The sequence below is a fragment of the Gemmatimonadota bacterium genome (genome assembly GCA_041390125.1).
In the GTDB taxonomy this organism is placed as follows: Bacteria; Gemmatimonadota; Gemmatimonadetes; order Longimicrobiales; family Gaopeijiaceae; genus JAGQIF01.
Window position 1 is genome coordinate 1 of sequence record JAWKQN010000006.1, and the last position, 115343, is coordinate 115343.

Consider the following 115343-nt stretch of genomic DNA (forward strand, 5'->3'; position numbering starts at 1 on the left):
CAGCGCCTGCCGGCCCTGCGGGTCCAGCAGGACGGCCACCTGGTTGGGGGACGCGGGCACGCCCGTCTCCGTCAGGAACGTCCGCACGGCGTCGGCGGCACCCTCTTCCTGGTTGGCGGCCGTGTCCAACCGGTTGAAGAAGCGCTGAAGCGCGGCCTCCATGGTGTCGGCGGCGCCGGGCCGGACATCGAAGGTGGGCGGCACGGCGGCCGCCGCCTGGGCGCGTTGCCGCTCCAGCTCCTCTGCCGAGCGGGGGACCGCGAACGAGAACCGCGCAATGACGGTCTCGGGCGCCACGCGCCCGACGGTGTACCCGTCCAGGTCGGTGCGGGGGATGGGGGGGAACGCCAGCGTGATCCCCACCGCGAGCAGCACCAGCAGCAGCACCCGCGCGCCGTGGAACGCCAGGGCGCCGACCCGATCCGTGCGCGCCGGACCGGACAGGCGTCCGAGCACCCCCTGGCCGGGCGCGTTCACCGCGTCTCCTCGGTGGCCTCGGCGTAGGCGCGGATGATGTCCTTGACGAGGCGGTGCCGGATGACGTCGGCCGCGTCGAGGTAGACGAACTCGATGCCGTCGATCCCCTTGAGGATCTGCTCGACCTCGAGCAGGCCGGAATCCGAGCGGCGCGGCAGATCGATCTGGGTCGTGTCCCCCGTGATGACCACCTTGGAGTTCAGCCCCAGCCGCGTCAGGAACATCTTCATCTGCGCGGAGGTGGCGTTCTGCGCCTCGTCCAGGATCACGAACGCGTCCGACAGCGTGCGGCCCCGCATGTAGGCGAGCGGCGCGATCTCGATGGCGCGCGCCTCGAGCGCCGCCTGCACCCGGTCGCGCGGCATCAGGTCTTCCAGCGCGTCGTAGAGCGGACGCAGGTACGGATCCACCTTCTCCTGCAGGTCACCGGGGAGGAAGCCCAGGTTCTCGCCGGCCTCCACCGCGGGACGCGCCAGGATGATGCGGCGCACGCGCTTCTTGTAGAGCGCGTCGACCGCCATCACCACCGCCAGGTAGGTCTTGCCCGTCCCCGCGGGACCGATGCCGATGACCACGTCGTGCGCGGCGATCGCCTGCAGGTACTCCTGCTGGCCCTCGGACTTGGCCGTGACCGACCGCCGCGAGCCGGGCAGGCTGATGCGCACCGCTTCGCTCGGCGAGACGAGGCCGTTGCCGCTCCCCGACCCCGCTCCGTCCGCGAAGCGCGCCACGTCGGACGCATCGAATGGGGCGCGCATGCGCGCCAGCTCGATCATGTGGAGCGCGACCGTCACGGCCGCCTCCACCGCCTCCAGCGGGCCGGACAGCACCAGGTAGGTGCCGCGGAAGACGACGCGCACGCCGAAGCGACGCGCCAGCTCCTGGAGGTTCGCGTCGGAGACGCCGGCCAGCAGGAGCGGGTCGGCCCCCTCGGCGTCGAGGCGGTGCTCGACGAAGGAATCCGTGCGATCGGTCAAGGCCATGACTCTGCTACCCCTCGGAGCGGCGCAGGCTCAGATGCAGCTCCGCCAGCTCCACGTCGGTCACCGGGCTCGGTGCCCCCTCGAAGAGGGCGCGCGCCGCGGTCGTCTTGGGAAACGCCACCACGTCGCGCAGGCTGGAGGCCCCCGCGAAGCGCTGGACGATGCGGTCCATGCCGAGCGCGATCCCGCCGTGGGGCGGTGCCCCCTGGTCGAGCGCGCCCAGCAGGAACCCGAACTTCTGGTCGATCTCGGCGTCGTCGAGGCCGAGGAGGTGGAAGATCCGCCGCTGCAGGTCCGAGCGGTGGATGCGCAGGCTGCCCGACCCCAGCTCGGTGCCGTTGAAGACCAGGTCATAGGCCTGGCCGCGCACGCGGGCCGGGTCGGTGTCCAGCAGCGCCATGTCCTCCGGGTGCGGCATCACGAAGGGGTGATGCCCCGCCGCCAGCGAGCCGTCCTCGTTCTCCTCGAAGAGCGGGAAGTCCACCACCCACAGCCACGCCTCGCCCTCCAGCACGCCGCCCGTGCGCACCCAGGCCGGCACCCGCACGGCGTCCAGGGCCGCGCTGGTGATCCGGTCGCGGCCGCCCGCGGCCAACGCCAGGTCTCCGATGCCCAGGCCCAGCCGGTCGGCGCGGGCGTCGTCCAGGCCCCGCGACAGCGGGCCCGACAGGCCGTCCGCGGTCCGCTTGGCCCACAGCAGGCCGGGCGCGCCCGCCTTCTTGGCCAGGCCCTCCAGCTCCTCGATCTCCTTGCGCGACAGGCTGGCGCCGCCCGGCACGATCAGGCCGCGCACGCGGCCGCCCTCCGCCAGGATGCCGTCCACGATCTTGAGGCCGGCACCTTCCAGCGCAGCCGACCAGTCGGACAGCTCCAGCGGGCAGCGCAGGTCCGGACGGTCCGACCCGTAGCGCTCCATCACCTCCCGGTGCGTGGTGCGCGGGAACGGGAGCGGCGCGTCGATGCCGGCCACGCCGGCCAGTCGGTGCATCAGCCCTTCGATCCAGACCAGGATGTCCTCGGGCTCGATGAAGGCGGCCTCGACGTCGATCTGGGTGAACTCGGGCTGGCGATCGGCGCGCAGGTCCTCGTCCCGGAAGCAGCGCGCGATCTGCATGTAGCGATCGAACCCCGCGATCATCAGGATCTGCTTGTAGATCTGCGGGCTCTGCGGCAACGCGAAGAACTGCCCCGGATGCACGCGGCTCGGCACCAGGAAGTCGCGCGCGCCTTCGGGCGTGCGCTTGGTGAGCATCGGCGTCTCGATCTCGAGGAAGCCGTGCTCGTGGAAGTAGTTGCGGGCCTCGAGCACCAGCCGGTGCCGCAGCATCAGGTTGCGCTGCAGCTCGGGCCGGCGCAGGTCCAGCACCCGGTGCTGGAGACGCAGGTCCTCGGCCGGCAGCTCCTCCTCCGGCGTGCGGTAGACCGGGATGGCCGGCACGGCCGCGTCCGAGAGCACCTCGAGCGAGCGGGCCTGCACCTCGATCTGGCCGGACGCCATGTCCGGATTGCGGGCGTCGGCGGGCCGGAGCCGCACGGTGCCCTGCACACGCACCACGTCCTCGGCCCCCAGGGCCGAGGCCCGCTCCACGCTCTCCGCCTCCGTCCAGTCCGGACCGCAGGAGATCTGGACGATCCCGGAGCGGTCCCTCAGGTCCAGGAAGAACAGACCGCCCAGGTCGCGGCGCCGGTGCACCCAGCCCACGAGCGTGACGTCGGTGCCCTCGTGCTCCGGCGTCAGATGGCCGAGGAACGAGGTGCGGAGCGTGGTCTGTCCGGTTTCGGTCGGGTTCATGGACGGGTGGCGCGCGCCCGCACGCCGTGGAGGGCTCGAAGGAGAAGGAGGACCACCGTGTACCCCACGCTGACCCCGAAGACGTCCGCCGTCCAGTCGCCCCAGGAGGGCATCCGGTACGGCACGAAGCGCTGATGCAGCTCGTCCACCGCGCCATAGAAGTAGCCGGCGGCGAGCGGCGCGGCGTGACCGCGGCCGATGGGCTGGCCGTGTTGACCCCAGGCCAGCAGCCCCCCCAGGACGGCGTACATGCCGAAGTGGATGAGCTTGTCGTTGTTGGCGAAGGTGACGACCCGCGGAACGGTGCGGAGCTCACTCAGCAGGAACAGGATGGTCGCCCAGGCCAGAGCGGGTCCCCATGAGACGATCCAGCGACGCAGGCGGGGGGTTGGGCTCTGGGGCGGCAGACGCGCTCCTTGGGTTGGGTCGCCGAGAGGCGCTTCGGCGCTCGTTCCCGTGCAGGCGGCGTGCGGCTAACTTAGCCGGGCCCCAAACCCCCATCAAGGAATGTCCGAGCCTCTTTCCGGCCCCCAGGACGACCGTCCCAACCTCCTCGGGCTCGAGCCCGACGCGCTCCATCACGCCCTGGGACGCCACTTCGCGGACCGCGGCCAGCCCCGCTTCCGGGCGGGCCAGGCGGCCCGGTGGATCCTGGAGGAGCGGGCCACGTCCTTCGAGGCCATGACCGACCTGCCGGCCGGCGAGCGTGAGGCGCTGGCGGCGGCGTTCAGCCTGGACGAGCCCACCCTGGCCGAGGTGCAACGGTCCCAGGACGGGACCACCAAGCACCTGTGGCGGATGGCGGACGGGGAGCTGGTGGAGTCGGTGCTGATCCCCGCCCGGGACCGGCTGACGCTGTGCATCTCCTCCCAGGCCGGGTGCGCCATGGGCTGCACGTTCTGCGCGACCGGGTGGAGCGGATTCCGCCGGCAATTGGATACGGCGGAGATCATCGGGCAGTACCGCGCCTCCCAGCGGTGGGCGGACGAGAACGAGTACGGCCGGATCTCCAACGTGGTCTTCATGGGCATGGGCGAGCCGCTGGCCAACCGGAAGGGCGTCTTCCCCGCCCTGACGCTGCTGAACGCCGGCTACGGGCTCGGCGCCCGCAAGATCACCGTCTCCACGGTGGGCCTGGTGCCCGGCCTGGAGGAGCTGGCGCGCCGGCCGGAGCAGTTCACGCTGGCCCTGTCCCTCCACGCCCCCAACAGCGATCTCCGCCGGGAGCTCATCCCGCTGGAGAAGCGCTATCCCCTGCCCCAGGTCATGGCCGCGCTCGAGGCCATCCAGGCCGCCGGCGGCCGCCGCGTCACCTTCGAATACACGATGATCCGGGACGTCAACGACGCCCCGGAGCTGGCCCCCGAGCTGGCCCGCCTGGCGCGGTCCATCGGCGCGTTCGTGAACCTGATCCCGTTCAACCCCATCCCGTGGCAGGACTGGAAGCCCAGCGAGCCCAAGCGCATCCAGCACTTCCAGGACGTGCTGGACCGGGCCGGCGTGATGGTGGCGGTGCGGGAGCCCCGCGGCCGGGACATCGATGCGGCGTGTGGGCAGCTCCGGGCGAACGTGGTGCCGATGGGGTGAGGGGGGTGCATCCGGCAGGGGGCTTCGCGGCCTCCGGTGTCGGGGGCACTGTGGTGGGGCGACCCATCGTGTCGGGATAAGGCCGGAGGCGGTGTGGCGGTCGGACCTCTCGTGTCGCAGTATATCCGGGACATCACTTCGGCCGTTGGGCGCTTAGCCGGACCGGAGGGCTGGCCAAAGGTGGTTAGGCATCACGAGGAGTCGACTTGGGATTCACAGAGTTCGAGGACGAGTTCGATTCCATCCAGGCCTGGACGGCCCACGAGGAAGCCCTGCGCCGCCAGAACCGGTATCTACCGTTGGCGCCGGACTACTTCGCCGCCTTAGTGGAGGCATGCCTTGAATACGTCGTCACACTGCCGGGCGACGACCCCTTCTATCGGGCTCGCATCCACGAGCAACAACAACGATTTGCGTACCCGCTTGACCAAATGGGCGCGCCACCAGCCGCACGTGCTCGGGGCAACCGTCTTAATCCGTCCGGCATTCCGTATCTCTACCTTGCCTCTGATCAGGACACGGCAATTGCCGAAGTGCGCCCATGGCGCGGCGCCCTTGTGTCAATCGCTTGCTTCACCCCGACGGGGGGATTGCGAGTTGCAGACCTCCGCCCGGACGTAGTGGAGTCGGACGCAGCCGTACAGTGGGTTGGCTGGATGCTTAGTCGTCCGGCGCACCGTGAGGACCCACTCGCGTATGTGGCGTCTCAGCACCTATCAGAGGTGCTGAAGAGCCGTGAGCTGGACGGCGTCGTCTACGGATCTGCGTTGGGGATGGGACACAACCTCGCCCTGTTCTCGCCGGGTGCCGCAACACCCTCCGAGGTCGACGTCTTCGAAGTCAGCGATGTCCACTATGACTATGGCTAGGGTACCTTGGGAGCTTGAACGCCCCGCCGCACCTCCGCGGAGTTATGCCTAACCATGAATTGCTGCTGACCGGGTAAGCTGCGCGGGCCCGGAGTACTCGCCTGGCGGCTCGCTCTCCGGGTCGGCATCATGGTCCGGCAGCAGAATTCCAATCCGATAGACCGCGAACCGTACCTTACGTGAACTCGAACAGTTCTTCAATAGCGCTTTGTTGCGGCGCTGGATCGCCTCACGACCAGGTTCCCCGCGTCGTGGGGCACGTGTGACGTTCGGCGATCTGCTGTCTCCGCTTTGTGCGTCTCCCCGCTTCCGGAGTCGGCTCAGGCTCAGTTCACGTGGCGGCAGGGCATGGCAACGCGTACCTATTCGTCTTCTTCCTGTCGTCGTCGCCCGCGCTGTCTGGGATCAACGGAATGCTCTTGCCTGATGAACTCGAAGAGACCAAGAACTTCCTGGAAGATGTTGAAAATCTCATTAACTACCTGCTGCTAACAGCCTACGTCGTCGCGTGCTACTGGTTCCTGAAGCAAACGTACTCGGTCCGCGGAGAGTTGCCCTGACCGGGATCGACGTCCCCGATACTGCCCCTGACCCAAGCATAGCCCGTCGAGGCTACTTGGGTGCCCTGCTGGTGTTCCTGCTGTCCATGATCGGTATGGCGGGCTACGCACAAGAGGTGCGGAACTACGATTCGCACTATTGGTTCATGGCTGCTGGACCGCCCAACGCACAGTACGGTGGCCTCGGCTCTACTACTTGTCAGCGAATCTCTTCTTCTAGCTCTCGTGCTTTGGGTAGCCGCACTTCGAGCTCGTGAGAGTGGGCAACGACATCAGTCGCCAGGTGAAAGGAGCTCTGAATAGCCGAGATGATGTCCAGCTCGCATCCTGGATGGACGACCGCGAGACGCGCATCAGGCTCGCACCCTTCAGCAGGTACGTAATGACTTCTGAAGGTCATAGTGTTCTTGCTGTTCTTGAACATGCTCACCTGGAAACTGAACGAACGAAACGTCAGCGTCATGTACGCCGTTGGTGTCTTCTTCGTCGCAGTTCTTGGGATCTGCTCACTCTACCCCGCTATGGAATTCAGTATCGGCTGTTCCAGATACGCCAAGCGGCTGGAGAACAGTCCTACCTCGATATCCGTCTACCGTGGCAGAGGGGGTCGCTGCCTTCATCGACGGCCTGCTGTTCACCCACTTTGTGTCCTACATGCTTGGAGACGCGACCGGGTCTCTCTTCGAGAAGCTCCTAAGTTAGCGTTGAGTCGCTGAGAGGGTTGGAGACGGCTCTCATTGACAGGGAGCGCGGCCTAACCCAGAATTGCTGCTGACGCATGCCTCAAGAGCGGACGGGTAAGCGACGGCTTGCGACCTCCGACCGATGGATGGCATCCCCAGGGCGCAGCAGAATTCCAATCCGTTAGCCAACCCGGAGCAAGCCGGTGAAGGAGGTCCTGCTTTCATTTCTTCGAGACCTCGGGGCACATGAAGCAGTTGGCCTCCTCAAAGCGGCGGAGTTTTCCAGCAGCGTTGAGTCTGGCATCTTCGACGAGCCGATTCTTTACCTTACGATCCGCTGCGCCAAGCTCGACGCCGATGCGTTGGACGCCCTTCCGACGCGAGATCGCCAACGAATCGTCGACGGCTGGCTTCATGCTGATCCGACTATCGCCGAACGTGCGACTCCTACGGTTGATCGCCTGAGGTTTGAGAGCCTCCCTGGCTTGGATTCACCGGATCCCGTTCTTGCGGAACTGTTGATACAACGCGGACTGATGATCGACGTCGCGACGGGTGGTGCCCGTTTCAACGACGTGGACGACTACTTCAAGGCTCGGCAACGCCGTATCGACCGTCTCTTGACAGCTCGAGGGATGACGAACCCCGTCGAGTTCGAGAGTCTTTGGGACTGGTATAGGCATTGGACTGAGCAAGAACTGATGTCCTATTCCGAGCGCAGGCGCTTCGTCTATGACCTGTTCCGCCCCGTCCTCCAGTCCGTACTGGGTTCCGTAGCTCCGGCACCGGCGGTTCCTCGGCCGCCAACGGGCTGGGAGCGGGTGGACCGTGGAACCGAGAAGGCTCGAGAGCGTCTTTCGGAAGCAAAGGATGAGGAGGACTATCAGGCAGTTGGCCTCCTGTGCCGCGAGGTCCTGATCTCCCTGGGGCAAGCCGTGTTTGACCCGGAGAAGCACACATCCCTGGACGGCGTCGACCCGAGCTCCACGGATGCCAAGCGACAGTTAGAAGCCTTCCTAGCGACGGCAGTGCCTGGGAGTTCGAACGAGACACTGCGTCGACATGCGAAGGCAGCGGTCGCTCTAGCACTCGACCTTCAGCATCGACGCACGGCAGACCTGAAGCTCGCCCGCCTGTGTCTAGAAGCTACGGCGTCAGCCGTCGCGGTAGTATCCATCCTCGCGGACCGGTTTTGACGGCTTCGTGGGGCCGGCTGGCTAACCATCAGCTCCTCGGCGTCGAAGATCTCGCCGGTCTTCCAGAGTCGCAGGGTGAGTGCGGCCAGCTTGCGCGCCAGGGTGACGCGAGCGCGCTCCTCGCGCATCCCCTTGGCCAACAGGCCATCATAGTACTCGCGCAGAGGACCGGGCTTGCCAGTCGCGGCATTGGCTGCACCCTTGAAGACGCCCTTCACGCGCCGGTTGTGGTTGCGATTGAGGCCACGGGTCAGGGGGCGGCGCTGCCGCCGAGGCACTGTGCCGTGGACCAGCTCGTGATCTGCGCTCGAGTGCGTCACGACGGCCAGGCCCGCGTAGGCCCAGAGGTTCCGCTTGGTGCGGAAGCGCCAGGGCGTCCCCAACGTGGCCAGCAGGACCGCGATCCGGACCGGCCCGAGGTACGGGATCGCTCTCCAGCACCGGCCAGGCCGGATCCTTCTTCGCTTCGGCGACCATCGCGACCTTGGCCTTCTTGCGTAGCGCCGAGATCACGTCCAACTCGGCGTACAGGCCGCGGGTCGCAGCCGGCGCCTCGTTCCGGCAACTTCGCGATCCAGCGCGCTCGACCGTGCCGCTCGTAGACGGCTTTGCCGGGCGTCCGAATCGCGCGCGCTCGGAACAGCGCCTTATGTAGAGGCACCCCCAAGCTAGGAGTCTAGGGACACGAAGTTTTACGCACCGACCATGCGGGCACAGCTTGGACGGAGGGACGCCCTTCGTGGAGGAGCTGTGCCTGGCCAGGCTCACAGCGGAGCAGATCATGGTGGGTGCGCAGATGGTGGAGCGAGGGCTGTCGATGCGGGAGTTGGCGCGACAGCTCGGGGTGAGCGAAGGGGCGGTGCGGTATCGACTTCGGCAGTTTCGGGAGGGTCCCGGGGAGGACGGCCGGCGGGGCAAACCGACGCGCCTGGACGGCCACGAGGCGGCGGTGCGGGCGGTCCTGGAGGGACTGGAGTGCTGGCGGGTGACCGGGGAGCAGCGGCCGGTCCAGGCCCGACTGGTCTACGAGGCGCTGGTGCGTGACCATCGCTACACCGGGTCGTACAAGGCAGTGGTCCGCCACCTGAAGCGCCGCTATCCGAGCCCCCCGGTCCGGGCGCTGCGGCGGGTGGAGACGCCGCCCGGGGTGCAGGCGCAGCACGACTGGTTCGAGGAGCGGGTGCGGGTGGCCGGGGTGCGCGAGGATCTCGGGTTCCTGATCGGGAGCCTGTCGCACAGCCGGGCACGCTTCGCCTGGGTGAGCCGGGAGCAGACGCAGCTGGCCTGGCATACGGGCCACCTGGGTTTGTTCGAGCGCTACGGGGGCGTGCCGCTGTGGGTGCGCATCGACAATCTGAAGACGGGTGTGGCGCACGGCGCGGGCCCGAGCGCGGTACTGAACCGCAGCTACGAGGTGTTCGCACGGGAGTGCGGCTTCGGGATCGACCCCTGCCGGCCGGCGACGGGCTCGGACAAGGGCAAGGTCGAGCGCGCCGTGCGCACGTTCCGGCAGGCCTTCGGCTCGGTCCTGCGCGCGAGTTGGCCGACGCTGGAGGCGCTGCAGGCGGCGCTCGACGAGCGTGCCTACGCGCTGATGGATCGGCTCCGGTGTCCGACGACCGGCACGTCGGTGCGCGATGCCTTTATCGAGGAGCGGCGCCTACTCAAGCCGGTGCCCTGGATGGAGGCCCCCTTCGACGTGGTCGTCCCCCGGCGCGTCAGCCGCGACTGCCTGGTCTCCTTCGAGGGCCGCCGCTACAGCGTCCCCTTCGCCTGGGTCGGCCGCCAGGTCGAGGTGTTCGGTACGCTGGGCCACGTCGTGATCCGGGCCGAGGGCGCCGAGCTGGCCCGTCACCCGCGGGGCACCGGGGCGCTGTTGGTGCTGGACCCCGTCCACTTCGAGGGCACCTCCACCCGGGACGTCCTGCGCCCGACGCCGCTGGGACATCGGGCTCGCCTCCAGATGGCAGGGATCGGCGCCTACGGCGAGCGCGTGCCGCTGCCCGACCCGGAGCGGGTACGCCGGCCGCTCGAGGCCTACGTCCAGCTCGTGGAGGGTCTGCGATGAGCCGCCGCAGCCAGGTCGACCTCGACCCCATCGCCGAGCGCTGCCGGGCCCTCCCGCTGCTGCACGCCGCCGAGGCGCTGCCGGAGTTGCTCGAGGAGGCCAGCCGCCTCGACCTGGCGCCCGTCCGCTTCCTCGATCTCGTGCTCGAGCGCGAGATCGAGCGCAAGACCGAGCGACGCGTGGCCACTTCGCTCAAGCTGTCCGGGCTGCCCACGGGGCGGACGCTCGAAGGCTTCGACTGGACCTTCCAGCCCCGGGTCGACCGTGGCAAGCTCGAAGCGCTGGCCACCTGCGCCTATCTGCGCGCCAAGGACAACGTCCTCTTTCTGGGACCTCCGGGGGTCGGCAAGAGCCACCTGGCGGTCGCACTGGGCGTCAAGGCCGTGAAGAACGGCTTCAGCACCACCCACTTCGTGCTCGACGATCTGATGCATCAACTCAAGGCCGACGCCGCCGTCCCTCCGGCCCGGCTCAAGGCCAAGCGCTACCTCAACAGCTCGCTCCTGATCATCGACGAGGTCGGCTTCCGACCGCTCGATCGCCACGAGGCCAACCTCTTCTTCCGCCTCGTCAGCGCCCGCTACGAGCGTGGCTCCATCGTCCTGACCTCCAACAAGCACGTGCGCGACTGGCCCGAGATCTTCGCCGGCGACGAGATCCTCACCACCGCCATCCTCGACCGCCTGCTCCACCACGTGCATATCGTCCACATCGACGGCCGCTCCTACCGCCTCCGCGAGCTCGATGGGCTCCTCCGGTCGGACACCGTCGCCCCCTCCCCACCCCCCAGAAAAGGAGGTGACCCAGCTCGATCCACTCGGGTCGGTGCGTAAATCTTCCTGTCCCCAGACTGCTTAAATCTTGTGGGCCTGTACACCTTAGCCTCAACCGCACGCGCGGTCCCATCGTCGACCAGGTTCAGATACGCCCGCGTCAGCTCTTCAGATCCGCGCGAACTGCGCGCCCCATTAGACCGGGGAGGCCGCCCCAGCGCAGTCGGTCGGACAGCTCATCCGCGTCGACCCGGCCCCCTCGTTGCCCTGGCGCTTCTCCCCGCGGCGGTTGCAGACCAGCACCCGAGCCACCCGCGGCTCCAGCAGGTCGTGCAGCCACTGGGCTTGTGTGCCTTCCTCGTAGGTCACATGGACGCTTCCTCGCATCCCGGCGCAGAACCCACGAGCGCCCGTTCCTCCGTCGGAAGCACGGCCCGGCAATCACCCGGCCCCGCCCGTCCGCACACTCGCCACCGTCGTTGCCTGATGCACGTCCAGCCCCACATACTTCGTTGTACGTTCGATGAGAGCCGCCTCCTGGGATCCGCCACGGTTGCTTGACACCTCCATGGTACCCCCAGGGGCGCGCTTTCAAATTGCGTTAGACCGCGCTTCGCTCAGCGTGGCCGAAGCACTCTTGCTCACGGCCTCTCCCACCACAAGCGCCCATTGCACAGGTGGCCCAGATAGTCGGTCCCAGACGGCAGTTCGAACTTCAGCGACAACTCTCGTAGCCGCCGCACTCGCACAAAGGGGCCGATATCTACCAGCTTCTTGAGCTTCAAATTCATGCCCAGATCCGCCCCTAGGTCAGACGACCATCGTCGCTCTTCGACATGAATCCCTTGCGACTTCTGCCCTGCAAGCAGCAAGGTCACTGAATCCTCCGCGGGATCATCTGGTCGCTCTCTGCAGAGCCCCGGTGAGATTGTGCGGCAACCTCGCCGTGCCAGGGTTCCGGTCCTATTCCGTGGCGGGTCGACCTCTCCCCTGACGCCGCGTCCCACAAGGTCACGACCGTCGTACACTGCAATCCTTTCCAGCCGAAGTGGAATGGGAACAAAGACCTGCTGGCACTCACCGCTCAGGGCAATGAACTCCCGTTGTTTGGCGACCACGACCTCGCGGGTGTGTCCCGTGCCGATCCCAAAGACCTTCACGCTCCAACCACTCGCCTTCCTCAGATGGTATAGCTCGCTGTACGTCACCTTGGCCCCGCGCGCATTTGGTGCGGAGAACCGGTACAGAGGAACTTCGAGGCTCTGTCGCCAGCGTTCTTCAACGACCATCCGGCGTCGGCCAAGCATCTCCCGAATCCGGCCGACGACCGTCGGACGCGGTAGGTCTTGAGCTAGAAGTGCGTTGTAGTCGCTGAGGAACTGCTCAATTCCTCGCTCGTCCCAAGAGAGGTCTTCAAGGCCGCGACGTAGGAGCCAGGGTTCGCTGATGATCTCCTCCGGCCATGTGGTCGCCGTACCGTAGGCGATCGAGCCGCGTCTTGGCGGGCCTGGTCCAAAGCCGCACTCACAGCCAGCGGGATGGTTGCTCGCGTTACACATCAGCGATCTCCTTCAGGCGGGAGAACGCGGAGTTTCCGCTTCCGTCCTCTCGGTCTGCCCGACCCTCGCACCGATTCGTCAGTCACAGATCAACTCGCGGATCTTCTGAAGCTTCTCCGAGGTGTCGACGTTTGCAGCCTCCTCAGCACGCGATCCCCACGATCAGAGGGACTGAGCACGGCTTCAACGATCTTGGCTACTTGGGTCCCTTGTAGTCCTGCTTCCTCGTGCTGGTAGTTCGGTAGGGGATCGGGGAAATGGCCGAGATATGGTTGGCGAGTCGGTCCTGGATTCCCGAAACCACGTGGACCCCGAGCCGACCCCGCATTGTGGAGGTTTCGGAGGGTTTCCATGCTCGTAGTGATGAGGTCGCCCTCAAGCTCCACGGCGCGCGCGAAGGTCCTCGTATGTCCGCGATCGTCTCATTCAGTTGCTCCATTCACGTACAAGACCTGGTCATCCTGGAGCACCACATTAATATCCAGATACCGTTATGTCTACATTATCTCTAGCCTGTACTTGCCATATCCTTGTAATCGCTTGTCCCATGGTCTCCTTATCACACCCCCGACGAGGAGCTTTCTCTTCATGGGGGCGCGGTCTAACACGGAATTGCTGCAGTCCGGGTCGGTAATGCGGGTCCCGAACACGCGCGGCCCCGCCCGGGGTCGGCATCATGGTCCGGAAGCAGAATTCCAATCCGTTCTATGAAAGCGAGAGTCAAGGGCGGACTTCGTCCCAGCCGAGGGATCGGCGGGAGTGGTCGTTGCTCTCAGCCCCCTTCTTGAGGTAGCGGAGCGGCGAGGACGGGGGGGTGTGGGCGAAGCAGTCTTCTTCTTCGGCATGGATCGTTCGCTCGACGGTTCAGAGTCGGAGTGGACGGCTCATGTGCGGATAGACGATTCGCGGGTCGCGAACCACGGTTCTATCTGAGACTCGGCGCGTGGGCCGGCCTGACGCTACTTGAGGTTCTGCGGGAGGGCCTGGAGTTAGACGAGTGCCTCGGCTGGACTGTCGCTGGGCCTACGTTCATGACGAGACTGCCTCCCGCACCTATGGTCCAGGACTCTGAAGCCGTTGAAGCGAAGGATCCTCATCGATCTCGCCTCCCGGGGCAGAGTCCGCGCTAGTTCATCTGCTGTCGGGTCAGCTCCTCGGCGTCGAAGATCTCGCCGGTCTTCCAGAGTCGCAGGGTGAGTGCGGCCAGCTTTGTTAGCGGCGGCCGTAAATGTCCCAGGAGTGGCGGATGAAAATGTCCCACCGGAGGCGAGGACCGGAGGGGTCCGGAGGGCGCCGGGTGTGAGGTAGCGGCGGTCATCGGGCCGATCAGCCACGTTGGGCCTCCCCAGGCACCGGAGGGAGGCCGTGATCGGATGGGAGAGCCGCATGTTGTTCCGCCACTACCTGGCCGAGGGGCTGTCGAAAACGGCCATCGCCGAGCGGCTGGGGATCAGCCGCCGGACCGTGACCCGCTGGATCCAGAGCGGGGCGTTGGACCGAGACCTGGACGAGCCCCCTCGCTACCGACCGCGCCCGGCCGTGCCCCGTAAGCTGGACCCCTACCGGGAGGTCATCCGCACCCGACTGGAGGCCTACCCGGAGCTGTCGTCGGTGCGGCTGATGGAGGAGATCCGGGCGGCCGGCTACGACGGAGGCTACACGCAGCTGCGCGAGTTCGTACGCGGGATCCGGCCTCAGCCGCCCGAGCCGGTGATCCAGCGCTTCGAGACGGCCCCCGGCCGGCAGGCGCAGGTCGATTTCGCCGATGTGACCCTACCCTGGGGCAAGCGCTACGCCCTCCTGGTGATCCTGGGCTACTCGCGGCTGCTCTGGGTTCGGTTCTTCCCCAGCAAGGACATGCGGGCCCTCCTCGAGGGGCTGGCCGCCGCGTTCGCGTTCCTGGGCGGAGTGCCTGCGGAGATGCTCTTCGACCAGATGCGCTCCGTGATCACCCGGGACGGGCGGCTACACGGCGAGCGGTTGGTGACCAACGCCGAGTTTGTGCGCTGCGCGGCCCACTACGGGTTCAGGGTGCGCGCCTGCCGGCCCTACCGCGCCCAGACCAAGGGCAAGGTCGAGCGGCCCGTCCGCTACCTGCGCGAAAACTTCCTCTACGGCCGCGACTTCCTCAACGACGCCGACCTGGATCACCAGCTGCGCCGGTGGCTGGACGGCGTGGCCAATGCACGCGTCCACCGCACGACCCGGGAGCAGCCCGCCCTCCGTTTCGAGCGCGACGAGCGGGCCCTGCTCCAGCCACTCCCGGCCCGGCCCTACGCCTCGCTGGTGCTCGGGGCCGCCCGCAGGCCACGCTCTGGGGACACCAGGATCTACGCAGCCTCCGTTCCTCAGATCACCGTCGAGCGCCGGCCGCTGACCCACTACGCCGAGCTCGTCGGAGGCGCCCGATGAAGACCTCGGCTCCCTCGCGGCGCGACCGGATCCGCTCCCAGCTCGCCGACCTGCGCATGCCCGGCGCACTCGAGGCGCTGGACCCGGTCCTGTCCCAGGTCGATGGCGGTCGGCTCGGCGGCGCCGAGGCCATCGAGGCGCTCCTCGGCGCGCAGATCACCCTCCGCAACAACCGCCGCCTCCAAGCCGCCATGCGCTCCAGTCGGCTGCCCGCCGTCAAGCTGCTCGGTGACTTCGACTTCACCTTCCAGCCGTCGATCAAGCGCGAGCAGCTCGATAACCTGCATGAGCTCGGCTTCCTCGAGCGCAAGGAGAACGTGATCTTCCTGGGGCCGCCGGGCGTGGGCAAGACGCACCTGGCCATCTCCTTGGCCATCGCCGCGGCACAGCGCGGGCGCCGTGTCTACTACGGCACGCTCGCCGACCTGATCACCTCCCTCGAGGAGGCGCAGGCGGCCGGTAAGCTCAGTCACCGCCTCAAGACCCTGACCCATCCCGCACTCCTCGTCGTCGACGAGATCGGCTACCTGCCCATCACCCGCACCGGCGCCATGCTCTTCTTCCAGCTCATGGCCCGCCGCTACGAGACCGCGTCCTCCGTGCTCACCTCCAACAAGGGCTTCGAGGAGTGGGGTGAGATCTTCGGCGATGACGTCATGGCCGGCGCCCTCATCGACCGGCTGCTCCACCACTGCCACGTCGTCAACATCCGCGGCAACAGCTATCGCATGCGCAACCACCAGGACCTCTTTCCCCAGCCCCACCCCACCCACCCCCCGGCGGACGACCCTCCCCGGCGAGTCCGCAAGCGGGCCGGGCCCCCTAAGGCTCCGGGCTAGCCTCTCCCACCCCGAAGGAGTGGGACATTTTCATCCGTTGAAAGTGGGACTCTTTCGGCCGTGGTTGACAAGCTTGCGCGCCAGGGTGACGCGCGCGCGCTCCGCGCATCCCCTTGGCCAACAGCCCATCGTAGTACTCGCGCAGCGGACCGGGCTTCCCGGTAGCGGCATTGGCTGCACCCTTGAAGACGGCCTTCACGCGCCGGTTGTGGTTGCGATTGAGGCCACGGGTCAGGGGGCGGCGCTGGCGCCGACGCACCGTGCCGTGGACCAGCTCGTGATCCGCGCTCGAGTGCGTCACGACGGCCAGCCCCGCGTAGGCCCAGAGGTTCCGCTTGGTGCGGAAGCGCGAAGGCGTCCCCAACGTGGCCAGCAGGACCGCGATGCGGACCGGCCCGAGGTACGGGATCGCCTCCAGCACCGGCCAGGCAGGATCCTTCTTCGCTTCGCCGACCATCGCGGCCTTGGCCTTCTTGCGTAGCGCCGAGATCACGTCCAACTCGGCGTACAGCCCCTGGGCTCGCAGCCGGGCGCCTCGCTCCGGCAACTTCGCGATCCAGCGCGCTCGACCGTGCCGCTCGTAGACCGCTTTGCCGGGCGTCCGGATCGCCCGCGCTCGGAACAACGCCTTGAGCCTCAACCGCACCCGTGTCCCATCGTCGACCAGGTTCAGATACGCCCGCGTCAGCTCCTTCAGATCCGCGCGGGACTGCGCCCCATGGTAGACCGCGGGTAACCCGCCCCAGCGCAGCCGGTCCGACAGCTCATCCGCGTCGACCCGGTCCCCCTTGTTGCCCTGGCGCTTCTCCCCGCGGCGGTTGCAGACCAGCACCCGAGCCACCCGCGGCTCCAGCAGGTCGTGCAGCCACTGGGCTTGTGTGCCTTCCTCGTAGGTCACATGGACGCTTCCTCGCATCCCGGCGCAGAACCCCACGAGCGCCCGTTCCTCCGTCGGAAGCACGGCCCGGGCAATCACCCGGCCCCGCTCCGTCCGCACACTCGCCACCGTCGTTGCCTGATGCACGTCCAGCCCCACATACTTCGTTGTACGTTGCATGAGAGCCGCCTCCTGGGATCCGCCACGGTTGCTTGACACTTCCATGGTACCCCCAGGGGGCGCGCTTTCAAATTGCGTTGGGTGGCTCGAGGCTGGCGTGCGGGGAACGCACGTTCGGTGTCCCCCACCCGGTGTAGATTCAGAGCATAGCTCCCGCCGTCGAATCGATCGCTGCCGAGGCCCTGCCCATCCTTCGGCGTCATGGCGTTGTGCGGGCCGGGGTCTTCCGGATCGCGCCCCGTGGGACCGCGCGGGCGGACAGCGACCTGGACCTGGTGGTGAGTTTGAACCAGGCGAAGCCTCCTGGACCTCGTCGGGTTGGAGCAGGACCTGGAGGGGCGCTGGGAATACCGGTCGACGTAGCTGCGGTCGTTGCACCCGCTCCTGCGGACCGCATCCTCGCGGAGGAGGAGCGGATCTGTGGCCAGGATCCATGGTGCGCCTCGCAGACATCCTGGCCAGCATCGACTACATCGTGGGTACACGGCCGGGCTGAGCTACGAGGCCTTCGCATCTGATCCTTGGTGCAAGACGCGGTACTACGGCGGCTCCGAGATCATCGGCGAGGCCGTGAAGGGCCTCGGAGGACGCTCGGGACATGGGACCAGCAATCCCTGGCGCCGGATCGCCGGTGTGGGGCGAAGCTGGTACGACTCCTACCTCGTGGACCTGGAGTTGCTCTGGGAGATGGTGACGCACCACCTGCGCCCCCTCCATGCGGCCGCCCAGTGATAGGGCTCCTCGTTCGTCCGCGGACGCGCTCTCGGCCTGGCCTGGACCTCAGGCCCTGCGGCAGCGTTTGAGGCGCGAGCCCTCGTCGCCCAGACGCCCCCAGGGACAAGCTGCCTCTTCTCAGCAGCATCAACGCGGGTGGCTCTCCCGTTGACTCTTCGTGAACCGAGCCGCGACTCGGAACCGCCATCGGCCGTGATGCTCGCCCCTACAGCCGAAGGGGCGGCCCGACGTTTTCGATTCCGAACTCGCGCAGCCGCGCACGGTCTCATCGTACCGGTCCCGAAGAACATTACTCGCTCGTGCAACTCGAAGAAGAACTCCTGCATCCGGCCTGCTGGGGTGAAGGCAGCCAGGAGCCGGCCCGGGTCGCCCCACCGAAGCGAATGCGTGCGGCGGCACGCGCCTGGGCGCCAACACGCAGTCGCCAGGGCCAAGCTCGAAGCGCCGGTCTCCCACCTCCACGACATACCTCCCGGCAAGCGCGTAGAACCATTCGTCTTGCTCGTAGTGGAAGTGTCGTGGCGGTCCTCCCTTGCCCGGACGGTGTTGGTCTGTTCCTGCACAAAGAACGCGCCCTGCGTGTCTCCTGGTCCCACCTTGATCCAGAGGTTCCCCGCCGGGAGACGTCGCGTCTCACCAGGAGCCGATCCTGGTCGTGTCGCACCGGCTCGATGGGATCCTGCCCCTGTGCCTCCGTAGGGTTTGACGTGAGGATCAGGGACGCGCTCCGGAAGGAGCCGCAACGTGACGTCGAAGTGCCCTTCGTAGGCCACCAGCTCGGCTTCCGCGAGGACGAGGTCGCGGACCGGCGCCTCCTGGGCGGCGAGCCCGGCCGGCACCACGGTGAGGATGAACAGCGCTCGATGGGCCCGCCCCCGGAGGCGGGAGCGGACCGACGGTGTCGGGCGCGGGACTTCGTTCACAACGGATCTCCTGGGTCGCGGTGACTCGTATCCCGCAGTACGCAGGGGGCCCCGTGCAGGATTCTCTCGTGTCGGAGGCGGCACCACGCTCCGCTCCAACCCTTGCCGGCCACCGCACCCCGGGTCCATCCTGGAGGGCGCAGCTGAACCGCCACACCAGTCAGGAGGGAGAGATGACGCCCTTCCGCGCGCTCCTGGCCATGGCCGCGGCGGGAGTCTGTGGTGGAGCGTGCACCGATCGCGCCGACGCTCCGCATGCCAGCTACGCCGTCGACACACTCCCGAGCGGCCTCCTCCACGTTCGCAACACCGGCACCGGGCAGTGGACGTCCGGGACCGCCTGGACGCTGGAGGAGGACCTGCGCCTGGGGACGGCCGATGTCGAGGGCCCGGAGCTCTTCGGTCAGGTGGCCTACATCCTCTCGGACGCGGAGGGCAGGATCTTCGTCCTCGACTACCAGGCGCAGGAGATCCGGGTCTTCCTGGCCTCCGGGGAGTTCTCCCACCGCATCGGCTCGAAGGGGGAAGGCCCGGGAGAGCTGACGGGTGCAGCGGGCCTCGATTGGGGCCCGGACGGCTCTCTGTGGGTCTGGGGCTCCCAGAGGTACACCGCCTTCGCACCCGACGGCTCCCTCAGGGCAACGCACCCCCGGCTCGTGCGCGGGGTGATCTACCCGTGGATCGGGGGCTTCGTCCCGGACGGGCGGTATATCGATTGGGGGCTCGACCGCGAGGTGGCGGGGCGCCGCTCGCTCGGCCAGTTCGAGGTTCAGACGTACACCGGACGGACGATGTTCTACCCGATCGCGGTCGGCTTCTCCGGTACCCTCGACACCCTGGCGCTTCTGGACTTCCAGACCGCCGTGACGCCGGACGGGGACATCATGACTCCGCCCAAGAGCCTGATGGTCGCCCAGGCGGAGGACGGGCACCTGTGGTTCGCGGAGTCCGACAGCTACCGCATCGCCCAGACCACGCTCGCCGGCGACACGCTCCTCCTCTTCTCGCTGCCGGACTCTCCCGCCCCGGTGCCGGAGGCCGAGATCGACTCGCTCATCCGCCTGACGCGCGACACGCCCCGCCCGATGGACCGGAGCATGTTCCTGCCCCACCGCCGCCTGGTGACCCGGGTGCTGACGGACGACGCGGGCCACATCTTCGTCTGGCCGGAGGAGGCAGGGGTCGCAGAGGGCTCGGTCGTCGATGTCTTCGATGACTCGGGCGTGCACCTGGGTCGCATCGACGTCCCCGAGCCGGTCCTGACCCGGGCGCCCCCACCGTACGTCACCTCCACGCACCTCTACGCGGTGGTCGTGGACGAGCTCGCGGTTCCGCATGTGGTGCGCTACCGGATCCGGAAGCCGTGAGGGCCGCCGATCCGGGCGCTCGTCGGCCGCCCGACTCCCCCTGGACCGGCAGACCGCGAGTGGGGTCGCCGAGTGCGGTGTTCGTCCTGGCGGCGGTGGCCGGCCTGTGAGGATCCGCTCGGCGACCGAGGCGGACGCGGCGGCGGCCGCCGCCGTCAACGTCACTGCCTGGCGCGCCGCGTTCCATGGCATCTTCTCGGAGCAGTTCCTGGACAGCCTGTCGGTGGAGAGGCGTGCCTCTGCGATCGCGGCACGGTTCGGTCGGGCCGACTACTCGATGCGCGTGGCTCTGGATGACGGTGGAGCGGTTGTCGGGTTCGCGGACTGGGGCCCGCCCCGAGAGGCCGTGATGCACGACTACGAGCTCTACGCCCTATACGTCCTCCCTTCACATCAGCAGCGGGGCCTGGGCCGCGGCCTGCTCCAGGTCGTGGCGTCCGCGATCCTGGCGGAGGGACGTACGTCTCTCATGTGCAGCGTCCTGGAGCAGAACCCCCATCGCGCATTCTACGACCGACTGGGGGGACGCCAGATCGGCCGCCGCTCGTTGTTGCTCGACGACGCGGAGCGCGCGGTCATCTGGTATGGATGGCAACGGGCGGACCTGGCTGGGATCGGTGTCATTTGAGCAGCCCTCGCCGACCGTTCGAGGCGACTCGGAGGGGAGCCGGCACCCCCCTGGGGTGGTGCTGCTTGCGTGAAGCACGGTCGTGGACTCTCTCTCTCACCGCCGTCGCCCTGATCGGATGCGGTCCACCCACCGACCGGCCGCTCACCGAGCGCACGGACTCGGCCGGCATCGAGCTCGTCACATCGAACGTGGACGATAGACCGCTCCCCTGGCGTCTCGAGCGTAGGATCGCGCTCGGGGGCGCCGAGGAGGGCCCGGAGAGCTTCTTTCGCCTGCCTCCCGGTACGGTGGCGAGCGACGCCCGGGGGCAGATCTACGTCCTCGATCCGCTGCGGCATCGCGTCGTCGTCTTCACGCCGGACGGGACGTTCGTTCGTTCGGTGGGCGGCGAAGGTGCGGGGCCCGGTGAACTGGAGTCGCCCGGCGCGCTGTCGGTCGGGCCCGACGGCGTCCTCTCGGTCTTCGACTTCGGGAAGGGTGCGCTCGTCCGCTTTGGACCGGACGGGACCGTTCTGCCCCAGCATCCCCTGCCCTTCTTCCCGTGGACCGGACCGAGCCGCCACTTCGAGGTGACATCGGAGGGCGTGCTGGTCTCGACCATGCTTCCGCCGGCTCCCGAGGGAATGTTCCACCAGGCGCTCCGGCTGCTGGGCCCTGCGGACACGGTGCTCGTCGCCGAGCGGATCTTTCCCCGGCCCGGGATGGTGCGATACCCGACCTGTGGAGGAGGCCTGAACTATCCGCCGATCTTCGAAGCGCAGGTCCTCTGGGCTGCCCACGACCGGCGGATCGTGGCGGTCGATGGTCCCGAGTACGCCTTTACGCTCTTCGAGGGCGCGCGCCCGATCCGGAAGGTCCGCGCCGGGTTCCCCCTTCGCGCGTCGTCAGAGGCTCTGGCCCTGGCCGAGCTGGGCGAGGGAATGACGATCAACTTCGGGCGCGGGCCCTGTCGCATCCCGCCCCGGGAGATGGTGGAGGGACGCGGCTTTGCCGAGGCCGTACCCTGGATCGAGGCGGTCATGATCAGCCCCACCGACGACATCTGGATCCACCGGAAGGGGGTGGGCCAGGAGATCCCCGCTGCCGTCGATGTGTTCGACCGCACTGGCCTCTACCTGGGCCGGTTGCCGGAGGGGTCGCCCTTCCCGCTCGTCTTCGTGGACGACACCACCTTCGGGGCGGCCGAGACGGATGAGATGGACGTCACGAGGCTCGTGCTCTACCGGATCGCACGATAGACTCGGTCGTCGTACGGGCGCATCCGAGGGGGCCTTCCTGACCCCGTTGTGTCTGGCACGCTGGTACCGTCCCCGGGACGACTCCATCCCCTCACACCTCAACCACTCCTGAACCCGATGGGCGAACATCCAGGGCCGCCGCGTGTCGTGTCCTATGCGCAGACCTGCTTCGCAGTACCGTCGCAGTGGGAGGGGACGCTCGAAGACGGAAGGATGTTCTACATCCGATTCCGGAACGGGCAGTTTCGCGTCCGCGTCTCGCGCGAGCCGACCACGCACGTGACGGAGGCGGTGCGCGGCGTCGACCTGGTGGACGAGGAGATCCACGGGTCCGAGGATGATGGGTTCATGGACGAAGCCGAGATGCTGGAGAGGACGGCCTGGCTTCTCGACTTCTCCGGTTCGGCTCGCCTGGAGCTCGACGAGTAGGGCCCGGCCCAGTCGTCGCCCCCGTGTGGTTGTCCCCCAAGCGGAGTCTTCATCGGATGCACAAGCCCCCCCGGATCTCGCCAGTCCTCGCGCTGATCGGACCGCTCCTCGCGGCCGCGTGCTCCCCCGCACCGGAGCGCGTGCCCGCGGATCTCGTCCTTCGCAACGTCACGCTCATCGACGGGACCGGCGCGGAGGCCCGCGCCAACGTCGACGTGTTCGTCCGCGACGGGCTCATCGCGGCGGTGCTCCCGAACGGATCTGTCGAGATCCCCGCGGACGCCGACGTCGTGGAGGGGGAGGGCTCCTTCGTCATGCCCGGCCTGGCGGACATGCATGTGCACTTCAGCCTCGGGCTTCCCGCACCACGACGGCCCGGGGAGACGGACGAGGTCCTCGGTCGCCTCCTGTACTATGGCGTCACCAGCGTGCTGAACCTGGGCGCCAGTGAGGGCAGCACGGAGGCCATCCGGGCCCTGTGGGCTCGGCAGGCGGCCGGAGAGGTCCTGGGCCCGACCGTCTACGGGACCGGCGGGCACCTGACGCTCCCGGGCACGCATCCGGTGTGGACCATCTTCCCCCCGCCGATGCGCCGGGCGGCGGACTCCATCGTCGCCGCGACCCCGGAGGACCTGCCGGCCGATCTCTACCCCCTGGGCCTGGGCATTTCGCTGGTCCGGACTCCGACCGCTGCGCGCGCCGCCGTGCGGGAGAGGGCGGCGGGTGGGATGCACGCGATCAAGATCACGGTCGAGTCGGGTCCCTCCGAGTTCGGGGACGATCACCCGCTCATGTCGGCGGACCTGATCCGAGCCATCGTGGACGAAGCGGCCGCGCACGACCTGAGGGTCTTCGCGCATGTCTCCTCCCCGAACGAGCTCGACTCGGTCATGGCGGGGGGAGCGGCCGGGATCGTCCACACCGTCTCCGAACGGCCCTTGCCCGGCGCCACCCTGGCGAGCGCGCTCGCCGAGCGGCAGCTCTGGACGGTGGCCACCCTGTCCCTCTTCGACGCGTTCATCCGCTACGCGGAGGATCCGGGCCGGATGGACGACCCCTTCCTGCGGGAGACGGTGACCGAGGAGGAGATCGAATTGTTCGCGCGCACCGGGAGGCTCGACATGGGGGAGGACGCCGACTCGATGCCCGCGTGGCGGGCCGAGACCGACGCGACGATGCGGGACGTTGCGGCTTTGCACCGGGCGGGTGTGCCGATCGTGCTCGGGACCGATGTCGGGAATCCGATGGTCTTTCCGGGGTACTCCGCGCACGAGGAGCTCGCCAATCTCGTGAAGGGCGGCCTGACGCCCATGGAAGCGATCCAGGCGGGCACGCTCCAGGCCGCGCGGATGATCGGCAAGGAGGCGGAGTTCGGGTCCATCGAGGTGGGCAAGCGCGCGGACCTGGTCGTGCTCGGCGCGAACCCGCTGGAGGACATCCGCAATTCCCGCGCGATCCGGACCGTGATCGCGCGGGGGCGGATCGTGGACCGGGCAGCGCTGCTGCCGGCGCGGTAGGTCCGGGTCCGGGGGAGCCGGTGAAGCCCCGCTCGTGTCAGCGTCGACGCACCGTCTCGTATCATGCTCCGAACGGTGGGTCCGGGAGCGGTGGAGGTCTGGACCCGCACCCCGACGGAGGCGACGGAGATGGAGCGCGCGTGAAGCGAAGGCTGAGGGTCCCCGCTCTGCTCCTGCTCGCAACGAGCGGTGGAGGTCTGTCCGCGCAGGAGCCCCCGGTCTGCCGATCGGCCGCACATCGCACCGCGGCCCCCCTGGTCGGCGTCTGCGGCGAGTACACCGTCACCGATTCGGCCGAGGTCTACGAAGGTGAGCTCACCTCCACGCTGGACGCGGGGGGCTGCGCCTTCGTACAGACCTTCGTCAGTGCCGATGGGACGTTCACCTTCCGTTCGCTGGGATTCGTGGACCCCACGACCGGCGGATGGAGGGAACGCTTCGTCCTGAGCAACGGCGCCACGGCGGAGTACCACTGGAAGCGAGACGGGTCCGACCTGCTCCTGGAGCGCGCGGCGCCGGGCGGCACCGTCTACCGACTCCGCGTGACCGACCTGACGCTCGAGTCCTACGTGGTGATCGAGGAGCGCCTGGACGGGGAGACCGGGAGATGGCGTCAGGGCCAGCGCACGGTGACGCGGCGAACGGGCGGCGGATGAGCGACGGACCACCCGAGAAGCGGACGGGTGGGGGGCCGACCGGCGCCTGTGTCGAAATTCCCGCCCCCCATTCGTAGGTGGGGTGGAGGAGAGGCGCTCGGCCTCTCCCACCACGACCCGGAGGGGACATGCAGTACATGCTTCTGATCTACGACAACGAGGCCGCGGCGGGGGAGACGAGCGAGGCCGAGATGGCCAAGTGGTTCGAGGTCACGCAGGCCATGCAGGACGCGGGGGTGCTGCGGGGCGGCGAGGCGCTGCACCCGACCACGACCGCAACCACGGTGCGGGTCCAGAACGGAGAGACGATGACCACGGACGGTCCCTTCGCCGAGACGCGGGAGCAGTTGGGCGGCTACTACGTCATCGACGTGCCCGACCTCGATGCGGCCATCGAGTGGGCGGCCCGCCTCCCCAGCGCCGGCCGCGGCCCGGTCGAGGTGCGGCCGGTCCTGGTCTTCGACCAGGGCTGAGCCGGTGCGGGAGGAGTCGTCGCGGAGCCGGCCCACGGCCGCCCGCACACCGTCGGTCCCCGCCCGGGTGCTGGAGCGGGTGTACCGGGAGGAGCGGGCGGCGATCGTGGCCGGACTGATCCGGCTCTGCGGCGACTTCTCCCTCGCCGAGGACGTGGTCCAGGACGCCTTCTCCAAGGCGCTGGAGCGGTGGCCGGAAGAGGGCGTGCCACCCAACCCGGCGGGGTGGGTGGCCACCTCTGCACGCCGCCGGGCCATCGACCTGGTGCGGCGCGCGGACCGCTTCCGCGAGAAGGCCGCGGTGCTGCGGCGACTGGAGGAGGCGGAGCTCGCGGTCGGGCCGGTCGCACTTCCGGAGGAGGACGGCCCGCACGACGACCGTCTACGACTGCTCTTCACCTGTTGCCACCCGGCGCTCTCCACCGAGGCGCAGGTCGCGCTCACCCTGCGCGTCGTGGGCGGCCTCTCCACCCGGGAGATTGCGCGGGCATTCCTGGTGGCCGACACGACCATGGGTCAGCGGCTCGTACGCGCGAAGGCCAAGATCCGCGACGCCGGAATCCCCTTCCGCGTGCCGGTGGGTCCGGCCCTCGAGCCGCGGCTGCATGCCGTGCTCTCCGTGCTCTATCTCGTCTTCAACGAAGGATACGCGCCCACGGAGTCGGAGGAGCCGGTGCGCGGAGATCTCTGCGACGAAGCCATCCGCCTGGCGCGCCTGGTGGTGGAGCTGATGCCGCGCGAGCCGGAAGCCCGCGGGCTCCTGGCCCTCATGCTGCTCCACCACGCGCGACGGGACGCGCGGGTCGCCGGCGACGAGCTGGTGCTCCTGGAGGACCAGGACCGCGGCCGGTGGGATCGCGACGCCATCGACGAAGGGGCTGCCCTGGTCGAAGGAGCGCTCCGCCAAGGTCGGGTCGGTCCGTACCAGATCCAGGCGGCCATCGCCGCACTCCACGCGCAGGCCGCCACCCCCGCGGCCACCGACTGGCCGCAGATCGTCGCGTTGTACACGGTGCTGGAGCGCATCCATCCGACACCGGTCGTGCGGCTCAATCGCGCGGTGGCCATCGCCATGGCCGGCGACATCCCCGGCGGGCTGGCGATGATCGATGCCCTCGGGAAGGACGGCGCCCTCGACCGCTACCACCTCTTCCACTCTGCCCGGGCCGGGCTGCTGCGCCTGTTGGGCCGGGCCGAGGCCTCGCGCACCGCCTACGAGCAGGCGCTGTCCGTCTGCACCCATCCCCTCGAGCGGCGCTTCCTGGAGCGGCGGTTGGGGGAGGTGGCAGGGGCGCACGGGTAGGACGTTGCCGGCGATGGCCAACCGAGGGAATCTCACCCCCACACCCGGTGCACCCGGATGACGTCCTCGAGGGTTACCTCGCGAGCTCGTTCAGCGCAGCCCGGTACCGACGACTCGCAGTGACTGCATGCTCCAAGGCCTCGAGGACGTCGGGATCGCAGGGACTGATCAGGATGCCACGATCCACCACGATGGCGAATACCTCGTCGCCGGCGGAAAGCTTGAGGCGGTCGACCATCTCCTTGGGTAGCGTCGCCCCGAGGGAGGCTCCGATCTTCCGCAGCTTCATGCGCTTGATCATTCCCGCGCCGCCCTCAGGTTCGGAGCCGACTGAGCAGCGACCGTGAGGATCTCGTCCGTCTCGGGGTCGACACCCACCAGCACGTCCGGCACGGTCACCCCGCTCTTCTCGAACTTCAGGAGACGATACCTGTAGATCACTTCGACGCGCCCTCGCTCCGGACTAAGAGCGTAGCCCCGTTCTCCTTCCTTCAGGATCTTCATCGATCAACGCTCCGATCGGTGAACACCGATGAACGTCGCCGCCCATCAGGTTCGTCGATGAAGTAGGCCTTGATGTGCCAACGCTCTCCATTCAAGGTCGACCGCTGCAGGCCCACGAGCAACTGTGGGTTCGTCAGGCAGCTCCCCCGTGAACCGCTGACGGGTCTCGGGGCTGGGGCCAGCCCTCACGCCTCCCCGCACACCCAGCCCGCCCGAACCCCGTCGACCACCAGCGCGACCCCCAGCAGCGTGCCCGCAATCACCCAGTAGCTGCTCACCGGGAGCACCAGGCTCGCGAGAAGGTGGAGCGCGTACCCGGGCGCGGCGAGCACCCGTCGGCTCCATTCCGGTCCCACGGGGGCCACGAGCAGCCCCACCTCCGCAGCGAGCACCGCCGCGCTGGCGGCCCACGTCCTGAGTCGATTCATCGGTCTGTCCGTGAAAGCCCGGCTGGCGTCACCGGGTATATCCTACCCCATCCTCTCCAACCGATCCCGAGACGTGCATGCCTCAACACCGTGCCCAACGGTCGGCTGAAGGCCGGCCTTTGGACCTCGAACTACGAGAAGCGGGCGCCGAAGACCTGGTCGGACACGCCGCCCTCTCGATCGCGTTCGAAGTGGACCGCGTGCTCGCCCTCGCGCCGGGCGGTGGACCTCGCGACCTGGTGGAGCGCGATCTGCCAGACCCCTGGATCAAGGACTACGACGCCGAAGAGGGCGCCAGCCCGTCTTCCTGGCCCGTACGCTTCGACACGTCGAGCTGGCGCATCCTCTCCGCCTGGCACGGACAGGAGCGCGCGGGCGGAGTGGTGCTGATCGCCGGGGACCCGGGCATCGACATGCTCGAGGACCGCTCGGACCTCGCGTTGATCTGGGACCTGCGGGTCGCGCCCGCGTTCCGGGGGCGAGGCGTAGGTGGGGCGCTGCTACGCGCGGCCCTCGATTGGGCCCGCTCGCGGGGCTGCCGGGAGCTCAAGGTCGAGACCCAGACCATCAACGTAGCGGCGTTCCGCTTCTACGAACGGCAGGGGTTCGAGCTGCGCGCCGTGAACCCGGGAGCCTACGCCACGCTCCCCGACGAGATCCAGCTGCTCCTCTACCGCCCGATCGCATGACCGGTCGGCACGGGGTCGAGATGCCCCCTACCGCACCTGCGCGCCGATCCGCCCCGCCCGGACCTCCCGGAAGAACCGGAACGGCTTGAGCGACTGCTTGTCGTAGGAGTAGTAGATCCGCGACGCGCGTCCCTCCAGGCGCCAGCCCTCGAGCAGGCCCCAGTAGCGGGAGTCCAGGCTGCGGTCGCGGTTGTCTCCCAGCATGAAGTAGCGGTCCTCGGGCACCACGATGGGACCCCAGGTGTCGCGCGTGGGGCGGTAGGCGTTGCGATCCACACCGGGCGCCAGGTAGTCGAGCTGCCAGCGCATCCAGGGGTGGGAGTCGTCGCCGGCGGGATCGTCGTGGCGGACGTAGGGCTCGTCCTGCAGCACGCCGTTCCGGTACAGCGCCTTGTCACGCATCTCGAGCGTGTCGCCCGGCATGCCGATCAGGCGCTTGACCAGCTTCAGCTCCTGCTCGTGCGGGGGATCGAAGACGATCACGTCCCCGCGCTCCGCGTGCGAATAGCCGGGGATGCGCAGGCCCGGCTCCCCCGTGAACGGCAGGCGGCTTCCGATGGCGGCCCGGTTCACGATCAGGTAGTCCCCCACCAGGAGCGTGTTCTCCATGGAGCCGGACGTGATCACGAACGTCTGCAGCAGGAACGTCCGCATCACCAGGAACAGCGCGAACGCGAACAACCCGGACTTGGCCCACTCCCAGGCGACGCTCTGCGATGGCGTCTCGGGCTCCTGGCGCCCGCCCGCGGCCCGGCGCGTGGGCGCGCCCTCCGGCATCGACTCCTTCCCTGCCGGCCGTTCCTTCGCCATGCCTTCCTCGCCTCCTGGACCTGACTCGCTCGGTCAGCGCCGCAACCAGGGAATATAACCCCGCGGATCCCACCAGGGTCGCGCGGGCGCGGGGGGCGGCGCCTCCACCGGAGGGGCCCAATCCGTGCCCAGGATCACGGTGACCTCGAGCAGCCGGGTCGAGTCCGGCTCGCTCTCCACCGTCTCCAGCCCCAGCGCCCCCGCCACCCGGCGGGCCAGCGCCGGACGCCCCACCCGGTCGATCACTACGGAGGGACGGTCCGCGAAGTTCTGGGCGTTCTGGAAGGCCACGACATCGAAGCCCGCATCGCGGAGCACGTCCGTGGCCGCCCGGGCGACGCCGGGGGTCCCGCCCCCGTTCAGGACCTCCACCCGCACGCGCTCGGCCACCTGGAGGGCCTCCGCCGTATCCGGCTCCTCGGCCGGGCCGGGAACTTCCGCGCGGGTGACCAGCAGGCCGGCGATCAGCCCCCCGCCGAACAGCACGGTGAGCACGAGGAGCCGGAGCGGTCCCTTAGTCATGGTGACCGACGACGCGGTTCCAGCACCGCATGGTATACGCGGAGATCGGATGCCCGCGGTGGATGAGGTTGCGGATGCGGGCCGCCATGATGTCCTTGAGGACGGGCTCCAGCTCCTGGGGCATGCGGGCGCGCAGCGGGTCGCGCAGGTCGGGGAGCGAGGTGCGCCCCGGCTCCAGGAAGTCCGCGGCGGACAGCGCCTTGCCCAACCGGTCGAAGTCGGGGTGGCCGAGCGTGTGGAACGCCACCGCCAGCAGGAGCGAGCGATCCTCCACGCCCTCGCGCCCGAGCAGGATCGCCGCCGCGGGCCCGTGCAGCACCGCGCCCGGCAGATCGTGCAGGTCGGGCCCCAGCATCGGCCTCAGCGTCTCCGGATCGGCTTCGCGCAGCGCATCGTGCAGCCACCCGGCGGCGGCCCAGCGATCCGCTTCTGCCGGCGATTCGCCCAGCTCCTGCGCCCACGTGCGCATCAGGCGCGCCACGCGCTCCATGTGGGCCCGACGGGACGGCCCGGCCTCCGTCCAGGAGGGCAGCTCCCCGCGCGCCGCGGCGGCGACGATCGGGTGGGGCGCGGTGTGGCTCATCCTTCGGATCCCAGCACGGTGTTGTCGATGAGGCGGGTCTCGCCGCAATAGGCGGCCACGGCCAGCACTGCGCCCGGGCGCGCCACGTCCAGCGGCTCCAGCGTGTCGGGGTCCACGATCTCCTGGTACTGCGGCCGCAGCCGGCGCCGCGTCGCCACCTCCGCAAGATAGCGACCGAGCAGGGCGCTCGTGCTGCGGACGCCTCCGGCGAAGCCGTCGCGTGCGGTGGCCAGCCCCGCGGAGAGCCCGAGCGCGTCGCTGCGCTCGTCTTCCGACAGATATCGATTGCGCGAGCTCAGGGCCAACCCGTCCGGCTCGCGCACGATGGGCGCCACGTCCACCTCCACACCGAAGCCCAGGTCGGCGTTCATGCGCCGGATGAGCACCGACTGCTGGAAGTCCTTGCGACCGAAGACGGCCACGTCCGGCTCCACGAGCGCGAACAGCTTGGCCACCACGGTGAGCACACCACGGAAGTGCCCGGGCCGGTACGCGCCACACAGGCGATCCCCGGCGGGCCCCGGATCGACCGAGACCCGGGGCGGACCGGACGGCCACATGGCGTCGGGCGCGGGCGCGAAGACCACGTCGGCGCCGTGCGGCGCGAGCAGGGCGACGTCGCCGTCGAGATCACGCGGGTAGCGCTCCAGGTCCTCGCCCGGCGCGAACTGCAGCGGATTGACGAAGATGGACACCATCACCTCGTCCGCGCGGGCCCGGGCCCGGTCCACGAGCGAGAGGTGGCCTTGGTGCAACGCGCCCATGGTGGGCACCAGGCCCAGACGGCGCCCCCGGGCGTGCAGGTCACGGGAGTAGGCGCGTACGGCGTCCAGATCGTGGAGGATGCGGGCCGCGGACACGGGAAGAGGCGTCAGCGCTGGAAGGTGTGCTCGGGCCCGGGGAAGGTGCCGTCGCGCACCTCGTCCGCGAAGCGCGCCATGCCCTCGCGCACAGCGGTGTCCAGGTCCGCGTAGCGCTTGAGGAAGCGCGGACGGAAGTCCGCGTTCAGGCCCAGCGCGTCGTAGCAGACCAGCACCTGCCCGTCACAGCGCCGTCCGGCGCCGATCCCGATGGTGGGGATGGACAGCGATGCGGAGATCTCGCCCGCGATGTCCTCGGGGATCAGCTCCAGCACGAGCGAGAAGCACCCCGCCGCCTCCAGCGCCTGGGCTTCGTGCTTGATGCGGGCGCGGCTCTCCTCGTCCCGGGCCTGCACGCGGTGCCCACCGAGCTGGTGCACCGCCTGCGGCGTCAGACCCAGGTGCCCCATGACCGGGATGCCGATCTCCACGAGCGTGCGCACCGTCTCCAGGATCCGGGCGCCGCCGCCTTCGATCTTCACGGCGTGCACGCCCGTCTCCTTGAGGGCGCGCCCGGCGTTGGCGACCGCCTGCTCCACCGAGACCTGGTAGGTCAGGAACGGCAGGTCCAGCACCGTGAAGACGTTGGGCGCGCCCCGCCGCACGGCCTTGGCGTGGTGGATCATCTCGTCCAGCGTGACGGGCACGGTGGACTCGTAGCCCAACACCACCTGCCCGAGCGAGTCGCCCACCAGCAGCATGTCCACCCCGGCCGCCGCCAGCAGGCGCGCGAACGTGTAGTCGTAGGCCGTGAGCACGACGATGCGCTGTCCGTTCCGCTTCATCTCCGCGAAGCGGCGGACGCTGGGACGGGTGCCACCGGGGAGCGGAGGGCTCGACACGGCGTGGCCTCGATATGGGGAAATCGTTGAGGGGCAGACGCTTACGAGCGTGCGACGGCCAAGCTACCGGGCCGCCCCCCGCCTGTCAATCGACACCGACCGCCGCTGTGGCGCCGGTTGCCGGGACGGCCCCGCGGGCGAGAGCTTCCGCCATGCCCACGCACTGGGATTCCGCCCTGGTCCGCGCCACCGCCGCCGAGCTGGGCGAGCGGCTGGCCGACGCGCGCCTGCAGGCCCTGTTCCTGGACCCGGGCGGCAAGCGTCTCTACGCCTTCTTCCGGTCGGGCACGCTGGAGGTCCGCCTGGACCCGCACGACACGGACGTGCGCTGGCGGGCGCCCGTGACGCCGTTCCCCGGGAGCGCGGCGCTCCCCGCCCGCGTGCGCGGCGTGCATGCCCCCCCGGACGAGCGGCGCTTCACGGTGGAGCTGAGCCGCGTACGCGGCAGCCCCCGCCGCCAGACGCTGGAGGTGGAGCTGATCCCGCGGCGGCTGAACGCGGTCCACACCGCCGACGGGCGGGTGGAGGCAGCGCTGCGGAGTGAGCCCCGGCTGGAGCGTGGCGCAGCCTACGCGCCGCCGGAGGGCGGGGCCCGGCCGGGAGCCGACGGGGCGCTGACGCGAGAGACGTTCGAAGCGCTCCAGGAGGAGCTCCCCGCGGACGGCGCCGAGCGGGCGCTCCTGTCGCGGCTGGCCTGGAGCAGCCCCCTGAACGCGGCCGCGCTCGTGTCGGACCGGGAGGGGCCCGAGTGGGGGTGGGCCCTGTGGCGCCGGTTGGCGGACGGCGTACGCGAGCCCGTCACGCTCGAGGGTCCGGGGGGACCGCAGCGCTATCCGGTGGCGGTGGGCGGCCTGGCGTGCACGCGTGCAGACGGGTTGCTGGATGCGGAGGCCGCCGCGCTCGCCCGCCCCACGCCGCCGTCCGCCGCGATGACGCGCCTCACCGAGCGCGTGACCGAGCTGGAGCGCCGGATCGCCGCGCTCGAGCGCGAGGCGGACGCGCCGGACGAGCCCGCCGAGCTGCGCGCGCGCGCGGACCTGCTGTTGGCCCGCCTGCACACGGTGCCGAAGGGCGAGGCGGTGGTCACGCTCGAAGGCTTCGACGGCAGCCCGGTGCAGCTCGAGCTGGACCCGGCGCGCTCACCCCGCGAGAACGCGGACGACCTGTACGAGAAGGCCGGCCGGGCCGAGCGCGCCCGCGAGGCGCTGCCGGAGCGGATCGCGCGCACGCGCGAGTCGCTGGAGCGCGTGCAGGCGGGCCTGGAGCGCGCGCGCTCCGGCACCTGGACCGACGCCGACCTGAAGACGTGGCTCGGAGCGAAGCGCCCGGGGGCGCGCTCCGCGCGCAAGGCGAAGCCCCTGCCCTACCGTCCGTATCGCAGCTCGGGCGGGCTGGACATCTGGGTCGGCCGCGGCGCGCGCCACAACGACGAGCTCACCTTCCACGTCTCACGGCCCGGCGATGTGTGGATGCACGCCCGCGACGTGCCGGGCGCGCACGTGGTGCTGCGCTGGGACAAGGAGGATGCGCCCCCCGCCCGCGACCTGGCCGAGGCGGCCGCGCTGGCTGCCCTGCACTCCGGCGCGCGCCACAGCGCGCTCGTGCCCGTGGACTGGACGCGGCGGCGCTACGTGCGCAAGCCGCGGGGCGCCAAGCCCGGAAGCGTACGCATGGAGCGCGCGAGCACCGTGATGGCCCGGCCCGATCCGGATCTGGCGGAGCGGCTGGCGGTGGAGGAGGGGTAGCCCCTCAGGTCACGAAGTCCGAGACCCGGATGCCGTACTTCTGGGGATCGGTGGTCTTGATGATGGAGCGCTTGACCTCGCCCGTCACGGGATCGCGCTCGGACAGGTCGAGCGAATACGGCTCGGGGCGCGGGACGCCCATGGCGTCGGAGATGACCACGACGCGCGGCTGGTGCAGCTTCTCGGGGTCGGAGTTCGCCTGGGCCACCACGGCCATCTCCAGCGTGTCCAGGATGACCAGCGTCCCCACCGGGAAGACGCCCGTGGCGTTGATCAGCGCGCGCACCAACAGCGGATCGAAGCCGCGCCGCGGATTCTCGCGCATCTCGCGCAGGACCTCGTCCGCGGGCCAGGGCTCGTACTGGTAGCTGCGGATGGACGTGCCGGCGTCGAAGGCGTCCGCCACGGCCACGATGCGCGAGAACAGGCTGGGCATGCGCGGACGCTTGTTCTGCGGATAGCCCGTGAGGTCGATCTTCATGTGATGCTCGTAGGCGATGAGCATCTGGCGGTACGGGACGTCCGCGAAGCCCTTCATCTCGAACAGCGTGAGCATGCCCTCGGTGGGATGCTGCTGCAGGATGCCCCACTCCTCGTCCGTCAGGCCTCTCGGCTTGTTGATGATGGCCGAGTCGATCTTCATCTTGCCCACATCGTGGAACAGCGCGCCCAGGCCCAGCTCGTAGAGCTGACGCTTGTCCAGCCCCAATCGCTGACCGATCACCAGGCTGAAGATGCAGACGTTCACCGAGTGCGTGAACGTGTACTCGTCGAAGTCGCGCAGCGTGGTCATGGCGATCAGGGACGGCTCGTCCGAGAGCACCTGGTCCACGATGGTCTGCACCGCGCGCTTGATCTTGCGCACGTTGACGGCGCGCCCGAGACGCACGTCCGTCAGGACCTCCTTGGCCACCTTCACGGAGCGCACGTAGGTGCGCTTCGCGGCCTGGAGGTTCTCCTCCTCGACCGACTCCGGTGACTGCACTTCGCTCTCGGGCCGGAAGCGCAGGTGCTCGAGCCGGGCACCCTCCACGCCCGCCAGGAACGCGTCGTAGGGGTCCTCGCCCTGCGGGCGCCGCAACAGCAGCGACAGGAACGGCGCCCACTCCTCACGGCGCACGCCCTGGAAGACGGTGAGCTCACCCAGCCCGTGGTCGGTGAACACCTTGCCGATGCTCCCGAACGTGGAGTAGTTGCTGAGCTCCAGCCGCAGGCGCGTCTCGTTCACGAAGAAGAACTCGCCCACGACACGCAGCTCGAGCGAGCCGTCCTCGCCCAACAATCCCGTGGTGAAGCTGTGCAGCTCGTCCAGCGCGTGCTGCACCGTCTCGTTCTCGATCGGATAGAACTTGAGCGCGCGCAGCAGGGCGTAGAGGGACGACAGGAAATGCCGTCCCTGCTCCTGCGCGCGTGCCGCTTCGGCGCGGTCCCGGGGCTCTTCCACGCTACTCGCGCTCCATCCGCAGCGCCCGGCCCACCGCGCTCCGCACCACGGGCTCGGTGGCCGACTGCGCGGCCCGCAGGTGCTCCATGGCCTTGGGCGTGGCCGCACGGCCCAATCCCAGGGCGGCGCCGGCCCGGATCTCCTCCGGCTCGCGGCGACCCAGCAGGCCTCGCTTGTTCAACAGGTCCCCCAGCAGCTCCACCGCCTCGTCCCCGCCCACGGCCCCATAGCTCTCGAAGAAGGCGATCTTCTCGGAGATGTCCGCGCTGCGGATGGCACGGCTGGTCACCACGGCCTTGAGCGCCTTGGCGGCCGGGCGGTAGCGCAGGTCGCCCAGACCGCGTGCGGCCGCGATGCGGACCGCCCGGTCGGGATCCTTCAGCGCGGCCTCGAGCCCGGCCGCGACGGTCGAGACGCGCAGCTTGGCGGACGACTCGACCGCGGCCAGGCGCACGTCCGCCGATTCGTGGCGCGCCAGCTCGGCGAGGCGCGGACCGGCATCGCCCAGACCCATCTCCCCCACCATGCGGCACGCACCCGCGAGCACGGTGGGATCGTCCACCTGCAGCAGGTGCAGCACGCCGTGCGGATTGCGCTTGCCGATGGCCGCCACGGCCTCCAGCAGCAGCAGCCGGATGCGCTTGTCCTCCGAGCCCATCGCGGCGCGCAGCAGCGGCTCGAGCGCCCCGCCCCGCAGGAACTGCAGGAAGTGCGACAGCTCGTCCGGACCGACGTCGATGCCGCCGTCGGCCAGCGCCAGCACCAGCTCCTGGATGGCATCGGAGCCGCTGACCTCGTCCAGCAGGCCGTTGGCGCGGCGCTGAGCGGAGGCGGACAGCACCCCCTTGGCGGCGAGCAGCCGGTGCACGCCTTCCAGGAGCAGGGTGGCGGCGCGGATCTCGCCCTTGGAGAGGAAGCTCGGGAGCAGCGTCCCGAAGATGTCCAGGATCTGGAGCTGCCGCTCCTCGCGCTCCGGGTCCTCGATGCGATCGAAGAGCGCCGAGAGGATGTCGGCGCGGATGTCGCGCTGCATCTCGCGGTCGACCTCGCGGCGCAGGATCTCCACCTCGCGCGGGTCGAACGAGTACAGGGTCGGATTGAAGTCCTCGGTCGCGACCTTGGGCCGGGGCGGCTCCTCCTGCTGGGCGCTGGAGGCCGGCTGGCCGTCTTCCGTCTCCTCGGTGTCGACCTCGCCCTGCCAGGCGGCGCTCAGGTCCAGCGCGCCCGGATCCTTCTCCGGGACCTCCACGCCCTCCGCCAGGAGGTCCACGTAGTGGTACTGCAGGTACGACAGGTCCGCGTCCCACAGGATGGTGAGGAGGTCCTCCCCCTCGGCCCGGATGGAGCGCGCCCGCTGGAGCACCCGCAGCACCGCTTCCAGCTCCTCCTGCTCGATGCCCTTCAGGAACTGGACGTCGCGGATGCCGTCCTTGTAGAACAGGAAGGCCAAGGACTCGGCGCGGGTGTCGTTGCGGTAGACCTCCTCCCCGAACCACAGGAAGCGGTCCTCCTCGATCTGGATGCGGAGCTCGTCCACGTCCGTCCAGAGCTTCTCGAAGGCGGCCCGGAGGTTCTGGACGAAGCGCTGGTAGACGGGGTTGTTCTCGTCGTACAGCTGGAAGGCGCGCAGGGCCTTGCCGAGGACCGTGAAGAGGTCCCGGGCGTCGTCGAGCGGCAGCTCGGGGATCTCGTAGCCGTCCGGCCCACCGGGCCCGGGAACGTTCGACGGTGACGGCCTCACTCGACTCCTGCTCGGTCCCGCTCTGGTTGGTGCACCCCGCCGGTGCCGCTGGGGCCCTCGTCGGCCCGACCCGACCGGAGGGCCCTGACCCCGCCCAAGCGGATGAAAAGGGCTCCGGCCGGTCGAAAAGGCAACCCCCGCCGGGTGGCGTGGGGGCAGGGTGCAGACCCGCGTTCCGGGACCCGACCGCAAGGCACGGGCCGCCTTGCGCTTCGGGGTCCCTTCGGGTTATCCTCTATTCGGTTCTTGTTCGGGACCCCCTGGGCGGAGTGGACCCATGCCCCTGACCAAGCGGCAGAAAGAGATCCTCGACTACATCGAGTCCTTCATCGAGGACGCGGGCTATGCCCCGAGCTTCGAGGAGATCGCCGAGGCGTTCGGCTACGCGTCGCTGGCGACGGTGCACGAGCACCTGAGCAACCTCGAGCGCAAGGGCTACATCCGGAAGTCCTACAACGAGAGCCGTTCCCTGGAGGTGGTCCGGGAGGACGGCTACGGCGCCGCGGTGGAGCTTCCCCTGCTCGGCGCGGTCGCGGCCGGCCTGCCCATCGAGGCCATCAGCGACCACGAGCGCCTCTCCGTGCCGTCGGACATGGTCCGGCGCGGCAAGGAGAACTATGTGCTGCGTGTGGAAGGAAACTCCATGATCGACGAGCAGATCCGCGATGGCGACTACATCGTGGTGAGCTCGCAGCAGACGGCGGCGGACGGGGAGATGGTCGTGGCCCTCGTGGGCGGCGACTCCGTGACCGTGAAGAAGCTCTACCGTGAGGCCGGCAACCGGGTGCGCCTGCAGCCGGCCAACGAGACCATGCAGCCCATCGTCGTGCCCGCGGAGGACGTCGCCGTCCAGGGCGTGGTGGTCGGCGTCATCCGGAAGTACTGACCTGGAGCGGGCCCTGGGGCCCCGAGGAGGAAACATGCGCGTGCCTTTCGCCATCGGTCGCCTGACCCCCCGCGCCACCGAGATCGTCCTGGTCAACCGTCGCCGCCGTGAGGCCCCCGTGCCCGGCCCCTGGCGCCTGCGCGCCCTGGTCAAGCCGGTCCCGGTCCTGCGCGTCGCCGAGGCCTGAGCACACCCCGGGGGGCGGTCCCGACGGGGCCGCCCCCCGGTTCGGGTTGACCTGGCGAAGGCCGGGTCTACCTTTGCCGAGTGATCGCCCAGGAGGACGTCCGCCTCCGCGTTACACTGCACTATGACGGGACCCGCTACTACGGGTGGCAGCTCCAACCCCGTGCGCCGACGGTCCAGGGTGAGGTGGAGCGCATCGTCGCCCGGCTGACCGGGGGTCCACGCACGGTCCTGGCCTCCGGGCGCACCGACCGCGGGGTCCACGCCACCGGTCAGGTGATCTCCCTGCTCGTGCCGCCCACCTGGACGGCCGAGCGCTTCCTGCGCGCCCTGAACGCCCTCCTGCCGGACGACATCTGGGCTGCCGACGCGGCGGAAGTCCCGCCCGACTTCCATCCGCGCTACGACGCGCGCGAACGCACCTACGTCTACCGGGTGGGGTTGGCGCCGCAGGCCGCCTCTCCCTTCGCCCGGCCCTGGTGCTGGCCGCTCTCCGACGCGCTGGACCTGGGCCTCCTCGCGGACGCCACCGCGCGCATCCCGGGCGAGCGCTCCTTCAAGGCCTTCGCCCGCGCGGGCCAGCCCGAGCGCGGCGATCGCTGCCACGTGACCCGCGCGGTGTGGCGACCCTGGGCGCTGGGCCAGGAGCTGGTCGTCGCCGCCGACCGCTTCCTGCATCACATGGTGCGCTACCTGGTCGGCACGCTGGTGGACGTCTCCCGGGGACGGCGTCCGCTCGCGGACCTGGACGCGCTGCTGGCCGGCGGGCCCGGGGTCTCCACGTCTCCCCCGGCCCCCCCCTCCGGACTGGTCCTCGCACACGTACGTTATGAAGGCGAGCCGGCGCCCGACCCGGCGGCGCTCGCCCTGCCCTTCACCTCGAGCACGGGAGTCGTTTGAAGCGATGAAGATCTTCCTGGACACGGCCGACATCGGGGAGATCCGCCGCGCGGCGGACGCCGGACTGATCGACGGGATCACGACCAACCCCTCCCTCATGGCCAAGGTGGCCAAGGGCCGCGAGCCGCGGGATGTCTTCAAGGAGATCTGCGAGGCCGTCGATGGCCCGGTCAGCGCCGAGGTGGTGGCGGTCGAGGCGGTGGACATGGTGACGGAAGGCCGCCGCCTCGCGGAGATCCACGACAACATCGTGGTGAAGGTGCCGCTCACCGAGCACGGCCTGCGCGCCTGCCGGCAACTGCGCGAGGACGACATCCGCGTCAACGTCACGCTGTGCTTCTCCAGCCCCCAGGCGCTGCTCGCCGCCAAGGCGGGCGCCACGTACATCTCGCCCTTCGTGGGGCGGCTGGACGACATCGCCACCGACGGCATGGGCCTGATCGCCGAGATCCGCGAGACGTACGACAACTACGGCATCGACACCGAGATCCTCACGGCGTCCGTGCGCCACCCGCGGCACTTCGTGGAAGCCATGCGCCTGGGCTCGGACTGCGCCACCATCCCGCCGTCCGTGCTGTACCAGCTCCTCAAGCATCCGCTCACCGACATCGGCCTGGAGCGCTTCCTGGACGACTGGAAGGCGCTGGGTCAGGAGCTCTGAGTCCCGTGTCCCGCCTCTCGCGCCGTTCCCCCGGGGGCGCCGCCCTGGTGCTGGCCCTGCTCGCCTGTGACGGCGGCGGCCCGGCCACCGGCACGGTGGACACGCTGCAGGCCCAGGTGCCGGCCGCGGCCAGCGCGCAGGTGGACGCGTCGCGGGTCACGGCCATCGTACGCGCGGCCGAGCGCGTGTCGCCGGCGGTGGTGAGCGTGCACGTGCTCCGCCGGCAAGCAGTGCGCGCGAGCTTCTTCGACCCGTTCTTCTCGGGCACGCGCGTGGTCTCCGGCCTGGGCTCGGGCTTCGTGTACGACCAGGAAGGGCACATCCTGACCAATGCGCACGTGGTGGAGGGCGCCGAGCGTCTACGGGTCACCCTGCCGGACGGGCGGGACGTGGACGCGGATCTGATCGGCGTCGATCCCACCACCGACATCGCCGTGCTGCGCACCGACGACCTGGACCTGCCGGTCGCGCCCATGGGCACGTCCGAAGGCCTGCTGATCGGCGAATGGGCGCTGGCGATCGGCAACCCCTTCGGTAACCTGCTCTCCAACCCGGAGCCCACCGTCACGTCCGGCGTGGTCTCCGCCCTGCACCGCCACATCGTGCCCGACGCCAACGACAGCGGCTTCTACCTGGGCATGATCCAGACGGACGCCTCCATCAACCCCGGCAACTCCGGCGGGCCGCTCGTCAACGCGCTGGGCGAGGTCATCGGCGTCAACACCTCCATCTTCTCGCGCAGCGGCGGAAGCGAGGGGCTGGGCTTCGCGATCCCCATCGACCGCGCGCTGCGCGTCGCGGAGGACCTGGTGGATCGCGGCCGCGTGGACCGCGCCTGGCTGGGCCTGCGTGTCCAACCGGTGGAAGCGGACGAGTGGGGCCGCACCTCCGGTGTGGGCGTGGCGATGGTGGCGCCGGGCTCTCCGGCCGCTCGCGCGGGCGTGCGCACCGGGCGGCGCATCGTGCGCGCCAACGGCACGCCCATGACCGGCCCGCTCGACTTCGAGGCGCTGCTGCTCGATCTGCGGGCGGGCGACCCGGTCACGTTGGAGCTGGAGGGCGCAGCCGATCCGCTGCGCCTGGAGGCCGAGCCGCTACCGTCGTCGCGCGCGACCGCGGTGACCGTGCTGAACGACATCGACGTCATCACGGTCGATGGTGCCATCCAGGCCGAGCTGGGCCTCGCGAGCGAGGAGGGCGCCCTGATCGTGGCCGCGCGCGGCACCACCGCCCGGCAGCTGGGCCTGACCGAAGGGGACGTGATCCGCCGTGTGAACCAGGTGGACGTGCGGACCGCCGCGGACGCCGAGCGGGCGCTCACGGCGGTGGCGCGCACCGCGGGTGGTATCCAGATCGTCTACGAGCGGGGCGGCCGCTTCGCCACGCTCAACCTGCGCATCCGTTGAGAGGCCGATGACCGACTCGCTGGACCGCTACCACCACCCGCTCGCCGACCGCTACGCGTCGCGCGAGATGCAGGAGATCTTCTCGCCGCGCCGGCGCTATGGCACCTGGCGTCGGCTGTGGCTCGCGCTGGCGGAGGCGCAGCGCGAGCTGGGTCTGGACATCCCCGCCGACGCCCTCGAGCAGATGGCGGCCCACCTGGACGACATCGATCTCGCGCGGGCGGCCGAGTACGAGCGGCGCTTCCGGCACGACGTGATGGCGCACGTGCACCTCTTCGGGGACGCCGCGCCCGCGGCGCGCGGCATCATCCACCTGGGGGCGACCAGCGCCTTCGTGGGCGACAACACGGATCTGGTGCTGCACCGGCAGGCCCTGGAGCTGATCGCCGCGCGTACGGTGCGCACCGTGCGGGCGCTCGCCGACTTCGCGGGTCGGCACAAGGACCTGCCCACGCTGGCCTTCACGCACTTCCAGCCCGCGCAGCCGACCACCGTGGGCAAGCGGGCCACGCTGTGGATCCAGGACCTGCTGCTGGACCTGGAGGAGCTGCGCTTCCGCCTGGACACGCTGCGGTTCCGGGGCGCCAAGGGCACCACGGGCAGCCAGGCCTCGTTCCTCCAGCTCTTCGACGGCAGGGGCGACCTGGTGGAGGCGCTCGACCGGCGCGTGGCCGAGAAGATGGGCTTCCCGCTGCGCTTCGCGGTCACCGGGCAGACCTACACGCGCAAGGCGGACGCCGCGCTGTTGGCCACGCTCTCCGGGCTCGCGCAGTCGCTCTCCAAGCTGGGCAACGACCTGCGCCTGCTCGCGCACCTGCGCGAGGTGGAGGAGCCGTTCGAGAAGGAGCAGATCGGCTCGTCCGCCATGCCCTACAAGCGCAATCCCATGCGCTCCGAACGGATCTGCGCGCTCGCGCGCCACGTGATCGCGCTGGCCGCCGATCCGGCCTACACGGCGGCCACGCAGTGGTTGGAGCGCACCCTGGACGATTCGGCCAACCGCCGCCTCTCCATCCCCGACGCCTACCTGACCACCGACGGCATGCTGGTCCTGGCGGAGAACGTCACGGACGGGCTGGTGGTCCATACCGCCATGATCGAGCGCCGCCTGGCGGAGGAGCTGCCGTTCATGGCCACCGAGTCCGTGCTGATGGCCGCCACCCGCGGCGGCGGCGACCGCCAGGAGCTGCACGAGCGCATCCGCCAGCACGCGCACGCGGCCGCGGCCCGCCTCAAGGCCGGCCACACCGACAACGACCTGACGGCGCGCATCGCCGCCGACACCGCCTTCGGATTGGACGCGGACGCGGTGGGCGCGCTCATGGATCCGCGGGCGTTCGTGGGCCGGGCGCCCGAGCAGGTGGACGCGTTCGTGGCCGACGAGGTCGAGCCCGAGCTGGAGCGCTGGTCGGATCTGCTGGCCGCGCGACCGGCACCCACGGCGGACGTGAGGGTCTGAAGGGGCATGACGCACTCCCACCACGCACAGGCGCGGGGCCACACCCGGCGCGACGCCACGAGGACGGACCGGCGATGAATGCACCGCGCGCCCTGACCGCGCCCTCCCTGCCGCTGCGCCGCGTGCACGGCGGCAAGGTCCGCGAGGTCTACGAGGTGGACGACGAGCGCCTTCTCATGGTGGCCAGCGACCGCGTCAGCGCATTCGACGTCGTCATGGCGGAGGGCGTGCCGTCCAAGGGCCGCGTGCTCACCCAGATCACGGCCTGGTGGCTGGACCGCCTGGCGTCGCGCGTGGAGCACCATCTGATCAGCGCGCATCCCGACACACTGGTCGCGGAAGTCCCCGCGTTGGCCTCCGTGGATCCCGACGCCTGGGCCGGCCGCTCCATGCTGGTCCGGCGCACCCGTCCGGTGCCCATCGAGTGCGTGGTGCGGGGCTACCTGGCCGGGTCCGCCTGGAAGGAGTACCGCACCGCGGGCACCCTGGCCGGCGAAGCCCTCCCGGACGGGCTGCAGGAGAGCGCGCGGCTCGATCCTCCGCTCTTCTCGCCCGCCACGAAGGCGGTCAGCGGCCACGACGAGAACATCACGTTCGCGGAGACGCGCGAGCGGGTCGGCGCCGACCTGGCGGACCGGCTGCGCGCCCTTTCGCTGGAGATCTACGCGACCGGCGTACGCACGGCGGAGGAGCGCGGCATCCTGCTCGCCGACACCAAGTTCGAGTTCGGCACCGACTCCAGCGGGCGCCTCCGTCTGATCGACGAGGTGCTCACGCCGGACTCCTCCCGCTTCTGGCCCGCGGAGAGCTGGCGGCCCGGCACCGTGCCCCCCTCCCTGGACAAGCAGCCCGTGCGCGACTTCCTGGACGGGCTCGACTGGGACAAGCAGCCGCCCCCGCCTCCGCTGCCGGACGCGGTGGTCGAGCGCACCACGGCCCGCTACCTGGAGATCTTCGAGCGCCTGACCGGCATGCCGCTGGATGCCTACGAGCCCCCCCGCCGCCAGGCGGACGCGTGAAGCTGGCGCCCGAAGGCATCCCGTTCATCGTCGCGGCCCTGGTGGCCGCCCTCGTGCTGGCCGTGGGCGCCCGCGCGCTGCAGTCCTGGGCGGCTCCGCTCGGGCCCGTGCTGACCGGGCTGGCGGTGGTCGCGGGCCTGTTCGGCGTGTTCTGCCTCTGGTTCTTCCGGGATCCGGCCCCCACGCTGCCCGCCGACCCGCGCGCCATCGTCTCCCCCGCCGAAGGGCGGGTCATCGAGGTGGTGCAGCAGGACGAGCCCACCTACCTGGGCGGACCGTCCACGCGCATCACCATCTTCCTGTCCGTGTTCAACGTGCACGTCCAGCGCGCCCCGGCCGACGGGGTGGTGGAGCACCGCAGCTACAAGCCCGGGCTCTACCTGGTGGCGTGGGAGCCCAAGGCCAGCGAGGCCAACGAACAGGCCAGCCTGGGCATCCGCACGCCCGCCGGCCCTCTGCTCGTCCGCCAGATCGCCGGATTGATCGCGCGCCGCATCCTGACCGATCCCTCGGAGGGTGACCGGGTAGAACGGGGCGCGCGGATCGGGCTGATCCGGTTCGGCTCGCGCGTGGACCTGTTCTTGCCGCCCGACTGGCCGGTCGCGGTCGAGGTGGGCCAGAAGGTCCGGGTCGGCGAGACCGTGGTGGCCCGCATACCGGACGGCGCCGAGGGCGCGCCGTGAGCCGGGCCCCGTCCCCCACCGATGTCGGCGCCCCGTCCGGGCGCGGGTGCTCCGGTCATGGAGCGCCACACGTGGACCGAGCGTCCCCGGGAGGGGCACGATGATCCTGAAGCGCGAATCCGGGCTGCAGCGGGGGGTGCTGATCCTCCCGTCGGCCTTCACGCTGGCCAACCTGTTCTTCGGCCTGTACGCCATCGTCCTGGCCGACCGGGGCGCCCCCGTGGTGGCGGCCTGGCTGATCGTCACCGCCGCGGTGCTCGACACGCTGGACGGGCGCATCGCCCGCTTCACCCGCACGGGCTCCCGCTTCGGGGCCGAGCTGGACTCGTTGGTGGACGCCATCTCCTTCGGCGTGGCGCCCGCCTACCTGTTCTACAAGCTCTACTTCTTCGAGGCCTGGGGCTGGCTGGTGCCCTTCACCCACGTGGCCGCCGTGGTCATCCGCCTGGCCCGCTTCAACATCGAGCAGGGCGGCAAGGCGCACCGCCACTTCATCGGTCTGCCCTCCCCCACGGGGGGCATGCTGCTGGCCACGTTCTATCCCTTCAGCCAGACGGCCTTCTTCCAGGAACATCTGACGGGATTCGCCACGCCCGAGATCCTGGCCGCCATGGTGGTGGGCATCTCCGTGCTGATGCTCAGCCACATCCCCTACCCGGTCGTGCCCCGCGTCAACGTGCGGACCTGGCGCGGCGCCGTGGTCGGGGCGCTCATGGTGCTGGCCGTGGTCATCGCCTTCGCGGTGCCCCGCTACTGGTTCTTCCCGGCCCTGGCCGCCTACACCTCGGCGGGGCTTCTCCGGTCCTTTATCTTGGGCCTCCTGGACCGGCTGCCCGAGCGGGACCCGCTGCTGGATCAGGAAGGTCCGGTGGAGATCGAGCGCACGGTGGACTACCGCACGTTCGCCCGCCGCCGGTCGGATGCCGACACCGCCGACGCCCAGGAGGACCTGTAAGTGAGCGAGTACCTCGTCGAGATCCGGGTGAGTCCGCGTCCCGGGCTGCTGAACCCCGAGGGCAAGGCCATCCATCACGCGCTCAACGCGCTGGGGTTCGACGCCGTCAGCGACGTGCGTGTCGGCAAGTCCATCGAGGTGCGGCTCAGCGCCGCCAGCGAAGACGATGCGCGTAGCGCCGCCGAGGCCATGGCGCGCCGGCTGCTCGCCAACCCGGTGACCGAGGACTACGAGGTCGAGCGGATCGCGGCCCTGGAGCCGGCATGAGCTTCAACGCCGCGGTCGTCACGTTCCCCGGCTCCAACTGCGACCACGACGCCTACCACGCCTTCAAGCTGGTGGGAGCCACCCCGCGCTTCGTGTGGCACCGCGAGCACGACCTCGGCGACGCCGACCTCGTGCTGCTGCCCGGCGGCTTCTCCTACGGGGACTACCTGCGCGCCGGCGCCATCGCGCGCTTCAGCCCCATCATGGAGGAGGTGGTCCGCTTCGCCGAGAAGGGCGGTCCGGTGCTGGGCATCTGCAACGGCTTCCAGATCCTGTGCGAGGCCGGTCTGCTGCCGGGGGCGTTGCTGAGGAACGACCACCGTCACTTCTCCAGCAAGGACGTGTGGATCCGCGTGGAGAACACCGGCACGCTGTTCACCTCCGACTACACGTCCGGCCAGGTCCTGCGGATCCCGATCGCGCATGCCGACGGGAACTACCACACGGACGGCGAGACCCTCGACCGGCTCGAGGGCGAAGGCCGCGTGGTCTTCCGCTACACCGATCCGGCAGGCGGTCCCGCCGGGACGCGCTACAACCCCAACGGGTCCGCGCGCGACATCGCCGGGATCACCAATGCCCGGGGCAACGTGCTCGGCATGATGCCCCACCCGGAGCGCGCCATGGAGCCGCTCCTGGGCTCGACGGACGGGCGCGGCCTGTTCACGTCGCTCCTGTCCTCCCTCGTCCGCACCTGAACCGCCGAGCCTCCACGACCGTGACCGACCCGGCCCTGCTCTCCCCGCCGTCGCCTCGACCGGGGGATCCCCCCATCACGCCCGAGCTGGTCGACGACCACGGGCTCAGCCCCGACGAGTTCGAGCGCATCCGCGGCATCCTGGGCCGCGACCCGACCTTCACCGAGCTCGGGATCTTCAGCGCCATGTGGTCGGAGCACTGCGGCTACAAGAACTCGAAGCGCATGCTGCGCCTGCTGCCCACGAAGGCGCCCTGGGTGATCCAGGGTCCGGGCGAGAACGCCGGCGTGATCGACATCGGCGAGGGCTGGGCGCTCGCCTTCAAGATCGAGTCGCACAACCACCCCTCCGCGGTCGAGCCCTACCAGGGCGCGGCCACCGGTGTGGGCGGCATCCTGCGCGACATCTTCACCATGGGCGCCCGTCCGATCGCGGTGCTGGACTCGTTGCGCTTCGGCGACCTCACGTCGCCGCGTGTGCGCTACCTGTTCGGGGGCGTGGTCAAGGGCGTCGGCGACTACGGCAACTGCGTGGGCATCCCCAACATCGGGGGTGAGGTCCAGTTCGACCGGCACTACGATGGCAACCCGATCGTCAACGCCATGTGTCTCGGGCTGATGCATCACCACGACCTGATCAAGGGCGAGGCGGCCGGGGTGGGCAACCCGCTCATGGCCGTGGGCGCCCGCACGGGCCGCGACGGCATCCACGGCGCCACGTTCGCCAGCGAGGAGCTGAGCGAGGACTCCGAGGCCAGCCGGCCCCAGGTGCAGGTGGGCGATCCGTTCACGGAGAAGCTGCTGCTGGAAGCCTCGTTGGAGCTCATCAAGAGCGGCCACATCGTGGGCATCCAGGACATGGGAGCCGCCGGCCTGACGTCCAGCGCGTCCGAGATGGCGGGACGGGCCGGCAACGGCGTGGAGGTGGAGATCGCCGACGTGCCGGTCCGCGAGAGCGGCATGACGCCCTACGAGGTGCTGCTGTCGGAGTCGCAGGAGCGCATGCTCGTGGTGGCCAAGGCCGGGCACGAAGGGGACGTCGAAGCCATCCTCCACAGGTGGGAGCTGGAGGCCGCGGTGGTGGGCCGCGTCACCGACGACGGCCGCTTCCGGATCCTCGAGCACGGGACGCCGGTGGCGGACATCCCCGCCCTGCCGCTGACGGACGGCTGCCCGACCTACGAGCGGCCGGGCATCGAGTCGGACGAGGCGCGCGCGCGGCGGGAGACCGACCTGTCGGACCTCGAGAAGGACGGCGACCTCTCCGCCGAGGTGCTGGACCTGGTGGGCTCGCCCAACCTGGCGTCGAAGGCGTGGCTGTACGGCCAGTACGACTCCACCGTCCGGGCCAGCACGGTGCAGCGGCCAGGCGGCAGCGCCGGGGTGGTGCGCATCCGCGGCACGCGCCGCGCGGTGGCGGCCACCACCGACTGCAACGGGCGCTTTGTGTACCTGGAGCCCCGCCGGGGTGCCGAGATCGCCGTGGCCGAAGCGGCCCGCAACCTGGTGTGCGTGGGCGCGCTGCCGATGGCCATCACCAACAACCTGAACTTCGGCAACCCGCTCAAGCCCCACATCTACCACCAGTTCCGCGAGGCCGTGCTGGGCATGGCCGAGGCCTGCTCGGTCTTCGAGACGCCGGTCACGGGCGGCAACGTCTCCTTCTACAACGAGACGGATGGGGTGGCGATCCTGCCCACGCCGGTCATCGGCATGGTGGGCGTGATCGAGGACGTGGAGAAGACGGTGGGATCGGGCTTCCGCGCGGCGGGGCACCGGATCGTGCTGCTCGGCACCAACCGCGGCGAGCTGGGCGGCTCCGAGTACGCCTACCGCGTCCGCGGCGACGTCGTGGGCGCGCCGCCCCGCGTGGACCTGCTGGAGGAACGCGCGCTGCAGCGACTGATGCTGGAGCTCATCGGGGCCGGGCACGTCGCCTCCGCCCAGGACTGCTCCGACGGCGGCCTGGTGCAGACGTTGGTCGAATGTGCGTTGGCCGACCCCGAGCGGCCGTACGGGGTAGCAGTGGAGGTGACCGACGATCTTCCCGGCACCGCGCTGCTCTTCGGCGAGTCGCAGGGCCGGATCGTGATCTCCTGTCCCGAGGCGGACGTGGAGGCCGTTCTGGCCGCCGCCGCCCGCCATGACGTCCCGGCCACCGACCTGGGCCGCGTGACGGAACCGGACGAGGGGTTCTCCCTGACCGCGCCGCGCGCTCGCGTCCGCCTGGACGTGGACGCGCTCGCCGAACGGTACCACGGCGCGCTCCCCGCTCTCATGAATCAGGTCGACGGAGTCCGCGCGTGAAGTCGCTTCCCGTTGTACCCGGTCCCCGTGCCGTTCCGGCGGCGGGGCTGGACGATCGGCCCCACGAGGAATGCGGCGTGGTGGGCGTCTCCGGCGTCCAGGGCGCGGCCGAGCTGGCCTACCTCGCCCTCTATGCGCTCCAGCATCGCGGGCAGGAGTCCGCGGGGATCGTGGCCATCGACGGCGAGGAATCCCGCGTGCTGAAGGGCCAGGGGCTGGTGTCCGACGTCTTCACGGCGGACGGGCTGGCCCGCATGCCGGGCGACACCGCCGTGGGACACGTTCGCTACTCCACCGCCGGCGGCAGCGTGCTGCAGAACGCCCAACCGATCGTGGTGCGGTACGCCGAGGGCGATCTCTCCATCGCGCACAACGGCAACCTGACCAACCAGCTCGAGCTGCGGCAGCGGCTCGTGGCCGAGGGTGCGCTCTTCCAGAGCTCCAGCGACTCGGAGATCATCGTCCATCTGATCGCGCGCTCGCGCCACCATTCGGTGGAGGGCCAGATCGACGATGCCCTCACCCAGGTGGAGGGCGCCTTCTCGCTGGTGATCAGCGTGGGGGACACCCTGTACGCGGTGCGCGACGCGCGCGGGTTCCGGCCCATGGTGCTGGGACGGATCGGATCCGGCCACGTGGTCGTGAGCGAGACCTGCGCGCTCGACATCATGGGTGCCGAGTACGTCCGCGATGTCGAGCCGGGCGAGGTGCTGCGCATCCGGGGCTCGCAGGTCACGCGGCTGCGCTCCCTGCCGGCGGTGGACCGGCCCGCGCCGTGCGTGTTCGAGCTGGTCTACTTCGCCCGTCCGGACTCGCGCATCTGGGGCATGAGTGTGGACCGCGCCCGGCGCGCCTTCGGGCGCCAGCTCGCGCGCGAGCACCCCGTGGAGGCGGACTGCGTCATCGCGGTGCCGGACTCGGCCAACTCGGCCGCCCTGGGCTACGCGGAGGAGAGCGGCATCCCCTACGAGCTGGGGTTGCTCCGCAACCACTACGTGGGCCGCACGTTCATCCGGCCCTCCCAGGCCGACCGCGACTTCGGGGCCCGCATCAAGTACAACGCGGTGCGCGAGGTCCTGCACGGACGCCGCGTGATCGTGGTGGACGATTCGCTCGTCCGCGGCACCACCAGCAAGAGCCTCGTGCGCTTCATCCGCAACGCCGGCGCCCGCGAGGTGCACTTCCGGATCGCCAGCCCGCCGGTGCGCCATCCCTGCTTCTACGGGATCGACATGCCCAGCCAGGACGAGCTCATCGGCTCGCGGCTGGAGGTCCACGAGATCGAACGGACGCTGGGCGTGGACTCGCTCGGCTACCTGTCGCTGGACGGCATGACCCAGGCGGCCCGGCAGGCCGCGCCCTTCTGCGACGCCTGCTTCTCCGGCAACTATCCCGCGCCCCTCGTGGACGTCCAGCAGGGGCTGCAACCGGCCGGGCTGCCGCCCGGCTGCTGAACCCGCCCACCGCCCACCGAGGTCCCCCGGACGTGCGCGAGCGCCTCCACCGACTGCCCAAGACCGAGCTCCACGTCCACCTGGACGGGAGCCTCCGGCCCCAGACCATGATCGAGCTGGCCGCCGAGCGCGGCCTGCCCCTGCCCTCCTCGGATCCCGACGAGCTCGCCCAGGCCATGCTCGCCCGGGACGCCCAGAATCTCGAGGAGTACCTGGACAAGTTCCGGATCACGCTCTCGCTCATGCAGCACGCGAACGCCATGGAGCGCATCGCGTACGAGCTGGCGGAGGACAACGCGCGCGAGAACGTGCGCTACGTGGAGATCCGCTACTCGCCCATCCTGCACACGCGCCAGGGCATGCCGCTCACGGAGACGGTGGAGGCCCCCCTGCGCGGGCTGCAGCGGGCGGAGGCGGAGTTCGGGATCCGGACCGGCCTCATCATCTGTGGGATCCGCAACATGGACCCCGCCACCTCACGTGATCTCGCAGACCTCACGGTGGCCTTCAAGGGCCGGGGCGTGGTGGCGTTCGACCTGGCCGGCGCCGAGTACAACTACCCGGCCAAGAAGCACAAGGACGCGTTCTTCACGGTCATCAACAAGAACATGGCCACCACCATCCACGCGGGGGAGGCCTACGGGCCGGAGTCCATCCATCAGGCCCTGCACTACTGCCGGGCCAATCGGATCGGACACGGGACCCGTCTGTACGAGGACCCGGACCTGCTCAAGTACGTGAAGGACTTCCGGATCCCCATCGAGATCTGCCTCACCTCCAACGTGCAGACGCGGGCCGTGGCCAGCTACGACACGCATCCGCTGCGCGGCTACTTCGATGCGGGCTTGGTGCTGAGTCTGTGCACCGACAACCGGCTGGTCTCGGGCACCACGGTGACGGAGGAGTACGTGCACGCGCACGAGAGCCTGGGCTTCACCTGGGAGGAGCTGGTGCGCCTGGCCCGCATGGGCTTCGAGAGCGCCTTCCTGTCCTGGGACGACAAGCAGGCCCTCCTGGACACATTCGATCGGGACGTCGCGGCGCTGAGCGCCTCCTGAGGAGGGCCGCCCGGCCGAGCCTGGGCGGCTGATCGGGGGCACCCGACCGGGCGGACCGGTGCAGCGGCGGGCCGCTCCAGCCGCCCCGGCCCTTCCCGCCCCGGCCTTCTCCTTCCCGCCCCGGCCTTCCCCTCCCCGCCCCGGAAACCAGACGGCCCCGGGCTCTGCGAGCCCGGGGCCGTTCGTACACCCTACCGCGCCGCGCGTCAGAACGCGTAGCGGAGCCCGAGCTGGGCCTGCCAGCGCGAGTTGAGGTCGAAGACCGAGTAGGGGTTGGCGTTGCCTTCCTCGTCCAGACGGAGGCGACCGGTGGGACGGAAGATCCCCCGGTTGTTGGTGGTGTCCCACCCACGCAGCTCCAGCAGATCCAGGCCGGGGAACTGCGGCCCCTCGCTCACGCCCCACTCGCTGTTGAGCAGGTTCAGGACGTTGAAGATGTCCAGCGTGATCTCCGCGCGCTGCCCGCTCCGGGTCGGGACCCGCACCGTGAAGCGCGTGTCCACCCGGTTGCGCCAGGGGCTCGTGCAGGTGTTGCGCGACATGATCTCGCCCCGCGCCTCGTTCAGACAGGGCTCGCTGCTGATGTACTGATCCAGCACGTTCCAGTCGTTCGGATCCGTGAGGGTGATGTCCCCGGGCCCGGTCGGCACGTACAGCAGGTCGTTGAACCGGTTGCTGGCGTAGGACGCCTCGAACCCGTCCGCGTTGACGTCGCCGTCATACACGTAGGCGTAGCGGTCCCCCGAGTTGCCGATGTAGAACACCGAGGCGCTCAGGAAGCGGCCCAGGTCGACGACGCCGGACAACACGACCTTGTGGCGCGTCTCGTAGTTGGAGATGGACAGCTCCGGATCGTTCGGGCTCCCCTTCACCGGATTGAACCCGAGGTTCGACGTCGCGATGCTGGACGTCAGACCCGACAGGTCCTCGGCCCGCGCGTACGTGTAGGAGCCGTTCAGCTCGTACCCGTCGGCATAGCGCTTCTGGAGCTGCAGCGTAGCGCTCCAGGAGTTGTCCTGATCGCTGTTGCCCAGCTCCACCACGGAGCTGCCCACCGTGCTGTTGATCCGGTTGGGCGACGCCAGGTTGCGGTTGTCCGACCCGGACGGCAGCGCGCCGGCCTGGATGGTCCCGAAGACCGGGCGGCCCCCCTGCGTCGTCGTGGTCGGCGTCGAGAAGTCGACGTTCCGCTCACGGAGCAGGATCTGCTTGGCGGACCGCGTATACAGCAGGTCCACGGTGCCCACCAGCCCGTACCCCAGCTCGCGGTCGGCGCCCAGGTTGAAGCGCCAGGCGTGCGGCCACTGGAAGTCCGGGTCCACCACGTTGATCACCGACAGCGGGGGTGAGGGCACGCCCGTCGCCGCGCAGCTCTCCGGCTGGTTGTCCGGATCGAGCGTGAAGGCCGGCATGTTGCCGTTCGACGCCGAGCAGCTCGCCGTCACCTGGAAGCGACCCGTGTTGCTGAACAGGTTGGAGAGCCACACGTAGGGGTAGCGTCCGGTGAAGATGCCCGCGCCACCCCGCACCTGGGTGGACTGGTCGCCGAACACGTCCCAGTTGAAGCCCACCCGGGGCGAGATGATCCCGTTGCCCGACGGCACCTCGTCCGTGCTGCGACCGAACGCGGCTGCCACGTCCGGGTTGGCCTCCGGGGTGTCCCCGACCAGGGGCACGTCGTAGCGCACACCTGCCGTGATCAGGAAGTCGGGGCTGACCGTCCATTCGGTCTGGCCGTAGGCGGCCAGCTGGTTGACGGTGAAGCGGGCATTCAGGTCCAGGCCCTGCCGGTAGGGCACACCCCGCCGGAAGGCGCTCGGATTCCCCGCCGCGAGGTCGTCCAGCGAGTTGAAGGTCCACTCCCCGGTGATGCCCGGTGCAAACAGGTTGCGGAAGCTGAACCACTGGCCCTGGGCACCGAACGTGATGCGGTGTTGGCCCGCCGTGAAGCTGAAGTTGTCGGTGACCTCCCAGCTGGTCTGGTCCAGCTCGTTGCCCTGGGAGAAGAACTCCGCCCCGGCGATCAGACGCTTGTTGCCGGTCCCCGCCTGATTGGGGACGCTGACCTGCACGACCGGGAAACGCTCGCGCGGCGCGCGGCGGTCCGCGATGTCGGTCCGGCCCACCGTCAGCTCGTTGTAGTAGCGGCCGAGCTGGGAGTTGAGCTGGATCACCGACGAGTTCGTGGTCGACCCGAAGAAGTAGAAGTTGGAGTCGAACGAGTAGTTCGAGCCCGGGAAGCGATTGACCGTCACATCATCCTCGGCGCGCACGTAGTTGTGCCGGACGGTGAGGATGTGCTGGTCGTTGAGCTGGGCGTCCACCCGCGCGAAGAGGTTGCGGTTGGGATTCGCGACCGTGAAGGGTCCGCCCTCCCCCGCGTTGTAGCCGTAGCCTTCCAGGAGCTGCACGAAGCGAGCGGCGTCCGCATCCAGGATGCCGGTCTGCGACACCGGATCGCGCCCGAGCGCCAGACCATTGGCCGGCCGCTCGTCGGACTCGAACTCGCCCGACACGAAGAAGTGCACCTTGTCGCGGATGAGCGGGCCACCCAGCGAGGCGCCCAGCAGCCGGTTCGTGAATTCACCCGGAGCCGAAAGGGTGTCGCCACGGACCACCAACGTCTCGCGCAGGAAGCTCTCGTTGCGGTAGTACCCGTAGGCCGAGCCGTGGAACTCGTTGGTCCCCGACTTGGTGACGGCATTGATCAGACCGCCGGTGAAGCCGCTCTGCCGCACGTCGTACGGGGCCGCCAACACCTGGTACTCCTTCACGGCCTCGATCGAGATGGAGCGGGCTCCGGCCTGCCCGCCGGGCTGGCCCGTGGCGCCCAGGCCGAAGAGGTCCTGCGAGACCGCGCCGTCGATCTGGATGTTGTTGAAGCGATTGTTCTGCTGCCCGACCGCCGTGCCGGCCGCGCCGCCGCCCGTGAGCGGACTCAGCGCGATGAAGTCGGTGAAGTTCCGGGTCACGGTGGGCAGCGTACGGAGCTGGTTCTCGGTGACGAGCTGCTCCGCGCCGGTGCGGCCGGGGTTGATGACCTGCTGCCGCGTGGCTTCGGCCGTGACCGAGATCCCCTCGAGCTCGACGGCCTGCACCGCGAGCTGGAAGTCCAGGGACAGGTTCTGCCCGAGCGTGAGCGTCAGTCCGCTGCGCTCCTGCGAGGCGTAGCCCAGCGCGTTGACAGTGACACGATAGGGACCGCCGACCTGAAGGCCGGGCACCAGGAACGCGCCGGACTCCGTCGTCGCCGTGGCCCGCGTGAAGCCGGTGGCGGCGTTGTTCACCACGACCTCGACCGCGGGTAGCCCGGTGCCGTCCGGCCCGGTCACGCGGCCGCTGATGGTCGCGGTCGTGACGCTCTGGGCTGACGCCGCGATCGGCAGCGCACCGAGCGCCAGCGCGAGCAGCGCCAGGCGCCCGCACAGACGATTGAGACGCATCGATTCCTCCACTGTATCGGTGATCCGACCCGCGAAGGGTCCGCGGCCCGGGGGACGTCCGAGCACCCGCGCCGCCGGGGGGCGGCAGCGGAGAAGGTGCCGCGGAAAAGCTATGTAACAGGGGGGCCGGAGTGAACGGCTCCGGGGGGTCGCGTTACGGCCGCGTTACCCGGCCCGTACGGTTCGGGGGAAACGCCTGACGGGGTGAGGCCGGACTTCCCCACCAGCCGCGGGGCGCCGGCGCAGCCGGAGCGCACCCGGAGGCCAACCGGGGCGGGCTTCCGGCCTCGGCGGGCTCCGGACGATCGGCGTGTGGATCCGGCCACCGGCAGCGCGCCGGGGATGGGCGACTGGCTCGCATCCCCGAACGACGAACCCCCCGCCCGGCCGAAGCCGGACGGGGGGCCGCCGAACCCTCTACGAGGGCCGGGTCATCCCTGGGGCTTAGTTCGCCACCAGGTTGGCCGCGGGCACCTCGATGTCACCGCTGTCGACCAGCAGGTACAGCAGGCTGGCCGGCGTGACGGTGGCGAACCCGGCCGTGACCGGATTCGGAGTGATCTCGTACACACCCTCCTGCAGACCGGTGAACTCGAACTGACCGTTCGCGTCCGTGGCCACGTTCTGCGGCGCACCGGGCAGGTAGGTGGTGCACGTGCCGGCCGTCGGAGGCGACGTCGCACCCGCCGAATCCTTACAGCGGCGGAGCGTGACCGTCATGCCCGCCACCGGGGCGGCCGCACCGTCGACAATCGTACCGCGAGCGGTCGTGTTGTCGAACAGGAACGTGAAGTGCGACGGCGTCACGAAGTTGCCCTGCGTCTGCCCGTAGTCCCACCGCGGCAGCGTGGTCAGGCCGGGCGAACCGAAGACGGTGTCACCCACCTGGCGCGTGAGATTCGCGCCGAGGCCCGTGGTCGTCGCACCCGTCGTGACGATGGCCGTATCCGCCACCACACCAGCCGCGGAGATCGTGCGGAGCACGGTCGCCGCAGTCAGCGAGCCAGACGCATCGGCCTTCAGCACGTAGGTGCCTTCACGCAGACCCTCGAACACGTACTCACCCTCGGCGTCCGTGGTGTCGGTCGCGATCAGCGAGTCTGCGGCGACCGCACCCTTGTAGAGCTGGATGGTCACGCCAGCCAGCGCCTCGTTCGGGTCGATCGTGTTGTTGTCGGCGTCGCGGTCGTTGATGACCACACCCAGGATCTTCGTGTCCATACGCGTGGCCACGAAGTTCAGGATGTCGTTGTCCGCGTTGCCCTCCAGCTCCGCCGTCTTGGGCGACTGCGAGCCGAAGAACGACCAGATCGAGTCACCACCCGCGGTCACCGAATCGAAGACCTCGACGTGGTACGTGCCCTCGATCAGGCCGCCCAGCGAGTAGCTACCACCGCTGACCGTCAGCGTGGTGTCCGTCACGTTGGGCTGGATCGTCATCGAGTCGACCGTCACACGGACGTGGATGCCGTCCGCGTCCGTCCCGTCCGCAGCGCGCACGAGACCGGTCAGCGACGTGTTGTCGTACTTGTAGGCGAACGTCGAGCAGCCGGCCGAACCTTCCAGCTGGCACTGCTCGGCCTCGAAGCTCTGGCCACCCCAGTCCACGACGGTCTGGATGGTGTCGTTCAGAACCACCTTGGACGAGAAGCCGACGACCGGGTGGGCCGTGACCGCGTAGGTGGTGTCGGTGAAGAAGCTGTTGAACGTCACCGTGTTGACACCGGGCGCGGGCGAGGCGGAGGTCACGAGGACCGGAGCCGCACCGCTCGACGGCACGTACCAGAGCGAGACCTCGATCTCGTCGACGTTCGTGATGTCGTCACCACCCGTGAAGAGCGGATCGACCAGCGAATCGTCGGCCTCGTGGTGCACCGCGACCACGATGTCCGCGGTCAGGAAGCGCACTTCCTCGGTGCCGAGGAAGACGTTCGCACCAGGCGCCTGGAAGCCGTTGGCCGTGTACGTCAGGTACCGCGTGGCGGCGCCGGCCATGCTGTCCGGGTCGGGCGTCTGCTCGAAGAGCTGATTGCCCGCCGGCGCCGGCTGGCTGCCGATGCCTTCCGCGAGACGCACGTAGTACGTCACCGGGAAGGACGTGGGTCCGATGGTGTCGACGAGCGTGGCGACGCCGGCCGCATTGGTGACGCCGGACTTCCGGGCCACCGCGGTGGTGTCGAGCCAGGCGCTGTACGCCCAGTTGTTGAGCGTGTCGACGCCGTTGATCGTCGTCGCGTCGAAGGACAGCCCAACCCGCGAGTTGAGCAGGTCGAACGTATCCGCGGCCAGCGAAGAGGCCGTGGTCGGATCGTAGGCCGTCTCGATGCGGTTCTCGCCGTTCAGCGTGAGCAGCGGCGTGCTGTTCCCGAAGAACTGGGCGAAGACGATGTTGTCCGTCAGCCCCGGCTGCGGGCTGCGGTCCGCGGCGCGCGCGAACGAGAACGTCGTGCAGCCCGTGGCATCCGTGGTCTGGGTGCCGAAGGCGTTGACGTCACCCACCGCGTCGAGCTCGGTCGGGTAGAGCTTGATGGTCGAGCCGGACACCGGCGCATGACCCGGGTTGACCGAGTCGATACCGGTGAACGAGCAGACCGTCACCGTCTGCTGCGAGATGTCGAACGGGAAGTCGACCTCGGCCACCCCGCCGGTGTTGACCGTGACGGGGAACGAGGTGCTGCTCCCGCCGTACGCGGCGAAGGCCGGGATGTCCGGATCCGCCGGGTTGATCGCCACCTGGTAGTTGCCGGCCACCAGATCGGAGAACTCGTACATACCGGTCGAGTCCGTCTGGGTGGTCTGCGTCTCGCCGACGCCAGGGCCGGTGAGGGTGATCAGGACGTTGGCCGCCTCGAGGTTGTTCTCGAGCGTCTCACCGTCGAAGGTGTCGTTCTTGTCGTTCTCGTCCAGGTACAGGCGACCCATGATGCGGGCGTTGGCCAGCTGGCTTCCGGAGAAGCTCACGACCTCGCTCTCACCCGCCGCGACGGTGGCCGTCTGCGACGTGTTGGGGAACGTGTACATGGTGGAGCCGAAGTTGCTGATCGTGACGGTGTAGGAACCGGCACGCAGGCCCGAGAACGCGTACTGACCGGCCACGTCCGTGGTGGTCGTCGCGGAGCCGGCACCCGACAGGGTGACCGTCACGCCCTCGAGGCCCCCGACGCCAGCAACGGCGACGCTACCGAGGATCGAGGAGGTGCGCACGAACGAGCCACTGAAGTTGACCGAAACCGTCTGGCCGGCCGTGGCGACCACCGCGGTCTGCGTCGTCGAAGAGAAGGTGACGTCGGAAGGCGGCGTGATCTGGACCGTGTAGGTCCCGCCGTCCACGTTCGAGAACGAATAGTTCCCGCTCGCGTCCGTCGCGGTGGAGGCACCCGAGCTCAACGTGACCGTAACGCCGGAGAGGCCCTGCCCCTCTGCCGTCACGGACCCGCTGATGGTGCCCGTCACCACGTTCGTCCCCCCCTCATCGCAGGCCGCGAACGCGAACGCCGCGAGCGCTGCCAGGGAGAAGAACTTGAGCTTTCTCATCATCCACTGAGGTCCGATGAAGGTGACTAGGTTGTCCGTGCGCCCCCCACCAGCGGGTGTCTGGCCGACGGACAGAAAGAACCGGGAGGTTCACAGGCAAGACGGATGCCATGCCCCATATCCCGGAAACCCGAGGGTTTACCTGGCCCCTGCTCGGTTTTCCACATCCGATTTCCGTCGGAGGCCCAGGCCCGGCTCCAGTTTTTTGACGATCCGGTAACCGGGCTCAGTCCGTCGGGCCCGCCAGGATCCGCTCGGCCAGGGTCACGAAGTCCTTGGACCCCAGGTAGAGCGGTGTCCGCTGGTGGAGGTCGGTGGGGACGATGGAGAGGATGTCCCGACGGCCGTCGGACGCCTTCCCGCCCGCCTGCTCGCACAGGAAGGCGAGGGGAGCCGCCTCGTACAGGAGGCGCAGCTTGCCCGCGGGTGCCTTGTGGTCGGCCGGGTACATGAAGATCCCCCCCTTGAGCAGGGTCCGATGGAAGTCGGCGACCAAGGAGCCGATATATCGACTGCTCCAGGAGCCCTCCTCCCCGGACTTCAGGCGCTGGAGCAGCCTCTGCTGGGCGGGCTCCCAGCGGGGATAGTAGGCCTCGTTGACCGAGTACATCCGCTGGGCCGGATCGGGCAGGCAGATGTTCGGGTGGCTCAGCAGGAACTCCCCGATGGAGGGGTCGAGCGTGAAGCCGTGCACCCCGTGGCCGGCCGAGTAGACCAGCATCGTGGACGAGCCGTAGACCACGTAGCCGGCGGCCACCTGCGCGGACCCGGGCTGCAGGCAATCCGCCAGCGTGCCGTCCCGCCCGGTGGTGACCCGGCGGTGGATGGAGAAGATGGTCCCGATCGAGATGTTGACGTCGATGTTGGACGAGCCATCCAGCGGGTCGAAGATCAGCACGTAGTCCCCGGTCGTGAACTTCTCGGGGATGGGGATGATCTCCTCGCACTCCTCCGAGACCATGGCGCACAGGTTCCCGGAGTGGTCCATGGCCTTGTAGATGACGTCCTGCGCGAAGCGGTCCAGCTTCTGGACCGCCTCCGCATGCACGTTGGTCGATCCGTCCGCCCCCAGGATGTCCACCAGGCCGGCCATGTTGACCTCGCGCGAGATCATCTTGGCGGCCAGGGCCATGTCGTAGAGGATGTTGCTGAAGGCCCCGGTGGCGCCGGGGAACTGGCGCTGCTGCTCGATGATGTGGCGATCGATGGTGACGACGCTGGTTTCCGGCATGGCCCGCCTTCCTGCTCGGGATGGATCCGACCCCGAGGGCGAATGTACCGGCCCGCCGTCGGATCAGGAACCAGAAGCGACCCGTCCGGGAACCGGAGGCCGACGGGGTGGGACCCGCCCCCGGGCGGCCCGCCGCCGATCTGCGGTCGATGGATGCCGATCACCGCCGGGGTCAGGGGCCCGATCCCGGCCGCGCCACCCGGACCTGCCAGGTCCCGCCCGGGGACACGCGGACCCGGATCGACCCGTGCCGGTCCGTCCGGAGGACCCGCGCCCCGACCCCTTCGAGACGCCGCACCACCGCGGGGTCCGGATGTCCGTAGCGGTTGCGGCGCCCCACCGAGATGAGGGCCAGCGCTGGACCCGTGCCCTCGAGCAGCTCGGCCGCGCTCGAGGTCGAGCTACCGTGATGGGCCACCTTGAGCACCTCGAGGTCCGGCCCCACCCGCCCCACCAGCCGGCGCTCCACGTCCACCCCGATGTCTCCCGTCAGCAGCGCGTCGAAGCTGCCGTAGCGCGCCACGAGCACCACGGAGCGATCGTTCAGGGACGCGAGCGAGTCCTCCGGGAGCGGGGCGAGCACCGAGAGTCGCACGCCGTCGAACGGGATCTCGTCCCCGGCCACGGCCCGAACCCACGGCACGCCCGCGCCGGCGGCCGCGCGGAGCAGATCCCGATAGGGCTCCGAGGGCGCGGCCACGCCGGGGCCGAGGAACGCCCCCACCTCCAGGGCGTCCAGGACGGCGGCGGCCCCTCCGGAGTGATCCAGGTCGGCATGCGAGAGGACGAGCGCCTCCAGGCGCCGCACGCCGCGGGCGCGCAGGTAGGGCACCACCCGGTCCCGCCCGGCGTCGAACGCGCGTCCGCGCCCACCGGCGTCCACCAGCACCCACCGGCCCCGGGGCGAGCGCAAGGCGATGGCATCCCCCTGCCCCACGTCGATGACGTGCAGCTCGAAGCGACCGCGCCCGCCCCAGCCCTGGAGCGCCGGGAGGGTCAACGGCACCGCCACCACGGCCGCCGCCAGGGCCGGGAGCCGTACGCGCGCCCGGGCCCGCCGCGTGAGCCGCTGCGCGACCCCGGCACCGACGAGTGCCGCGACGCACGTGGTCCGCGACACCGGAAGCGACGCCCAGGGCAGCGCCGCGGCCGCCTCCACGAGCGTGACGAACAGCGAAGCGCCCCGGATCGTGAGGTCGATGAGCGGAGCCGACAGAGCGGACGTCACGGCGCCCACCCCCAGGGACACCAGACCGCCCGTGATCACGAGCGCCGCGAGTGGCGTCAGGACCAGGGAGGCCGGCACGCCGACCACGGAGACCTCCCCGAAGTGCCAGGCGACCAACGGCGCCGTGGCGACCGTGGCGGCGAGGTTGGCGGCCAGCGCCTGACGGAGCGGTGCCGGAAGACCCAGCGGGCGCAGGGCGGCGGCGAGCGGGCGGCGCCACCGGACGAGGCCCGCGATGCCCGCGAACGAGAGCTGGAGGCCGGGGCTCGCCACCCAGCCCGGGTGGGCCACCAGGAGCACCAGGGCCGCGCCGGCGAGCGTGACCGAGGAGGCCACGGGCCGTCCGCGCAGGCGGACCAGGAGGCCCACGCCCAGGAAGAGCGCGGCGCGGGTGGCCGCGCCGGGGAAGCCCAGCAACGCCACGTAGCCGCCTACGATCGCCACCGCCGCGCACAGGCGGGGGCGATAGGGGAGCGGCAGCCACAGGAGGGCGGCGTACACGCCGGCGGCCACCACGCCCACGTGGAAGCCCGAGATGGCGAGCAGGTGCGCGACCCCGCTGCGCGCGAATGCGTCGGAGACGTCGGGGTCCAGACGCTCGCGCCGCGCGAGCAGCAGGGCCTCCAGCACAGGCGCCGCGGGTCCGAACGTCCGTCCCGTGCGCTCGAGCGCCCGACCGCGCAGGCGCAGGGCGGCGCCGGCCAGGCCCCGTTCGGGCAGGGGCTCGGCCCGTTGCACGACGAGCCGGGCGGGCGCTGCGTCCCCGGACGCGCGCCACCAGCCGTGGACGCGGACCCGCCGGCCGGCCGGCGCCTCCACGTCCTCCACCAGCGCGCGCACCCGGGCGCCGGCGCAGGTCCCGTGCGTGATCGCCAGGACCGTGGGTGCCCCACCCGGGACGCCCTCGAATCGACCCTCCAGCACCGCCGGACCCGAGGCGACCGCGGTCAGGCAGGCCACCGAGGGATCGGAGCGGGCGGCCGCGCCCCCGGCGAGGCCCGCCACGCCCGCGAGTGTCAGCAGGACACGGGGGCCGGGGCGCAGGAAGGCGAGGATGAGCCCGGTCCCGGCCGCGAGCAGGAGGGGCCCGGCCGGAAGCGGGATCCGACCCTGGGCCAGGAGCGCGCCCGCCGCGAAGGCGAGCGCCACCCGGACAACGGGTGCGGACGCCGTGGCGCTCCTCCTGGATGATGCAGACCGGCGTCCGTGCGCGACGCCGCGGTCGATCGATCGAAGACCCCCCGGCGGTGGCGGCCCGACAGCCGGGACCGCCGTACCCTCAGTCGGGGTCGGGGCGGAACAGGTCGCGCTGGAAGCGGTCGATCCGCTCGCGCTCCTCCCTCCCCTCCTCCTCCAGCTTCTCCTTCAGCAGACGGCGGACCTTCAGATCCGCCTGCACCCCTACGAGCAGCATGATGACCATGCCCAGCACCAGCGACCCGAACACCACGAGCGCGAGCGGCACCCGATACAGGGTGATCACTGCGAGGTCCACGCGGACGCGTTGGCTGCCGTTGACGACGGCGAAGCCCAGCGACACCAGCAGCAGGATCAGCCCGGCCAGCCACCCCGCCAGGGAGCGCATCATGACGACGCGAGCGCGCCGACGAACGTGGCGCCGGTGGTGCCCGTGAGACGCACCGGGACGTAGCGGCCCACCAGCTCCTCCGTGCCGGGAAACGCCACGACCTTGGCGCGGCGCGTGCGCCCCATCATCTGCCCGGGCTCGCGCGCCGCGCGCTCCACCAGCACCTCCTCCACCCGGCCCACCTCCGCGCGGTTGATGTCGTCCTGGATGCTCCGCGAGACGTCGATCAGACGCTCGAGGCGGGCCTGGGCCACGTCGTCGGCGATGAACTCGTGGGCCGGGAGCCGGGTCGCGGGCGTCCCGTCCCGCGGCGAATAGCGGTAGGTGTACGCGTCGTCGAAGCGCACCGCGCGCATCAGCGCCAGCGTGTCCTCGAACTCCGCCTCCGTCTCGCCGGGAAACGCGACGATCACGTCCGTCGACAGGGCGATGTCGGGCACGGCCGCGCGGACGCGCTCGACCGTGGCCAGGTACGCCTCCACACCGTAGCGGCGCACCATGCGCTTGAGGATGCGGTCGCTTCCGGACTGGACCGGGAGATGGAGCTGCTCGCAGACCGCTTCCTCGTCGGCCAACACCCCGATGAGGTCGTCCGTGACGTCGTTGGGGTGGGGCGAGGTGAAGCGCACCCGCCGGATCCCGTCCACCCGGGCCACGGCGGCCAGCAGACGCGCGAAGCTCCAGGCTCCGTGCGCGTACGAGTTCACGGTCTGCCCCAGCAAGGTGACCTCGGTCAGCCCGCGGTCGGCGAGCCGGCGCACCTCGTCCAGGATCTCCTCCGGGGCGCGGTTCTTCTCCGGTCCACGCACGTACGGCACGATGCAGAACGTGCACCGGTGATCGCAGCCGCGCTGGATGGGGATCCACGCCGACGTGGCCGAGGCATGCCGCTGCTCCAGGCCCGCGTAGTTCTCGCGGGGGTCGAGGTCGAGCACCGTGAGCTGCAGCCCCCGACTCTTGGGACGCGCAGCGGCGGAGCGGCCGCCCCTGGCCTCCGCGAGCCGTTCGGGCAGGACCCGGTAGCCGTCGGGGCCCACCACGAGATCGACGTACGGCGCGCGCTCGAAGAGGTCGGCACCGAGGCGCTGCGCCATGCAGCCCGTAACCCCGATCACCAGGTCGGGCCGCTCCACCCGCAGCGCCTGCAACTGACCGACGCGTCCGAGCACGCGCTGCTCGGCGTGCTCGCGGATGGCGCAGGTGTTGATGAGGATCACGTCCGCATCTTCCGGGCGGTGCACGATGCGGTAGCCGCCCTGGGCGAGCACGCCTTCCATGAGCTCGCCGTCGCTCACGTTCATCTGGCAGCCGTACGTCTCCACGTACGCACGCCGCCCGTCCGCGCCGGACGCGGTGGGGCTGCCCTGGGGGCGAAACACCCCTTCGGTCTCCTGGGCGCGCTGGGCTGCGGTGGTTGCCATGCCGGACACGTTCTGCGAGAGATGCTGGAACTCGGGCGGTCACGGCCGCGGCCGCTCCCGCGAAACCTCAGCCCTGGAGGGCCGGCTCGGGCAGGGGCGCGGGGGCCGCGTGAATATACAGATCGGCCGGAGTTCCCCGAAGGGTGCCCTCCACGAGCCCGCCCGTCTCCCCGGGCGCACGCACCCGCACGCGCAGGTAGTCCTCCGTCAGCCCGTAGCCCCCGTCCTCCCGCACGACCCGCGCACGCGTGCCGATCCGGGCCTGCCGGTGGGCGCGTCCCTTGGCCTCGGCCAGCATCCGCAGCTCGCGGGCACGCTCGGCCGCCCGCGCGGGGTCCACCCGGTCGGGAAGGTCGTACGCGGCCGTCCCCGCGCGCGGCGAGAACGGGAAGACGTGCAGGTAGGTGTAGGGAAGCTCCTCGATCAGCGCCCGCGTGCTGGCGTGATCCGCGTCCGTCTCGCCCGGGAAGCCGGTGATCACGTCCGCGCCCAGCCCCAGCGGCGCCACCCGGGCCGCCAGCTCCAGCGCACGCACCCGCACCTGCTCCCGGGTGTGCCAGCGCCGCATGCGACGCAGGACGGGGTCGGCGCCGCTCTGGAGCGGCATGTGCACGTGCGGGACCAGGCGACCACCGGCGTCGGCGAGCAGCTCCACGAGCGGAGCGTCGATCTCCGTCGCTTCGATGCTGCCCAGCCGGAAGCGCACGTCCGGCACGCGCTCGAGCAGCTCGTTCAGCAAGGCGGACAAGGGACGCGGTGTGGGGAGATCGCGGCCGTAGTGCCCGATGTGGATGCCGGTGACGACCAGCTCCGGATGCGTCTGCGCGAGGAGCCGGGCCTCCGCGACGATGTCGTCCACCGGGCGCGAGCGCGAGGCGCCGCGCGCCAGCCGCGTCGCACAGAAGGAGCACTTGCGATCGCACCCGTCCTGCACCTTGAGCCAACCGCGCGTGCGGCCGCGGCGCTCGGTCAGCAGCTCGGCCCCCACCGGCTCGTGGTCGATGCGGTCCAGGGACCGGCGCAGCGTGAGCGGCACCAGCGCCGGTCCTTCCAGCGCCGTCCGGGCCACGGCGACCGGATCGTGGCCGGCGACCACGCCGCGCACCCCGGGGAGCCGACGATACGTGTCCGGATCCAGGGCGGACGAACACCCGGCGACGACGATGCGCGCGTCCGGGTGACGTCGGTGCAGTCGGCGCACGGCACGGCGCGCATCCGCATCCGCCTGATGCGTCACCGTGCAGGTGTTGACCACGAACCACCGGGCGGTGGCAGGGTCGTGCGTGGTCGGGAGCCCGCGCGCTTCCAGCTCCTGCCGCATGCGCTCGGTGTCGTACTGGTTGGCCTTGCAGCCGAACGTCAGGTAGTGGACGGCCACGCGCTCCCTCTGCGCGTCAGCGCCCGGACACCCGCAGCGACGCGGTCATGCGCCAGAAGCGCTCCGAGAGCACGTCGTCCCAGCGGTGCGTGCGCTCGAGCGCGAGGTCGATGCCCGCGAGCGTGAACTCCTGCACCTGCGAGAAGTTGAGCGCGAGCCCCGCGGCCAAGGCGGATTCCCGGGGATCGCCCGCGCGGTACCGGTAGGGCAGCGCGGAACGGCGGTACCCGAGCCGGATCGGGATGGTACGGCCCAGGAACCGCGGGCCACCCCATTCCATCCCCGCGCCGAACGACAGGGTGCTCCCGACGGTCTCGACGTCGGTCAGGTCGCCGTCGGCCCCGCTCCAGTCGGCGTAGCGCAGCCCGGCCGTGAACATGAGTCGTTGGGTCAGCGCACCCGACGCCCCGACCCGGTATTCGATCGGGAGATCGAACGTGGAGCCGGCCGCCTCGGTCCGCTCCTTGGGGTCCGCCTCCAGGGAGCCGGACCAATGCACGGAGGCCCCGACCCGGATCAGCGGGTTGGGATCGACGTGCACGCCGACGCTGCCCGCGGTCCCGGTGTAGTTCCACGACGAGGCTTCGGTGAACGTGGAGACGTCCGACCCGACCGACAGCGAATCCAACGTCCGGGAGAAGAGGCGGTCCAGACGCCCGGTGTAGCGTCCCACCGAAATGCCGACGCCGGCGCGCTCTCCGAGCGCACGGGCCCAGCCGACCTGGAAGAGCGCGGCTCCGCCCAGGGACTCGAAGCGATCGTTGGCCCGGACCTGTTCGCCACCCACGTCGATCAGGGACGAGCGCTCCGCCGCCCAGCGCTGGTCGAACACGCCCTGGTAGCTGGCCATCACGTTCCCGAAGACGCCCATCGGGTAGGCGGCCAGCACGAGCGGGAACCGGGTGCCCTGCAGGTCGCCTTCGACGCCGGACTCCTCGAAGGAGCCCCACAGCGGCTGCATGGTGGCGGTGAGCGTCGGCAGCACGAGGCCGGCGGCGCTCGACGGGTCGTTGGGGGTCAACGTGCTGCCGAGCAGACCCGGACCGAAGGCGCCCAGGGAGCGGGCGCGCGCGTCCAGCGGCTCGAGCGGGACGCCCAGACCGGCGGAGCCGAACAGCGACTGTGCGGTGAGCGGCGTGGAGAGCGCCAACACCGCGCCGAGGGCGAACAGGAGGGGTCGTCTCATCGGATGTCCACCTGGCCGCCCAGGGTGAGCACGAGCCGGAGGACGGGAGCATCCGTCGAGCCCGGACCCGCGAAGGTCATGAACTCCAGCGACGACGGCTCCACCGGGCTGAGGAGCACCAGGGCGGCCTCGCCCGTCCCCGCCGTATCCGCGATCAAGGACTGGATGAACGGTGTGATGGAGACGGCCACCTGCTGCCCGGGGGAGGCGCCGAAGGCCGGCCCGCTGATCCGGAGCCCACCGGACGGCGTCAGCAACGACCCGACCGGGGAGCGCGGGAAGGTCGCAGGGGCCAGCAGCTCCCGCGCCGCGATGGAGATGGAGTCACGCGGTTGGAACGCGACCGGACTGGTGCGCGTGCTGAGCAGCAACTGGGCGGAGCTGAGCTCGTCCGCGTTCAGCTGCACCGGACACGTCACGATCGCACACAACGACGACGGACCGGTGAGCTGCCGCGGGACCTGCACGGAGATCCGTGTGCGCCACGCCGGCGCTCCACCGACGCGCAGGTCTCCGGAGACCGGTGCAGGCACCGGGTCGTAGATGAAGGTCATCCCGGAGAAGTCGTCGGCACCGGCGATGAGCGAGATCGTGGTGTCGGGATTGACGCTGGGCTGCGCCTCGATCTCGATGCGGAGATCGCTGATGCGGAGCCGCGTGGCGGGCGTCTGCGACGCGAGCCGCAGACCCCGCCGCATGGTCGTCGTGTCCATGACCACGCGCAGCGTGGCCGTGTCCAACGGGATGCGGAACGTATCCGCCGTCGCCGAGATGTCCCACGCACCCGTGGTGAGCACCTGGACCGGACCGGCTCCGGGTTCATCCCAGGGCCGCTGCAGGCCCAGCGTGTCCACGGCGTACTCCCAGGTGGCGCTGCTCGCGTCCCAGAGCTGGTCGAGCCGACCCACCTCGATCTGGACGTCCGTCGGGTAGACGCTCGCGAGGGTGTCCACCCGACCCACCAGGAAGGCCCCGATCGGCGTCAGGATGGTGTCCGTCACGCTGGCGCCGGTGCTGTCCTGCACGGTCACCGAGCTGGGGGCGGGCAGGAAGCGGATGAGCGTGCGGGCCTCCAGCGAGTCCGCCGAGAAGCGGTGCGCCAGGAATCCCACCGTGCTGCCGTCGACCGCGAAGAGCTGGTTGGTGCTCCCGAACCCGCCCGCCGTGCCCGCCCCCGTCAGGAACTCCGCCGCCGGCAGGAGCACCTCGACGGTGACCGGCTCGACCGGCACGAGGTCGGGATCCTGCACCGTGGGGACCTCGTTCTGGCAGGCGGCGGCCAGCAGGGCCAGCAGCCCGAGGCCGGCTCGGAGGCCCGAGCGGCCGCGCCGTCCGGCGCGGGCACCCGGCTCCGGGCCCCGGGAGACGCAACGGCCGTGCGGCGACCTGCGCATGCGACTACTCAGTGGACACCCCCTCCTCGATACGGAACCGGACCGGCAGCAGATGGCTGAGCCGCCACTCCGTCCTCCTCCCACCGTCCGCAATGGATACGATCTCGAGCTCTTCCGCGAACTCGGACAGAACCTGGCGGCAGGCCCCGCATGGGGGAATGGGCTCCGGGGCGTTGGAGGTCAGGACCAGGCGGATGAACCCCCGCGCGCCTCCCGCCACCGCCGCCGCCACCGCCGCCCGCTCCGCGCAGATCGTCAGACCGTACGAGGCGTTCTCGACGTTGCACCCCGTCCAGAGGGTCCCGTCCTCCGCCACCAGGGCCGCCCCGACCCGCAGACCCGAGTAGGGGGCGTGGGCGTTGCCCTGCGCCGCACGGGCCCGGGCCTCCGCCCGATCAGTCTCCACCGTCCTCGACCCAGATGCGTGGAAGCCGGGCCGTGAGGCCCGTCAGGATCTCGTAGCCGATGGTGCCGGCGTGGCCCGCGATCTCTTCCAGCGTGATCTCCTCCGGACCGTCCCGCCCGAGCAACGTCGCCACGTCCCCGGGCCGCACGGCCGGCATGCCGGTGATGTCTACCACGGTCATGTCCATCGAGATCCGCCCCCGCACGGGCACCCGGATCCCACCGAGCAAGGCCGCTCCGCGATTCCCGAGGGCGCGGGGCAGACCGTCCCCGTATCCGATCCCCAGGGTGGCCCAGCGCTCCGGACCCACCGCGGTGTGGGTGGCGCCGTAGCCGACGGTGCTGCCGGGCGCGGCTTCGCGGACGTGGAGGACGCGAGCCCGGATCTGGACCACCGGATCCGGCTCGGGCGCGCCCGGCCCGACGCGGCCGCCGTACAGGAAGATGCCAGGACGCACCGCGTCGGCGGCGTACTCCGGAAAGCGCAGGGCGCCCGCGCTGTTGCAGGCGTGGACGATCAGATCCGGGGGCGCCCCCAGCCCCTCCAGCGTCTCCAACGCCGCGCGGAAGCGCTCCCACTGCACGCGGGTGGGCGTGGCGTCCGCCTCGTCGGCGGAGTGGAAATGGGTGAAGCAGCCCTCCAGACGCAGCCCGGCGTGCCCGCCGCCCAGGACGACCGGCCCCCAGGCCTCCACCTGGCCCCAGGCGAAGCCGGCCCGACCCATCCCCGTGTCCACCTCGACGTGGAAGGGCGCCGGGCGCCCGTGGGCCGCTCGCTGCAGCGCCTCGACACCGGCCAGATCCGACACCGTGGGCATGAGGTCGTAGGCGAGCGCGTCCGCATACGAGCCGGGAGGGAGCGGGGCCACGACCAGGATGGGCCGGCCCACTCCGAGCTGGCGCAGCGCGCGGCCCTCCTCCAGGGTGGCCACGCCGTAGCCCCAGGGCGACTCCGCCTCCAGCGTATGCACCGCCCGGCCGGCCCCGAGCCCGTACGCGTCGGCCTTGACCATGGGCAACAGGCGCACCCGCTCCCCCACCGCGGCGCCCACCCGGCGCAGGTTGCGGCGGAGCGCGGCGGCGTCGACCTCGATCCACGCCCGGGTGGCGCGATCCGCGGATGGGACGCTCTTCATTGACACGGCGGCCCGAAGATGCCAACAAGAGGGCCGTTCGCCAATGCGCCCCGGTCCGCGACCGCGCGGGGCCGATGGCCACGCGACGCCGCACCGTTCGCGCGAGCGCACCCGTTCCGAGCCTTCGACCATGCCTTCGCCGCCCACGCCCCCGCCCGTCGACCCTCCGCACCTGGATCGGGCCCTGGCGCTCGTCCGCTATCTCCGCGCCCACTGTCCCTGGGACGCGGAGCAGACGCCCCGCAGCCTCATCCGCCATCTGCTCGAGGAGGCGCACGAGGTGGCCGACGCCATCCGGGCGGACGATCCCCTCCGGCTGCGGGACGAGCTCGGTGACCTCCTGCTGAACCTGGCCTTCCAGGTCGTGCTGGCTGAGGAGGAGGGCTCGTTCGATGCGGACGCGGTGGCGCAGGCGCTGGAGGACAAGATGCGCAGGCGTCACCCGCACCTGTACGGGGACGGCGAGCGCCGGGACTGGGAGCACCTGAAGGCGGAGGAGCGCACGGGGCCGGACGGGATCCTGGATTCCCTCCCGTCGGGGCTGGACCCGCTGCAGCAGGCGTACCGGCTGCAGGAGAAGGCGGCGGTGGTGGGGTTCGACTGGCCCGACACCTCCGGCGCGCTGGACAAGCTGCGCGAGGAGCACGGCGAGCTCGAGGACGCGATCGCGGCGCGCGATCCTGCGCGCATCCGGGAGGAGCTGGGCGATCTGCTGTTCAGCGTGGTGAACGTGGCCCGACTGCTGGGGGAGCATCCGGCCGAGGCGTTGGACGGCACCAACCGCAAGTTCCGGCGTCGCTTCCGGGGGATCGAGGCGCGGATGGCCGCGCGCGGCCTGTCCTGGCAGGGCGCTACGCTGGAGATGCTGGACGCGCTGTGGGACGAAGCCAAGGCGGACGAGTAGCGCCGCCCGCTCCACTCAGTAGCCGGCGCGCTTGTCCACCTGGTTGAGGAGCGGCACACCCTCCAGCCAACGCCGGACGTTCTCCTCGATCAGCGCCGTTTCGCGCTCCCAGAACGCGCGGCTCACAGCGGAGACGTGCGGCGTGATCAACACGTCGGGTCGGGTCCAGAGGGGACTGTCGGCGGCCAGCGGCTCGGACGCGAACACGTCCAGCGCGGCACCGCGCAGGTGCCCGCGAGCCAGCGCGGACACGAGCGCGGCCTCGTCGACCAGCGAGCCGCGCGCCACGTTCACCAGCACCGCGCCCGGCTTCATCCGTGCCAGCAACGCGGCATCGAAGAGCCCGCGGGTCTCGTCGGTGGCCGGCGCGGTGAGCACCACGTGGTCGCTCTCCGCCAGCACCTCCGGCAGCGCGTCCAGCCCTACGCGCACCTCGACCCCCTCCACGTCGGAGGGCAGGGCGCGGCGACGTACCGCCAGCACACGACACCCGAACGCGCGCAATCTACGCGCCACCTCCCGGCCGATGCCGCCGAAGCCGATCACGGCCACGGTGCTGCGCCCCAGCTCGCGCACGGGCGTGTCCCCCGCGTAGAAGGCGCCGCTGACCCACGCAGCGCGCTGCTGACCCGTGGCGGCCAGGTCGAACCCGCGGGCGAAGTGGACCAGATAGCCGAGCACCGTCTCGGCCATCGGCACGGCGTGGATGCCGGCGGAGTTGGTGAACACGATGTCGCGCTCGAGCAGCGCGCCCCGGAGGGAGCCCCCCACACCCGCCGCTCCCGAATGCACCCAACCGAGCGCGGGGGCGGAGGTGATCACGACGTCGGGGATGCCGTAGCCGGCGTAGACCTCGGCCGGGCCGACCGCGTCCAGCACGGCGGCGGACGCCTGCCCGGCGCCGTCCCCGGAGCCGTCGGAGGGCGTCTCGATCTCCACCAGCTCCCAGCCGGGCCCGAGCGCGGCGCGGACGCGCTCGCCGACCCAGGGCGGCATGGACCACACCGGCCTGCGGTCCTGCAGGTCCAGCACGAACCGCCGCATCGAGGCCGCTACGGAGTCAGCCGGTTCATCAGGCGGGGGAACGGGATCAGCTCACGGATGTGCGGCCGTCCGGTCACCCACGCCACGAAGCGCTCCAGGCCCAGGCCGAAGCCTGAATGCGGGAACGTCCCGTACCGCCGCAGATCCAGGTACCACCCGTAGGCCTCCTCCGGCAGCTTCTCCTCGCGGATGCGCGCGAGCAGACGGTCGAGGTCGTCCTCGCGCTGGCTCCCTCCGATGATCTCGCCGTAGCCCTCCGGCGCGAGCATGTCGTTGCTCAGCACCGTGCGGGGGTCGGCCGGGTTCTCCTTCATGTAGAAGGCCTTGATCTGCTTCGGGTAGTTGTAGACGAGCACGGGCAGATCGAAGCGCGACGCGATGCGCGTCTCGTCCGCGGCGCCCAGATCGTCTCCCCACTGGATCTCGCTGCCTTCCTCCTGGAGGAGCGCGATGGCCTCCGTGTAGGAGACCCGCGGGAACGGGGGCGCGACGCGCTCCAGCGCGGACGTGTCGCGCTCCAGCAGAGCCAGCTCCTCCCGGCGCCGGTCGAGCACGCGCGCCACCAGGGCGGAGACCAGCTCCTCCTGCAGGCGCATGTTGTCCTCCGAGTCCGCGAAGGCGACCTCGGGCTCCAGCATCCAGAACTCGGTGAGGTGACGGCGCGTCTTGGACTTCTCCGCCCGGAACGTGGGGCCGAAGCAGAAGACGCGCCGGAACGCCGGGCAGGCCGTCTCGACGTAGAGCTGGCCGGTCTGGGCCAGGAAGGCCCGCTCGCCGAAGTAGTCGGTCTCGAACAGCGTACCGGCAGACTCGCCGATGGAGCCGGTCAGGATGGGCGTGTCGATGCGGACGAAGTCCCGCTCGTAGAGGAAGTCGAGGATGGCCTGCTCCACCTCCGCCCGTACCCGCAACAACGCGCGCTGCTGGGACGACCGCAACCACAGGTGCCGGTGGTCGAGCAGGAAGTCGACGCCGTGCTCCTTGGGCTGGATGGGATACTCCGGACTCGCGCCGATCACCTCCAGGCCGCCGACCCCCAGCTCGTGGCCTCCGGGGGAACGCGGCTCGGCGCGCACGGTGCCCTCCACGGCCACGGTGGTCTCCTGGGTCAGCCCGCCCAGCCGCTCCCAGACCGCGGCATCCACCTCGCTCTTCACGAACACGCACTGCACGACGCCGGTGCCGTCGCGGACCACCGCGAAGCCGACCTTGCCATGCACGCGGGTGGTCTCCACCCAGCCGAGCACGCGCACGCGCTCGCCCACGTGGTGGGACAGATGACGGACCTCGGCGACGGGCGTCTGGCTCATGGAACGGGCGCTTCGGCGTGCGGGATGGGGACTGTACGAGGCCGGAGGTTGCGTCGCCCGGGGGCGGCTGTCAATCCGGCCGGCGCGCCCGGATCATCCGACCTGGAAGAGGCGCAGGCGATCCGCGTGCCGCGCCTCCAGCAGGGTCCGGAAGCGGGCGTGCCGCGGCTGCTGCAGGGCGGGATCGGACTCCACGACGGTCCGGGCCCGCCGCTGGGCCTCGGCCAGGAGGGCCTCGTCGCGGAGCAGGTCCGCGAAGCGCAGCAGCGGATCGTGCCCGTGCTGCCGGTCTCCGAACATGTCGCCCTGCCCGCGGATGCGTAGATCCTCGTGGGCGATGCGGAATCCGTCCGTCGTGTCGCGCAGCACCTTGAGCCGCTCCAGCGCGACCTCCCCCGGCTCGGCCACCAGGACGCAGAAGGACTCGGCGGCTCCCCGACCCACACGCCCGCGCATCTGGTGGAGCTGCGAGAGCCCGAAGCGCTCGGCGTGCTCGATGACCATCACGGAGGCGTTGGCCACGTCCACCCCGACCTCGATCAACGACGTGGACACGAGCAGGTCGATCTCACCGGCCGCGAACGCGCGCATGATGCGGTACTTGTCCTCCCCGGGCATCTGCCCGTGGAGCAGGCCCAGTCGCCGGTCGGGGAACACGTCGCGTCCGAGCCGCTCGTACTCCTGCGTGGCGGAGCGCAGGTCCACCTTCTCCGATTCCTCGACGAGGGGGAAGACCACGTAGGCTTGATGCCCTTTCTCGATCTCCTTGCGTACGAGCCGGTACACCTCGTCGCGCTTGCCGGAGAAGCGGAGCAGCGTGCGCACGGGCGTCCGACCGGGCGGCAGCTCGTCGATGACGCTCAGGTCCAGATCTCCGTAGAGCGCCATGGCCAGCGAGCGCGGGATGGGCGTCGCCGACATCACCAGCGTGTGCGGCAGCTCGGCATGCCCACCCAGCGCCATGCGCTGGCGCACGCCGAAGCGGTGCTGCTCGTCGACCACCACGAGGCCCGGGCGCGCGAACGTCACGCCCTCCTGGATGAGCGCGTGTGTGCCCACCACCAGGGGTGCTTCTCCGCTGGCCAGGCGGCCCAGCACGCGCTTGCGCTCCGCGGTGTTCAACCGGCCCGTGAGCAGCTCCACCTCCAGGCCCAGGGGCTCGAGCAGCTCGCCCATGCGCCGTGTATGCTGTTCGGCCAGGATCTCGGTGGGCGCCATCAACGCGGCCTGGTATCCGCTCTCCACGGCCAGGACCATCGCGAACAGCGCCACCAGCGTCTTGCCGGACCCCACGTCTCCCTGCAGGAGACGACTCATGCGCCGACCGGACCCCAGGTCGCCCACGATGTCCTTCAGCACCCGCGCCTGCGCATCCGTCAGGCTGAAGGGCAACGACTCCAGCAGGGGCCGGATGAGACGGTTGCTGCGCTCGAACACGACGCCCGGCGCGGAAAGCACGGCCTCATGGCGGGCGCGAGCCTGCAGGAGCTGCAGGAACCACAGTTCGTCGAAGGCGAGGCGGCGGCGTCCCTCCTCCACCCGGTCGAGCGACGTGGGGCGGTGCAGCGCCTCCAACGCGTCTGCCAGCCCGAGCAGGCCCAACTCGCCCAGCTCCGTTCGGCTCCAGCACTCCTCGTGCTCACGCGCCTGCTCCAGCAACGCGTCGAGGTTGCGGGCGATCACCGTGCGCAGCACCCACTGCGGCACTTCTTCGCTCGCGGGATAGCTCACGAAGATGGTGCCGGTGACGTCCGCGTCGTCCCCCTTCCCCGCCCGGGCCAGGACGGTCATCTCACGGGGTTGGATCTGTCGGCCGTGGAAGAAACGCACCGGGCCGCTCACCAGCACCAGGTCCCCCTTCTCCAGCTTGCGATCCAACCAGGGTTGGCCCGGCCAGGAGGCGGTGATCATGCCGGTGTCGTCCTGGAGGACGGCCTGGAAGATCCTCAGCCCTTTCCGGGTGGGCACGATGCCCTTGGAGAGGACGCGCCCGACCACCGTGACGTCCATGCCCACTTCGACCGTGCGGATGGGATCGACGCGGGAGGCGTCGTCGTAGCGGCGCGGCACCCAGTACAGCAGGTCGCGGGCGGTCCGGACGCCCAGGCGCGCGAAGGACTCGGCGCGGGCGGGGCCCACGCCCTTGAGGAACTGGATCGGCCGGTCGAGCAAGGAGAACGTCACCTGCCGACGATAACGCGCCGGGGGTCAGGCCGTCACCAACGCCTCGACGAAGTCGGCCACCTGGAAGGTCTGGATGTCGTCGATGCCCTCGCCCGTGCCCACCAGCTTGACCGGAAGCCCGTACTCCTGGGCCAGGGCCACCACGATCCCGCCCCGGGCGCTCGAGTCGGCCTTGGCGAGGATGATCCCGGACAGATCGACGACCTTGCGGAAGGCGTCCACCTGGCGGACCGAATTCTGCCCGAGCGTGGCGTCCAGCACGATCAGGGTCTCGTGGGGCGCGCCGGGCAGCCGCTTGCGGATCACGCGGTCCACCTTGGACAGCTCCTCCATGAGCCCGCCATGCGTGTGCAGACGCCCGGCGGTGTCGACGAGCACGACGTCGATCCCGCGCGCCACGGCCGCCTCGATGCCGTCGAACGCCACGGCGGCCGGGTCGCCCCCGGACTGACCGGCCACGAACTCGGCCCCCACCCGCCCCGACCAGATGCGCAGCTGTTCGACGGCGCCGGCGCGGAAGGTGTCGGCCGCGGCCAGCAGGACGCTGCGCCCCTCGGCCCGCAGCCGGGCGGCCAGCTTGGCGATGGAGGTGGTCTTGCCCACGCCGTTGACCCCCACGATCAGGTAGACCGTGGGTCCCGTGTCCGCCGCCGACAGCACGCTGTCCGGCGCCTCCTCCAGGATCTCGCGCACGCGCACGGCCAACGCCGCCTCGAGCTGTGGCACCGTGCGCACCTTGCCCCGGCGGAAGAGCTGCTCGACGTGGTCGACGAGCGCGAGTGTGGCCGGCACCCCGAAGTCCGCCGCGATGAGCCGCTCCTCGATCTGCTCCAGCGACTCCTGGTCCACGCCCTTGGCGACCACGCGCACGTCCGTGAGCGCGAGGTCGACGATGCGCTGCCAGATGCCTTTCTTCTTCTCGTCCTGCTTGCGGAACAGTCGGGCCATGGGCGTGGGGCGGTGGGTCGGAGTGAGGCGGGGGGCCCGCTGGGCTCAGCGCAGCCCGCGTCGGCGACGCGCGATCCACTCCGTGAGGAGAAGGCCGATCAGGAGAAGATAAGGCAGTTCGCTCGTCCGTAGGCGCTGGCGGCCGAGCATGCGCACGCTGGCTCCGGACCCGACCTCGGCGCCGACCCGCTCGGGGTCCTGCGGCGGGGTGCGCAGCTCGCCCGTGTAGGCCTCCACGTCGAAGCGTCCCTCCCCGAGCGGCGGGGCGGTGGTGTCCGCCGCCAGGCGGGCGCGGAAGCGGTGCAGGCCCACGGGCCGGGGCGCCATGGTGGCGCGCTCGGTCTCGTCGACGGCCAGCACGGTGTCGTAGGCCGCCTCGGCCTCGAGCGTGATCCGGACGGAGTCCCCGGCCAGGCCGGGTGCCACCCACACGACCGGATCCCCGCGGCCCACGACGGCGTCCTCGGGGCGGACCCGGTCGCCCGCGGCCGCCGTGGTACCGCTCACCAACCAGCCCCCCACGGCCCCCCAGAGACGGTCGTACGCCTCGGCCGGCCCGCCTCCGCGCAGCGCCCAGCGGTGGAAGCCCTCGGCGAGCGCCACCGCCCAGCGGCGCGTGCCGGTGCCGCCGAGCACGATCGCCGGCTCCGGGCGCCCGCGGCCGTCGCGGCGCACCTCGATCAAGCTGAAGCGGGTGGGCCCGTCCCCCAGCGTGATGGCGCTCACGAGCGGCGGGACGGACTCGAGCCCCAGGCCGGCCAGCTGCCCCGCCACGGGACTGGGCGGCAGGACGGTCTCCAGCGTCCACTCGGCCTCGATGGGGCCCGTCGCCGTCAGCCCCAACGGCTCCACGGCCTGGGGCGCGGCCGGGAGCAGCAGCAGGCGGGGGGCGCGGCCCACGAAGGCGTCCAGCCACTCCGGTCGGTCGCGCCCGACGCCGTGGACCACGGCCAGGTCGGCCGTCTCCAGCCGCCGCCGGGCCTGCTCCTCGGTCAGCGCGACCGACTCCGGACCTTCGACGCCGCTCACCAGGAAGCGATCGGGTCCGACACGCAGGAGGATGGTGGGCCTCAGGCCGGTGGCCGCCTGGAGGGCGGGCGCCAGGAAGCGCGGCTCGAAATCCGGGCGGAACGACGCGAAGACCATCCCGCCTTCCTCCCCCTCGCGGAAGACGTAGGCGACGCGTTGGTCGTCGTCGGCGAAGCCGTCCGCGGCCACCCGCACCTGCGCGGTGTAGCGGACGAGCGGACCCGCGGCCGTGGGACCGGGCAGGCGCAGCGGCACACGGACGGTGGACCCGGCCGCGGGCAGGGCCACGGAGGTCGCCGCGACCAGGCGCTCCTCCTCGCGCACCTCGATGCGAGCGGAGTCCCCGCGTGTCCCCTCGCCGAACAGCGAAAGCGCCACGTCGAACCCGTCCTCGTCGCCGACCTCGGGTGCCTCGAACAGCGCGAGCCCGGCGTTGACCAGGGGCTCACCGGTGTCGAGGAATCCGACCTCCACACCCAGTCGCCCGGCCTCGGCCAGGGCCGGGCCCAGGTCGGGGATGCGGAGGTCGCTGGTGACGCGGACGCTGCGTGCGCCCCCCTCGGCCGCCACCCGCAGCGCCGGAGCCAGACGGCTGTCGGCCTCGTCGGGCTGCACGCTCGCGAGCGAGTCGGGCGCGAGGGCCCGCGGCGAGGTGCCGAAGCCCACGACCCGTGTGTCGGTGGCCTCGCCCACGGCACGCTCCCAGGCGGCGCGCTCGGCCGCGGCCATGCTGGCCGACACGTCCAGGAGGGTCCAGGCGTCCGCGGCGCCTTCACGCGACCAGGGGAGCCGGGGATTGAGCAGCAGCAGGAGGAGAAGCAGGAGTGCGCCGGCCCGCAGCGCGGTCAGCGCGCTCCGGCCCGCCACGGGAACCTCGCGGGCGCGGTAGTTCCAGGAGGCGAAGAGGACCAGCGCCCCGCCGCCGATGAGAAGGACGGCCCAGGCGGTCGCGGTCACACGCCGAAGGCCGCGAAGGTCTGGAGGCCCGTCACCGCGTCGGAGGCTCGCTCGATGCGGTGGCCGAGGCGGGTCGCACCCGACCGCTCTCGTCCAGGTCGGCGCTGGTCAGCGCGGCCACGGTGGTGGCCGGCTGGGACGGCAGGCGCTCCAGGAGGCCCATGCTGGACGCCAGGTGGACGTTCCACACGTCGGCGGCCTCGGCGGGGACCGGATCGCCCTGGGGCAGGTCCACGGACAGCGGATCGATGGGCGCCCCGCCGCGGCGGCGCAGCTCGTAGTGGAGGTGCGGCCCGCTCGCGAGGCCGGTCATGCCCACGAAGCCGATGATGTCCTCCTGGCGGACGCGGTCGCCGACCTTGATGCCGGGCGCGAAGCCGCTCAGGTGGGCATAGCGGCTCAGGAAGCCGTTGGCGTGCTGGATCTCGACCGCGTTCCCGTAGTTCCCGCGGCGACCGCGGTGGACCACGATCCCATCCGCGGTGGCCATGATGGGCGTCCCGGACGCCGCGGCGTAATCGACGCCGACGTGGGCCCGCCAGGTCTTGAGAACCGGGTGGAAGCGAGACAGCGTAAAGCGTGAGGAGATACGACTATAGGCCAGCGGCTTCAAGAGGAAGGCGCGCCGCACGGACTTGCCTTCCGCGTCGTAGTAGCTGCCCTGACCGTCCCCGGAGGGATCGAACCAGATGGCCTGCAGCGGCGTGCCCTGGTTGACCAGCTCGGCGGCCAGGACGTGGCCCTCGCGCATGGAGCCGTCGGGCCGCACCTGGCGCTCGAACGCGAAGCGGAAGAAGTCCCCCTCCCGGATCTGACGGGAGAAGTCCACCTGCCACTGGAAGATCTGGTCGAGCTTGTGGATGAGGAGGGCGCGGTCGCCGACCGTCATGGACGCCAGGCCCGGATTGCCGGTCACGGCGTTCCAGAGCACGTCCTTGATCTCGCCGGCGACGTAGACCGTGTCCATCCAGACCGGCGTCTCGACGATCTGGGACCGCCAGCCGCCCACGTCCTCACGGACCAGATGGACGGTCTCGTCCGGGGAGAGGGCGATATCCACGGCGCGGAGGGAGCCGTCCCGGACGTGCCGCTGGAAGGTGACCTCGGTGCCGTCCCGCATGCGGCGCGGGCTGGCCTGCTCCCGGAAGGCCATCAGCAGCGCCTGCTGCTCGGCGAGCGGGATGGCGGCGGACTCCAGGACCTGTCCCAGCGTCTGACCGCGCGCGAGCGTGCGCACGTCCAGATCCAGGGGCGGTTCGGCGTCGAGCGCCGGGATCATCCCGGCGTCGGGTGCGGTCCGAGCCGATCGGACCAGTCCGGTGCCTGCCAGGACCGTGACCCCGATCAGGCCGGCGATGAGCGCTGTGCCTGCCTTCATGCCTCCCCGTTCCCACCCGGTCGCGCCGCCGTGGATGGGGCGGCCGGCCCGCTAGTCCATCTGACGACGGATGAACGTCGGTATGTCGAGCTCGCCGAGCTGTTCCTTCGTGACGATCCGCTCCGGAAACCGCGGGAACGGCTTCACGTCCGCGTCGGCGCCCGCCGCCCGCGCCACGGGGCGGGCCTGTTCGGCCGGCCGCTGGGGCTCGGGACGGACCAGGGGCTGGATCTCCTCCCCCGCCTGCTCGAACCCCGTGGCGATGACGGTGACCCGGACCTGACCCTCGAGAGCCGGATCGTGCACGGCGCCGAAGATGATCTCGGCGTCGTCCCCGGCCTCTTCCTGAATGATACTAGAGATCTGGGTGACCTCGTCAATGGCAAGGTCCATTCCACCGGTGATGTTGATCAACACCCCCTGTGCGCCCCGGATCGAGACGTTGTCGAGGAGGGGCGAGGAGATGGCTTCCTGGGCCGCTTCCTGCGACCGGTTCTCGCCCTCCCCGAAGCCCGAGCCCATGAGCGCGGGGCCGCGGGACGCCATGATGGTGCGCACGTCCGCGAAGTCCACGTTGACCTCGCCGCTGACCCGGATCAGGTCGCTGATGCCCTGGGTGGCATGCAAGAGCACCTCGTCGGCCTTCTTGAGCGCATCCCGGAACGAAGTGCCCTTCCCCACGACGGACAGGATCCGGTCGTTGGGCACCACGATCATGGTGTCCACGGTGCGGCGGAGCTCCTGCAGGCCCTGCTCGGCCTGCCGCATCCGCTTGCGACCCTCGAAGGAGAAGGGCCGGGTCACGATGGCGATGGTCAGCGCCCCCATCTCGCGCGCCAGCTCCCCCACGATGGGCGCGGCGCCCGTGCCCGTGCCTCCACCCATGCCGGCGGTCACGAACACCAGGTCGGCGCCCTTGATCAGGTCGCGCATCTCGCTCGAGCTCTCGGCGATGGCCTGACGGCCGATCTCCGGCCGCGCGCCGGCGCCCAGGCCCCGCGTCAGCTTCTTCCCGAGCTGCACCACGTGATGGGCCCGCGAGCCCTTGAGGACCTGCGCGTCCGTGTTCGCGGAGATGAAATCGACGCCTTCCAGCTCTTCGTCGATCATCCGGTTCACCGCGTTCCCGCCGGCGCCACCGACGCCGACGACGATCATGCGGGGCTGCCGGATCGGCGGCTCCTCGAACTCGAAGATCATCGATCTCCTCCGCTGCGCATGCGCGCACTGTGCCCAGTGTGAGGCCGGACCCCAATATCTAGTGGGGTCGGCGTTTGCGCCATCCCTCCCCTTGTGGTGGAGAGGGTGGCGGTCCTCGGTATCCCCGTGACCGGTCCGCGACCGGCCACGACCTCCTGCGGCGCGCGCGGCACGCAGCCCTACGCTAGAAGAACTCCCGCAACCACGCGCCCACCCGGGAGACCATCCCCGACGCCCGGGTGGTGGACCCCTCCCCCGTCTCGTGGAAGCGATCGGAGGCCCGCAGCGCCAGGCCCGCCGCCGTGGCGAAGCGCGGACGGGCCACGGCGTCGGCCATGCCGCTCAGGCCCTCCCCGGGCGCCCCGATCCGGGCGGGCGCCGCGAACACCTGACCCGCCAGCTCCAGCATGCCGGGCATGGCAGCCGTCCCGCCCGTCAGGACCACTCCCGCGCCGAGGCGCTCGGCCACCCGCAACGACTCCAGCTCCTGCTGCACCAGACCCAGCAGCTCGTCCAGCCGCTGCTCGACGATGTGCGCGATCAGCTCCCGGGCGACCTGCCGCACCTGCCCCGGCCCCGGCCCCGGCAACTCCACGGTCTCCTGCGGATCGGTGAGCCGGGAGACGGCGATCCCGTGGGTCTCCTTGGCGCGCTGCGCCTCGGCGAACGGGACGGAGAGGCCGCGCACGAGGTCGTTGGTCACGGTGGTCCCGCCCAGCGGCAGGATGGAGACGTGACGGAGCTTGCCTTCGTGGAAGACCGCGATGTCGGTGGTGCCGGCGCCGATCTCGATCATGGCGACGCCGACCTCCTTCTCGTCCTCCGTCAGCACCGCGCGCGCGGACGCCAACGGTTCCAGCACGAGCTCCTGCACACGGTAGCCCGCCTTGGAGACGGCCTTGCGCAGGTTGCCCGCAGCCTGTGCGCCGCAGGTGACGAGATATACGTCCGCTTCCAGGCGCGTGGCGGTCATCCCGACCGGGTCGACGATCCCGCCCTGGTGGTCCACCACGTAGTCCTGCGGGAGCGCGTGCAGCAGCTCGCGGTCGGGCGGCAGCGCCACGGCCCGCGCCACCTCGTGCACGCGCTCGACGTCGTCGATCCCGATCTCCTCCCCGCCCACCGCGACCACCCCCAGGGAGGCACCCGTCTGGATGTGCGCGCCCGCGATGCCCGCGTAGACCCGGTCGACGCTGACCCCGGCCATGACCTCGGCCTCGCGCAGAGCGGCGCGTACGGTCTCCGCGGTTTCGTCGATGTGGGTGACCACGTCGCTCTTCATGCCTTCCGTGCGTGCCTGACCCACGCCGACGACCTGCAGTTGATGTCGTTGACGCGGGTCGGCCGGCACTTCGGCCAGGACCGCGCAGGTCTTCGTGGTCCCGATGTCGAGACCCGCGACCAGGTGGGACTTCATCGGGTCCGTCCCACGCGGACGACCACCTGGTCCGCGTAGCGCAGGTCCACCTCGGTGGGGGTGCCGCGCTCGGCCTCGAAGGCGTGCGTGAGCGCCGACATGCCCTCCGCCAGACGACGCATGCCGAGCGGCGCGCGCCAATAGAACGTCACGGCGGGTGCCACCAGACGGATGCCGACGTCGCCGCGCTCGGTCAACCACGCCTCGGAGATGCGCTCGCGGAACTCCGCATCCACGCTCTCGAGCCTCTGCAGCTCCTCCAGCAGGATCCGCAGGCTGCCCGAGGACGCGAAGCGCTCGTCCGCAGGATCGAGCGAAGCGCGCAGCACGGGCAGGTCGAGCCGGTGCAGGGCGGGATCGATGGGAAGCAGGCGGCCGTCCCGCGCGATGGGCTCGAGTGTCGGCGACGCGACGAACGCGACCGGCGTGTTCTCGTCGATCTCGAACAGCAGCGTGCCGGGCGGCCGGCGGTGGATGCGCACGGCTTCGACGAGAGGGTGCGCGCGCAGGCGCTCCTCCCACTCGCCGGTGTCGTCCCACAGGCTGGCCCCGTCGGTCACGCCGGCGGCCTCGGCCACCTGGACGCCGGTCAGGTAGCGCGTACCCGTGACCTCGAAGCTCTGCAGCTCGAACAGGGCGAGGCGTCCGAGCAGACGCGGCGTCTGGCGCGCCAGCAGCCAGAGCGCGGAGCTCACCAGCAGGGCGAAGGCGAAGCGTCCCAACCAGCGGACGCGACGACGAGCGGGGCGCATCAGGACTCCTCCTTGAGCAGACGAACCAGCCGGGAGCCGACGGTTTCGATCGAACCGGCTCCCAGCGTCACGCAAACGTCGCCTGGCACGAGCGTGCGCGCCACGGCCTCCGGTAACGTGGCCAGCTCGGCGTGGTAGTGCACCGGTCCGGTGGCGTGCTCCCGGGTGCTGTCGGCCACGAGCGCGCCGGTCACACCCGGGAGCGGCTGCTCGCGCGCGGGATACACGTCGGTCACCCACACCACGTCGGCGCCCGCGAGCGCCGCTCCGAACGCGTCGTGGAAGTCACGCGTGCGGGAGAACAGGTGCGGTTGGAACACCACCACCAGACGCCGCTCAGGGAAGGCCTGCCGGAGCGCATCCAAGGTGGCCCGCACCTCGGTCGGGTGGTGGGCGTAGTCGTCGAGGACGTCGACGCCGGCCGCGCTGCCGACCCGCTCGAAGCGGCGCCCCACGCCGGTGTAGCCAGCCAGACCGCGCCGCACGGCATCCCATGGGACCCCCAACGCGCGGGCCGCGGCGGCGGCGGCCGTGGCGTTCAGGACGTTGTGCAGCCCGGGGACGCGGATCTGGAGCGGCTCGGGCGCGGCCCCGCGCTCGCGTACCGTGAAGCGCGTCCCGTCCGCGGTGCGCTCGACGTCGGCCACGTGCAGCGTGGCACCCTCGGAGCGGCCGTAGGTGACGGCGTCCGCCCTGCCCTGCACCACCGCACGGGCTCCCGGATCGTCCGCACAGGCCACGGCCGTGCCGTCGCCCCGCACCCTCCCCAGGAAGGCGCCGAACGCCGCGTGCACGCCTTCCTCGTCACCGTAGATGTCGAGGTGGTCGGCCTCCACGTTCGTGACCACGGCCACGTCCGGATCCAGGTGCAGGAACGAGCGGTCGTACTCGTCCGCCTCCACGACGAACAGCCGGTCGGCGCCCGCCCGGTAGTTTCCACCCCACGCCCGGACGGCTCCACCCACGAAGGCGGTGGGATCGAGCCCGGCCTCCGCGAGCACGGCCGTGATCATGGTCGTCGTGGACGTCTTGCCGTGCGTGCCGGCCACGGCCACGACGCGTCCGCGCGCCACCCAGCGGCCCAGCGCCTCGGCGCGCTTCAAGACGGGCACGCCCCGCGCCTCCGCCTCGGCCACCTCGGGATTGCGGGCATCCGTCGCTGCGGTCCGCACGACCAGGGTGGCGTCTCCCACATGCTCGGCCGCGTGGCCCTGGTACAGCCGCACGCCGAGCGCGCGCAGCGCGTCCACGCTGGGGCCCAGGAGGAGGTCGGAGCCGGTCACGGTGTACCCGGCGCGCGCCATGGCCTCCGCCAGGCCGCACATGCCGGCGCCTCCCACGCCCACGAAGTGCACGCGGGCCCCGGGCACGAAGGGGGTCACGGACTCAGGCGGCACGGGACGTCTCCGGAGGCAGCAGGGTGGCGAGGTCGCGCGCGATCTCCTGCGCGGCGGCGGGTCGGCTGCGCTCGCGCGCCCGGACCGCCATGCCGTCCCGCCGTCCCCGGTCCGCCAACAGGGACAGCAGGCACTCCCACAGGTCCATGCCGCTGGTGTCCGCCTCACGCAGGCAGACGGCTGCGCCGGCCGCGTCCAGCGCCGCGGCGTTGTGCGTCTGGTGATCGGCCGCAGCGGTGGGGAGCGGGACCAGGACCGCGGGCAGGCCCACGGCCAGATACTCGGACGTGGCCATCGCGCCGGCGCGGCTGACGGCGACGTCGGCGGCCCGGAGCGCGAGGGGCATGTCGTCCAGATAGGCGCGCGCGTGCACCCAGACGGGCGCGCCGAGTGCGTCCAGCTGCTGCTCGACGTCGGCGATGTGCGCCGGGCCCGTGGACCACAGGACCTGCATGCCGTGGGGGCGCGCCAGCCGTCCTTCCGTGACGGCGGTGACGGCCTCCAGCACGCGCGCGTTCAGCGCGCGCGATCCCTGGCTGCCGCCCGCCACCAGCACCAGGACGCCCTGCTCCGGCAGTCCCAACCGCGTGCGCGCCTCCGTGGCCTGCACGTCGGGGAAGGTGCGGATGGGATTGCCCGACACCCGGGCGCGCCCGCGGGCGGGCGCGGGCAGTCGGCCGATGGCCTCGGGAAAGGCCACGTGCACCTGCCGCGCCCAGCGCGCCAGCAGCCGCGTGGTCACCCCCGGCACGCTGTTCTGCTCCTGGACCGCCAGCGGGACGCGCAGCGCCACGGCCGCCAGACCCGCGGGTGCCGCGGCATACCCGCCGGTCACGACCACCAGGTCGGGCCGCCAGGCACGGTAGCGCGCCGCCGTGGCCCGTACCGCCGCGACCAGCTTGCGGAGCACCGTCACGTTGTGGAGCGGACGGGAGCGCGCCAAGCCCTCCACGTCGAGCAGCAGCGGTTCGTGCCCCCGCTCTGGCAGCACGCGGGCTTCCAGGCCCCGTTGTGCCCCCACGAAGCGCGGACGCACGTCACGGCGCTCCGCGGCCAACGCGTCCGCCAGCGCGAGCGCGGGATACAGATGCCCTCCGGTCCCACCGCCCGAGAAGACCACGATCCGCTCCGTGCCCACGTCAGGCGCGGGACCAGGCGTTGCCGCGTGCGATCGACATCAGCACGCCGATCGCCGCCAACGTGATCACGAGGTTCGACTTCCCGTACGAGATCAGCGGAAGCGGGAGGCCCGTGGAGGGCACCAACCCCAGGCCGACGGCCATGTGCAGGATGGCGTGCAGGGCGATCAGGCTGGTCAGGCCCACCGCGAGGAGCTCGCCGAACAGGTCGGGCGCGCGGCGCGCGACCCGGAAGCCGAACAGCACGAGGGTCAGGTACAGCAGCACCAGGACGGTCACGCCGGCGAAGCCCCACTCCTCCCCGATCACGGAGAACATGAAGTCCGTGTGGGGCTCGGGCAGGAAGCCGAACTTCTGGCGCCCTTCGGCGAAGCCCACACCCGTCAGTCCTCCCGAGCCGAGCGCGACCAGGGACTGCCGCACCTGGTAGCCGGCGCCGGCCGGGTCGGCGGAGAGGTTCATGAAGGCCTGGAGGCGGTCGGCGCGGAAGTCCACGCGCAACTGGGCGATCAGCGCGGGCAGGAGCGCGAGGCCCAGCAGCACGAAGTGGCCGATGCGGCCGCCGGCCGCGAACACCACCAGGCCCGACGCCATCAGCATCAGGGCGGACGTGGAGAGGTTGGGCTCGAGGACCACGGGCACCACCATGGCGCCCCACACGACCAGGAACGGCATGAGCCCGCGGCTGAAGCTACGGAAGTGCTCCTGCTTGCGGACCGCCAGACCGGCGGTCCAGACGATCAGCACGAACATGGCGACTTCGGAAGGCTGGATGCTCACGCCCAGGCGGATCCAGCGCCGCGCGCCGTTGATGCGGGGCGCGATGGCCTCCGTCCCGGGAAGGATGCACAGCAGGAGCAGGACCCACGTCACCAGGAGCAGAGGCCAGGCGAGGTGGCGCCACCATCCGTACGGCATCCGCGCGCAGACGACGAGCGCGGTCAGCCCCAGCGCGGCCGCCATGATCTGCTGCAGGGCGAAGTGGTAGTCGGGCAGACCCATGCGCTGCGCCATCAGCGAGCTGGTCCCGTACAGCGTCACCAGTCCGAATGAAAGCAGGACCAGGGTCACACCCAGGATCGCCGCCGGCTCCCAGCCACGGCCCAGGCCGGTCTCGACGAAGCGCACCGGGTTGGCCGGCGCGATGTCCTCACGCGGTGCCACGCGTCTCCTCCTCCTCGGCCAGGGCGCGGAAGCGGCGGCCCCGGTGCTCGTAGTTGTCGAACATGTCGAAGCTGGCCGTGGCGGGGCTGAGCAGCACGGCATCTCCGGGCTGGGCCAGCGCGCGCGCGCGCGCCACCACGTCCTCGAAGGGGCCGTCCACGCGCACGACGCGCACGTCCGCGCCGAGCTCGCGCTCCAGCCGGTCGCGCACCGCTCCGTACACGATGGCCACCCGTGCCCGCGCCTGCAGCGGCGCCAGGAGCGGTGTGAACGACTCGCCCTTGTCCACGCCGCCGAGCAGCACCACGAGCGGCCGCTCCACGCTCGCGATGGCACTGGCCGCGGCCGCCACGTTGGTCCCTTTGGAGTCGTCGATCCACAGCACGCCGGCCCGGTCGGCCACGGGCTCGAGGCGGTGGGGCAGCGGACGGAAGGACACCAGGGCCTCGCGCACGTGGGACAGGCTGGCACCGGCCAGACGCGCGGTCAGCGCGGCGGCCAGCGCGTTCTGCACGTTGTGCAGGCCCAGGATGCGCAGCTGTCCGCGCTCGACGAGCGGCTCGTCTCCCTGCTCCAGCGCCAGCGTCAGCATGGCGCCGTCCAGGAAGGCACCGCGGGCGGGCCGCCGCTCCAGGCTCACCGTCCAGCGGGCGCCCGGTACGCCCTGCGCGAGCGCCTCCACCTCCGGTTGGTCCGCCAGCACCCAACGACTGCGCGCGTCCGCCCGGTTGAAGAGCCCGGCCTTGTCGGCGTAGTAGGCCTCCACGCTGGCGTACCGGTCCAGATGGTCGGGCGCCAGGTTGGTCACGACGCCGATGTCCACCTTCAGGGTCTCGACGGCACCGAGCTGATAGGAGCTCAGCTCCAGGACGCACCAGTCCGCCTGCGGGTGCTCCAGCGCCAGCGCCGACGCCGCCGGTCCCAGACCGGCGCCGATGTTGCCGCCGAGCGCCACCGAGCGGCCCTCTCCCGCGAGCAGGTGATGGATCAACGCGGACGTCGTCGTCTTGCCGTTCGTGCCGGTGACGCCGATCAGTGCCGAGCGCAGGAACCGAACGGCGAACTCAGGTTCAGATATCCAACGGACGCCCCGATCTCGTAGCGCCGCGAGCACCGGAGCGCTGGGGGGGATGCCGGGACTGGCGACGACGAGGTCCGCCGCGGCGATCCGTTCGAGGTCGTGCCCGCCGAGCTCGACGTCGATGCCGGTGCGTCGGAGCTCGTCTGCACGAGTTGCAGTTGCAGCATCGGTACGCGCTTCGGAGACATAGGCTTCTCCCCCGTGGTGACGGGCCAGACGCGCGGCGGACTCCCCGCTGGCACCCAGACCCAGGATGGCGACGTTCACGTGCGACTCAGCGGATCTTCAGGGTGCTGAACGCGAGCATCGCGCAGAGCACGCCCAGGATCCAGAAGCGGATCACCACCTTGGTCTCGGACCATCCGAGCTTCTCGAAGTGGTGATGGATGGGAGCCATCCGGAAGATCCGGCGGCCCGCGCCGTAGCGGCGTGCGGTGTACTTGAACCAGCTCGTCTGCAGGATGACCGAGATCATCTCCAGCACGAAGACGCCGCCCACGATCGCGAGCAGGAACTCGGTCTTGAGCAGGATGGCCAGCGTCCCGATGGCACCGCCGAGCGCGAGGGAGCCGGTGTCCCCCATGAACACCTCGGCGGGGTGCGCGTTGTACCACAGGAAGCCGATGGCGCCACCGGCCAGGGCGGCCGAGAAGATCGCGAGCTCGCCCGACCGGGGGAGGTAGAGCAGACCCAGGTAGGCGGACGTGTCGACGCGGCCGATCAGGTAGGCGAAGATGCCGAACACGATCAGCGCGATGGCGCACAGACCGGACGCGAGCCCGTCCAGACCGTCGGTGAAGTTCACGGCGTTGGACGAGCCGGCGACGATGAAGGCCACGAAGCCGACGTAGACCGGGACGGCGAACACGGCGAGCCATTCGGCGAAGAACGGGACCATGGTGGCGTTGGGCGCCACGGTGCCCCAGATGGGCCGCAGCACCAGCAGCAGGCCCAGCCCCAGCCCGAACGCGAACTGCCCGATCAGCTTGTAGCGGGCCACCAGGCCCTTGGAGTGACCGCGCACGACCTTGAGGTAGTCGTCGAGGAAGCCGAGCGCGCCCATCCAGAGCAGCGCGAGGAGCGCGATCCACGTATACCAGGTGGTCAGATCCGCCCAGAGCAGCGTGGACAGCGCGGCGGCGGAGACGATCAGCACGCCCCCCATGGTGGGGGTGCCGGCCTTGCTCAGGTGCGTCTGCGGTCCGAGCTCGCGCACGACCTGCCCGACCTTCAGGCGACGCAGCCACCGGATGGTCATGGGCCCCAGCAGGAACGCGAGGAGCAGGGACGTCACCACGGCGCCCGCCGCCCGGAACGTCAGGTAGCGGAAGACGTTGAAGACGATGTGCACGTCGGCGAACTGCGGGAGCAGGTGGTAGAGCACGTCAGCCCTCCCGGGAGCCGAAAGCGGAGGTGAGGGGCTCCAGCACGCGCTCCAGACGCACGCCGCGCGAGCCCTTGAGGAGGACCAGCTCGGTCCCGTCCAGCGTCGCCACGAGGCGCCCGGCCAGTCCGTCCACGTCCGCGTGCACGAGCAGGCGATCGGAGGCGGGGAGGGCCGCCGCTGCGATTGCGAACGCGCCGGTGGCCACCACGCGGTCGATCGGGCCCCGCAGCGCTTCGTCCAGCAGGGCCCGGTGCAGCGCATCCGACCGCTCGCCCAGCTCCAGCATGCTCCCGAGCACCGCGATGCGCGCTCCGGCGTGCGGCAGCGTGGCCAACAGCTCCAACGCGGCGCGCACCGACTGCGGATTGGCGTTGTAGCAGTCCACGATCACCCGCAGCGACCCCAGCCGACGCACCTCACCGCGCATCCCCGAGGCGGTCACACCCGCCAGGCCCCGCACGGCAGCCGCGCCGTCGACGCCCAGCTCACGGGCCGCCCCGAGCGCCAGCAGCGCGTCGGTGACGGCGGCGCGGCCCGGAAGCGCCAGATGCACGTCGTGGCCCTGCCAGGTCCAGCGCGTGCCGCCTTCGCCCCCGATGTGCGCATCGACCGGCCTCAGGTCGGCGTCGGCGCGCGCGCCCCACCCGGCCACGCGGATACGGCGGCCCGTGGCGCGGGCCGCGTCGGCCAGGGCGGGAGGCTCATCGCCCACGAGCGCCGTGGCACCCTCCGGGAGCCCGCGCACCAGGGCCAGCTTCTCGTGGAGCACGCCTTCGATGGAGCCCAGTCCCTCCAGGTGGGCCTCGCCCACCGTGGTGACGATGCCCAGCCCGGGTTCGGCGATCGCGGTCAGGATGCCGATCTCGCCCGGCAGGTTGGTGCCCATCTCGACGAGTACCACCTCCGCGTCGGTGGGCGCATCCAGCAATGTGCGCGGGACGCCCACCCGGTTGTTCAGGTTCCCGACCGTGGCCCAGGTCCGCCGTTCCTCGCCCACGGCGGCCCGGCACAGGTCCTTGGTCGTGGTCTTCCCGCTCGAGCCGGTGATGCCCACCACGCGCGCCGGGAGCGCACGCCGCCGATGGCGCGCCAGCTGGCCGAACGCGATAAGCGTGTCCTGCACCGGGTAGGTGTGCAGGCCCGCGTCGGCCGCCACGTCGGCCCGCTCCGCGGCCACCACCGCGCCGCGCGCACCGGCGCGCGCCGCTTCGTGCAGATAGTCGTGCCCGTCGAAGCGTTCGCCCACGAGCGCCACGAACAGGTCGCCCTCCGCCACCGAGCGCGTGTCCGTCCAGACGCGCCCGTAGGTCGGCTCGTCCTCGCCCGCGTGCAGGCCCAGCGCGCGCCGCACCTCGCGGTCGGACCACCGGAACGGCGTCATGCTCCCGCCCTCCCCAGGTGCGCCAGCACCAGCGCGCGCTCGTCGAACGGGCGCTTCTCGCGACCGATCACCTGATACTGCTCGTGCCCCTTCCCCGCGAGGACCACGAGGTCGTCGGGCCGGGCCAGGTCCAGGACCCGGCCGATGGCGGCGGTACGATCGGTGATCCGCTCGTACGACGCCGTCCCGATGCCCGGCAGGATCTGGTCGATGATGGCATCCGGATCCTCGGTCCGTGGATTGTCCGACGTGACCACGACGAGGTCGGCCCACCGCGCAGCGGCTTCGGCCATGCGAGGCCGCTTGCCGGGATCGCGGTCCCCACCGGCGCCGAAGAGCACGATCAAGCGGCCGCGGGTCAGCGGACGCAGCGTCTCCAGGACGTTGTCCAGCGCGTCGGGCGTGTGCGCGTAGTCGAGCAGCACCGGGCAGGGGTGGTCCACCACGCGCTCCAGGCGACCCGGCACCTGCGGCGCCGCGTCCAGGCCGGTGGCCACGTCGGCCAGGTCCAACCCGGCCAGCAGGGCCACGGCCGCGGCACCGAGCGCGTTCTCGACGTTGAAGCGGCCGAGCAGCGGCAGGTGGACCGCAGCGGAGGTGCCCTGCCAGCGCAGATGGAAGCGCGAGCCGGTGGCGTCCAGCGCGAGGTCGGTGGCAGTCAGATCCGCCGGCACCTCACACCCGAAGGTGCGCACGCGAGCCCCCGAGCGCACGGAGGCGAAGGCGGGCTCGGCGGCGTTGACGACGGCCCAGCCGTCGGGCCGCAGCAGCGTGGCGAGCCGGGCCTTGGCGGCGACGTACGCCTCCAGGGTCGGATGATAGTCCAGGTGGTCCTGGGTGAGGTTCGTGAAGACGGCCGCCGCGAAGCGCAGCCCGTCCACGCGGCGCTGCTCCAGCGCGTGCGAGGACACCTCCATGGCGACGGAGCGGACGCCCTCGTCCACGAGCGCGCGCATCCAACGCGCCAACTCGACGGGGCCCGGCGTGGTGAGCGCCTCCGTGCCGGGGCGCACCCGGCCGTCGGGCTGGACCAGCCCCAAGGTGCCGATGGCGGCGGAGGGGCCGGCGGACGACAGCAGGGCGCGCGTCAGCAGCGCGGTGGTCGTCTTGCCGTTGGTCCCGGTGATCCCCACCAGGTGCAGCGCGTCGGCGGGAGCGCCGTAGACGCGCGCCGCAGCCAGAGCGGCCGCGCGGCGGCCATCCCGCACAAGGAGCTGCGGGATCGACAGCCCCGGCGTGACCCGCTCCACCACGGCGGCCACGGCGCCGGCCCGCGCGGCCTCTTCGACGGCATCGTTCGCGTCGAACGCGGTGCCCGCCCACGCGAGGAACAGATCGCCCTTCCGCACGGCGCGCGAATCCTGCGCCGCCCCTTCCAGGACGGGGTCGCCCTCGCCGACCACCTCGACCCGGAGACCCTCCCGGTCGAGCTCGGTCACGAGCGCCGCGAGACGGAGGGGCATGTCGCTCACGGCCGTCCGGCGCGCCTCCCGTCGCGGGAGCTCGAGGCCACGATCTGGATCGTGTCGCCGGGCGCGGCGATGCTGCCGCTTCCCGGACGTGTGCCCGAGACGATCCCCTCCCCGCTCCAGCGCACCCGGAAGCCGGATGCGTGCAGGCGCCGCACGGCCACCCGGGCGGAGAGCCCGCGCAGGTCGGGCACGCGGAGCGCTCCCTCCGTCGGCGTCGCCGCGGGGACCGGCTCCGGAGACGGCAGGGCCGCCCACGGGTTGGGCGGGACGGGCGCCGGCTCCGGCGCACCGCGACCGGCGAAGCGGAAGGGTCCACGCACGCGGCTGGGAACCGGGGCCGCCTCGGCGCGCCGCGTGGTCTGCGCCAGCGCGCTCCGGTCGAGCGGCGTCCCACGCGCCGCCAGGATCGACTCCAGCGTGGCGAGCGTGACCGGCGCCGCCACCGAGCCGCCGTAGTAGGCGCCGCGGGGCCGGTCGAGCTTCACGTAGACGACGAGCTGGGGATCGTCCGCGGGAAAGAACCCCACGAACGAGGAGTAGTACGCGTTGGGTTCGTAGCCGCCCACGCCATAGGCGCGCGACGTGCCGCTCTTGCCCGCGACGCGGAACGTGGACATCGCCGCCCGCGTGCCCGTCCCGTCCTCCACGACGTCCACCAGCACCTCGCGCACGGAGGCGACGACCTCCTCGCTGGCCACCGAGCGCACGACGCGCGGACGCCCGCGCTCCACGACACGGCCGGTGGCGTCGCGCACCTCCCGCACCAGGATCGGCTCCATCAGCTTGCCGCCGTTGGCGAGCGCAGCGTACGCCATCGTCATCTGGATCGGGGTGACGTTCACCTCGTATCCGATCGCGTGCGACACCGCCGACTGGCCCGACCAGCGCGACGGGTCGCGCAGCACGCCCCGGCCTTCCCCGGCCAACGGCACGCCCGTGTAGGTGCCCAGACCGAAGTCGCGCAGCGATCCGTACAGCGCTTCGGGCGTGAGTGCCTGCGCCGCCTTGGCCAGTCCTACGTTGGACGACACGCGCAGCGCGTCGGCCAGGGTGAAGTGCCCGTGCGGGCTGGTGTCGTGGACGGTGCGTCCGTTCACGGTCCACGTACCGTTGCCCGTGTCGATGGAGTCGGACAGGCGGGCCACGCCGTGCTCGAGCAGCGCGACCACGATGAGCGGCTTGATGGTGGAGCCGGGCTCGTAGGGCGCGTTGATGGCCGAGAGGGCCGGCTTGTTGTCCGCACGCAGGGAGACCATGGCCAGCACCTCACCGGTGCGCGGGTCGACCACGATCAGGTCGCCCCCGCTGGCCTGGGTGCTCGCGATCTGGGCGCGCAGCGCCTCCACCGCGATCTCCTGCACATCCTGGTCGAGCGTCAACGCCACGCTCCCGCCTGCGACCGGCGGACGCACCATCCACGTCTCTCCGGGGATCTCGCGGCCCCCGCCATCGCGTGCGCTCACCTCCTCGCCGGGCTCGCCGGAGAGGATCTCGTCGAACATCTGCTCGATGCCGCCCGTGGCCTGGCCGTCCTGCAGCGTGCCGAGCAGCACGGTGCCCCGCATGCCCGCGGGATACACGCGGCGCATCACGCGCTCGGTATGGATGCCGCTGACCCCTTCGAACGCCTCCCGGACGGACGGGGAGAAATCCCCCGGGACGTACTTCCAGCGGCGCTCGCTGCGCACCACGCTGCGGGCCTCGGAGCGGGAGATGCCGAGCGCCTCGACCAGACGGGCCTCGGCCTGCTCACGGTCCTTGATCTCGGAGGGGGCCACGGCCACGCGCATGCGCTCCTGGGAAGCCGCCAGGGCCGCACCGTTGCGATCGAGGATGCTGCCGCGCGCGGCGGGCACCTTCACCGTGCGTCGCTGCTGGTTCTCGGCCACCTGACTCCACGCGGGCCCCTGCACCACCTGCACCTGCAGCGCGCGCAGCACGAGCACGAGTCCGGCGAGCAGCCAGAACGCCAGGACGAAGCGGCGACGCCCGGCGGGGCGTCCGGCGCGCGCCGGCGAGACGCGCGGGGTGGAGCGGCGGGTCACGATTCCTCCAGGGATACGAAGCCCATCTCGTCTTCACGGGGGGGACGGAGCCCCAGCTCGCCCGCCGCGGCACGGATGCGGGGACGGCTTTCCAGCACACGGATCTTCTGCAGCAGGTCGGTGCGCTCGTCGCGCTCCAGGAGCACTTCGGTGCGGATGCGCTCGCGGGCCTGCATCACCAGGCGCGCCCGGCCCTGACGCCATGCCACGGCGCTCAACGCGGACAGGAAGCAGGCCATGGCGATGGCCACCAGGACGGGAACCGAGGTGCGGCTCATGCAGCGGCCCTCCAGGCGCGCAGCTTGGCCGAGCGTGCGCGGGGATTGGTCCGGGCCTCCTCGTCGGAGGCGGTGATGGGAGAGCGTGTGAGGGTCTCGCCCAGCGGCCGGCCACGGCACACGCACACGGGAAGGCCCGGCGGGCATACGCACGCCTGCGACCAGGCGCGGAAGGCATGCTTCACGCGCCGGTCCTCGAGCGAGTGGTAGGAGATCACCACCAGGGCGGCGCCAGGAGCCAGCGCGTCGCGGATGCGCGGCAGCGCCTGCTCCAGGGCGTCGAGCTCGTCGTTCACGGCCAGGCGGAGCGCCTGGAAGGTGCGGGCCTTCTCCCCCATGGACGCGGAGCGCCCGAGCGCGCGGGACAGGGCCGCGACGAGGTCGTCGCTCGTGGTCAGGGGGCTGCCACCCCGTCGTCGCACGATCTCCTGCGCGAGGGCACGAGCACGCGGGAGCTCGCCGTACTCGCGGAAGATGCGACCGAGCTCGTCGGCCGAGGCGTCCGCGAGCAGATCGGCGGCGCTCTCCCCTTCCCCGCCCATGCGCATGTCGAGCGGGGCACCGGGACGGAAGGTGAAGCCCCGACGATCCTCGTCCAGCTGATGGGAGCTCACCCCCAGGTCCAGCAGCGCTCCGATGAGCGTGCCGTCCTGCACTCCGGCCACGTCGAGGGCGGCGTCGAAGCGCGCGTTCACGAACCGCACCCGATCCCCGAAGGGCTGGAGCCGATCCCGCGCCTCCGCGAGTGCCTCGGCATCGCGGTCCACGGCCAGGAGACGGCACTCCGTGGCCTGCTCCAGGATCCGCGCCGCGTGGCCTCCCCCGCCCACGGTGGCATCGAGGACCCAGCCGGTCCCGAGCGGTCCCAGGTGTTCCAGGACGGCATCCGCCAGCACGGGTTCGTGGTACGACACGGCGCCGTCCTCATCCGAAGATCTTGAGCGCGAAGCGATCGAAGTCGGGACCGGCCGCCGCCCGGGCCCGCTCCGCGAAGCGGGCGGGGTTCCAGAGCTCGATGCGGTCCAGCGCTCCGACCACCAGGACCGGCCCCTCCAGTCCCGCGGCCTCCTTCAGCCACGACGGCACCAGGATCCGCCCCTGTTTGTCCGGGGTCGCGTCCACCGCGTTGGCGGTGATCCACAGCACCTGGTCCTGAGCCTCCGGCGACGACCGTCGGAACTCCAGGAGTCGCCGGCTCACCTCGGACCACGCCGAGGTCGGAAACAGCGTCAGGGCCGGGCTCTGCCACTGGAGCAGCACGAAGGACTCCCCCTCCACCTGCCGGCGGAAGGCGGCGGGGAGGCTGACCCTCCCCTTGTCGTCCAGCGTGTATTCGTAGCGCCCGAGAAACCCCGACACGAAGCCACCGATGTGGGATGAGGTGGTACGTCGTGGCAAACAGTGGGGCAAGATAGGGACCAGGGGGAACGCGAGCAAGCCCGGCCCATGGCGGGGGACGGGAAGGCAGGGGCGGAAAACGGCGGACCTGCGCCCTGATGGGCCGATCCGCCCGGGGGTGGGGCGCGGGAGGGGGAGGAAACGAAGACGCCCCGGAGCACGAGGCTCCGGGGCGTCGGGGTCCTACGGATGGGAACGGAAGTCCGCTTCCCTGTCGGGGGGTGGCCGGACCGGGCTAGGACGCCCGGTCCGGTCCCGTCCGGTCAGGAGCCACGCTTGATGATGGCTTCCTGGATCTCGATGAAGGTCGTCGAATTCTTGATGTACTGGTCGATGTTCACGTTCTGCTGCCGCTCATAGGCGCGGTGCGCCGTGAACAGCTCCAGAGCCCGCTGGAAGTAGGGCAGCGCGCGCTGCGCCGTCTCCAGGGTCTGCGGCTTCTGGATGGCCTCACCCATCTTGTAGCGGGCGTAGCCGTTCCAGAATCCGACCTGGTCCTTGACCTCCGAGCTCTGTGCGAAGCTCGAGGCGTGGTCGAAGAGCTGGATGGCCTTGCCGAAGTTCTGCTCCTGCACGCCGCCCCGGTAGCCCTCGCCGAACAGCATGTTGGCGATGGCGTCCCCGGACTGCTCGCCGCTGTCCACGGCGGTGCGGAGGATCGGAATGGCCTCGTCGGTCCGACCGGCCTCCATCAGCCACAGGCCCTTCCGCGCGAGCAGATTCGCGTACTCGGCGTCGATGGCCTGCACCCGATCGAGCGCCACGAGGGCGTCGTCGAGGCGGTCGGCCCGCTTGAGCACGTCGGCGTAGAGCGACCACAGCTGGGCCTCCTCGCCGTGCGTCTGGAGCGCCTGCTCCGCCGCCGAGATGGCCTCGGGCAGCTGGCCGAGCTGCTGCAACGCCGCGATGCGGTTGCGGATGTCCGTGACGTTGGCATCCGTGCCCCGCATGGGCAGCACCTTGGAGTAGGCGTCCAGGCCCTCCTGGAGCAGCTGACGCTGTTCGTCCGTCACCTCGTTCGGGTTGGGCCCGGCGGCGGCGGTGGCGGCCACGATGGCGTAGCGCGCGTACTGCTCGAGCAGGTCGGCGTTCTCGGGCTCGAGCTCCAGACCGGCCTTGACCGTCTGCATGGCGCCGTACGGATCCCCGGCCTGCGCCATGTCGAACGCCACCTTCATGCGCACCTGGACGTTGCCGGGCGACAGCTCGAGGTAGTCGTTGTAGAAGCCGCGCGCCTCCTCGGCATTCCCCATCTTGACCGCGGCGTAGCCCGCGCCGAGAAGCGAGTTCTCGTGGATGGGGTTCTTCTCGAGCACCACGCGGAAGTCCTGCATGGCCTCGTCGAAGCGCTCCAGCGAGTTGTACACGAAGCCACGCGTGTAGAGCGACGCGGTGCCGTTCGGGTTCAACTCGATGGCGCGGGTGCAGTTCTCGAGCGCGCTCTCCCACTGCTGGCTCTGCGCGTACTCGGCGCAGAACTGCGCGTAGCGCTGCTGCTCGACGAGCGTGCGGAAGGACTCGGAGATGTGGCTGGCCGCCTCCTCCTGACCCTTCTCACCCACGGTGATCGGCGGCACGTTGAACTCCTCACCCGTCGCCACGTCGATGAAGCGGGCGTCGATCTGGGAGTCCTTTCCACCGGCAGGCGTGACGTTGCCGCACACGACCACGGCGGCGTTCGCGATGTTCGCGAGCTGACGCGCCTTGATGCAGTCGAGATCGTCCTCGTCCACGCGGTTCTGCTTGAGGACGTCCCGCAGGTCCTTCCGGTCGATCGGCTGGTGGGTCGGGAAATCGTTGATCAGATCACGGAGCTCCTCCGCGACCTTCTCCCCGAGCCCTTTGTTCCCGCCCTCGGCGGGCCAGAAGTTCGGCACCAGCACGCGGAAGCGCGCGGAAGCCGTCTGTTCCTGGGCCGCCGCGAACGACGGCAGGAACGAGGCGAGCAGCAGCGCCGCCACACCTGTCGTGAGACCCCGTGTCAAGCGTTCGTACATCCTTCCTCTCCGTGGAGACCCCCGGTGGTGATCGATTCCCCGCACCCCACCCCGCATCCTTGCAGCTTGAAACACAGTAACCCGTGCAGGGACGGAGGGTCCCCACGGGCTGCCGTGCGATCGAAGGGCCCGAACCTAGGGTGCCCCGGACGTGCCGGTCAACCAGGCCACTCCGTGGGGCACCTACGCCGGGCAGCCCCGGCGCTTACGACGCGCCCGCCCCATCGGCGTCGGGCCCCTCCAGCCCCGCCCCCTCGAACGCCTGGATGCGGGCCCGCATCTCGTCCGGCATGCGCATGCTCCGGCCCGCCGCGTAGTCGTACATGACCTGGATCGATCGTCCCGTCACCAGCACCTCGCCGGAGGACGAGCGGACCTCGTAGGCCATCTCGAAGTGCTTCTTCCCCAGCCGGACCACCCCCACGCCCACGTCCAGCAGGTCGGGGTAGAGCACGCGCTGCCGGTAGCGGACGGTGGCCTCGGCGAGGATGTAGTCGATGTCCTCGAGACGGGGACGACCCACCACGTCGCGCCAATACGCCGCTCGGGCCTCCTCGAAATACATTAGGGCCACGGAATGGTGGGCATGACCTCCCAGGTCGATGTCCCGGAAGCGGACGGGCACGCGGTGCCGGAAGCGGAGCTCCAGATCGTTCATGGCGGACCAACCTAACAGGTCCTCGGCGCCGGGCGCCGCCCCGGACCTGGTGGTGGTGGGCGGGGGCATCGTGGGCCTGGCCGTGGCCCGGGCGCTGGCCAACGAAGGGCTGACCGTCACGCTGGTGGAGCGTGACCGGCCCGGGGCCGAATCCTCCTGGGCCGCAGCCGGGATGCTGATCCCGCTGGGCGAATCCGAGGAGGGCCCGTTCCGCGAGCTCGTCCTGGCGAGCCACCGGGCCTGGCCGCTCTGGGCGCGGGAGCTGGAGGCGGACGCGGAGCGGAGCGTGGACTTCCGCGCCGGCGGCCGGATGGTGCTGGCGCTCGACGAGCCCCGCGCCGAAGCCCTGCGCGAAGGGGTCCGGGCGCTCGCCCGGTCCGGACATGCGGTCGAATGGCTGGACGCCGCGACCGCGCGGGCGCGGGAGCCCGGGCTCGCGGAGGCGGTGCGAGGGGCCGCCCTCCATCTCGAGGACGCCCACGTCGACAACCGGAGGGTGGGCCCCGCGCTCGAGGCCGCCGCGCTGCGTGTCGGGGTCCGGGTGGAGCGGGCGGAGGCCCGGAGCCTGCACATCCAGCACGGCCGCATCCAGGGCGTGCACCTCCTCGACGGGCGCCTGCTCCCCACGCCACGGGTGGTGGTGGCTGCCGGCGCCTGGTCCGGCCAGCTCGAGGGCGTCCATCCGGGGCTGGCCGTCCGTCCGGTCCGCGGCCGTATGATCGCGCTCCGCCCGCCGGGTCCGTTGCCCGAGCGGATCCTGGACACGGGCACCGTCTACCTGGTCCCGCGCGGCGGCCGCATCCTGGTGGGGGCCACGATGGAGGACGCCGGCTTCGACCGCAGCCCCGATCCGCGCGCCTCGGCCGCGCTGCTCGCCGGCGCCGTCGCCGCCCTGCCCGACCTGGCCGGGCTGCCCCTGGACGAGGAATGGCAGGGCTTCCGGCCCGGCACCCCGGACGGGCTGCCGTACCTGGGTCCGGACCCGGCCACCGAAGGCCTCTTCTACGCCACCGGCCATTTCCGCAATGGGATCCTCCTCGCCCCCCTGACCGCCGCCCTGCTCCGGGACCTGGTGCTGGGGCGATCCGTGGAGTCTCCTCCCGCGTTCCGCGTCGACCGGGGTTGAGGGCGCGGGCCGCGGTCGCGGCCCTCCCCCGCCCTCCCCTTCCCGCCCGGCGACCGCCACAGGGACGAGCCGCAGACCGCGGAACCCTGACGCGGGCTTCCGTGTTCAAGCGCCGATCCCGGGTGCCACCCCGGTTCCACCATCCCGTTCAGGAGGTCCCATGATGGTCCGTCCCGCCGCCGCGGCCCTCGCGCTCGCGCTGAGCGCGTTCGCCGTCCCCGCGCTGGGAGCGCAGGAGTGCTTCGTCCGCGGAGATCGGGCCGCCGCCGCCGAGCGTCCGAGCCCGCTCCGTACGGCCACCGTCCAGGTGGAGGGCGAGACCGTTCAGCTCTGCTACGGCGCGCCGTCCGCGCGTGGCCGCACGATGATCGGGGGTGAAGCGGTTCCCCACGGCACCCCCTGGCGCATGGGCGCCAACGAGGCCACCTCCATCCACCTCCCGTTCGCGGCGACCATCGCCGGCGTGCGGGTGGAGCCCGGCTCGTATTCGCTCTGGGCCGTGCCCGGCGAGAGCCAGTGGGAGATCCACGTGAACCGCCAGGTGGAGCGCTGGGGCATCCCGATCAACGACGGCGTCACGTCCGCGGACGTGGGCTCGGGCCGGGTGACCGCCACCGGCGCGGCCGACCACGCCGAGACGCTGACGTACCGCTTCGACGACCACGGCAGCGGACACGTGGAGCTGGTGCTCCATTGGGAGAACACCGAGGTGCGCATCCCCATCATGAAGGCGATGTGATCCTCGCCTGAGGAGGGTTCCGGCGGACGACACCGCCGGATGCACCACGGCCCCGGTGGCGACGCCACCGGGGCCGTTCGTGTTCCTGCGACCGAACCTGCCGGTTCAGCGGCGTTGGATGCGGATGCCGCCGCTGCCGGTGTCGATCTGGATGGACCCGTCCCCGTCGCCGAGCACACCCCTGAGGTAGTCGCGCTCGGACCGCGTGATGCGGATGGGGAATTCGATGTCGATGCCCCCGCTGCCGGTGTCGAGCTCGAGCTCGGCGCCGGCGTCCTCGGGGAGCGTCACCGTGACGCCACCCGATCCCGTGTCCACCTCGAGCCGCTCCACGTCCGTGGTCAGGTCCAGACGGATGGAGCCACTCCCGGTGTCGACCACGACATCGCTGGCCGCCAGCGCTTCCATGGTGACCGAGCCCGATCCGGTGTCGAAGCGAGCCGAGCGCGTCTCCACGCTGCTGCCCCGGATCGTGCCGGACCCCGTGTCGATGTCCACGCGGGTGCCCGAGACGCCCTCGAGGTCGACCGACCCCGACCCGGTGTCGACCACCACGTCTCCGCGCACCGACCGGATCTGCACGGCACCCGACCCGGTGTCGATGCTCAACGCGCCGGTGTGGTCGTCCACCTGCACCTCCGCGGCGCCCACGTCCACATGGAGGCCTCCCTCCAGCCCGTCCGCCGTGACGTCCCCCACGGCCACGAACAGGGCCACGTCCCGCCCCGCCGGCACCTCCACCCGCAGGTCGACCCAGGCCTCGAGACCGCGTCCGGACGAGCGTACCCGCACGCGGCGACCGCCGCGGCCCTCGTCGTAGAAGGTCCCGTCGTCGCGGACGCGCACATCCGTGCTCCCCCGCCGACGCCCGTCGTAGATGATGTTGTCGTCCGGGTAGAGCACCCGCAGCGTCTCGCGTCCGTCCACGCGGCCGGACTCCACCTGCAGCTCGTCCGCGTCGCGGCCTCCGCGCACGAGGGTCACCCGGACCTCCGAGCCGCTCCCGCGCACGATCTCCGCGCGGCCGGCGAGGTTGTAGATGGCCACCTCCGGCCCGCCCAACGTGTAGCTCTCCTGCGCAACAAGCGGCATGGAGGCCGTCAGGCCCGCGGCCAGGGCGAGCAGCCCTCCCCTTCTCCAGTCCCCCATCGATGCTCTCCCCTCGACGCTCAGTGGATGCGGATCCGACCGTTGACCGTCTCGACCTCGACGCGCTCGCCGCCGGCACCGAGCAAGCCGCGGGCGTTGCGCTTGCCCTTGGACTGCAGCGTCACGGGCAGGTCGGAGGCGAAGCTTCCGTTCACCCAGGTGGCCTCGAGATCGGCGTTGGCCTCGTCCGGCAGATCCAGCTCGACAGCTCCGTTGACGGTGCTCACGTGCACGGGCCCCGAGAGGGCGGCGCCGAGCAGGCGGGCGCGGACCGACCCGTTCACGCTCTCGGCGCGCAGGCTGCCCTCGGACTCGATCTCGACGCTGCCGTTGACGGCGCTCGCCTCCACGTCGTCGATCCCGCCTTCGACCTCGATGCCGCCGTTGACCGACGCGGCGGAGAAGCGCACGCCGTCCGGGACCTGGATGTCGAACTCGACCTGGACGTCCCGGTTGCGACCGCCCCTGCGGTTGCCGTCGTCACAGCCGTCCCAGGTGTCGTAGACGGCGCACACCGTGATGCCACCGGCATGCTCGCGCACCTCGACGCGCACGTCCGAGACGTCGCCGCTCCGACTGCGCTTGATGGCGTGCACCTCGACCTCCGATCCGTCGGTGGCCTGCGCGCGGATCTTCCCGTTCAGCCCACGCACCTCCACCACGTCTCCCTGGTCGAGGCGGCCGCTCCACGCGAACTCGGCCTCTTCCGGCGCGCCCCGTTCGCGGGCCTGCTCCCGGACCTCGTAGACCACGTGCGCTTCGTGCGCTGCACCGTCGCCGCGATGGAAGACGCGCTCCGCCACGGAGAACGCGGCGTGAGAGACGCGGTCCGCGGCCCAGAGCGCGCGCGTGCCCAGCGCGCTCTCGCGCAGGAGCCACACACTTCCCATCAACGCCACGCCCAGCAGCACGGTCGTCCCGATCGATCTCCTCATCGTCCCCCTCCTCGGCTCAGCCTCTGGCTGTGGTTGGTCCGGTCCCCGCGGTCGCGCCCCTCCCGGTCGCTCTCCCCCCGAAGCCGTACGCGAACGTCTCCATCGAAGGTTTCGACCCGGAGCGAGGCTTCCCCTGCCCCGAGCCGGAACTCCACCTCCGTCCCGCCCCTCATGCGCCGCACCTCCACCGGGAAGGTGGAGCTGAAGCTCCCATCCCGCGCCAGCGCCCGCACATCCACGGACGCGTCCCGCTCCAGCGCGAGCGCGATGTCACCATCGTGCGTGGTCAGCGCGGATCGACCCCCGGGCTCCAGCGTCCCCTCGAACCCGATGTCGCCGTCGATCGTGGCCACCTCGACACTGCCGGCCCGCACGTCGCGCAGGTCGATGTCCCCGTCCACGCTGTTCAGCACGAAGTCACCGACGGCGCGCCGGACCCGGATCTCGTTGTCCGGAGCGTCCACCTGGATCCGGCCGCGCACGTCCTCGATCCAGACGCCTCCATCCAGGGCCCGCACCGTCAGATCCCCATCGTGGTCGTGCACCCGCACGTCCCCTTCCTGGACGCGGATCTCGGCCTCCGACCTCAGGCCCCGCACCTCGACCTCCGCCTCGTTCCCGGTGATCCGGAGCGTCATCCACCGCGGCACGCGCACGCGGTAGTCGCGGGGCACGTCCGCCGAGTGGCCGCGGGCGGCCCCCCGGATGCGGATCTCGTTGCCCGACCGGCTCACGCGCACGCTGCCTCCGGTGGGACGACCGCCATCGACGACGACCTCCAGCTCCCTGCCCTCCGTGCCGTCCACGTGGACCACGCCCCCGACGTCGCTGAGCAGAACATGCTCCCCGCGCTCGACGCGCAGGACCGTATCGGCGGGGCCGGAGACCAGCAGCGCGACCCCCAGCAGACCCGCCGTCAGCACGGCGCTCACGTCAGGAGCTCACCGTCAGGGCAGCCTCGAGGTAGCGCACCTTGCGCCGGTAGGTCCCCTCCAGGTGCGAGCGCAGGTAGTCGTCGGACGGGTCGTCGGCGAGCGCGGCCTGGCTCTCGGCGATGGCCCGGTCGATCACCTCGAGGTTGCGCCGCACCACGCGCAGGGTCTCCGGCGCGAGGATGTCCTCGGCGCCCGCCAGCGCGGCCTCCAGCCGGGCCAGCTCCTCGGACAGCTCGGGCGGCGCGGCCGCGTCCACGGAAACCGGAACGGCCGCCGGGGCGGACTGCAGCACGGGCGTGGGCGCGGCCGCGCGCGTGCCGTCGGGTGCGGAGCGGCCGAACGCGACCCAGGTGCCGAGCCCGCCGGTGACCAGGAAGGCCAACGAGGCCGCCAGCGCCTGCGGGATGGACAGACGGAGCTGGGCGCGCCGCGGGCGCAGCGGCACCACGGGCTCGGGAGCCCGCGGCGCCAGACGCGCGCGCAGCTCGGGCCACAGATCGCGCGGTGGCTCCAGCGGCGGCAACGCGCTGGCGCGCGCGCGGATGAGCTCCAGGTCCGCCAGGACCTCGCGACACTCGGCGCACCCGCGCAGGTGGGCCGCGACCGCGCTCGCCTGGGCGGGAGGAAGCGTGCCGGCCATGTGCTCGGACAGCAGGTCCGTGACGTGGCTCATGCGCGCCCTCCCAGCCATTCCCGGAGCATCATCCTCGCCCGGTGCAGCTGCGACTTGGAGGTTCCCACCGAGATGCTCATCTGCCCCGCGATCTCCTCGTGTGTCCAGCCCTCGACATCGTACAGCACGAACACCTGCCGCGCCCCCTGGGGCAGCGTGTCGATCGCCCGCTCGAGGTCGATCGCCAGTCCCACCGAAACCCGGCGACCGGGCGTCCGGTCCCCGTCCACCGCTCCGCCATCGTGGCGTCGACGCCGGGCCAGCTGCTCCCGCCGCCCCAGGATGTGGTTGACCGCCAGGCGGTGCAGCCAGGTCCCGAAGCGGGAGCGCCCCTGGAACGTCGGCAGCTTCTCCCAGGCCCGCACGAAGACCTCCTGCGTGAGATCCTCGGCGTGCTCTTCACCGGCGAGGCGGCAGGCCAGCCCGAAGACGCGCGCCACCGAGCACCGATACAGGCGCTCGAAGGCCTCCGGGTCGCCGTCCCGTGCCCGGGTGACGTCCCGCTCCTCGTCGCTGACGGCGTTCGGCCGCACGTCCAGTAGCGAATCCCCCGGTCCGGTCTCGACGTATGGGACAGGCGGAAGGGCCCGATGGTTGGAAGTCCACCCCCGGCTTCGGTGTCTCCGACAGCCCTTCCCCACCCTTGACGGGTTGCCCTACGTCCTGGCAGCCTCCGGCGTGTCACGCGGAGGGCGGGCGGACGGATTCCGCGCTCGGGTGCGCACCTGTCCCTGGAGGGAGTGTTCGGGTCCCATGCAGATCCTACCGGTCGACCTCACCAGCCTCGTCGCGGTCATCCTCGGCATCAGCATCGTGCTCGTGCCGGTGATCGGCCTGACGGCCCGCTTCGCGTTGAAGCCCACGGTCGAGGCCCTCTCCCGGTTCTTCGAGGGCAAGGGCCGCGATGAGGCCCTGGCGCTCCTGGAGCGGCGCTGCGCCCTGCTGGAGAGCCAGCTGGAGGCCATGGAAGCGGACGTGCATCGCCTGAAGGAAGGCGCGGAGTTCGAGCGCCAGCTCGCCAGTGGAGGGACGGTCCGTCCGCCCCTCTCGTCCGGATCCGCATCGCGGCCCACGCAGGGGTGAGCGTCGAGATCATCGCGCACCGGGGCTACTCGGCGCGCGCCCCCGAGAACACGCGCTCCGCGCTGGAGCGGGCGTTGGAGGCCGGTGCGACCGCGCTCGAGTGGGACATCCAGCGGTCCGCCGACGGCGTCCCCATGGTCGTCCACGACGAGACCCTGGAGCGCACCACCAACGGCCGGGGTCGGGTGGATGCGCAGACCGCCGCCGCGCTCGGTCGGTTGGACGCCGGCAGCTGGTTCGCCCCCGAGTTCGCCGGCGAGCCCTTGCCGACGCTCGGCGCGGTCCTGGACGCGGTCGGACCCCGCGCGCACCGGCTCTATCCCGAGATCAAGCGGGGCGCGACCCCGGCGGAGGTGGACCGGATCCTGGCCGAGGTCGAGGAGCGCGGCCTGATCACGCGCACCGTGTTCATCTCCATGGATTGGGATGCGCTCGACCGCATCCAGGCGCGCGCCCCGGACGCCTGGGTGGGCTACATCGTCGAGGCGGCCGAGCGCTACGCGCCGGCGCTGGCGCACGTGCGGGAACGGCCGCGTGCGCTGCTGGACCCGGACTGGCGGATCGTCCTCGCCGAAGCGGCCGTCACCGAGCAGGTGCGCGCCGCGGGGGTGCCGCTCGCGGTCTGGACGGTGAACGACCCGGCCGACGCCGAGCGTCTGGCCGCGGCGGGGGTCACGCGCTTCACCACGAACGAGGTGGAGCGGCTGCTGGACTGGGCGGCGCGGCGGGAATCCGCGGGCGCGGCCCCGCGGTAGCGGTCGAGGGCCCGACCGAGGGGCTTCCGCGCTACTGCACGCCCCCCACCCCCGGCACACCTCCGAAGAGCGCGCCGGACGGCACCTGGGGCACCGTCCCGGCGATCGCCGGCAGCGTGAACAGGAAGCGGGTCCCTTCCCCGGGTGTGCTCTCCACCCAGATGCGGCCCTGGTGCGCCTCCACGATGCCCTTGGCGATGGAGAGTCCCAGCCCGGCGCCACCGTGTCCCTCCGACAGCTGCCAGAAACGGTCGAAGATGCGGTCGATCTGCTCCGGCGGGATCCCCACGCCGGTGTCGGCGACCTCGAAGACCACCTCGCCGTCCCCCGTCGCGCTCCGGATCCGGATGCGGCCGCCTTCCGGCGTGAACTTGATCGCGTTGCCCAGCAGGTTGGAGAACACCTGCAGCACGCGGTTGCGGTCTGCGTTGACGTGCGGGAGCACGCCCTCCACGTGTTGCTCGATGACGATGCCCTTCTGGCTCGCGAGCGAGCGCGCCTGGGCGAGCGCATCCTCCATCATCGGGCCCACGGGGCTGGGCGTGGGATGGACGGGCAGCGTACCGGTCTCGATGCGGGAGATGTCGAGGAGGTCGCGGATGAGCTCCTCCATGTGCTTGGCCTGTCGCTTGATGACGACGAGCTGCTCGCGTCGCTTGTCCTCCGGGAGCGGCACCTCCAGCAGCAGATCCGCGGCGATGTAGATGGTGCCGACCGGGTTGCGCAGGTCGTGCGAGACCACGCCCACGATCTCGTCCCGGGCCCGCACGGCTTCGCGCAGCGCGCTCTCGGCCTCCCGGATCTCCGTCAGGTCCACGAAGCTCAGCACCGCGCCGCGTACCTCGCGGCCGTCGATCATGGGACGGCAGGAGATCTTGGCGGGGAACCAGGAGCCGTCCTTGCGCTGCAGCTCGGCGTCCGTGGTGAAGGAGGCGTTGCCCGAGTCCAGCGCCTTGCGGAACAGGTGGGGCGAATCGACCCCGTCGCCGAAGGCCAGCTCGTCCAGATCCATGCCGAGCACGCTGCGCGGCGGTCGGCCCAACATCTCGGCGGCGGCGCGGTTGATGAACGTGCAGCGTCCATCCAGGTCCATTCCCAGCACGCCGTCGGCGGTGGCGCGCAGCACCGCGTCCGTCTCGCGGCGTGCGAGCACCGCGTCTCCCCGCCGTCCGTCCGCCTCCCGCGCGAGTCGGCGCAGGCGGCCGGCCACCAGACCCACGGCGGCGATGGCCAGCAATGCTGCGAACAGCCCCGCGATGACCAGGCCGGAGGTGATCCGCTGCTGCAGGGCGTCCGATTGCGCCACCTGGGACCGGTAGGCCGCGACCCGCTCGCCGAAGGCCTCGTTCAGCCGTTGCGAGGCGTTGAGGAGGCCGTCGTAGTGCGACTGCTCCGTCCCCACCCGCGGCAACCACTCCTGCAGGCCGATGTCGCCCGCCAGGAGCGGCAGGTGGTGGAGGTGCCAGTCCTCGGCGCGGTCCCACAGCTCGGTGAGGCGCAACTCGAGCTGCTCGTCGGGCTGACCGAGCTGCTCGGGCAACCGGACCTCGAGGAGCTGCTGCAGCTCCTGGAAGCGCGCCGCGGCGGTGGCCCGCTCGTTCTCGTAGGCGTCGCGGATACGGCGCCGCTCGACCGCGCTCTGGGTCTGCTGGAACGCCTGCACGCGGGAGAACGCCCGCACCTGCGCGACGTGGAACTGCCAGGCCAGCTCCTGGGCGGGCTCGTAGATCTCGCCCACCAGGTCCGCGAAGGGCGTCAGCCGCTTGGAGAGCTGGACCGGAACCAGGCCCAGCGCCAGGAGGAGGACCACGAGGAACGCCAACAGGGCGTGCGTGGCCCGTTCGCTACGACGGTTCTCCGTCTCGGCGAGAGGGGTGGGTCCGGAGTTGTCGCCCTGGGACCTGGGCATTCATCCATCCGCTGGAGACGCGGCACCTACCCGCTGGAAACCTATGCTGCCTGCGGCCCCGGGGCATCCCCACCGGACCGGGCACTGCGCCTGTACCGCGCACGCGGCGGTGAGATCCCCGACGCCACGGAGGACGGGACCCGGCCGGGCACGCATACGGCTCGCCCCGACCGGCACCGCTGGATCCTGTCCTAGCGGTGGAGCGTGAAGAGGGGGATCCGCAGGTCCGAGTTCTCGCCGGGCCCCTCACCGGGGCCACCTTCACTGCTGCCCTCGGTCACGGACAGGATCACGACGGTCGCGACCGCGCCTACCGCGGCCAGCAGCCCGGTCCGGGCCCAGCTGAAGCGCTTCTCCTCCACGGTGCGGATGCCGTCCCACGGCACCGACACGAAGGTGTTGAAGCGCGCCGTGGACGCGGGGGTGCTGCCCCGACTGGGGATCGTGAGCGGCAGGCCGGCCGAGCCGTTCTCGGCGGCTGTCACCCTCCCTTCGACCCGCTGCGTGAGCTCGCCGATGGCCTCCGCCTGACGGGCGGCCTCCTCCGGCGTGAGCGTCACGCGCACCGCCGTGCCTTCGGACACGGCACGCGCATCCACGGGCACGAAGGTCTGACAGGCTCCCACGCTGCCCGCGAGCAGCACGCCCACCGCCGTCCTACGCACGAACGAACGCTGCATCCTTGGCTCTCCTGCTCCTCGGTTCGCCCCCCCGCTGCAACGATCCACGGGGGGCGGTTGCGACGGCGGGGGCGGCCGGATCGGCCGCCCCCGCGTCTGCTACACGCCGTGACCGCTTGCGGTCACAGGTTGGGATTGACCCGCTGCTCCTGCTCCGAGATCGGGAAGCAGGTGTCGCGACCGGCCGAGAACGGATCGGCCACGACGCCGCCGGCCTGCTCCCACCGACGCAGGTCCCAGAGGCGGCGGCCTTCCAGCCACAGGGTGGCGGCGCGCTCCATCCGGAGCAGCGCCCAGGCTTCGGCCTCGGTGGCCGGCTCCGTCAGGGCCGTCATGCCGAATTCATCCCGGGCGTCATTGAGGAGCGCCGTCATTCCCGCGATGTCGCCATCGCGTAGCGCCGCTTCCGCCCTCAGCACCAGCATCTCGGTTCCCTTGGTCAGCGCGAGGTCGTCGTCTTCTGTCTGCAGCTTGAGCTGCTGATAGAAATCCGTCTCCCCGTCCTGCCCCTTGGACACCTGGCCGTTGTTGTCGAACACGATCCGCCACGGCACGCGCGGATCGTCCGGGTCGTTGGTCTCCCACATGGTGTTGAAGACCGTGAACTCCTTGCGGCTGTAGGTCTCGAAGACCAGGTCGTTGCTCACGGCCCCGACGGCGGTGCTATAGACGGCGTCGTACTCGAAGTCCGCCGGCACCTGCTGCGCGTCCGCGACCGCCTGGCCCCAGTTGCCCAGCCACGCGCGCACGGAGGCGCGGCCCCCGTAGGCGGCGTTGACGATCGCGGCCTGGTTGGCGGCCCCACCCACGGCGATGGCGCGTGTGAACAGTGAATCCGCGCGCACGAAGTGCTCGCTGTTGGGCACCTCGGGTCCGCCATCGATGGTGCTCGTGCATTGCCACTCACCCAGCGTCCGGTTGGCGAACCCCGCCAACAGGTAGGCGCGCGCCACGTCGGCGTTGCGCTCGTACTCGGACGGCTCCAGCAGGGTGGAGATCCGGCGCAGGCCGTCCTCCGCAACCCAGCGCGCCTGCTGCAGCGTCCCGTACTCGCCGTCCCAGTCCGCCGGCGTGTCGGTGAGCTCGCCTCTCGGGTAGGTCCCGAAGTCGTAGCTTCCGCCGTGCCAGAGCTCGCCGGACGCCAGCAGGACGTTCTGCAGCGAGCCGTCGATGGACTGGGTCAGGTCATACGACATCCCGGCCACGATGCCCGGCACCGCGTCCCGGGTGTTCAGGTCCCCATCCGCGATGCGGCCCGGGGCTTCGACGTCCAAGGACAGCACGTCGGAACAGGCCACCGCGGGCGCCAGCAGCGCCAGGGCGAATCCGTAGCGGATCATGGTTGAAATCGTATTCATCGTCTCCATCCTCCTCAGAATGTCGCGCGGATGGAGAACAGGAAGGTGCGCGGCGCCGGGACCTGGTAGTACTCCCGCCGGCCGTAGTCCGTGGCACCGTCGTAGATCCCGCCTTCGGCCCGGTCCTGGAAGTCTTCAACTTCCGGATCCACGCCCGAGTAATCCGTCCAGCGGATCAGATTGACCCCCGACAGCGTGACGCTGGCGCGCGACGCCCACCGGCTCACCCACTCGCTCGGCAGGTTGTAGGTGAGCGAGACGCTCCGGAGCTTCCAGAAGTCGGCTTTCTCGATCCAGTAGGACGCGTCGTGCCCGCCGTACAGGTTGGTGGCGCAGCGCGCGCGATCCATGGCGTTGACGTCATTGAGCGCGCTCGCATCTCCGGCGCGGGACGCGAAGATCTTCTCCTGGATCCCGTAGCAGGGATACCAGACGCCGCGGCGTCCGTTCTGGTAGCCGGTGTAGTTGGGCAGGTAGTGCCCACCCTGGTGTTCGAACAGGATGTCGGCCAGGATGCTCTGGCCCAGCGACAGGCTGGAGTTGAGCCCGATGATCCGCGTGGGGTTCACCGCGCCGATGAATGCGTCCTGTTCAATGACCGGATCGGCGAAGTCGTCCGGGTTCGTGACCACCAGTCCGTAGTAGGACGGCACGGGGTCACCCTCGCGGATGCCCGCCAGGTTGTCGGCGTCCAGGTTCTGACCGCCCAGGTCCACCGCTTCGTTGCTGTTGAACGCCAGGTTGCCGCGGACGCGCCACTCCAGGCTCTCGCTCTGCAGCAGCGTGGCACTCAACTGGAACTCGTAGCCGGACCCCTTGATCTCACCCACGTTCTCGACGCGCGTGTTCAGGAAGCCCTGCGACGGCGGGTACCGCACCGGGACCAGCGCATCCGTGGTGCGCGTGTTGTAGTAGGTCGCCTCGGCGCCGAACCGCCCCTCCAGGAAGGAGGCGTCGAAGCCCACCTCGATCTCCCGCGTGCGCTCCGGACCCACCTCGTCGTTGCCGATCTCGCCAGGAGTGAAGCCCGGGGAGCCCTCGTCACCGGTCACGGGGGACCAGGTGCGGAGCTTGTCGAACGCACCCGGGGCCTTTCCGGACTCACCCATGGCGGCGCGCAGCTTGAACGCGTCGAACCAGTCCGTGGGCCAGAACTCGTAGTCCGAAAGGATCCAGGACAGGCTGACCTTGGGATAGTACTGGAGCCCGAAGTCATCACCGAACGCCGAGTTCCCGTCGACGCGCAGACCCAGCGTCAGGAACAACCGGTCCTGGTAGCCCAGCCCTTCCTGCAGGAAGAACCCGGCGTTGGTGGTGGCCACGGTGGCGTCGGTGACGCCCGTGGAGCCACCGCCCGAAGTGAGCGTGGGCTTGCCGGGTCCGGCGAAGTCCTGGGTGCTCACGAACTTGTTGCGGTTGCGGTCGCGGAAGATCTGACCGCCCCAGGAGAACGTGGAGCTGATCGCCGAGCCGAACGTGTTCTGGAAGGAGCCGGCGTAGTCCACCGAGAGCTTCGACCGATACTGCGTGGACGAGCTGTAGTACCCGCCGGGATTACGCAGGTAGCCGAAGGGTTCCCACTCCTCGGACTCGAAGCTCAGGTAGTCCCAGCCCACCGAGAACCGGTTGCTCAGGCCTTCGACGGGGTTGTAGCTCAGGACCAGACCGGTCGTGTAACGGTCGCTGGTCCCCGTGTTCTCCGAGTCGAACAGGTACCCGTTGGACGCACACAGGACGCTGACGTTGACGCAGTCTTCGCCCTTGCCGCCCTTGAAGTTCCCGTTGGTGCCCCGCCCCACGTTGAGCAGGAAGCCGTTCGCGTTGTTGCCGTCCTCGATGAAGCGGCTCGCGCGGCGCGTGTAGGCGGTGTTGAGCGCGATGCTCAGGTCCTCGATGGGCTGGAAGTCCAGGTTGCCCCGGAACCCGCCGTCGCGGGAGCGCTGCGTCTCCAGCGTGCCGTTTGCGTCCGAGTAGTTGCCGGACACGTAGTAGGAAACGCGCTCGGAGCCGCCGCGCACGGACAGGCCGTAGCGCTGCTGCACGCCGTTCTGGAACCAGCGACCCGAGGAGGGACAGGTCGGGTCCTCGAAGAAGACCTTCTCCCCCGCCGTGCTGCGGCTCATCGACAGACCGTACATGTCCTCGGTCCGGCCGCAGCGCGTGAACAACTCGGTGGGATCTCCGTCCGGACCGACCTGGCCCATGTTGGAGACGCCCACGCTGAGGTCGGCGTTCCAGATGGGGGCGCCGGCCACGCCGCGCTTGGTGAAGATCTGGATGACGCCGCCGGCGGCCTCCGTCCCGTACAGCGTGGTGGCCGACGCGCCCTTGATGACCTCGACCCGCTCGATGTCCTCGGCCGAGATGTCCTGCAACGGCGAGATGGCCTGACGGGCGGCCCCGCCAATCGAGATGGGCTGGTTGTAGACCCGGACGCCGTCGATGTAGATGAGGGGCTCAGGCGCCTGGGAGGCCGTGTTCTGACCGCGGATGCGGATGGTCCCGCCGGTACCCGGCTGGCCCTGCGCCTGCACCACCGTGACGCCCGGGATCCGGCCGCCGATGATGTTCTCCGGGTTGGTGACGGGTGCGAACTCGAGCTCCCGCGAGGTGACGGCGTCCAGCGCGTTGCCGACCTCCTTGGCCCGTACCTCCGCGGCCGTGCCCGTCACGACGATCTCGTCGAGCGCGATGGCGGTCTCGGCCAGGTTGAAGTCGGCCGTGGCCGTGCCGCCCGCCGCGAGCGTGATCTGCTGGGTGCCGGCCACGTAGCCCAGGAGCTCCACACGAACGGTGTGCGTGCCCGCAGGGGCGTTCAGGATCAGGTAGCGGCCGTCGGCGTTGGTCAGGCCTCCGATGCGGAGGCCTTCGACGAACACCTGTGCGCCGGAAAGAGGCCGGTTGGTGGCTTCCGCCACGACCCGGCCCACGATGCGGCCGGTCTCCTGGGCTGCCAGGTCGGCCGTGAACGGTCCCGCGAGCAGCGCCAAGGCGGCCGCCCAACGGGCCCATGCAGACGATCGATGTCTCATGTGTCCTCTCCAGCGGAGCGGCCCCGGTCCGGTGGCGCGCTCCGCGTCTTCAGGGTGGAGTCGGGTGATCTCGGTGTGGGCGGGAGACACCGAGATGGATCCGTCTGGCAGTGCGCCAGTTGTCTGAAGAAGTACGTCCCTCCCGCGTCGCTCCTGTCAGGGTCACAGAGGGCTCGACGTTCAGCGTTGGGAGGAAGCCGAGCCACGATATCCGGAACGGCCCGCCATCGTCAAGGCGGCGCGACACGACGCGACGGATCGATGCGCGGCGCCCGCGGCTCAGGGTCCCGCTGCCCCCGAGCCCGATGCGCGCGATCGAGATCCTCGGGGGTGTTCACGTTGAGGAGGGGCGAAACCCCGTCGCGGTCGTCCACCACGACCCAGTCCGGCGCGAGGGTCTCGACGAACGCGAGGACGGCCCGCCCCCCTCCGGCCAGCCAGGTCTGCAGACCGCTGCGGACACGCGCGTCATACCAGCCACACAAGGGCTGACGGGTCCCATCGGCGGCCGACGCCAGGATGGCCTGCGGCGCGTCCGAACCGGCGGGCTGCAACCGCGACAGGTGGGCCGGCTCGACCAGCGGCAGATCCACCGCGAGGACCAGCACCCCGGACAGCCCGCGCCGCTCCGCGTCGCGCAGCCCGGCCAGGAGCCCGCCCAGCGGGCCCACGTCGGGGAGCGGATCGAGCACACGGGGCAGCCCTGCCCCGCCCGGACCGGGCCCGTCGGACGTGTCCTCCCGCGCGGAAGGGTCGTCCGCCCCCACCGACACCACGACGTGCGGGGTGACCGCGCGCAGCGTCCGGGTGGCCCGCTCCAGCAGGGCGTGGCCCTCCAGGACGGCCGCGCGCTTGTCGCTGCCGAACCGGCGGGAGCGTCCTCCCGCCAGCACCACCCCGAGGGGTGGGGCGCTCATGGCAGGCGGACGCGCCCGGCGCCCGCGTACACGTTGAAGTCGCCGCCGCGCGCGAAGCCCAGCAGGGTGACATGGAAGCGCTCGGCCATCTCCACGGCGAGGGAGGAGGGGGCCCCCACCGCGACGACCGTGGCGAGCCCGGCGCGCACGGCCTTCTGCAGGATCTCGAAGGAGGCGCGTCCGCTGATCGCGAGCACCGCGCGCGCCGCCGGCAGGCCACCCTCCAGCAGGAGCGCGCCCACCGCCTTGTCGACGGCGTTGTGGCGCCCCACGTCCTCGCGCACCACCGGCGGCTGATCCGCGCGGAACACGCCCGCGGCGTGCAGGCCGCCGGTACGCGCGAACAGCGACTGGTGCTCGCGGAGCTGCCCGGGAAGCGCGCCCAGCCATTCGGCGTCCCAGCGCTCGCCCAGGTCGGGCAGCGCGGCGCAGCCGATCTCCTCGACGGCGTCCAGCGAGGCCTTCCCGCACACCCCGCAGCTGGAGCTCACGTAGAAGTTGCGCTCGAGGCGGGAGAGGTCGGGCAGCGCGGCGCCCGGTCGGAGCGAGACCGTCACCACGTTGTAGGTGCGCTGCTCCTCGGACGTGCAGTAGGCGATCTCGCGGACCTGGGCGCGCGTGTCCAGCACGCCCTCGCCGTACAGGAAGCCGGCCGCGAGCTCGAAGTCCGCGCCGGGCGTGCGCATCGTGACCGCGATGGCGCGCGGCGAGGCTGCAGCGCCGCCCGTGGCCGGGAGCTCGAGCCGGATCTCGAGCGGCTCCTCGATGGCCAGCTCGTCGCGCGCGGCGGTGGCCGTGTGATCGCGCACGCGCACGACCTCCGAGCGCTTCGCGCCCTTGCGCTCACCCAGCATCGGTGACGCCCCTCCGGTGTGCGCGTCGCGGCTCGGACCGCTGCGTCCGCATGTGCACGATGGACCCTGCGCGGCGCGGCCCGACTACCAGCCGAGCACGATGCGCGGGATCGCGATCGCCAGCCACCCGAGCACGGCGGTGATCACGGTCTTGCCGGTGCTGATGTCCAGCGCTTGCCGGAGACCGACGATGCCCGCCGCCAGCATCCAGAACGGGAGCACGATCCCCACGCCCCAGCGCACGAGCGGGAGCAACCCCAGGATGGCGAGCACGCCCGGCGCCTGCGCGAACCCGAGGGTGCGGAGCACCTCACCCCAGGTGGCGCGCCCGTCGAAGAGTCGGGTGCCGATGAGATACGTGACGCCGGCCCACACGGCCCAGCCCGCGAGCGCGGCCAACGCGCCCGTGATCATCCCGCTGCGACTGCCCCAGTGTCCGATCGCCTGACACGCGGCCACGACCACCACGACCAGCGCGGCCTGTCCGGTGGCGGTCTCGTCGGCCTCCACCTCCTCGAAGGTGTCGACGTCGAGGAGCGCGGCGCCGGTCATGCGTTGCGTGAGCGAGCGGGGCTGGCTGTCCATGGCGATCACCTCGCGCAGAGGGGGGTGGGGCCGTCCTGGGGGGAACGTACCCCGGGGTCGGCGGCTCCGCAGGAGCAGGGCACGCCTCCACGCTTGACACTACGGAAGCGCCGTCCGAGGGTTTGGCCCATGCGTACCCTCGTCCTCCCCGCGAGTGGCGTCCCCGCCCTCGTGGCGGTGGGCGCGGGTCCCGGGCGGTGTTCCGGCCCGAAGCCGTCGCGGCGCCGGTTCGCGGGCCTCGGGGCGCTGGCCGCGTCCCTCCTGCTGGGCCTTCCCGCTCCGCTCCGCGCCCAGGCCGGTCCCGAGCTGGCCTCGGCGCTCGGGTGTGGGGCCTGTCACGCCGGGATGCCCGAGCCCGGCGCCGCCCGGACGGGGGCGCCCGCGCTCGGCCCCGGCGCTCCTCCGCTGGAGGCCGCGTTCGTCTTCGCGTACCTGGCCGATCCTGCGCCCCGCCGCCCCGAGCTGGCGCCGGCCCGGATGCCGGACTTCCGTCTCGACGAAGGCGAGCGCCTCGCCCTGGCCCTCCACCTGGGCACGGAGCCCGAGGCCCTGGCCGACGTGCGCGCCCGCCACCCGCAGGTGGACGCCGCGCGGGGCGCGCGCATCTACGACGTGTTGGGGTGCGCGGGCTGCCATGCGAGCCCGAACGACGACGCGCTGTCCCCGCAGGTCGGGCCGGATCTGTCGCGGGAGGGTGCACGGGTGCGCGGGGACTGGCTCCGCGGCTTCCTGGTGGATCCCGCACCGGTGCGGGGTCCGGCGCACGCCACTGCGCCGGGGGCCCGGATGCCGGACTTCCGCCTGAGCGCCGAGGAGACCGAAGCGCTCGCCGACTTCCTGGAGCGCCAGGGCCAGGCGCGCGCCGAGGCGCCCGCGGCCCTCACGCCGTTCGCGGCGGCCCGCACGCGCCGGCTGTTCGAGGATCGCGCGGCGTGCCTGGGCTGCCACGTTGCCTTCGGCGAGGGTGGAGGGCTGGCTCCGCCGCTGTCGGGCCTCGCCGCCCGCCTGCGGCCGGGGTTCGTGGTGGAGATGATCCGCGACCCGCAGGCCGCGGCACCCGGCGCGCCAATGCCGCAGCAGGCGGTGGCGGCCCGCGACGCCGAAGCGCTCGCGGCTCTGCTGCTCTCCGATCCCTCGCCCCGCCCGGAGGGGGTCGCCCGCTCGCTGGCCGATCCCACCCATCCGGCCTGGACCGCGCTCGCACACACGGAAGTGGAAGGGGCCGCGCTGTATGCGCGCTGGTGCGCGTCGTGTCACGGCGCGGACGGACGCTCCAACGGCTGGAACGCGGCGACGCTCCCCACGCCGCCCGCCGTCCACGCCGACCCCGAGCGCATGGGCGCGCGCCCCGACGACACCCTGTACGACGGCATCCACGCGGGCGCCTGGGTGCTGGATGGCAGCCCACGCATGCCGCCGTTCGGGTCGCTCCTGGACGACGCGCAGATCCGTGCGCTGGTGGCGTACATCCGCACCCTCTGTGCGTGCACGCAGCCGGCCTGGGCGGGAGAGGCTCCCGATGCGTGAGGGGACGCACACCCACCGGAGCAGATGCGTGCGGGCGCTGCTCGTGTCCCTCCTGGTGGGCGCGGGCTGTGGGCCGGATGCGCCTCCCGTCCCCCGTGAAGCCCCTCCCTTCCCCGCGCCTGCACCGGCGTCCCCGGCCGCGTCGGTCGCGCGCGCCGACTTCGTGGGGGCGGAGGCCTGCCGCGGCTGTCACACCGAGGCCTACCGTGCCTGGGCGGCCTCGACGCACGGACGGGCGGGTGGGGTGCCCGGCCCCGACGTGGTGATCGCCCCGTTCGACGGGTCGCCCATCCGCTTCGCCGACGGGACCGTCACGCCGCGCGTCCGCGGCGGCACGTGGGAGTTCGTGGTCCGCCAGGACGGGTTCGCCGAGCAGGTCTTCCCGGTCG

The 115343-nt window shown here is 71.0% G+C and carries 101 protein-coding genes (1 of these 101 running past the window's edge); 39 read left to right on the forward strand and 62 right to left on the reverse strand.

Features of this window, described 5'->3' with window-relative positions; genetic code table 11:
- The 4 genes from R3E98_06510 to R3E98_06525 form a co-directional block, all read right to left on the reverse strand.
- Nucleotides 1–477: hypothetical protein (locus tag R3E98_06510; protein MEZ4423039.1), on the reverse strand; the 477-nt coding region annotated here is incomplete at its 3' end.
- A complete protein-coding gene (locus R3E98_06515; GenBank protein MEZ4423040.1) occupies nt 474–1460 on the reverse strand; it encodes a PhoH family protein in 987 nt (328 codons plus the stop codon). The genes R3E98_06510 and R3E98_06515, both read right to left, overlap by 4 nt.
- Nucleotides 1461–1467: 7 nt before the next feature.
- Nucleotides 1468–3252, reverse strand: coding sequence for an aspartate--tRNA ligase (gene aspS, locus R3E98_06520; GenBank protein ID MEZ4423041.1), 1785 nt, complete (start codon nt 3250–3252; stop codon nt 1468–1470).
- Nucleotides 3249–3659, reverse strand: coding sequence for a VanZ family protein (locus R3E98_06525; protein ID MEZ4423042.1), 411 nt, complete (start codon nt 3657–3659; stop codon nt 3249–3251). Before R3E98_06525 ends, aspS begins: the two co-directional genes overlap by 4 nt.
- A 100-nt stretch (nt 3660–3759) precedes the next feature.
- Here R3E98_06525 and rlmN point away from each other — a divergent pair, with 100 nt between their 5' ends.
- The 6 genes from rlmN (at nt 3760) to istB (R3E98_06555) (ending at nt 11048) form a co-directional block, all read left to right on the forward strand.
- Complete coding sequence (gene rlmN / locus R3E98_06530) at nt 3760–4839, forward strand: 23S rRNA (adenine(2503)-C(2))-methyltransferase RlmN (GenBank protein ID MEZ4423043.1); 1080 nt, start codon at nt 3760–3762, stop codon at nt 4837–4839.
- A gap of 206 nt (nt 4840–5045) precedes the next feature.
- A complete protein-coding gene (locus R3E98_06535) occupies nt 5046–5708 on the forward strand; it encodes an RES family NAD+ phosphorylase (protein MEZ4423044.1) in 663 nt (220 codons plus the stop codon).
- Between the two features lie 335 nt (nt 5709–6043).
- The gene (locus tag R3E98_06540) at nt 6044–6268 is read left to right on the forward strand and encodes a hypothetical protein (protein MEZ4423045.1); all 225 of its coding nucleotides are present in this window, start codon (nt 6044–6046) and stop codon (nt 6266–6268) included.
- Between the two features lie 886 nt (nt 6269–7154).
- Nucleotides 7155–8147: a hypothetical protein gene (locus R3E98_06545; GenBank protein ID MEZ4423046.1), complete on the forward strand. Its 993-nt coding sequence runs from the start codon at nt 7155–7157 to the stop codon at nt 8145–8147.
- A 739-nt stretch (nt 8148–8886) separates the two neighbouring features.
- Nucleotides 8887–10215, forward strand: coding sequence for an IS21 family transposase (gene istA / locus R3E98_06550; GenBank protein ID MEZ4423047.1), 1329 nt, complete (start codon nt 8887–8889; stop codon nt 10213–10215).
- Nucleotides 10212–11048: an IS21-like element helper ATPase IstB gene (istB, locus tag R3E98_06555; GenBank protein MEZ4423048.1), complete on the forward strand. Its 837-nt coding sequence runs from the start codon at nt 10212–10214 to the stop codon at nt 11046–11048. The genes istA (R3E98_06550) and istB (R3E98_06555) overlap by 4 nt, the downstream gene beginning before the upstream one ends.
- Nucleotides 11049–11183: 135 nt before the next feature.
- Here the strand turns inward: istB (R3E98_06555) and R3E98_06560 are convergent, their stop codons facing one another.
- Nucleotides 11184–11357 carry a hypothetical protein gene (locus R3E98_06560; protein ID MEZ4423049.1) on the reverse strand — a complete coding sequence of 58 codons (174 nt, stop codon included), beginning with the start codon at nt 11355–11357 and terminating at the stop codon, nt 11184–11186.
- A gap of 272 nt (nt 11358–11629) precedes the next feature.
- On the reverse strand, nt 11630–12547 hold the full coding sequence (locus R3E98_06565; GenBank protein MEZ4423050.1) for a hypothetical protein: 918 nt from the start codon (nt 12545–12547) through the stop codon (nt 11630–11632).
- 1365 nt (nt 12548–13912) lie between these two features.
- On the opposite strand from R3E98_06565, the gene istA (R3E98_06570) reads away from it, so the two are divergent.
- Nucleotides 13913–14959 (forward strand): IS21 family transposase, encoded by a 1047-nt coding sequence (gene istA, locus R3E98_06570; GenBank protein MEZ4423051.1) that lies wholly within the window; start codon nt 13913–13915, stop codon nt 14957–14959.
- Complete coding sequence (gene istB, locus R3E98_06575) at nt 14956–15798, forward strand: IS21-like element helper ATPase IstB (GenBank protein ID MEZ4423052.1); 843 nt, start codon at nt 14956–14958, stop codon at nt 15796–15798. The genes istA (R3E98_06570) and istB (R3E98_06575) overlap by 4 nt, the downstream gene beginning before the upstream one ends.
- On the opposite strand, the gene R3E98_06580 is transcribed toward istB (R3E98_06575), so the two are convergent.
- The gene (locus R3E98_06580; GenBank protein ID MEZ4423053.1) at nt 15782–16855 is read right to left on the reverse strand and encodes a transposase; all 1074 of its coding nucleotides are present in this window, start codon (nt 16853–16855) and stop codon (nt 15782–15784) included. The genes istB (R3E98_06575) and R3E98_06580 overlap by 17 nt on opposite strands.
- Nucleotides 16856–18686: 1831 nt before the next feature.
- Between R3E98_06580 and R3E98_06585 the strand changes: the two genes are divergently transcribed.
- The 8 genes from R3E98_06585 to R3E98_06620 all read left to right on the forward strand — a co-directional run bounded on the left by R3E98_06585 (nt 18687) and on the right by R3E98_06620 (nt 26127).
- On the forward strand, nt 18687–19880 hold the full coding sequence (locus R3E98_06585) for a 6-bladed beta-propeller (protein MEZ4423054.1): 1194 nt from the start codon (nt 18687–18689) through the stop codon (nt 19878–19880).
- 106 nt (nt 19881–19986) lie between these two features.
- A complete protein-coding gene (locus R3E98_06590; protein ID MEZ4423055.1) occupies nt 19987–20508 on the forward strand; it encodes a GNAT family N-acetyltransferase in 522 nt (173 codons plus the stop codon).
- Between the two features lie 65 nt (nt 20509–20573).
- Nucleotides 20574–21749, forward strand: coding sequence for a 6-bladed beta-propeller (locus tag R3E98_06595; GenBank protein MEZ4423056.1), 1176 nt, complete (start codon nt 20574–20576; stop codon nt 21747–21749).
- Nucleotides 21750–21962: 213 nt separating this feature from the next.
- On the forward strand, nt 21963–22178 hold the full coding sequence (locus R3E98_06600; GenBank protein ID MEZ4423057.1) for a hypothetical protein: 216 nt from the start codon (nt 21963–21965) through the stop codon (nt 22176–22178).
- A 56-nt stretch (nt 22179–22234) separates the two neighbouring features.
- Complete coding sequence (locus tag R3E98_06605) at nt 22235–23695, forward strand: amidohydrolase family protein (GenBank protein ID MEZ4423058.1); 1461 nt, start codon at nt 22235–22237, stop codon at nt 23693–23695.
- A 140-nt stretch (nt 23696–23835) separates the two neighbouring features.
- On the forward strand, nt 23836–24351 hold the full coding sequence (locus R3E98_06610) for a hypothetical protein (protein MEZ4423059.1): 516 nt from the start codon (nt 23836–23838) through the stop codon (nt 24349–24351).
- A gap of 128 nt (nt 24352–24479) precedes the next feature.
- Nucleotides 24480–24824 (forward strand): YciI family protein, encoded by a 345-nt coding sequence (locus R3E98_06615; protein MEZ4423060.1) that lies wholly within the window; start codon nt 24480–24482, stop codon nt 24822–24824.
- A 67-nt stretch (nt 24825–24891) separates the two neighbouring features.
- Complete coding sequence (locus tag R3E98_06620) at nt 24892–26127, forward strand: RNA polymerase sigma factor (GenBank protein MEZ4423061.1); 1236 nt, start codon at nt 24892–24894, stop codon at nt 26125–26127.
- Between the two features lie 73 nt (nt 26128–26200).
- Here the strand turns inward: R3E98_06620 and R3E98_06625 are convergent, their stop codons facing one another.
- From R3E98_06625 to R3E98_06635, 3 genes are all read right to left on the reverse strand, one after another.
- On the reverse strand, nt 26201–26416 hold the full coding sequence (locus tag R3E98_06625) for an AbrB/MazE/SpoVT family DNA-binding domain-containing protein (GenBank protein ID MEZ4423062.1): 216 nt from the start codon (nt 26414–26416) through the stop codon (nt 26201–26203).
- A gap of 8 nt (nt 26417–26424) precedes the next feature.
- A complete protein-coding gene (locus R3E98_06630; GenBank protein ID MEZ4423063.1) occupies nt 26425–26631 on the reverse strand; it encodes a hypothetical protein in 207 nt (68 codons plus the stop codon).
- 185 nt (nt 26632–26816) lie between these two features.
- Nucleotides 26817–27059 (reverse strand): hypothetical protein, encoded by a 243-nt coding sequence (locus R3E98_06635; GenBank protein ID MEZ4423064.1) that lies wholly within the window; start codon nt 27057–27059, stop codon nt 26817–26819.
- A 119-nt stretch (nt 27060–27178) separates the two neighbouring features.
- Here R3E98_06635 and R3E98_06640 point away from each other — a divergent pair, with 119 nt between their 5' ends.
- Nucleotides 27179–27748 (forward strand): GNAT family N-acetyltransferase, encoded by a 570-nt coding sequence (locus tag R3E98_06640; protein MEZ4423065.1) that lies wholly within the window; start codon nt 27179–27181, stop codon nt 27746–27748.
- A 27-nt stretch (nt 27749–27775) separates the two neighbouring features.
- Here the strand turns inward: R3E98_06640 and lepB are convergent, their stop codons facing one another.
- The 5 genes from lepB to panB are packed head-to-tail and all read right to left on the reverse strand — an operon-like array spanning nt 27776 to nt 31365.
- Nucleotides 27776–28558 (reverse strand): signal peptidase I, encoded by a 783-nt coding sequence (gene lepB, locus R3E98_06645; GenBank protein MEZ4423066.1) that lies wholly within the window; start codon nt 28556–28558, stop codon nt 27776–27778.
- Nucleotides 28559–28591: 33 nt separating this feature from the next.
- Entirely contained in the window at nt 28592–29080 is a 489-nt protein-coding gene (locus R3E98_06650) for a LytR C-terminal domain-containing protein (protein ID MEZ4423067.1), read from the reverse strand.
- Nucleotides 29073–29663, reverse strand: coding sequence for an HD domain-containing protein (locus R3E98_06655; GenBank protein ID MEZ4423068.1), 591 nt, complete (start codon nt 29661–29663; stop codon nt 29073–29075). The genes R3E98_06650 and R3E98_06655 overlap by 8 nt, the downstream gene beginning before the upstream one ends.
- Nucleotides 29660–30523, reverse strand: coding sequence for a pantoate--beta-alanine ligase (gene panC, locus R3E98_06660; GenBank protein ID MEZ4423069.1), 864 nt, complete (start codon nt 30521–30523; stop codon nt 29660–29662). The genes R3E98_06655 and panC overlap by 4 nt, the downstream gene beginning before the upstream one ends.
- A gap of 11 nt (nt 30524–30534) precedes the next feature.
- Nucleotides 30535–31365 (reverse strand): 3-methyl-2-oxobutanoate hydroxymethyltransferase, encoded by an 831-nt coding sequence (panB, locus tag R3E98_06665; GenBank protein ID MEZ4423070.1) that lies wholly within the window; start codon nt 31363–31365, stop codon nt 30535–30537.
- Between the two features lie 152 nt (nt 31366–31517).
- Here panB and R3E98_06670 point away from each other — a divergent pair, with 152 nt between their 5' ends.
- Nucleotides 31518–33110, forward strand: coding sequence for an NFACT RNA binding domain-containing protein (locus R3E98_06670; protein MEZ4423071.1), 1593 nt, complete (start codon nt 31518–31520; stop codon nt 33108–33110).
- A gap of 4 nt (nt 33111–33114) precedes the next feature.
- Here R3E98_06670 and R3E98_06675 read toward each other — a convergent pair whose 3' ends face one another.
- Nucleotides 33115–34554: an HD domain-containing protein gene (locus tag R3E98_06675; GenBank protein MEZ4423072.1), complete on the reverse strand. Its 1440-nt coding sequence runs from the start codon at nt 34552–34554 to the stop codon at nt 33115–33117.
- A gap of 1 nt (nt 34555) precedes the next feature.
- A complete protein-coding gene (locus R3E98_06680; protein ID MEZ4423073.1) occupies nt 34556–36295 on the reverse strand; it encodes a HEAT repeat domain-containing protein in 1740 nt (579 codons plus the stop codon).
- A 277-nt stretch (nt 36296–36572) separates the two neighbouring features.
- On the opposite strand from R3E98_06680, the gene lexA reads away from it, so the two are divergent.
- From lexA to add, 14 genes are all read left to right on the forward strand, one after another.
- A complete protein-coding gene (gene lexA / locus R3E98_06685) occupies nt 36573–37181 on the forward strand; it encodes a transcriptional repressor LexA (protein ID MEZ4423074.1) in 609 nt (202 codons plus the stop codon).
- Between the two features lie 34 nt (nt 37182–37215).
- Nucleotides 37216–37368 carry a hypothetical protein gene (locus R3E98_06690; GenBank protein MEZ4423075.1) on the forward strand — a complete coding sequence of 51 codons (153 nt, stop codon included), beginning with the start codon at nt 37216–37218 and terminating at the stop codon, nt 37366–37368.
- Between the two features lie 80 nt (nt 37369–37448).
- Complete coding sequence (gene truA / locus R3E98_06695) at nt 37449–38267, forward strand: tRNA pseudouridine(38-40) synthase TruA (GenBank protein MEZ4423076.1); 819 nt, start codon at nt 37449–37451, stop codon at nt 38265–38267.
- Between the two features lie 4 nt (nt 38268–38271).
- Nucleotides 38272–38928, forward strand: coding sequence for a fructose-6-phosphate aldolase (gene fsa / locus R3E98_06700; protein ID MEZ4423077.1), 657 nt, complete (start codon nt 38272–38274; stop codon nt 38926–38928).
- A gap of 5 nt (nt 38929–38933) precedes the next feature.
- Complete coding sequence (locus tag R3E98_06705) at nt 38934–40334, forward strand: trypsin-like peptidase domain-containing protein (protein ID MEZ4423078.1); 1401 nt, start codon at nt 38934–38936, stop codon at nt 40332–40334.
- Between the two features lie 7 nt (nt 40335–40341).
- A complete protein-coding gene (gene purB / locus R3E98_06710; protein MEZ4423079.1) occupies nt 40342–41793 on the forward strand; it encodes an adenylosuccinate lyase in 1452 nt (483 codons plus the stop codon).
- A gap of 74 nt (nt 41794–41867) precedes the next feature.
- Nucleotides 41868–42812, forward strand: a complete 945-nt coding sequence (locus R3E98_06715; protein MEZ4423080.1) for a phosphoribosylaminoimidazolesuccinocarboxamide synthase — start codon at nt 41868–41870, stop codon at nt 42810–42812.
- The gene (locus tag R3E98_06720; GenBank protein MEZ4423081.1) at nt 42809–43495 is read left to right on the forward strand and encodes a phosphatidylserine decarboxylase family protein; all 687 of its coding nucleotides are present in this window, start codon (nt 42809–42811) and stop codon (nt 43493–43495) included. Before R3E98_06715 ends, R3E98_06720 begins: the two co-directional genes overlap by 4 nt.
- A 100-nt stretch (nt 43496–43595) precedes the next feature.
- Nucleotides 43596–44450, forward strand: a complete 855-nt coding sequence (gene pssA, locus R3E98_06725) for a CDP-diacylglycerol--serine O-phosphatidyltransferase (GenBank protein MEZ4423082.1) — start codon at nt 43596–43598, stop codon at nt 44448–44450.
- The gene (purS, locus tag R3E98_06730) at nt 44451–44717 is read left to right on the forward strand and encodes a phosphoribosylformylglycinamidine synthase subunit PurS (protein MEZ4423083.1); all 267 of its coding nucleotides are present in this window, start codon (nt 44451–44453) and stop codon (nt 44715–44717) included. It abuts the gene before it with no gap.
- On the forward strand, nt 44714–45415 hold the full coding sequence (gene purQ / locus R3E98_06735; protein MEZ4423084.1) for a phosphoribosylformylglycinamidine synthase subunit PurQ: 702 nt from the start codon (nt 44714–44716) through the stop codon (nt 45413–45415). Before purS ends, purQ begins: the two co-directional genes overlap by 4 nt.
- Before the next feature lie 20 nt (nt 45416–45435).
- A complete protein-coding gene (gene purL, locus R3E98_06740) occupies nt 45436–47721 on the forward strand; it encodes a phosphoribosylformylglycinamidine synthase subunit PurL (GenBank protein MEZ4423085.1) in 2286 nt (761 codons plus the stop codon).
- Complete coding sequence (gene purF, locus R3E98_06745; GenBank protein ID MEZ4423086.1) at nt 47718–49175, forward strand: amidophosphoribosyltransferase; 1458 nt, start codon at nt 47718–47720, stop codon at nt 49173–49175. The genes purL and purF overlap by 4 nt, the downstream gene beginning before the upstream one ends.
- A gap of 32 nt (nt 49176–49207) precedes the next feature.
- Entirely contained in the window at nt 49208–50233 is a 1026-nt protein-coding gene (gene add, locus R3E98_06750; protein MEZ4423087.1) for an adenosine deaminase, read from the forward strand.
- Nucleotides 50234–50439: 206 nt separating this feature from the next.
- Here the strand turns inward: add and R3E98_06755 are convergent, their stop codons facing one another.
- The 11 genes from R3E98_06755 to alr form a co-directional block, all read right to left on the reverse strand.
- Nucleotides 50440–53676 (reverse strand): carboxypeptidase regulatory-like domain-containing protein, encoded by a 3237-nt coding sequence (locus tag R3E98_06755; GenBank protein ID MEZ4423088.1) that lies wholly within the window; start codon nt 53674–53676, stop codon nt 50440–50442.
- A gap of 444 nt (nt 53677–54120) precedes the next feature.
- Nucleotides 54121–57213 (reverse strand): carboxypeptidase regulatory-like domain-containing protein, encoded by a 3093-nt coding sequence (locus R3E98_06760; protein ID MEZ4423089.1) that lies wholly within the window; start codon nt 57211–57213, stop codon nt 54121–54123.
- 223 nt (nt 57214–57436) lie between these two features.
- A complete protein-coding gene (gene fbp, locus R3E98_06765) occupies nt 57437–58441 on the reverse strand; it encodes a class 1 fructose-bisphosphatase (protein ID MEZ4423090.1) in 1005 nt (334 codons plus the stop codon).
- Nucleotides 58442–58613: 172 nt separating this feature from the next.
- Nucleotides 58614–60818 (reverse strand): DNA internalization-related competence protein ComEC/Rec2, encoded by a 2205-nt coding sequence (locus R3E98_06770; GenBank protein MEZ4423091.1) that lies wholly within the window; start codon nt 60816–60818, stop codon nt 58614–58616.
- A gap of 130 nt (nt 60819–60948) precedes the next feature.
- The gene (locus R3E98_06775) at nt 60949–61257 is read right to left on the reverse strand and encodes a lipopolysaccharide assembly protein LapA domain-containing protein (GenBank protein ID MEZ4423092.1); all 309 of its coding nucleotides are present in this window, start codon (nt 61255–61257) and stop codon (nt 60949–60951) included.
- Nucleotides 61254–62678, reverse strand: coding sequence for a tRNA (N6-isopentenyl adenosine(37)-C2)-methylthiotransferase MiaB (miaB, locus tag R3E98_06780; GenBank protein MEZ4423093.1), 1425 nt, complete (start codon nt 62676–62678; stop codon nt 61254–61256). The genes R3E98_06775 and miaB overlap by 4 nt, the downstream gene beginning before the upstream one ends.
- Nucleotides 62679–62745: 67 nt before the next feature.
- On the reverse strand, nt 62746–64056 hold the full coding sequence (locus R3E98_06785) for a MiaB/RimO family radical SAM methylthiotransferase (GenBank protein MEZ4423094.1): 1311 nt from the start codon (nt 64054–64056) through the stop codon (nt 62746–62748).
- A 16-nt stretch (nt 64057–64072) separates the two neighbouring features.
- Nucleotides 64073–65242: a hypothetical protein gene (locus R3E98_06790; protein MEZ4423095.1), complete on the reverse strand. Its 1170-nt coding sequence runs from the start codon at nt 65240–65242 to the stop codon at nt 64073–64075.
- The gene (locus R3E98_06795) at nt 65239–66636 is read right to left on the reverse strand and encodes a hypothetical protein (protein MEZ4423096.1); all 1398 of its coding nucleotides are present in this window, start codon (nt 66634–66636) and stop codon (nt 65239–65241) included. The genes R3E98_06790 and R3E98_06795 overlap by 4 nt, the downstream gene beginning before the upstream one ends.
- Nucleotides 66637–66640: 4 nt before the next feature.
- Nucleotides 66641–67042 carry a cytidine deaminase gene (locus R3E98_06800; GenBank protein ID MEZ4423097.1) on the reverse strand — a complete coding sequence of 134 codons (402 nt, stop codon included), beginning with the start codon at nt 67040–67042 and terminating at the stop codon, nt 66641–66643.
- Entirely contained in the window at nt 67032–68177 is a 1146-nt protein-coding gene (alr, locus tag R3E98_06805) for an alanine racemase (GenBank protein MEZ4423098.1), read from the reverse strand. The genes R3E98_06800 and alr overlap by 11 nt, the downstream gene beginning before the upstream one ends.
- A gap of 130 nt (nt 68178–68307) precedes the next feature.
- Between alr and mazG the strand changes: the two genes are divergently transcribed.
- Nucleotides 68308–69081, forward strand: a complete 774-nt coding sequence (gene mazG / locus R3E98_06810; protein ID MEZ4423099.1) for a nucleoside triphosphate pyrophosphohydrolase — start codon at nt 68308–68310, stop codon at nt 69079–69081.
- A gap of 15 nt (nt 69082–69096) precedes the next feature.
- Here the strand turns inward: mazG and R3E98_06815 are convergent, their stop codons facing one another.
- From R3E98_06815 to R3E98_06920, 22 genes are all read right to left on the reverse strand, one after another.
- On the reverse strand, nt 69097–70125 hold the full coding sequence (locus R3E98_06815; protein ID MEZ4423100.1) for a D-2-hydroxyacid dehydrogenase: 1029 nt from the start codon (nt 70123–70125) through the stop codon (nt 69097–69099).
- An 8-nt stretch (nt 70126–70133) separates the two neighbouring features.
- Nucleotides 70134–71435, reverse strand: coding sequence for an asparagine--tRNA ligase (gene asnS, locus R3E98_06820; protein MEZ4423101.1), 1302 nt, complete (start codon nt 71433–71435; stop codon nt 70134–70136).
- A gap of 93 nt (nt 71436–71528) precedes the next feature.
- Nucleotides 71529–73607, reverse strand: coding sequence for an ATP-dependent DNA helicase RecG (gene recG / locus R3E98_06825; protein ID MEZ4423102.1), 2079 nt, complete (start codon nt 73605–73607; stop codon nt 71529–71531).
- 36 nt (nt 73608–73643) lie between these two features.
- The gene (gene ftsY, locus R3E98_06830) at nt 73644–74567 is read right to left on the reverse strand and encodes a signal recognition particle-docking protein FtsY (protein ID MEZ4423103.1); all 924 of its coding nucleotides are present in this window, start codon (nt 74565–74567) and stop codon (nt 73644–73646) included.
- Nucleotides 74568–74612: 45 nt separating this feature from the next.
- Nucleotides 74613–76553, reverse strand: a complete 1941-nt coding sequence (locus R3E98_06835; GenBank protein MEZ4423104.1) for a hypothetical protein — start codon at nt 76551–76553, stop codon at nt 74613–74615.
- Between the two features lie 31 nt (nt 76554–76584).
- Nucleotides 76585–77931: a M23 family metallopeptidase gene (locus tag R3E98_06840; GenBank protein ID MEZ4423105.1), complete on the reverse strand. Its 1347-nt coding sequence runs from the start codon at nt 77929–77931 to the stop codon at nt 76585–76587.
- Between the two features lie 51 nt (nt 77932–77982).
- Nucleotides 77983–79131, reverse strand: coding sequence for a cell division protein FtsZ (gene ftsZ, locus R3E98_06845; GenBank protein ID MEZ4423106.1), 1149 nt, complete (start codon nt 79129–79131; stop codon nt 77983–77985).
- 184 nt (nt 79132–79315) lie between these two features.
- Nucleotides 79316–80548 carry a cell division protein FtsA gene (ftsA, locus tag R3E98_06850; protein MEZ4423107.1) on the reverse strand — a complete coding sequence of 411 codons (1233 nt, stop codon included), beginning with the start codon at nt 80546–80548 and terminating at the stop codon, nt 79316–79318.
- Complete coding sequence (locus tag R3E98_06855) at nt 80545–81300, reverse strand: FtsQ-type POTRA domain-containing protein (GenBank protein ID MEZ4423108.1); 756 nt, start codon at nt 81298–81300, stop codon at nt 80545–80547. The genes ftsA and R3E98_06855 overlap by 4 nt, the downstream gene beginning before the upstream one ends.
- Nucleotides 81300–82697, reverse strand: coding sequence for a UDP-N-acetylmuramate--L-alanine ligase (gene murC / locus R3E98_06860; protein ID MEZ4423109.1), 1398 nt, complete (start codon nt 82695–82697; stop codon nt 81300–81302). Before murC ends, R3E98_06855 begins: the two co-directional genes overlap by 1 nt.
- Complete coding sequence (gene murG, locus R3E98_06865) at nt 82687–83817, reverse strand: undecaprenyldiphospho-muramoylpentapeptide beta-N-acetylglucosaminyltransferase (protein MEZ4423110.1); 1131 nt, start codon at nt 83815–83817, stop codon at nt 82687–82689. Before murG ends, murC begins: the two co-directional genes overlap by 11 nt.
- A 19-nt stretch (nt 83818–83836) precedes the next feature.
- Nucleotides 83837–85000: a putative peptidoglycan glycosyltransferase FtsW gene (locus R3E98_06870; GenBank protein ID MEZ4423111.1), complete on the reverse strand. Its 1164-nt coding sequence runs from the start codon at nt 84998–85000 to the stop codon at nt 83837–83839.
- Nucleotides 84987–86348, reverse strand: a complete 1362-nt coding sequence (murD, locus tag R3E98_06875; GenBank protein ID MEZ4423112.1) for a UDP-N-acetylmuramoyl-L-alanine--D-glutamate ligase — start codon at nt 86346–86348, stop codon at nt 84987–84989. The genes R3E98_06870 and murD overlap by 14 nt, the downstream gene beginning before the upstream one ends.
- A 7-nt stretch (nt 86349–86355) precedes the next feature.
- Nucleotides 86356–87465 carry a phospho-N-acetylmuramoyl-pentapeptide-transferase gene (gene mraY / locus R3E98_06880; protein MEZ4423113.1) on the reverse strand — a complete coding sequence of 370 codons (1110 nt, stop codon included), beginning with the start codon at nt 87463–87465 and terminating at the stop codon, nt 86356–86358.
- A gap of 1 nt (nt 87466) precedes the next feature.
- Nucleotides 87467–88849 carry a UDP-N-acetylmuramoyl-tripeptide--D-alanyl-D-alanine ligase gene (gene murF / locus R3E98_06885; GenBank protein ID MEZ4423114.1) on the reverse strand — a complete coding sequence of 461 codons (1383 nt, stop codon included), beginning with the start codon at nt 88847–88849 and terminating at the stop codon, nt 87467–87469.
- Nucleotides 88846–90312: a UDP-N-acetylmuramoyl-L-alanyl-D-glutamate--2,6-diaminopimelate ligase gene (locus tag R3E98_06890; GenBank protein ID MEZ4423115.1), complete on the reverse strand. Its 1467-nt coding sequence runs from the start codon at nt 90310–90312 to the stop codon at nt 88846–88848. Before R3E98_06890 ends, murF begins: the two co-directional genes overlap by 4 nt.
- A gap of 5 nt (nt 90313–90317) precedes the next feature.
- Nucleotides 90318–92366 (reverse strand): penicillin-binding transpeptidase domain-containing protein, encoded by a 2049-nt coding sequence (locus R3E98_06895; GenBank protein ID MEZ4423116.1) that lies wholly within the window; start codon nt 92364–92366, stop codon nt 90318–90320.
- Nucleotides 92363–92644, reverse strand: a complete 282-nt coding sequence (locus R3E98_06900) for a hypothetical protein (protein ID MEZ4423117.1) — start codon at nt 92642–92644, stop codon at nt 92363–92365. The genes R3E98_06895 and R3E98_06900 overlap by 4 nt, the downstream gene beginning before the upstream one ends.
- Nucleotides 92641–93558, reverse strand: a complete 918-nt coding sequence (rsmH, locus tag R3E98_06905; protein MEZ4423118.1) for a 16S rRNA (cytosine(1402)-N(4))-methyltransferase RsmH — start codon at nt 93556–93558, stop codon at nt 92641–92643. Before rsmH ends, R3E98_06900 begins: the two co-directional genes overlap by 4 nt.
- Nucleotides 93559–93568: 10 nt before the next feature.
- Nucleotides 93569–94003: a division/cell wall cluster transcriptional repressor MraZ gene (locus R3E98_06910; protein ID MEZ4423119.1), complete on the reverse strand. Its 435-nt coding sequence runs from the start codon at nt 94001–94003 to the stop codon at nt 93569–93571.
- Between the two features lie 302 nt (nt 94004–94305).
- Complete coding sequence (locus R3E98_06915) at nt 94306–96039, reverse strand: tetratricopeptide repeat protein (GenBank protein ID MEZ4423120.1); 1734 nt, start codon at nt 96037–96039, stop codon at nt 94306–94308.
- 205 nt (nt 96040–96244) lie between these two features.
- Nucleotides 96245–96697, reverse strand: coding sequence for a thioesterase family protein (locus R3E98_06920; GenBank protein MEZ4423121.1), 453 nt, complete (start codon nt 96695–96697; stop codon nt 96245–96247).
- On the opposite strand from R3E98_06920, the gene thiO reads away from it, so the two are divergent.
- Both thiO and R3E98_06930 read left to right on the forward strand, forming a co-directional pair.
- On the forward strand, nt 96696–97823 hold the full coding sequence (gene thiO, locus R3E98_06925; protein ID MEZ4423122.1) for a glycine oxidase ThiO: 1128 nt from the start codon (nt 96696–96698) through the stop codon (nt 97821–97823). The genes R3E98_06920 and thiO overlap by 2 nt on opposite strands.
- A 160-nt stretch (nt 97824–97983) precedes the next feature.
- Nucleotides 97984–98562: a DUF2911 domain-containing protein gene (locus tag R3E98_06930; GenBank protein MEZ4423123.1), complete on the forward strand. Its 579-nt coding sequence runs from the start codon at nt 97984–97986 to the stop codon at nt 98560–98562.
- A 105-nt stretch (nt 98563–98667) separates the two neighbouring features.
- On the opposite strand, the gene R3E98_06935 is transcribed toward R3E98_06930, so the two are convergent.
- The 5 genes from R3E98_06935 to R3E98_06955 are packed head-to-tail and all read right to left on the reverse strand — an operon-like array spanning nt 98668 to nt 102787.
- Nucleotides 98668–99711 (reverse strand): DUF4097 family beta strand repeat-containing protein, encoded by a 1044-nt coding sequence (locus R3E98_06935; GenBank protein MEZ4423124.1) that lies wholly within the window; start codon nt 99709–99711, stop codon nt 98668–98670.
- Between the two features lie 20 nt (nt 99712–99731).
- A complete protein-coding gene (locus R3E98_06940; GenBank protein ID MEZ4423125.1) occupies nt 99732–100646 on the reverse strand; it encodes a DUF4097 family beta strand repeat-containing protein in 915 nt (304 codons plus the stop codon).
- Nucleotides 100643–101578 carry a DUF4097 family beta strand repeat-containing protein gene (locus R3E98_06945; protein MEZ4423126.1) on the reverse strand — a complete coding sequence of 312 codons (936 nt, stop codon included), beginning with the start codon at nt 101576–101578 and terminating at the stop codon, nt 100643–100645. The genes R3E98_06940 and R3E98_06945 overlap by 4 nt, the downstream gene beginning before the upstream one ends.
- 1 nt (nt 101579) lies before the next feature.
- A complete protein-coding gene (locus tag R3E98_06950) occupies nt 101580–102254 on the reverse strand; it encodes a zf-HC2 domain-containing protein (protein MEZ4423127.1) in 675 nt (224 codons plus the stop codon).
- The gene (locus tag R3E98_06955) at nt 102251–102787 is read right to left on the reverse strand and encodes an RNA polymerase sigma factor (protein ID MEZ4423128.1); all 537 of its coding nucleotides are present in this window, start codon (nt 102785–102787) and stop codon (nt 102251–102253) included. The genes R3E98_06950 and R3E98_06955 overlap by 4 nt, the downstream gene beginning before the upstream one ends.
- A gap of 220 nt (nt 102788–103007) precedes the next feature.
- Between R3E98_06955 and R3E98_06960 the strand changes: the two genes are divergently transcribed.
- Nucleotides 103008–103337 (forward strand): hypothetical protein, encoded by a 330-nt coding sequence (locus R3E98_06960; protein MEZ4423129.1) that lies wholly within the window; start codon nt 103008–103010, stop codon nt 103335–103337.
- A complete protein-coding gene (locus tag R3E98_06965) occupies nt 103334–104092 on the forward strand; it encodes a glycerophosphodiester phosphodiesterase family protein (GenBank protein ID MEZ4423130.1) in 759 nt (252 codons plus the stop codon). The genes R3E98_06960 and R3E98_06965 overlap by 4 nt, the downstream gene beginning before the upstream one ends.
- Nucleotides 104093–104123: 31 nt before the next feature.
- Here R3E98_06965 and R3E98_06970 read toward each other — a convergent pair whose 3' ends face one another.
- From R3E98_06970 to R3E98_07000, 7 genes are all read right to left on the reverse strand, one after another.
- A complete protein-coding gene (locus R3E98_06970; protein MEZ4423131.1) occupies nt 104124–106001 on the reverse strand; it encodes a PAS domain-containing sensor histidine kinase in 1878 nt (625 codons plus the stop codon).
- Between the two features lie 191 nt (nt 106002–106192).
- Nucleotides 106193–106681 carry a hypothetical protein gene (locus R3E98_06975; protein MEZ4423132.1) on the reverse strand — a complete coding sequence of 163 codons (489 nt, stop codon included), beginning with the start codon at nt 106679–106681 and terminating at the stop codon, nt 106193–106195.
- A 122-nt stretch (nt 106682–106803) separates the two neighbouring features.
- Nucleotides 106804–108039, reverse strand: coding sequence for a RagB/SusD family nutrient uptake outer membrane protein (locus R3E98_06980; protein MEZ4423133.1), 1236 nt, complete (start codon nt 108037–108039; stop codon nt 106804–106806).
- A 14-nt stretch (nt 108040–108053) separates the two neighbouring features.
- Nucleotides 108054–111071, reverse strand: a complete 3018-nt coding sequence (locus tag R3E98_06985) for a SusC/RagA family TonB-linked outer membrane protein (protein ID MEZ4423134.1) — start codon at nt 111069–111071, stop codon at nt 108054–108056.
- A 230-nt stretch (nt 111072–111301) separates the two neighbouring features.
- The gene (locus R3E98_06990; GenBank protein ID MEZ4423135.1) at nt 111302–111988 is read right to left on the reverse strand and encodes a molybdenum cofactor guanylyltransferase; all 687 of its coding nucleotides are present in this window, start codon (nt 111986–111988) and stop codon (nt 111302–111304) included.
- Nucleotides 111985–112842, reverse strand: a complete 858-nt coding sequence (fdhD, locus tag R3E98_06995) for a formate dehydrogenase accessory sulfurtransferase FdhD (GenBank protein MEZ4423136.1) — start codon at nt 112840–112842, stop codon at nt 111985–111987. Before fdhD ends, R3E98_06990 begins: the two co-directional genes overlap by 4 nt.
- 84 nt (nt 112843–112926) lie before the next feature.
- On the reverse strand, nt 112927–113427 hold the full coding sequence (locus R3E98_07000) for a Yip1 family protein (GenBank protein MEZ4423137.1): 501 nt from the start codon (nt 113425–113427) through the stop codon (nt 112927–112929).
- 129 nt (nt 113428–113556) lie between these two features.
- Here R3E98_07000 and R3E98_07005 point away from each other — a divergent pair, with 129 nt between their 5' ends.
- A complete protein-coding gene (locus R3E98_07005) occupies nt 113557–114954 on the forward strand; it encodes a cytochrome c (protein ID MEZ4423138.1) in 1398 nt (465 codons plus the stop codon).
- 28 nt (nt 114955–114982) lie between these two features.
- On the forward strand, nt 114983–115343 hold the start of the coding sequence (locus R3E98_07010) for a tetratricopeptide repeat protein (protein MEZ4423139.1). 1904 nt of this gene lie beyond the right edge of the window; 361 of the gene's 2265 nt are visible here — the first part of the coding sequence; its start codon is at nt 114983–114985; the stop codon falls past the right edge of the window.

What these genes read in the sequence shown, in the direction of transcription:
- R3E98_06515 (MEZ4423040.1), bottom strand. Translation starts at nt 1,460, where the DNA reads ATGGCCTTGACCGATCGCACGGATTCCTTCGTCGAGCACCGCCTCGAC.
- aspS (MEZ4423041.1), bottom strand. Translation starts at nt 3,252, where the DNA reads ATGAACCCGACCGAAACCGGACAGACCACGCTCCGCACCTCGTTCCTC.
- rlmN (MEZ4423043.1), top strand. Translation starts at nt 3,760, where the DNA reads ATGTCCGAGCCTCTTTCCGGCCCCCAGGACGACCGTCCCAACCTCCTC.
- istB (MEZ4423048.1), top strand. Translation starts at nt 10,212, where the DNA reads ATGAGCCGCCGCAGCCAGGTCGACCTCGACCCCATCGCCGAGCGCTGC.
- R3E98_06565 (MEZ4423050.1), bottom strand. Translation starts at nt 12,547, where the DNA reads ATGTGTAACGCGAGCAACCATCCCGCTGGCTGTGAGTGCGGCTTTGGA.
- istB (MEZ4423052.1), top strand. Translation starts at nt 14,956, where the DNA reads ATGAAGACCTCGGCTCCCTCGCGGCGCGACCGGATCCGCTCCCAGCTC.
- R3E98_06580 (MEZ4423053.1), bottom strand. Translation starts at nt 16,855, where the DNA reads ATGCAACGTACAACGAAGTATGTGGGGCTGGACGTGCATCAGGCAACG.
- R3E98_06585 (MEZ4423054.1), top strand. Translation starts at nt 18,687, where the DNA reads ATGACGCCCTTCCGCGCGCTCCTGGCCATGGCCGCGGCGGGAGTCTGT.
- R3E98_06600 (MEZ4423057.1), top strand. Translation starts at nt 21,963, where the DNA reads ATGTTCTACATCCGATTCCGGAACGGGCAGTTTCGCGTCCGCGTCTCG.
- R3E98_06605 (MEZ4423058.1), top strand. Translation starts at nt 22,235, where the DNA reads ATGCACAAGCCCCCCCGGATCTCGCCAGTCCTCGCGCTGATCGGACCG.
- R3E98_06615 (MEZ4423060.1), top strand. Translation starts at nt 24,480, where the DNA reads ATGCAGTACATGCTTCTGATCTACGACAACGAGGCCGCGGCGGGGGAG.
- R3E98_06625 (MEZ4423062.1), bottom strand. Translation starts at nt 26,416, where the DNA reads ATGAAGCTGCGGAAGATCGGAGCCTCCCTCGGGGCGACGCTACCCAAG.
- R3E98_06630 (MEZ4423063.1), bottom strand. Translation starts at nt 26,631, where the DNA reads ATGAAGATCCTGAAGGAAGGAGAACGGGGCTACGCTCTTAGTCCGGAG.
- R3E98_06635 (MEZ4423064.1), bottom strand. Translation starts at nt 27,059, where the DNA reads ATGAATCGACTCAGGACGTGGGCCGCCAGCGCGGCGGTGCTCGCTGCG.
- lepB (MEZ4423066.1), bottom strand. Translation starts at nt 28,558, where the DNA reads ATGGCGAAGGAACGGCCGGCAGGGAAGGAGTCGATGCCGGAGGGCGCG.
- R3E98_06650 (MEZ4423067.1), bottom strand. Translation starts at nt 29,080, where the DNA reads ATGACTAAGGGACCGCTCCGGCTCCTCGTGCTCACCGTGCTGTTCGGC.
- R3E98_06655 (MEZ4423068.1), bottom strand. Translation starts at nt 29,663, where the DNA reads ATGAGCCACACCGCGCCCCACCCGATCGTCGCCGCCGCGGCGCGCGGG.
- R3E98_06670 (MEZ4423071.1), top strand. Translation starts at nt 31,518, where the DNA reads ATGCCCACGCACTGGGATTCCGCCCTGGTCCGCGCCACCGCCGCCGAG.
- lexA (MEZ4423074.1), top strand. Translation starts at nt 36,573, where the DNA reads ATGCCCCTGACCAAGCGGCAGAAAGAGATCCTCGACTACATCGAGTCC.
- R3E98_06690 (MEZ4423075.1), top strand. Translation starts at nt 37,216, where the DNA reads ATGCGCGTGCCTTTCGCCATCGGTCGCCTGACCCCCCGCGCCACCGAG.
- fsa (MEZ4423077.1), top strand. Translation starts at nt 38,272, where the DNA reads ATGAAGATCTTCCTGGACACGGCCGACATCGGGGAGATCCGCCGCGCG.
- purB (MEZ4423079.1), top strand. Translation starts at nt 40,342, where the DNA reads ATGACCGACTCGCTGGACCGCTACCACCACCCGCTCGCCGACCGCTAC.
- R3E98_06715 (MEZ4423080.1), top strand. Translation starts at nt 41,868, where the DNA reads ATGAATGCACCGCGCGCCCTGACCGCGCCCTCCCTGCCGCTGCGCCGC.
- pssA (MEZ4423082.1), top strand. Translation starts at nt 43,596, where the DNA reads ATGATCCTGAAGCGCGAATCCGGGCTGCAGCGGGGGGTGCTGATCCTC.
- purQ (MEZ4423084.1), top strand. Translation starts at nt 44,714, where the DNA reads ATGAGCTTCAACGCCGCGGTCGTCACGTTCCCCGGCTCCAACTGCGAC.
- R3E98_06755 (MEZ4423088.1), bottom strand. Translation starts at nt 53,676, where the DNA reads ATGCGTCTCAATCGTCTGTGCGGGCGCCTGGCGCTGCTCGCGCTGGCG.
- R3E98_06760 (MEZ4423089.1), bottom strand. Translation starts at nt 57,213, where the DNA reads ATGATGAGAAAGCTCAAGTTCTTCTCCCTGGCAGCGCTCGCGGCGTTC.
- fbp (MEZ4423090.1), bottom strand. Translation starts at nt 58,441, where the DNA reads ATGCCGGAAACCAGCGTCGTCACCATCGATCGCCACATCATCGAGCAG.
- R3E98_06775 (MEZ4423092.1), bottom strand. Translation starts at nt 61,257, where the DNA reads ATGATGCGCTCCCTGGCGGGGTGGCTGGCCGGGCTGATCCTGCTGCTG.
- miaB (MEZ4423093.1), bottom strand. Translation starts at nt 62,678, where the DNA reads ATGGCAACCACCGCAGCCCAGCGCGCCCAGGAGACCGAAGGGGTGTTT.
- R3E98_06790 (MEZ4423095.1), bottom strand. Translation starts at nt 65,242, where the DNA reads ATGAGACGACCCCTCCTGTTCGCCCTCGGCGCGGTGTTGGCGCTCTCC.
- R3E98_06795 (MEZ4423096.1), bottom strand. Translation starts at nt 66,636, where the DNA reads ATGCGCAGGTCGCCGCACGGCCGTTGCGTCTCCCGGGGCCCGGAGCCG.
- alr (MEZ4423098.1), bottom strand. Translation starts at nt 68,177, where the DNA reads ATGAAGAGCGTCCCATCCGCGGATCGCGCCACCCGGGCGTGGATCGAG.
- mazG (MEZ4423099.1), top strand. Translation starts at nt 68,308, where the DNA reads ATGCCTTCGCCGCCCACGCCCCCGCCCGTCGACCCTCCGCACCTGGAT.
- R3E98_06815 (MEZ4423100.1), bottom strand. Translation starts at nt 70,125, where the DNA reads ATGCGGCGGTTCGTGCTGGACCTGCAGGACCGCAGGCCGGTGTGGTCC.
- asnS (MEZ4423101.1), bottom strand. Translation starts at nt 71,435, where the DNA reads ATGAGCCAGACGCCCGTCGCCGAGGTCCGTCATCTGTCCCACCACGTG.
- ftsY (MEZ4423103.1), bottom strand. Translation starts at nt 74,567, where the DNA reads ATGGCCCGACTGTTCCGCAAGCAGGACGAGAAGAAGAAAGGCATCTGG.
- R3E98_06840 (MEZ4423105.1), bottom strand. Translation starts at nt 77,931, where the DNA reads ATGAAGGCAGGCACAGCGCTCATCGCCGGCCTGATCGGGGTCACGGTC.
- ftsZ (MEZ4423106.1), bottom strand. Translation starts at nt 79,131, where the DNA reads ATGATCTTCGAGTTCGAGGAGCCGCCGATCCGGCAGCCCCGCATGATC.
- ftsA (MEZ4423107.1), bottom strand. Translation starts at nt 80,548, where the DNA reads ATGAAGTCCCACCTGGTCGCGGGTCTCGACATCGGGACCACGAAGACC.
- R3E98_06855 (MEZ4423108.1), bottom strand. Translation starts at nt 81,300, where the DNA reads ATGCGCCCCGCTCGTCGTCGCGTCCGCTGGTTGGGACGCTTCGCCTTC.
- murF (MEZ4423114.1), bottom strand. Translation starts at nt 88,849, where the DNA reads ATGACGCCGTTCCGGTGGTCCGACCGCGAGGTGCGGCGCGCGCTGGGC.
- R3E98_06890 (MEZ4423115.1), bottom strand. Translation starts at nt 90,312, where the DNA reads ATGCCCCTCCGTCTCGCGGCGCTCGTGACCGAGCTCGACCGGGAGGGT.
- R3E98_06900 (MEZ4423117.1), bottom strand. Translation starts at nt 92,644, where the DNA reads ATGAGCCGCACCTCGGTTCCCGTCCTGGTGGCCATCGCCATGGCCTGC.
- R3E98_06915 (MEZ4423120.1), bottom strand. Translation starts at nt 96,039, where the DNA reads ATGTACGAACGCTTGACACGGGGTCTCACGACAGGTGTGGCGGCGCTG.
- thiO (MEZ4423122.1), top strand. Translation starts at nt 96,696, where the DNA reads ATGGCGGACCAACCTAACAGGTCCTCGGCGCCGGGCGCCGCCCCGGAC.
- R3E98_06920 (MEZ4423121.1), bottom strand. Translation starts at nt 96,697, where the DNA reads ATGAACGATCTGGAGCTCCGCTTCCGGCACCGCGTGCCCGTCCGCTTC.
- R3E98_06930 (MEZ4423123.1), top strand. Translation starts at nt 97,984, where the DNA reads ATGATGGTCCGTCCCGCCGCCGCGGCCCTCGCGCTCGCGCTGAGCGCG.
- R3E98_06935 (MEZ4423124.1), bottom strand. Translation starts at nt 99,711, where the DNA reads ATGGGGGACTGGAGAAGGGGAGGGCTGCTCGCCCTGGCCGCGGGCCTG.
- R3E98_06940 (MEZ4423125.1), bottom strand. Translation starts at nt 100,646, where the DNA reads ATGAGGAGATCGATCGGGACGACCGTGCTGCTGGGCGTGGCGTTGATG.
- R3E98_06950 (MEZ4423127.1), bottom strand. Translation starts at nt 102,254, where the DNA reads ATGAGCCACGTCACGGACCTGCTGTCCGAGCACATGGCCGGCACGCTT.
- R3E98_06960 (MEZ4423129.1), top strand. Translation starts at nt 103,008, where the DNA reads ATGCAGATCCTACCGGTCGACCTCACCAGCCTCGTCGCGGTCATCCTC.
- R3E98_06970 (MEZ4423131.1), bottom strand. Translation starts at nt 106,001, where the DNA reads ATGCCCAGGTCCCAGGGCGACAACTCCGGACCCACCCCTCTCGCCGAG.
- R3E98_06975 (MEZ4423132.1), bottom strand. Translation starts at nt 106,681, where the DNA reads ATGCAGCGTTCGTTCGTGCGTAGGACGGCGGTGGGCGTGCTGCTCGCG.
- R3E98_06980 (MEZ4423133.1), bottom strand. Translation starts at nt 108,039, where the DNA reads ATGAATACGATTTCAACCATGATCCGCTACGGATTCGCCCTGGCGCTG.
- R3E98_06985 (MEZ4423134.1), bottom strand. Translation starts at nt 111,071, where the DNA reads ATGAGACATCGATCGTCTGCATGGGCCCGTTGGGCGGCCGCCTTGGCG.
- R3E98_06990 (MEZ4423135.1), bottom strand. Translation starts at nt 111,988, where the DNA reads ATGAGCGCCCCACCCCTCGGGGTGGTGCTGGCGGGAGGACGCTCCCGC.
- fdhD (MEZ4423136.1), bottom strand. Translation starts at nt 112,842, where the DNA reads ATGCTGGGTGAGCGCAAGGGCGCGAAGCGCTCGGAGGTCGTGCGCGTG.
- R3E98_07000 (MEZ4423137.1), bottom strand. Translation starts at nt 113,427, where the DNA reads ATGGACAGCCAGCCCCGCTCGCTCACGCAACGCATGACCGGCGCCGCG.
- R3E98_07005 (MEZ4423138.1), top strand. Translation starts at nt 113,557, where the DNA reads ATGCGTACCCTCGTCCTCCCCGCGAGTGGCGTCCCCGCCCTCGTGGCG.